This is a genomic window from Paenibacillus sp. FSL R7-0331 (genome assembly GCF_000758645.1).
Classification (GTDB): Bacteria; Bacillota; Bacilli; order Paenibacillales; family Paenibacillaceae; genus Paenibacillus_AQ; species Paenibacillus_AQ camerounensis.
On sequence record NZ_CP009284.1, the window covers coordinates 2,656,003 to 2,771,345 of the forward strand.

General features: G+C 48.9%; 105 protein-coding genes, 1 tRNA gene, 1 other RNA gene and 4 pseudogenes (2 of these 111 only partly in view). 79 read left to right on the top strand and 32 right to left on the bottom strand.

The window, feature by feature from the left end; genetic code table 11:
- Together R70331_RS10825 and pfkA are read left to right on the top strand one after the other, a co-directional pair.
- Window positions 1-674 carry the 3' portion of a tetraprenyl-beta-curcumene synthase family protein gene (locus tag R70331_RS10825; RefSeq protein WP_042182487.1) on the top strand. 409 nt of this gene lie to the left of the window's left edge, so 674 of the gene's 1,083 nt are visible here — the last part of the coding sequence; its start codon lies beyond the left edge, outside the window; the stop codon is at window positions 672-674.
- Between the two features lie 65 nt (window positions 675-739).
- Window positions 740-1,711: a 6-phosphofructokinase gene (pfkA, locus tag R70331_RS10830; RefSeq protein WP_042175297.1), complete on the top strand. Its 972-nt coding sequence runs from the start codon at window positions 740-742 to the stop codon at window positions 1,709-1,711.
- A 122-nt stretch (window positions 1,712-1,833) separates the two neighbouring features.
- Here the strand turns inward: pfkA and R70331_RS10835 are convergent, their stop codons facing one another.
- The 4 genes from R70331_RS10835 to R70331_RS10850 form a co-directional block, all read right to left on the bottom strand.
- A complete protein-coding gene (locus tag R70331_RS10835; RefSeq protein WP_042175298.1) occupies window positions 1,834-3,207 on the bottom strand; it encodes an MATE family efflux transporter in 1,374 nt (457 codons plus the stop codon).
- Window positions 3,208-3,321: 114 nt separating this feature from the next.
- Entirely contained in the window at window positions 3,322-4,551 is a 1,230-nt protein-coding gene (locus R70331_RS10840; RefSeq protein ID WP_042175299.1) for a putative glycoside hydrolase, read from the bottom strand.
- 239 nt (window positions 4,552-4,790) lie between these two features.
- A complete protein-coding gene (locus tag R70331_RS10845) occupies window positions 4,791-4,979 on the bottom strand; it encodes a hypothetical protein (protein ID WP_039878584.1) in 189 nt (62 codons plus the stop codon).
- A gap of 165 nt (window positions 4,980-5,144) precedes the next feature.
- Complete coding sequence (locus R70331_RS10850) at window positions 5,145-5,978, bottom strand: YitT family protein (RefSeq protein ID WP_156131106.1); 834 nt, start codon at window positions 5,976-5,978, stop codon at window positions 5,145-5,147.
- A 313-nt stretch (window positions 5,979-6,291) separates the two neighbouring features.
- Here R70331_RS10850 and R70331_RS10855 point away from each other — a divergent pair, with 313 nt between their 5' ends.
- The 4 genes from R70331_RS10855 to R70331_RS10865 all read left to right on the top strand — a co-directional run bounded on the left by R70331_RS10855 (window position 6,292) and on the right by R70331_RS10865 (window position 9,898).
- The gene (locus R70331_RS10855) at window positions 6,292-7,959 is read left to right on the top strand and encodes a degradosome RNA helicase CshA (RefSeq protein ID WP_042175302.1); all 1,668 of its coding nucleotides are present in this window, start codon (window positions 6,292-6,294) and stop codon (window positions 7,957-7,959) included.
- A gap of 195 nt (window positions 7,960-8,154) precedes the next feature.
- On the top strand, window positions 8,155-9,009 hold the full coding sequence (locus R70331_RS10860) for a YesL family protein (RefSeq protein ID WP_042175304.1): 855 nt from the start codon (window positions 8,155-8,157) through the stop codon (window positions 9,007-9,009).
- 103 nt (window positions 9,010-9,112) lie between these two features.
- A non-coding RNA gene (gene ssrS / locus R70331_RS31045) (6S RNA) lies at window positions 9,113-9,305 on the top strand.
- A gap of 203 nt (window positions 9,306-9,508) precedes the next feature.
- Window positions 9,509-9,898, top strand: a complete 390-nt coding sequence (locus R70331_RS10865) for a DUF1499 domain-containing protein (RefSeq protein ID WP_039872022.1) — start codon at window positions 9,509-9,511, stop codon at window positions 9,896-9,898.
- Between the two features lie 145 nt (window positions 9,899-10,043).
- On the opposite strand, the gene tpx is transcribed toward R70331_RS10865, so the two are convergent.
- A complete protein-coding gene (tpx, locus tag R70331_RS10870) occupies window positions 10,044-10,562 on the bottom strand; it encodes a thiol peroxidase (protein WP_042175308.1) in 519 nt (172 codons plus the stop codon).
- Between the two features lie 111 nt (window positions 10,563-10,673).
- Between tpx and R70331_RS10875 the strand changes: the two genes are divergently transcribed.
- A complete protein-coding gene (locus tag R70331_RS10875) occupies window positions 10,674-11,300 on the top strand; it encodes a rhomboid family intramembrane serine protease (RefSeq protein ID WP_042175310.1) in 627 nt (208 codons plus the stop codon).
- A 13-nt stretch (window positions 11,301-11,313) separates the two neighbouring features.
- Window positions 11,314-12,225, top strand: coding sequence for a glutamate biosynthesis transcriptional regulator GltC (locus tag R70331_RS10880; protein WP_042175312.1), 912 nt, complete (start codon window positions 11,314-11,316; stop codon window positions 12,223-12,225).
- A gap of 44 nt (window positions 12,226-12,269) precedes the next feature.
- Here the strand turns inward: R70331_RS10880 and R70331_RS10885 are convergent, their stop codons facing one another.
- Both R70331_RS10885 and R70331_RS10890 read right to left on the bottom strand, forming a co-directional pair.
- Complete coding sequence (locus R70331_RS10885; protein WP_042175313.1) at window positions 12,270-12,935, bottom strand: zinc metallopeptidase; 666 nt, start codon at window positions 12,933-12,935, stop codon at window positions 12,270-12,272.
- 33 nt (window positions 12,936-12,968) lie between these two features.
- On the bottom strand, window positions 12,969-13,400 hold the full coding sequence (locus R70331_RS10890; RefSeq protein ID WP_042175314.1) for a MerR family transcriptional regulator: 432 nt from the start codon (window positions 13,398-13,400) through the stop codon (window positions 12,969-12,971).
- Between the two features lie 520 nt (window positions 13,401-13,920).
- Here R70331_RS10890 and R70331_RS10895 point away from each other — a divergent pair.
- Genes R70331_RS10895 through R70331_RS10905 form a run of 3 tightly spaced genes read left to right on the top strand, consistent with a single transcriptional unit; the run spans window position 13,921 to window position 17,179 of the window.
- Window positions 13,921-15,312 (top strand): ammonium transporter, encoded by a 1,392-nt coding sequence (locus R70331_RS10895; RefSeq protein WP_042175316.1) that lies wholly within the window; start codon window positions 13,921-13,923, stop codon window positions 15,310-15,312.
- Between the two features lie 47 nt (window positions 15,313-15,359).
- Window positions 15,360-16,433 (top strand): DUF294 nucleotidyltransferase-like domain-containing protein, encoded by a 1,074-nt coding sequence (locus tag R70331_RS10900; protein ID WP_042182491.1) that lies wholly within the window; start codon window positions 15,360-15,362, stop codon window positions 16,431-16,433.
- Complete coding sequence (locus R70331_RS10905) at window positions 16,430-17,179, top strand: exonuclease domain-containing protein (RefSeq protein ID WP_042175318.1); 750 nt, start codon at window positions 16,430-16,432, stop codon at window positions 17,177-17,179. The genes R70331_RS10900 and R70331_RS10905 overlap by 4 nt, the downstream gene beginning before the upstream one ends.
- Here R70331_RS10905 and R70331_RS30460 read toward each other — a convergent pair.
- Window positions 17,161-17,628 (bottom strand): M67 family metallopeptidase, encoded by a 468-nt coding sequence (locus R70331_RS30460; protein WP_052419017.1) that lies wholly within the window; start codon window positions 17,626-17,628, stop codon window positions 17,161-17,163. The two genes, R70331_RS10905 and R70331_RS30460, sit on opposite strands and share 19 nt — an antisense overlap.
- Window positions 17,629-17,764: 136 nt before the next feature.
- On the opposite strand from R70331_RS30460, the gene R70331_RS10915 reads away from it, so the two are divergent.
- Window positions 17,765-18,316, top strand: coding sequence for a TlpA family protein disulfide reductase (locus R70331_RS10915; RefSeq protein ID WP_042175320.1), 552 nt, complete (start codon window positions 17,765-17,767; stop codon window positions 18,314-18,316).
- Window positions 18,317-18,408: 92 nt separating this feature from the next.
- Here the strand turns inward: R70331_RS10915 and cimA are convergent, their stop codons facing one another.
- The gene (gene cimA, locus R70331_RS10920; RefSeq protein ID WP_042175322.1) at window positions 18,409-20,028 is read right to left on the bottom strand and encodes a citramalate synthase; all 1,620 of its coding nucleotides are present in this window, start codon (window positions 20,026-20,028) and stop codon (window positions 18,409-18,411) included.
- Between the two features lie 134 nt (window positions 20,029-20,162).
- Here cimA and R70331_RS10925 point away from each other — a divergent pair, with 134 nt between their 5' ends.
- The 3 genes from R70331_RS10925 (at window position 20,163) to R70331_RS10935 (ending at window position 23,533) form a co-directional block, all read left to right on the top strand.
- Window positions 20,163-21,494 carry a DNA polymerase IV gene (locus R70331_RS10925; RefSeq protein ID WP_442950573.1) on the top strand — a complete coding sequence of 444 codons (1,332 nt, stop codon included), beginning with the start codon at window positions 20,163-20,165 and terminating at the stop codon, window positions 21,492-21,494.
- A gap of 159 nt (window positions 21,495-21,653) precedes the next feature.
- On the top strand, window positions 21,654-21,896 hold the full coding sequence (locus R70331_RS10930; protein ID WP_042175324.1) for a ferredoxin: 243 nt from the start codon (window positions 21,654-21,656) through the stop codon (window positions 21,894-21,896).
- 182 nt (window positions 21,897-22,078) lie between these two features.
- Complete coding sequence (locus R70331_RS10935; protein ID WP_042175325.1) at window positions 22,079-23,533, top strand: L,D-transpeptidase; 1,455 nt, start codon at window positions 22,079-22,081, stop codon at window positions 23,531-23,533.
- Here R70331_RS10935 and R70331_RS31840 read toward each other — a convergent pair.
- Window positions 23,530-23,667: a hypothetical protein gene (locus R70331_RS31840; RefSeq protein ID WP_167336699.1), complete on the bottom strand. Its 138-nt coding sequence runs from the start codon at window positions 23,665-23,667 to the stop codon at window positions 23,530-23,532. The two genes, R70331_RS10935 and R70331_RS31840, sit on opposite strands and share 4 nt — an antisense overlap.
- A 210-nt stretch (window positions 23,668-23,877) precedes the next feature.
- Here R70331_RS31840 and R70331_RS10940 point away from each other — a divergent pair, with 210 nt between their 5' ends.
- The 6 genes from R70331_RS10940 (at window position 23,878) to R70331_RS10965 (ending at window position 29,482) form a co-directional block, all read left to right on the top strand.
- A complete protein-coding gene (locus R70331_RS10940; RefSeq protein ID WP_042175327.1) occupies window positions 23,878-24,972 on the top strand; it encodes a quinone-dependent dihydroorotate dehydrogenase in 1,095 nt (364 codons plus the stop codon).
- Between the two features lie 28 nt (window positions 24,973-25,000).
- Window positions 25,001-25,813, top strand: coding sequence for a GTP diphosphokinase (locus R70331_RS10945; RefSeq protein WP_042175328.1), 813 nt, complete (start codon window positions 25,001-25,003; stop codon window positions 25,811-25,813).
- On the top strand, window positions 25,803-26,255 hold the full coding sequence (locus R70331_RS10950) for a DUF309 domain-containing protein (RefSeq protein WP_042175331.1): 453 nt from the start codon (window positions 25,803-25,805) through the stop codon (window positions 26,253-26,255). Before R70331_RS10945 ends, R70331_RS10950 begins: the two co-directional genes overlap by 11 nt.
- Before the next feature lie 98 nt (window positions 26,256-26,353).
- Window positions 26,354-27,871, top strand: a complete 1,518-nt coding sequence (locus tag R70331_RS10955; RefSeq protein WP_042175334.1) for an RsmB/NOP family class I SAM-dependent RNA methyltransferase — start codon at window positions 26,354-26,356, stop codon at window positions 27,869-27,871.
- 3 nt (window positions 27,872-27,874) lie between these two features.
- The gene (locus tag R70331_RS10960; protein WP_042175336.1) at window positions 27,875-28,636 is read left to right on the top strand and encodes a pseudouridine synthase; all 762 of its coding nucleotides are present in this window, start codon (window positions 27,875-27,877) and stop codon (window positions 28,634-28,636) included.
- Between the two features lie 48 nt (window positions 28,637-28,684).
- On the top strand, window positions 28,685-29,482 hold the full coding sequence (locus tag R70331_RS10965; protein WP_042175337.1) for a Cof-type HAD-IIB family hydrolase: 798 nt from the start codon (window positions 28,685-28,687) through the stop codon (window positions 29,480-29,482).
- A 506-nt stretch (window positions 29,483-29,988) separates the two neighbouring features.
- Here R70331_RS10965 and R70331_RS32040 read toward each other — a convergent pair.
- Both R70331_RS32040 and R70331_RS10970 read right to left on the bottom strand, forming a co-directional pair.
- Window positions 29,989-30,078 carry a sporulation protein YjcZ gene (locus R70331_RS32040; protein ID WP_198536574.1) on the bottom strand — a complete coding sequence of 30 codons (90 nt, stop codon included), beginning with the start codon at window positions 30,076-30,078 and terminating at the stop codon, window positions 29,989-29,991.
- A gap of 114 nt (window positions 30,079-30,192) precedes the next feature.
- On the bottom strand, window positions 30,193-31,590 hold the full coding sequence (locus R70331_RS10970; RefSeq protein WP_042175340.1) for an RsmF rRNA methyltransferase first C-terminal domain-containing protein: 1,398 nt from the start codon (window positions 31,588-31,590) through the stop codon (window positions 30,193-30,195).
- A gap of 187 nt (window positions 31,591-31,777) precedes the next feature.
- Between R70331_RS10970 and R70331_RS10975 the strand changes: the two genes are divergently transcribed.
- From R70331_RS10975 to R70331_RS10985, 3 genes are read left to right on the top strand one after another with little or no spacing between them, the layout of a single operon-like run.
- Window positions 31,778-32,914, top strand: coding sequence for a glycosyltransferase family 4 protein (locus tag R70331_RS10975; protein ID WP_042175342.1), 1,137 nt, complete (start codon window positions 31,778-31,780; stop codon window positions 32,912-32,914).
- A gap of 4 nt (window positions 32,915-32,918) precedes the next feature.
- Window positions 32,919-34,280: a metallophosphoesterase family protein gene (locus R70331_RS10980; protein WP_042175344.1), complete on the top strand. Its 1,362-nt coding sequence runs from the start codon at window positions 32,919-32,921 to the stop codon at window positions 34,278-34,280.
- Entirely contained in the window at window positions 34,277-37,696 is a 3,420-nt protein-coding gene (locus tag R70331_RS10985) for an AAA family ATPase (protein WP_042175346.1), read from the top strand. Before R70331_RS10980 ends, R70331_RS10985 begins: the two co-directional genes overlap by 4 nt.
- Window positions 37,697-37,804: 108 nt before the next feature.
- On the opposite strand, the gene R70331_RS10990 is transcribed toward R70331_RS10985, so the two are convergent.
- Both R70331_RS10990 and R70331_RS11000 read right to left on the bottom strand, forming a co-directional pair.
- Window positions 37,805-38,146 carry a hypothetical protein gene (locus R70331_RS10990; RefSeq protein ID WP_042175348.1) on the bottom strand — a complete coding sequence of 114 codons (342 nt, stop codon included), beginning with the start codon at window positions 38,144-38,146 and terminating at the stop codon, window positions 37,805-37,807.
- 741 nt (window positions 38,147-38,887) lie between these two features.
- The gene (locus tag R70331_RS11000) at window positions 38,888-40,039 is read right to left on the bottom strand and encodes a YkvI family membrane protein (RefSeq protein ID WP_042175352.1); all 1,152 of its coding nucleotides are present in this window, start codon (window positions 40,037-40,039) and stop codon (window positions 38,888-38,890) included.
- A 179-nt stretch (window positions 40,040-40,218) separates the two neighbouring features.
- Here R70331_RS11000 and R70331_RS11005 point away from each other — a divergent pair, with 179 nt between their 5' ends.
- The 3 genes from R70331_RS11005 (at window position 40,219) to R70331_RS11015 (ending at window position 41,520) form a co-directional block, all read left to right on the top strand.
- A complete protein-coding gene (locus R70331_RS11005; RefSeq protein WP_042175354.1) occupies window positions 40,219-40,791 on the top strand; it encodes a xanthine phosphoribosyltransferase in 573 nt (190 codons plus the stop codon).
- Between the two features lie 105 nt (window positions 40,792-40,896).
- A complete protein-coding gene (locus R70331_RS11010; protein WP_042175355.1) occupies window positions 40,897-41,214 on the top strand; it encodes a hypothetical protein in 318 nt (105 codons plus the stop codon).
- An 87-nt stretch (window positions 41,215-41,301) separates the two neighbouring features.
- Window positions 41,302-41,520 carry a hypothetical protein gene (locus R70331_RS11015; protein ID WP_042175357.1) on the top strand — a complete coding sequence of 73 codons (219 nt, stop codon included), beginning with the start codon at window positions 41,302-41,304 and terminating at the stop codon, window positions 41,518-41,520.
- Window positions 41,521-41,593: 73 nt separating this feature from the next.
- Here R70331_RS11015 and R70331_RS11020 read toward each other — a convergent pair whose 3' ends face one another.
- Window positions 41,594-42,049: a YhjD family protein gene (locus R70331_RS11020; RefSeq protein WP_042175358.1), complete on the bottom strand. Its 456-nt coding sequence runs from the start codon at window positions 42,047-42,049 to the stop codon at window positions 41,594-41,596.
- Window positions 42,050-42,227: 178 nt separating this feature from the next.
- Between R70331_RS11020 and R70331_RS11025 the strand changes: the two genes are divergently transcribed.
- The 3 genes from R70331_RS11025 to R70331_RS11035 all read left to right on the top strand — a co-directional run bounded on the left by R70331_RS11025 (window position 42,228) and on the right by R70331_RS11035 (window position 44,836).
- A tRNA-Leu gene (locus R70331_RS11025) sits at window positions 42,228-42,311 on the top strand.
- A gap of 185 nt (window positions 42,312-42,496) precedes the next feature.
- Window positions 42,497-43,522: an ROK family protein gene (locus tag R70331_RS11030; protein ID WP_081947576.1), complete on the top strand. Its 1,026-nt coding sequence runs from the start codon at window positions 42,497-42,499 to the stop codon at window positions 43,520-43,522.
- Between the two features lie 114 nt (window positions 43,523-43,636).
- Window positions 43,637-44,836 carry an MFS transporter gene (locus tag R70331_RS11035; RefSeq protein ID WP_042182496.1) on the top strand — a complete coding sequence of 400 codons (1,200 nt, stop codon included), beginning with the start codon at window positions 43,637-43,639 and terminating at the stop codon, window positions 44,834-44,836.
- A gap of 308 nt (window positions 44,837-45,144) precedes the next feature.
- On the opposite strand, the gene R70331_RS11040 is transcribed toward R70331_RS11035, so the two are convergent.
- The 3 genes from R70331_RS11040 to R70331_RS11050 form a co-directional block, all read right to left on the bottom strand.
- Window positions 45,145-46,299, bottom strand: a complete 1,155-nt coding sequence (locus R70331_RS11040; protein WP_042175362.1) for a DUF2812 domain-containing protein — start codon at window positions 46,297-46,299, stop codon at window positions 45,145-45,147.
- Window positions 46,296-46,634: a PadR family transcriptional regulator gene (locus R70331_RS11045; protein ID WP_042175365.1), complete on the bottom strand. Its 339-nt coding sequence runs from the start codon at window positions 46,632-46,634 to the stop codon at window positions 46,296-46,298. Before R70331_RS11045 ends, R70331_RS11040 begins: the two co-directional genes overlap by 4 nt.
- Before the next feature lie 65 nt (window positions 46,635-46,699).
- A complete protein-coding gene (locus R70331_RS11050) occupies window positions 46,700-47,548 on the bottom strand; it encodes a YihY/virulence factor BrkB family protein (RefSeq protein ID WP_042175367.1) in 849 nt (282 codons plus the stop codon).
- Window positions 47,549-47,671: 123 nt separating this feature from the next.
- Between R70331_RS11050 and R70331_RS11055 the strand changes: the two genes are divergently transcribed.
- Complete coding sequence (locus R70331_RS11055; protein ID WP_042175369.1) at window positions 47,672-48,598, top strand: hypothetical protein; 927 nt, start codon at window positions 47,672-47,674, stop codon at window positions 48,596-48,598.
- 75 nt (window positions 48,599-48,673) lie between these two features.
- On the opposite strand, the gene R70331_RS11060 is transcribed toward R70331_RS11055, so the two are convergent.
- On the bottom strand, window positions 48,674-49,531 hold the full coding sequence (locus R70331_RS11060) for an SDR family NAD(P)-dependent oxidoreductase (RefSeq protein ID WP_042175370.1): 858 nt from the start codon (window positions 49,529-49,531) through the stop codon (window positions 48,674-48,676).
- A 215-nt stretch (window positions 49,532-49,746) separates the two neighbouring features.
- Window positions 49,747-50,703, bottom strand: coding sequence for an MBL fold metallo-hydrolase (locus R70331_RS11065; RefSeq protein WP_042175373.1), 957 nt, complete (start codon window positions 50,701-50,703; stop codon window positions 49,747-49,749).
- Between the two features lie 231 nt (window positions 50,704-50,934).
- Here R70331_RS11065 and R70331_RS11070 point away from each other — a divergent pair, with 231 nt between their 5' ends.
- From R70331_RS11070 to R70331_RS11080, 3 genes are all read left to right on the top strand, one after another.
- Entirely contained in the window at window positions 50,935-51,384 is a 450-nt protein-coding gene (locus R70331_RS11070) for a MerR family transcriptional regulator (protein WP_231576447.1), read from the top strand.
- Window positions 51,385-51,425: 41 nt separating this feature from the next.
- Entirely contained in the window at window positions 51,426-52,520 is a 1,095-nt protein-coding gene (locus R70331_RS11075) for a glycerol dehydrogenase (RefSeq protein ID WP_042175374.1), read from the top strand.
- A gap of 96 nt (window positions 52,521-52,616) precedes the next feature.
- Window positions 52,617-53,498 (top strand): divergent polysaccharide deacetylase family protein, encoded by an 882-nt coding sequence (locus R70331_RS11080; RefSeq protein WP_042175376.1) that lies wholly within the window; start codon window positions 52,617-52,619, stop codon window positions 53,496-53,498.
- On the opposite strand, the gene R70331_RS11085 is transcribed toward R70331_RS11080, so the two are convergent.
- On the bottom strand, window positions 53,485-54,264 hold the full coding sequence (locus tag R70331_RS11085) for an N-acetylmuramoyl-L-alanine amidase (RefSeq protein WP_081947577.1): 780 nt from the start codon (window positions 54,262-54,264) through the stop codon (window positions 53,485-53,487). The genes R70331_RS11080 and R70331_RS11085 overlap by 14 nt on opposite strands.
- A gap of 196 nt (window positions 54,265-54,460) precedes the next feature.
- Between R70331_RS11085 and R70331_RS11090 the strand changes: the two genes are divergently transcribed.
- A complete protein-coding gene (locus R70331_RS11090; protein WP_042175380.1) occupies window positions 54,461-54,649 on the top strand; it encodes a YqzE family protein in 189 nt (62 codons plus the stop codon).
- A 131-nt stretch (window positions 54,650-54,780) separates the two neighbouring features.
- Here the strand turns inward: R70331_RS11090 and R70331_RS30465 are convergent, their stop codons facing one another.
- From R70331_RS30465 to R70331_RS11105, 3 genes are all read right to left on the bottom strand, one after another.
- The gene (locus R70331_RS30465) at window positions 54,781-55,869 is read right to left on the bottom strand and encodes a hypothetical protein (RefSeq protein WP_052419018.1); all 1,089 of its coding nucleotides are present in this window, start codon (window positions 55,867-55,869) and stop codon (window positions 54,781-54,783) included.
- Window positions 55,870-56,023: 154 nt separating this feature from the next.
- Window positions 56,024-57,061 (bottom strand): YqhG family protein, encoded by a 1,038-nt coding sequence (locus tag R70331_RS11100; protein ID WP_042175383.1) that lies wholly within the window; start codon window positions 57,059-57,061, stop codon window positions 56,024-56,026.
- Window positions 57,058-58,803: a DEAD/DEAH box helicase gene (locus R70331_RS11105; RefSeq protein WP_042175385.1), complete on the bottom strand. Its 1,746-nt coding sequence runs from the start codon at window positions 58,801-58,803 to the stop codon at window positions 57,058-57,060. The genes R70331_RS11100 and R70331_RS11105 overlap by 4 nt, the downstream gene beginning before the upstream one ends.
- A 332-nt stretch (window positions 58,804-59,135) precedes the next feature.
- Here R70331_RS11105 and R70331_RS31050 point away from each other — a divergent pair, with 332 nt between their 5' ends.
- The 4 genes and pseudogenes from R70331_RS31050 to R70331_RS11130 form a co-directional block, all read left to right on the top strand.
- Window positions 59,136-62,909, top strand: a complete 3,774-nt coding sequence (locus tag R70331_RS31050; RefSeq protein ID WP_081947578.1) for an LAGLIDADG family homing endonuclease — start codon at window positions 59,136-59,138, stop codon at window positions 62,907-62,909.
- A 112-nt stretch (window positions 62,910-63,021) separates the two neighbouring features.
- The gene (locus tag R70331_RS11120; RefSeq protein WP_042175386.1) at window positions 63,022-63,342 is read left to right on the top strand and encodes a MazG nucleotide pyrophosphohydrolase domain-containing protein; all 321 of its coding nucleotides are present in this window, start codon (window positions 63,022-63,024) and stop codon (window positions 63,340-63,342) included.
- A gap of 18 nt (window positions 63,343-63,360) precedes the next feature.
- Complete coding sequence (locus tag R70331_RS11125; protein ID WP_042175388.1) at window positions 63,361-63,942, top strand: LOG family protein; 582 nt, start codon at window positions 63,361-63,363, stop codon at window positions 63,940-63,942.
- Window positions 63,943-64,057: 115 nt separating this feature from the next.
- Window positions 64,058-64,456 (top strand): annotated as a pseudogene (locus R70331_RS11130) (SDR family oxidoreductase); the annotation flags it as partial.
- A gap of 187 nt (window positions 64,457-64,643) precedes the next feature.
- Here the strand turns inward: R70331_RS11130 and R70331_RS11135 are convergent.
- Window positions 64,644-65,038, bottom strand: a pseudogene (locus R70331_RS11135) (cupin domain-containing protein).
- A 20-nt stretch (window positions 65,039-65,058) separates the two neighbouring features.
- Window positions 65,059-65,379, bottom strand: a complete 321-nt coding sequence (locus tag R70331_RS11140) for a carboxymuconolactone decarboxylase family protein (protein WP_042175390.1) — start codon at window positions 65,377-65,379, stop codon at window positions 65,059-65,061.
- Between the two features lie 166 nt (window positions 65,380-65,545).
- Here R70331_RS11140 and R70331_RS11145 point away from each other — a divergent pair, with 166 nt between their 5' ends.
- The 6 genes and pseudogenes from R70331_RS11145 (at window position 65,546) to R70331_RS11165 (ending at window position 72,054) form a co-directional block, all read left to right on the top strand.
- Window positions 65,546-65,731 carry a DUF3737 family protein gene (locus tag R70331_RS11145; protein WP_042175393.1) on the top strand — a complete coding sequence of 62 codons (186 nt, stop codon included), beginning with the start codon at window positions 65,546-65,548 and terminating at the stop codon, window positions 65,729-65,731.
- Between the two features lie 72 nt (window positions 65,732-65,803).
- Window positions 65,804-66,028: pseudogene (locus R70331_RS32485) on the top strand (aldo/keto reductase); the annotation flags it as partial.
- Window positions 66,029-66,197: 169 nt separating this feature from the next.
- Window positions 66,198-67,079, top strand: a complete 882-nt coding sequence (locus R70331_RS11150; RefSeq protein WP_042175395.1) for a LysR family transcriptional regulator — start codon at window positions 66,198-66,200, stop codon at window positions 67,077-67,079.
- Window positions 67,080-67,247: 168 nt separating this feature from the next.
- Window positions 67,248-69,116 (top strand): beta-glucoside-specific PTS transporter subunit IIABC, encoded by a 1,869-nt coding sequence (locus R70331_RS11155; RefSeq protein WP_042175396.1) that lies wholly within the window; start codon window positions 67,248-67,250, stop codon window positions 69,114-69,116.
- Window positions 69,117-69,144: 28 nt separating this feature from the next.
- A complete protein-coding gene (locus R70331_RS11160) occupies window positions 69,145-70,569 on the top strand; it encodes a 6-phospho-beta-glucosidase (protein WP_042175399.1) in 1,425 nt (474 codons plus the stop codon).
- A 306-nt stretch (window positions 70,570-70,875) separates the two neighbouring features.
- The gene (locus R70331_RS11165) at window positions 70,876-72,054 is read left to right on the top strand and encodes an MFS transporter (protein WP_052419019.1); all 1,179 of its coding nucleotides are present in this window, start codon (window positions 70,876-70,878) and stop codon (window positions 72,052-72,054) included.
- 247 nt (window positions 72,055-72,301) lie between these two features.
- Here the strand turns inward: R70331_RS11165 and R70331_RS11170 are convergent, their stop codons facing one another.
- Entirely contained in the window at window positions 72,302-72,865 is a 564-nt protein-coding gene (locus R70331_RS11170) for a TetR/AcrR family transcriptional regulator (RefSeq protein WP_042175404.1), read from the bottom strand.
- Window positions 72,866-73,007: 142 nt separating this feature from the next.
- Between R70331_RS11170 and R70331_RS11175 the strand changes: the two genes are divergently transcribed.
- From R70331_RS11175 to R70331_RS11240, 16 genes and pseudogenes are all read left to right on the top strand, one after another.
- Window positions 73,008-73,769: an SDR family oxidoreductase gene (locus R70331_RS11175; RefSeq protein ID WP_042175406.1), complete on the top strand. Its 762-nt coding sequence runs from the start codon at window positions 73,008-73,010 to the stop codon at window positions 73,767-73,769.
- A 54-nt stretch (window positions 73,770-73,823) separates the two neighbouring features.
- Window positions 73,824-74,690 (top strand): SDR family oxidoreductase, encoded by an 867-nt coding sequence (locus tag R70331_RS11180; protein ID WP_042175409.1) that lies wholly within the window; start codon window positions 73,824-73,826, stop codon window positions 74,688-74,690.
- Window positions 74,691-74,890: 200 nt separating this feature from the next.
- Window positions 74,891-75,805 (top strand): helix-turn-helix domain-containing protein, encoded by a 915-nt coding sequence (locus R70331_RS11185; protein ID WP_042175411.1) that lies wholly within the window; start codon window positions 74,891-74,893, stop codon window positions 75,803-75,805.
- Window positions 75,806-75,974: 169 nt separating this feature from the next.
- A complete protein-coding gene (locus R70331_RS11190) occupies window positions 75,975-76,520 on the top strand; it encodes an NAD(P)H-dependent oxidoreductase (protein WP_042175412.1) in 546 nt (181 codons plus the stop codon).
- Between the two features lie 67 nt (window positions 76,521-76,587).
- Window positions 76,588-77,550: an aldo/keto reductase gene (locus R70331_RS11195; protein ID WP_197071421.1), complete on the top strand. Its 963-nt coding sequence runs from the start codon at window positions 76,588-76,590 to the stop codon at window positions 77,548-77,550.
- 34 nt (window positions 77,551-77,584) lie between these two features.
- The gene (gene dmpI / locus R70331_RS11200; protein ID WP_042175414.1) at window positions 77,585-77,767 is read left to right on the top strand and encodes a 4-oxalocrotonate tautomerase DmpI; all 183 of its coding nucleotides are present in this window, start codon (window positions 77,585-77,587) and stop codon (window positions 77,765-77,767) included.
- A gap of 277 nt (window positions 77,768-78,044) precedes the next feature.
- Window positions 78,045-78,377 (top strand): ArsR/SmtB family transcription factor, encoded by a 333-nt coding sequence (locus tag R70331_RS11205; protein ID WP_042175416.1) that lies wholly within the window; start codon window positions 78,045-78,047, stop codon window positions 78,375-78,377.
- Window positions 78,374-79,789: an arsenic transporter gene (locus R70331_RS11210; RefSeq protein WP_042175418.1), complete on the top strand. Its 1,416-nt coding sequence runs from the start codon at window positions 78,374-78,376 to the stop codon at window positions 79,787-79,789. The genes R70331_RS11205 and R70331_RS11210 overlap by 4 nt, the downstream gene beginning before the upstream one ends.
- Window positions 79,790-79,826: 37 nt before the next feature.
- Window positions 79,827-80,252, top strand: a complete 426-nt coding sequence (gene arsC / locus R70331_RS11215) for an arsenate reductase (thioredoxin) (RefSeq protein WP_197071422.1) — start codon at window positions 79,827-79,829, stop codon at window positions 80,250-80,252.
- A 1-nt stretch (window position 80,253) separates the two neighbouring features.
- Window positions 80,254-80,502 carry a hypothetical protein gene (locus R70331_RS11220; protein ID WP_052419020.1) on the top strand — a complete coding sequence of 83 codons (249 nt, stop codon included), beginning with the start codon at window positions 80,254-80,256 and terminating at the stop codon, window positions 80,500-80,502.
- Between the two features lie 579 nt (window positions 80,503-81,081).
- Window positions 81,082-83,301 (top strand): MMPL family transporter, encoded by a 2,220-nt coding sequence (locus R70331_RS11225; RefSeq protein ID WP_042175423.1) that lies wholly within the window; start codon window positions 81,082-81,084, stop codon window positions 83,299-83,301.
- A gap of 268 nt (window positions 83,302-83,569) precedes the next feature.
- Complete coding sequence (locus tag R70331_RS11230) at window positions 83,570-83,815, top strand: diacylglycerol kinase family protein (RefSeq protein ID WP_042175426.1); 246 nt, start codon at window positions 83,570-83,572, stop codon at window positions 83,813-83,815.
- An 83-nt stretch (window positions 83,816-83,898) separates the two neighbouring features.
- Window positions 83,899-84,039: pseudogene (locus R70331_RS32490) on the top strand (hypothetical protein); the annotation flags it as partial.
- 19 nt (window positions 84,040-84,058) lie between these two features.
- Window positions 84,059-84,229 carry a hypothetical protein gene (locus tag R70331_RS31510; RefSeq protein WP_156131107.1) on the top strand — a complete coding sequence of 57 codons (171 nt, stop codon included), beginning with the start codon at window positions 84,059-84,061 and terminating at the stop codon, window positions 84,227-84,229.
- An 81-nt stretch (window positions 84,230-84,310) separates the two neighbouring features.
- Window positions 84,311-85,504 carry a sensor histidine kinase gene (locus R70331_RS11235; protein WP_042175427.1) on the top strand — a complete coding sequence of 398 codons (1,194 nt, stop codon included), beginning with the start codon at window positions 84,311-84,313 and terminating at the stop codon, window positions 85,502-85,504.
- Window positions 85,501-86,154 carry a response regulator gene (locus R70331_RS11240; protein WP_042175429.1) on the top strand — a complete coding sequence of 218 codons (654 nt, stop codon included), beginning with the start codon at window positions 85,501-85,503 and terminating at the stop codon, window positions 86,152-86,154. Before R70331_RS11235 ends, R70331_RS11240 begins: the two co-directional genes overlap by 4 nt.
- A 78-nt stretch (window positions 86,155-86,232) precedes the next feature.
- On the opposite strand, the gene R70331_RS32045 is transcribed toward R70331_RS11240, so the two are convergent.
- Together R70331_RS32045 and R70331_RS11250 are read right to left on the bottom strand one after the other, a co-directional pair.
- Entirely contained in the window at window positions 86,233-86,484 is a 252-nt protein-coding gene (locus tag R70331_RS32045; RefSeq protein WP_042175431.1) for a hypothetical protein, read from the bottom strand.
- Window positions 86,485-86,527: 43 nt separating this feature from the next.
- Window positions 86,528-87,406, bottom strand: a complete 879-nt coding sequence (locus tag R70331_RS11250; RefSeq protein ID WP_231576448.1) for an alpha/beta hydrolase family protein — start codon at window positions 87,404-87,406, stop codon at window positions 86,528-86,530.
- Between the two features lie 169 nt (window positions 87,407-87,575).
- On the opposite strand from R70331_RS11250, the gene R70331_RS11255 reads away from it, so the two are divergent.
- The 7 genes from R70331_RS11255 to R70331_RS11285 all read left to right on the top strand — a co-directional run bounded on the left by R70331_RS11255 (window position 87,576) and on the right by R70331_RS11285 (window position 93,280).
- Window positions 87,576-87,950 carry a hypothetical protein gene (locus R70331_RS11255; protein WP_042175433.1) on the top strand — a complete coding sequence of 125 codons (375 nt, stop codon included), beginning with the start codon at window positions 87,576-87,578 and terminating at the stop codon, window positions 87,948-87,950.
- 38 nt (window positions 87,951-87,988) lie between these two features.
- Window positions 87,989-88,819, top strand: a complete 831-nt coding sequence (locus tag R70331_RS11260) for a polysaccharide deacetylase family protein (RefSeq protein WP_042175434.1) — start codon at window positions 87,989-87,991, stop codon at window positions 88,817-88,819.
- Between the two features lie 331 nt (window positions 88,820-89,150).
- Complete coding sequence (locus R70331_RS11265) at window positions 89,151-90,554, top strand: PTS transporter subunit EIIC (protein WP_042175435.1); 1,404 nt, start codon at window positions 89,151-89,153, stop codon at window positions 90,552-90,554.
- A gap of 23 nt (window positions 90,555-90,577) precedes the next feature.
- Entirely contained in the window at window positions 90,578-91,060 is a 483-nt protein-coding gene (locus R70331_RS30470; protein WP_052419021.1) for a heme-binding protein, read from the top strand.
- 84 nt (window positions 91,061-91,144) lie between these two features.
- Window positions 91,145-92,284 carry a Gfo/Idh/MocA family protein gene (locus R70331_RS11275; protein WP_042175437.1) on the top strand — a complete coding sequence of 380 codons (1,140 nt, stop codon included), beginning with the start codon at window positions 91,145-91,147 and terminating at the stop codon, window positions 92,282-92,284.
- A gap of 37 nt (window positions 92,285-92,321) precedes the next feature.
- Window positions 92,322-92,747 carry a VOC family protein gene (locus R70331_RS11280; protein WP_042175441.1) on the top strand — a complete coding sequence of 142 codons (426 nt, stop codon included), beginning with the start codon at window positions 92,322-92,324 and terminating at the stop codon, window positions 92,745-92,747.
- 26 nt (window positions 92,748-92,773) lie between these two features.
- The gene (locus tag R70331_RS11285; protein ID WP_231576449.1) at window positions 92,774-93,280 is read left to right on the top strand and encodes a PTS sugar transporter subunit IIA; all 507 of its coding nucleotides are present in this window, start codon (window positions 92,774-92,776) and stop codon (window positions 93,278-93,280) included.
- Window positions 93,281-93,330: 50 nt separating this feature from the next.
- Here R70331_RS11285 and R70331_RS11290 read toward each other — a convergent pair whose 3' ends face one another.
- Together R70331_RS11290 and bglX are read right to left on the bottom strand one after the other, a co-directional pair.
- Window positions 93,331-94,317, bottom strand: a complete 987-nt coding sequence (locus R70331_RS11290) for an AraC family transcriptional regulator (RefSeq protein WP_042175442.1) — start codon at window positions 94,315-94,317, stop codon at window positions 93,331-93,333.
- Between the two features lie 128 nt (window positions 94,318-94,445).
- Complete coding sequence (gene bglX / locus R70331_RS11295) at window positions 94,446-96,665, bottom strand: beta-glucosidase BglX (protein ID WP_042175444.1); 2,220 nt, start codon at window positions 96,663-96,665, stop codon at window positions 94,446-94,448.
- A 197-nt stretch (window positions 96,666-96,862) separates the two neighbouring features.
- Here bglX and R70331_RS11300 point away from each other — a divergent pair, with 197 nt between their 5' ends.
- A complete protein-coding gene (locus tag R70331_RS11300) occupies window positions 96,863-98,404 on the top strand; it encodes a glycoside hydrolase family 43 protein (protein WP_042175446.1) in 1,542 nt (513 codons plus the stop codon).
- 92 nt (window positions 98,405-98,496) lie between these two features.
- On the opposite strand, the gene R70331_RS11305 is transcribed toward R70331_RS11300, so the two are convergent.
- A complete protein-coding gene (locus R70331_RS11305; RefSeq protein WP_042175448.1) occupies window positions 98,497-99,573 on the bottom strand; it encodes an AraC family transcriptional regulator in 1,077 nt (358 codons plus the stop codon).
- 162 nt (window positions 99,574-99,735) lie between these two features.
- Between R70331_RS11305 and R70331_RS11310 the strand changes: the two genes are divergently transcribed.
- The 10 genes from R70331_RS11310 to R70331_RS31060 all read left to right on the top strand — a co-directional run.
- Window positions 99,736-101,121, top strand: coding sequence for an MFS transporter (locus R70331_RS11310; protein WP_042175451.1), 1,386 nt, complete (start codon window positions 99,736-99,738; stop codon window positions 101,119-101,121).
- A gap of 47 nt (window positions 101,122-101,168) precedes the next feature.
- Complete coding sequence (locus R70331_RS11315) at window positions 101,169-103,925, top strand: alpha-L-rhamnosidase (protein ID WP_042175453.1); 2,757 nt, start codon at window positions 101,169-101,171, stop codon at window positions 103,923-103,925.
- A 9-nt stretch (window positions 103,926-103,934) separates the two neighbouring features.
- Window positions 103,935-104,789, top strand: coding sequence for an MBL fold metallo-hydrolase (locus R70331_RS11320; RefSeq protein WP_042175456.1), 855 nt, complete (start codon window positions 103,935-103,937; stop codon window positions 104,787-104,789).
- Between the two features lie 222 nt (window positions 104,790-105,011).
- Window positions 105,012-107,399 carry a beta-galactosidase GalA gene (galA, locus tag R70331_RS11325; RefSeq protein WP_042175458.1) on the top strand — a complete coding sequence of 796 codons (2,388 nt, stop codon included), beginning with the start codon at window positions 105,012-105,014 and terminating at the stop codon, window positions 107,397-107,399.
- Window positions 107,400-107,429: 30 nt separating this feature from the next.
- On the top strand, window positions 107,430-109,166 hold the full coding sequence (locus R70331_RS11330; RefSeq protein WP_042175460.1) for a sensor histidine kinase: 1,737 nt from the start codon (window positions 107,430-107,432) through the stop codon (window positions 109,164-109,166).
- 38 nt (window positions 109,167-109,204) lie between these two features.
- Entirely contained in the window at window positions 109,205-110,767 is a 1,563-nt protein-coding gene (locus tag R70331_RS11335; RefSeq protein ID WP_042175462.1) for a response regulator, read from the top strand.
- Between the two features lie 184 nt (window positions 110,768-110,951).
- Entirely contained in the window at window positions 110,952-111,878 is a 927-nt protein-coding gene (locus R70331_RS11340) for an ABC transporter permease (protein WP_042175463.1), read from the top strand.
- Between the two features lie 17 nt (window positions 111,879-111,895).
- Complete coding sequence (locus R70331_RS11345; protein ID WP_042175465.1) at window positions 111,896-112,822, top strand: carbohydrate ABC transporter permease; 927 nt, start codon at window positions 111,896-111,898, stop codon at window positions 112,820-112,822.
- 65 nt (window positions 112,823-112,887) lie between these two features.
- Entirely contained in the window at window positions 112,888-114,471 is a 1,584-nt protein-coding gene (locus R70331_RS11350; RefSeq protein WP_052419022.1) for a DUF3502 domain-containing protein, read from the top strand.
- Between the two features lie 140 nt (window positions 114,472-114,611).
- On the top strand, window positions 114,612-115,343 hold the 5' end (the start) of the coding sequence (locus R70331_RS31060) for a glycosyl hydrolase 53 family protein (protein WP_081947583.1). 2,787 nt of this gene lie beyond the right edge of the window; 732 of the gene's 3,519 nt are visible here — the first part of the coding sequence; the start codon lies at window positions 114,612-114,614; the stop codon falls past the right edge of the window.

Consider the following 115,343-nt stretch of genomic DNA (forward strand, 5'->3'; position numbering starts at 1 on the left):
AGAATGACGGGGGATATTTGCACCGGCTGGTCCGCAAATGTCAGGAGATGACGGCGTTACTGCCCGGATATGCTGCTGCGGCTGAGGAGATTTATGATCTGGCCGTGCTGTATACAGACCTGCAGGTGTACAAGCATATCCGGCCAGAGCTCAGGGAAGCTGCTCTGAAGGAATGGTGGGCAGCGGAAGGTAAGCGGGCTCCCCATCTTGAATGGAATGAATTTGCGGCGGCAACCGGCTCTACACTGGGTGTGTTTATGCTGTTTCTCTCTGCCTGTGACCCCCGTCTGGACAAGTCGAAAGCGGCTTCGATCCGTGCTGCTTACTTTCCGCATGTCTGCGGACTGCACATTATGCTGGATTATCTCATTGATCAGGATGAAGACCGGGCCGGCGGTGATCTCAACTTCTGCAATTATTATGACAATACTGATACGATGCTGAATCGGATTGCTTCCATCGTGGAGTGGGCCCGCAAAGATGTCCGGAGCTTACCTGAGAACTCCATGCATCGTATGGTTATCGAGGGGCTTCTGGCACTTTATTTATCCGATCCAAAAGTCAGCGAACAGCGGGAGGTTCGTACGGTATCCAAGCGCTTAATGAAAAGAAGCCCGCTTACCAGGCTGTTCTTCTTCGTCAATAGCCGCTGGATACGCAAACACATGTACTAAAGGCTGTGAAGCGTACATCCCCTTAGGGGGCCGTGCTTCGCACAATTTAAGGAGGAACTAACAGGATGTCAAACGTAAAAAAAATCGCAGTATTAACCAGTGGGGGAGACTCACAGGGGATGAACGCGGCTGTCCGCGCGGTTGTGCGCAGCGCAATCTTTTACGGGATTGAAGTGTATGGAATTCAGCGCGGCTACCAGGGTCTGCTGAACCGTGATATTTTCCCGATGGATCTGCGCAGTGTAGGCGACATTATTCAGCGCGGCGGTACGATTCTGCAATCGGCACGCTGTCTGGAGTTCATCAAACCGGAAGGCCAGCAGAAGGGTGCTGATATTCTTAATGAAATGGGAATTGACGGCCTGGTTGTGATCGGCGGTGACGGTTCTTATCAAGGCGCGAACAAGCTGAGTAAGCTTGGGATTAAGACGATGGCTTTGCCGGGAACCATTGACAACGATATCTCCTTTACGGATTACACCATTGGCTTTGATACAGCGGTAGGCGTTGTTGTGGATGCGATCAACAAGCTTCGCGACACTATGTCCTCCCATGAACGTTCTTCTATTGTCGAAGTTATGGGCCGCCACTGCGGTGATATTGCCCTTCATGCCGGCCTTGCTTCCGGCGCTGAGACCATTCTTGTACCTGAAATGCCTTATGACCTCAACGAAGTGGCCGACCGGATGAAGGATAACTTTACCAGAGGCAAACGCCACAGTATCGTAATTGTTGCTGAAGGCGTAGGCAAAGGTGAGGATGTAGCACAGGCGCTCAAAGACCGTCATGCTTCACTTGATGCACGTGTAACTGTTCTGGGCCACATTCAGCGCGGGGGCACTCCGACACCTGCTGACCGTAACCTGGCAAGCCGTCTTGGTGATTTTGCCGTTCGTAAGCTGATTGAAGGCGAATCTGCCAAAGCCTGCGGAATTATCAAAGGTGAATTGACAATTACGGATATTGATACCGTAGTTAACACCAAAAAAGGCTTTGATACGGAATTGTACGAGCTGGCTTCACGTCTGTCCCAATAATATAGAATGCATTGCAGCCGTCTGGAAACAGGCGGTTTTTTTGCGTTTGGAGACTATCTCCTGAAATACAAATAGACCCGTCTTCCCCTGAACTACAGGGTAAGACGGGTCAAGGTGAAATATTAGGCTCCTGTGATTTCGCTGTCTCTGCGGACAGAGAAGCTCCGCTGGACCTTGACCAGGCGTCCCAGGAGCAGAATAGCTCCGATGGCGAGGCCGGCAATTAGGCCGATCCAATAGCCGTAAGCACCCATATCTGTGTAGGTTGCCAGCAGATAACCGGTAGGCAGGCCGATCACCCAATATGCGATGAAGCAGATGATAAAGGCCGGATTCACATCCTTATAGCCTCTAAGAACCCCTTGAGTCGGCGTAGCAATGGCATCAGAAATCTGAAAAAAGATTGCGTAGATCAGGAAATGCTGAATCAGCTCAATCACCTGTGAATCGTCCGAATACAGTCCCGCCACATGGTGGCCTGCAAACAGCAGGACCAGAGCAGTAACCAGGGAGAGTGCAGCCGCAGAGGCGATACCCATAATGCTGTACTGCCGGGCATCCTTCAGCCGGCCTGACCCGGTTTCGAAGCCGATGAGAATGGTCAGACTCATGCAGATGCTAAGCGGAATCATGTACAGCGTAGAAGCAAAGTTAATGGCTGCCTGATGGGCGGCTATCGTTACAGTATCGAAGCGGCTCATCAGCAGCGTTACGGCTGAAAACACGGCTGTCTCAAAAAAGATGGAAAAGCCGATCGGCACCCCGATCTTAAGCAGCTCCTTGAAGCTGCTTAAGGATATACCGTAGAATTTGCGGAACAGCTGCAGACTTTTGAACGGTTCAAACCGGTATACGAAATGAAGGGCAATTGCAAAGATGACCCAGTAGGTGATAGCTGATGCAACTCCGGCTCCTACACCGCCCATGCGGGGGAATCCGAAGTTGCCGAAGATCAGAAGATAGTTCAGTCCGACATTGACCGGTAGGGCAATAAGCGTAATCAGCATGGATATCCGTGTCTGGCCGAGTGCATCAATCGTGCTGCGCAGCACAGTGTAGCCGAACAGCGGAATGATGCCGAATGAGATCGCACACAAGAAGCGGAAGGCGATATCCCTGACCTGCGGCTCGAGATTCATGAAATTCAGTACAGGCGAGAGGACGATGCTCCCCACTGCCAGCACCAGAAGCGAGATCAGTAAGGAGAGCCAGAGTCCCTGGGTAACCTGATAAGCGACATCCTTATCTTTTCTGCTGCCGAGCAGATGGGAGACGATGGGAGTAATCCCCATCAGAATACCGCTGAGTCCAGTCTGGACGGGAATCCACAGACTTGTTCCGATTGCTACACCGGCAAGATCGTTTGTGCTGAATTTACCTGACATATTTGTATCGAAGAAGGTGATAGCTGATAATGCGATTTGTGTAATAAGAATGGGGAATAAGATATGTACAAACTGCCCTGCTTTTTTACTTAACGAATGCGTTTGTTTCATAAATAGCTGCCTCATTATCTGTTATTTGATATTTCCAGGAAAAGACCCGGCATTCGCCGGGTCTCAAGTATGCAATGCTGTTGTATATCATCGTTTATAATGGCTGTAAGCTTATTATTGCTCGTAATCAACATCTGAAGTGTAACGGTTGTTGGCGTTCCAGAGCAGGAATTCGTCTACATTCTCATCTTTGAGTGCACGGATCTGATCTTCCACCTGCTGCTTGCCATACTTGACGAAGTGACCGCTTCCCAGCCAGCTCGCGGTAAAGTCCTGAATCCACGGCCGGATAACCGGCTTATAGCTGCCAAGCGGATCAAGCTTCTTGTGGGTATCAACCATTGAGCCTTTGATGGTAGCATAAGGGTCCTTGTCCGGATCTTTAACATCAAACCAGCCGGTGGAGTAATGGCTCGGATAAACCATCGGGCTGATAACATCTACATTTTTGGAAATTTTCACAAAGTCCTGGCCGATGCCTTCCGCTGCAGGCACAGATGCAGCATAACCGAAGATATCTACAGATACCCTTACTCCGAGCGGGGCAAGCTCAGCCTTGGCATATTTGACGAAGTCGGCAATAATCTCAACGCGCGGACGGTCACTCTTCGTATATTTCAGGGAGTCAGCACGTTTCTCGAAGCCCTCAGGGAAACGGACGTAGTCAAACTGGATTTCCTTAAAGCCGAGCTTAGCTGCTTCCTTGGCGATGTCCACATTGTATTTCCATACATCCTCATTATAAGGATTGACGAAGCTGTCACCGCCTTTGTTCTTCCAGACACTTCCGTCTGAATTTACAAAGGACAGTTCCGGATGTTTCTTGGCCAGCACGGAATCCTTGAACACAACGATACGGGCGATAGGATAAACATCATGCTCTTTGAGGCGTGTCATCAGCTTGTTGATATCACCGATAAATTTCTGGGGGGTGCCCATTTCCTGCAGCTCAGCATTATCAGTCTTATATGTGATATAACCGGCATCATCCTTAATGTCGATAACCATCGAATTCAGCTCAGTCTTGTCGAGCAAGGCCAGCAGCTGTTCCATTCGTTCGCCGCCTGCACTGTAAGCCGTGACATAAATGCCTTTAACCTTGGGTGCATCAGGCTGCGGATCGGTATGGAGTGCGCTGTCCGCAGCTCCTTGTGTAGCGCTTGGAGCAGGGGATGCTGACGGATTGCCGGCTGATGTATCCCCTCCCGAGTTTCCAGCCTGTCCGGCGGTGATTGGCGGATTAGCAGCCGACTGCAGGGCTGCAGAGACATCTACCTCATGCCCGGTATGTTGGACGCCAACGCCTCCGAGAGCCATCATGAGTAATGCCCAGGTGATATTCATTGTTATTCTCTCCCTTTATGTACATTCCTTTAAAGTATAATGGAACGGCAGCATCCAAAAAGAACAGACTTGTAACAATCCCCTGTAATTTTCGGAGCTCAGGATATTTACCGTCCCTTGTGTTTTTAAACGGGATGTACGGATTCTAAACCTCCATATTAAAAAAGTAAATGCCGCCCGGAGCGGCAAACAGCTGGCTCCGGGCGGCAACATTGAAACTTGCCATCAAGCGGTATAGCTTATTGAAGATACGCAGGATTCTGGTGCTCGCAAATGCTGTAGTGGATGATATCCATGGCATCCGCCGGTTCGAGAATACTCAGACCGTCGCGCAGAACGATTACGGAATTCAATTCGTCCTGCTTGAGAAACGGCATCATATCCGGATACCACCTCATGACGATTGCTGACAGTTTTACCGTTTCCATTTCCACAAAAATCACCCTTTCTTTTTCGAATGGTACTGAATTGACATTCAGGGTACACCCGTAAAGCGAAGTGCCTGGAAAAAAGAGGGTAAAGCACAATCTTCATGAAATTGTTAGGCCTGCGTGAGTCTAATATATCACAATTTTAAAGTATGCGCATTTCTTTCAATTTGATCTTTTCCGGAAGGAGCCCATCACACCTACAGTCTCTACAATATTGACAAAAGCCTGGGGATCACTTGTCTTGATGATCCGGCGGAGCTCGGCCAGCTCATATCGTGTTGTCACTGTCATTAGCATATCCCGTTCGACGTGAGAATAAGCGCCTTCGGTTTTTATTTTGGTGACGCCCCGCTGCAGCGGAAGAAGATGGTTGAGGAGCTCTTCTGTACGATTGGTTACAATATATACAGTGACTTTGATATGACTGACATGAATCAGGTCCACAACCTTGCCGGTGACATAAATGGATACCATAGAAGCCAGCGCCAGATTCCAGTTGTTATCGAAATAGGCTGCCGCCAGGATAACCAATCCGTTCAGCCCGACGAGCACATTTCCGATTGGAAAGTCCCGGTAACGGGTAATAATGGAACCGAGAATATCAAAGCCGCCGGAAGATCCGCCCATACGGAAGGAGATGCCGGCGCCGACTCCAACAAGCACACCGCCGAATACGGAGGCCAGCAGCATGTCGGAAGTGACTGTAAATTCCGGTATCAGCGTCATCAGCCAGGTGGTGGAGCCAACGGAAAGGATGCTGAGAATAATAAATCTCCGTCCCAATTGAAACCAGCCGGCAACGAGCAGCGGAATATTGAAGAGCAGATACAGCAGGCTGATATTGAACGGAGTGAAATAACCGACCAGCATAGCAAGCCCTGAAACCCCGCCGCTGAGCAGCCGGTGCGGGATCAGAAACAGATTGAAGCCGCATGCAATCATCGCTGAACCGAAGATGACGGCAAGGCAGCTTCCGATTTGTCTTAATTTTAACAAGTGTTTCACCTCTGACGTGTAATGTAAGTAATGAAAGTAAGGAATACACTGGTATTCCTAATTGGGTTTGTGATATAATGTATAGGATATTCTTGAGTAGAACGTTACAATGGTATTTTTGCATTGCTTCGGATGTGAAGCTACAATTGTTCAGGCCTTTAACCGGACCTGATCTTAGGACATTTTCGTCCCATACGCGTAAACCCATGCAGAATTTACCGCATGATTGGACAGCCTATAAAGGTGTTTACCGCTACTTAAGAATACAGATAAGCATGTGGAATGTCCACTGTATAGAAGGAGCATGAATAATTTGAAAACATTCGCAGAATTCGGCTTGGAGCCTAAGGTGCTTCAAGCAATCACAGAGCTAGGATTTGAGGAATCAACACCGATTCAGGAGCAGGCGATTCCGATCGCGCTGACTGGAGCGGACATGATCGGCCAGGCTCAGACAGGTACCGGTAAGACCGCTGCCTTCGGTATTCCTCTTATCTCCAAAATCTCCCGGGAAGATGAAAGAATTACAGCTCTTGTTATGACGCCTACCCGTGAGCTGGCAATTCAGGTTGCTGAAGAAATCGGCAAGCTGTCCCGCTTCAAAGGTCTTCGTTCCCTGGCCATCTACGGCGGACAGGATATCGGACGCCAGATCCGCGGCTTGAAGAAGAAGCCTCAGATTATCATCGGTACCCCAGGCCGTCTCCTGGATCATATCAACCGTAAGACCATCCGTCTGGATGACGTTCAGACCGTAGTGCTGGATGAAGCTGATGAAATGCTGGATATGGGCTTTATGGAAGATATCCAGTCTATCCTCAAGCTGGTTCCGGAAGAGCGCCAAACCATGCTGTTCTCAGCGACTATGCCTCCTAACATTCAACGTCTTGCCCAGCAGTTCCTGAAGAACCCTCAGCATGTATCGGTTATTCCTAAGCAGATCAGTGCGCCGCTGATTGACCAGGCATACATTGAAGTTCCTGAGCGCCAGAAGTTTGAGGCTTTGAGCCGTCTGATTGATATGGAGTCCCCTGAGCTGGCAATTGTCTTCGGCCGTACCAAGCGCCGTGTCGATGAGCTTGCTGAAGGACTGCAGAAACGCGGCTACTCCGCTGACGGACTGCACGGTGACCTGTCACAGAACCAGCGTGATGCTGTTATGCGTAAATTCCGCGACGGCAGCATTGATGTCCTCGTAGCTACAGACGTAGCAGCCCGCGGCCTCGATGTATCAGGTGTAACCCATGTAATCAACTTTGACCTTCCGCAAGATCCGGAGAGCTATGTGCACCGTATCGGCCGTACCGGACGCGCAGGTAAAGAGGGTACTGCATGGTCGTTCGTGACTCCGCGCGAAATGGATCACCTGCACCTGATCGAGCGTGTTACGCGTCACCGCATTACCCGTAAGCCGCTTCCTACTATGGCTGAGGCTATCGAAGGTAAACAACGCATTACAGCTGAACGCCTGCTGGCAATGGTTGAAGCCGGTGAACTGAACGAATACAAAGGAATTGCAATCCAGCTGCTGGAACAATACGATTCCGTACAGCTGTTGTCTGCAGCAATGAAGCTGCTGACTGGCGATTCCAAGGATGCGCAGGTTGAACTGACCCCTGAAGATCCGATCCGCGCTAAACGCCGCGGCGGCAAGAATGATATCCGCAGCGGACGTAAGCCAAACGGCGGCTATGGCGGCAACCGTTCCGGCGGAAGCGGTGGCGGCTATCGCGGAAACCGTGAAGGCGGCAACCGTGAAGGCGGAAGCTACGGCGGCGGCTACAAAGGTAACCGCGATAACGCAGGCGGCACAACTCGCGGCGGTTACAGCAGCGGCTATGGCGGCAACAGCAGCAGCGGCGGCTACAAAGGTAACCGTGACGATGCAGGCCGCAGCTCCGACCGTAAGCCTTACACTCCACGCCCAAGCAGCAGCACAAGCACACGTCCTGCAAAGCGTGAAGATTACGATAATAACTAAACAGCCGGTTTTAACGGCATGATGAAGGCGGGAACCGGATATGCGGTTTCCGCCTTCTTTTTTTACGGTTATGGCTAAACTGGCTTCATTAATCTGATTGTCCCGGTTTCTTGTGAATGGGCGCTGGAAAAGTCCGGGTCAAATAGGTTATAGTTAAGGTACGCAGTATGCGCGAGACAGACAGGAGGAAGGGAATTGGAGTTTAAAGGAGCTATGGGCGGTTTATACCGCATCACGGAATGGATTTCACGCATTGCCTTCAGCAACATATTATGGGGCATTTGTTCAATTCCGTTTTTATTTATGGTCGTTATGAAGATGATTATGTATGGATCAGGTCAAGGGGGGCCCAACGAGCAGTTAACGTTGAACTGGGTGATTGGTATTCTTGCGCCATTTACTGTGTTTCCGGCTACGTCAGCGCTGTTCAATGTTGTTCGTAAATGGGTGATGGGCAACACCGATGTCAGTACATTCCGCACTTTTTTCCAAGGGTATAAAGAGAATTATCTCAAAAGCATGCTTGGGGGACTCATCTATACCGTGCTGTTTGTTGTAATGTATGTTGATGTGACCGTATACATGACGCAAATGGCTAACTTCAGAATTGTCGGCATTCTGATGCTGGTGTTGATGATTATTTTGTTTGTGTCGATGTTTAACTTCTTCTCGATTGTTGTTCATTACCAGATGTCCTTCAAGGAGGTCATTAAGAACTCTGTCCTGTTGACCATAGCCCGGCCAATCCGTGTATTCTCTACGCTGATCGGTTCTGCGGTGCTTGCCTATATAGGTCTGAAGTATCCTGTGTTGTATGTAATCTGTATTCCTACGCTGGTTGCTATGCTTGCCTTCTTCAATTTCTTTGCTACTTACAACAAGCTGCAGCTGCAGGTGGAGAAGAAGAAGCAGGAAGAGCTGGAAGCCCAGGAGGCGGCGGAGAAAGAAGCAGCAGAGCGCCTTCAGGCAGATTATGATGATGACGACGACGATGATGATGATGACGATTATGATGATAAGGATACCTCCAAGTCACAGAAACGGATTTAACATCAGCGTTACAAACCCGGCAATAAGGGACGAGAATTTTATTCCAGTGTAAATTAAAGCGCATACAGGTTTACTTTTTCGTCAAAACGCAATATAATAGTTATAAATCCTGCGATGTACGTTACGGTTGCTCGTTGTTTTGAACCAATGATAATGTCTTGGGAGACTTATTACGGAGCGCGGCTGAACAGCCCTGTCTATATGACCTGGGGAATTCAAAAACGTCTTCTGCGGTCACCCACCTGCTCTAGCAGGTTCAGAAGACACTGTAGCCGGACGGCATAGGCGGGTTTTCTACTGATTTTGACAAGGTGCCCTGTATCCCGCTTACCCGCGGGGGAACGGGGCACCTTTTTGTTGCTGAGCCTTCTTGGAAACGGTGTCTGCGGGTGCCTTTCTTACATAGAAGAACAGGAAAGTGAGCATTGCTCTTTTGTTCCTGGATTAAGAATGTTACACTGATAATAATGAACTTGGGATTAAAAGAGGGGGAAATATTTTGTCGCTCAAAAGAACATTGGTCGGTATATTCCGCAGTCATGACGGAACAAGCGACCGTGCAAAGGATCCGGCATTAAAGACACGCTATTACACTCTTTCGAAAGACAAGGCATGGGATGAAGTGTCCTCGACACTGAAGAAGGTACCCGGTTACAGAGTGCTGCATGAGGTTCAATCTGTAGGGGAAATTACCCTGGAGAAAAGAACGGGGTTCGGACGTACGCTCGATATCACAGTATCCGTGCTGAACACCTCTCCCGTACGCTGCGGTATTGATATATATTCCGCATCCCGAGGATCGCTTGGCGACCTGGGTGCCAACTATCGTGTAATTCAGCGTCTGTATGATTCGCTGGACAAGAAGCTGGGCAAGTACAAGACGGATTAATAAACCGCTGGACTTGGTTGTCCGGTGTTTGTATGCGGTTCCGGTAACTGATAATATAGGATGCCATAACAAAAAAAGCGGCGGAAGGAAAGCCTTCTGCCGCTTTTTTAACATATCGTAACCTTGGTGTACAGGGTTCGCGGGACTACAGCAATTCTTTGACTGCGGCAATCGCTGCATCGTAATTTGGATGCTCGGACATTTCACCAAGGTATTCAGCGTAGGTTAATTTGTTATTTTTGTCGATAACAAAGATGGAGCGCATGTCCAGACGGAATTCCTTGATCAGTACGCCGTAAGCTTGTCCGAAGGCTGCCTCTTTGTGGTCCGAAAGGGTAATGACCCGGTCAATACCGGCGGCACCGCACCAGCGGGCCTGGGCAAATGGCAGATCTGTGCTGATTGTGAGGATAACCACATCGTCCCCGAGCTCTGCGGCTTCGCTATTGAAACGGCGGGTCTGGGCGTCGCATACGCCTGTGTCCAGGGAAGGCACGACACTGATCAGCTTGATTTTGCCGGCATAATCACTAAGTGATGCATTCTCCAGCAGGTTCTTGCTTACCGTGAAGTCTGGAGCGCTGTCCCCGGCTTTGAGTTCGGGTCCAACGAGAGTAATCGGATTGCCCTTAAATGTGGCTACACCTGTTCTTTCTTGCGTCATGTCCTTGTTTCCTCCTCAGATTGCTATATTGGATTGTTACTGCCAGAATAAATTATAATCGTTTTATAAGGTTGATGTCCAACCGGACAACATACATAAAGGATGGGTGCTATGATCTTCATACGTTACGAAAACTGGAAAAGCTATCTGCGGTACTATCCCGTAACCGTGATTCTCCTGCTGGCCAATCTCCTGATGTTTATCGTGGTTTCGCTGAACGGCGGCTCCACCAATCTGGATACGCTGGTGAAATTCGGCGCAGTGGTAGATAACGGGCCGGAAAAAGAAGAGCTGTGGCGTTATTTTGCTGCTATGTTTTTGCATAACGGATTCTCTCATTTATTCTTCAACAGCTTTTCGCTGCTTGTGTTTGCTCCGCCGCTGGAGCGGCTGCTGGGCTGGTGGCGTTATACGATTCTGTACGTTATCGGCGGATTTTTAGCTAATGTGCTGTCGGTTGCGCTCGGTACAACACCAGAAGCATATACGGCTACAGTGTCTGTTGGCGCTTCAGGCGCGATCTATGCCATCTATGGCGCCTTCCTCTACATTGCCGTCCTGCAGCGCGGGATGATGGATGAGGGCTCGCGTAAGACGCTGTACGGGCTGCTTGTCATGGGGATTGTGATGTCCTTTGTAACGCCATATGTTAATTGGCTTGCCCATTTGGGCGGTCTGGTCGCCGGATTTTTCCTGTACGGGCTTATAATCCGGCTTTTAAAAAGAAGCAGGCGATAGGAGAGGTTGGACAGTGGAACTTAGACAGCTGCAGTATTTTTTAAAGGTTGCGCAAAAAGAGCATGTCACCAAGGCTGCGGAAGAGCTGCATGTGGCCCAGTCGGCGGTAAGCCGCCAGATTCACCAGCTGGAGCAGGAGCTTGGAGTAGATTTGTTTATGCAAAAAGGCCGCAATCTGCAGCTTACTCCTGTTGGCCAGCTATTCTGCAAGCGGGTAGAAACGCTCCTGAAGGATCTGGAACGTTCGGTAGCAGAGGTGCATGAATTTCTGGACCCGGAGCTGGGTGAAATCCGTATAGGGTTTCCTCACAGCCTGGGGACACACCTGATTCCTTCCATTGTGGCGGAATTCCGGCGGATGTATCCTAATGTCAGATTCCGCTTCAAACAGGGGACGTATGCATCCCTGATCAAGGATGTGGTGTCCGGGGAAGTGGACCTTGCCTTTATCTCTCCATTTCCGGAGAATGACGGGCAGGTTGCCGGAGATATTGTGATGACCGAGGAATTGTTCGCGATACTGCCGCAGCATCACCCGCTCGCGGGTGAAGAGGTGCTCCGGCTGGAGCAGCTGGCGGGCGAGAAGTTTGTCCTGTTCAGCCAGGGCTACTCGCTCAGGCCGATTGTGTGGCAGGCGTGTATTGAGGCCGGCTTTAAGCCGCAGATTGCCTTCGAGGGTGGAGAGACGGATACTATTCGGGGCCTGGTGGCCGCCGGCATGGGAGTCAGCCTCCTTCCTGAAACGGCCCTGTACCAGACCAACCCGATGCAGCCTGCCCAGGTCAGGGTGGTTGAACCGGCTGTTACGCGGACGGTGGGCATTATTCACCGCAGTGACGGCAAGCTGCCGCTGGTAGCCAGATCCTTTCGCACGTTCCTCCTGACCTATTTCAAGGATTACAACAAAACCCCGGAAGGCTGTTAGCCTCCCGGGGTTTTGTTGTTGTATCATATGCAATTGCTAGCCGATTACTCCCGGTTGCCGAGGAACATGGTAATCAGCCGCAGAAGCTCGAGCAGCGATACCAGGGCGGCGGCCACATAAGTCAGGGCGGCGGCATTCAGTACCTTAGCTACACCGCGTTCTTCCTCATTGCGGATAAAGCCCTGCTCAACCATTACCTGACGAGCGCGGTTGCTGGCGTTAAATTCTACAGGCAATGTAACAAGCTGGAACGCTACAGCTGCCGAGAAGAAGATGATGCCAAGCCCGATAAGATTAGTTGCGCTGAAAATGAAACCTGCCAGCAGCATGAACGGGGCTACACCCGAAGCGAAATTAACGACCGGGAACATCCGGTGGCGGAGCGTTAGCATAGGGTAATGCACTTTATGCTGGATAGCATGGCCGACCTCGTGACAGGCGACAGAGACGGCTGATATTGAGCTCTCATAATACACCGGCTCTGACAACCGGACCACACGGTTGATCGGGTCGTAGTGGTCAGACAGTGTTCCGCGAACCGGCTCGATCGGAACATCATGCAGCCCGTTCGCATCCAGCATCCGCCGTGCGGCTTCATAACCGGTCAAACCGTTCACGTTCGCCACTTTTGCCCATTTATTAAAGGTGCCTTTAACTCTGAACTGGGCCCACAATGAAAACAGAAAGGCAACAATAACTAAGAAAAACATATCTCATTCCTCCATCATGATGTGTGTAAGAAATTACATTGGCGGATTCTGCGTCAGCAGAAGCTTGATCGCCTCCATGCAGGCAACGCCTTGCGGAATCAGGGCGGCAAGCGCGCGTCTGGCCTGTACGGGCTTTAGGCCGCTAATCATAGGCTCAAGCGCCTTTACCTCGCGTTCGAGACGCTGCATTTGAAGCTCAAGCTCCACGAGTTTGTCCGAGACATCGGCCTCTGGAGCGGCTGCGTTCCATTTATCCATCATGGATTTGATTTCTTCCAATGAAAATTTCTCTTGCTTTAGCTGGTTAATACGTTCTAAAGCGGTCAGGGTTTCATGGCTGTACAGCCTGTAATTCTTCATGCTTCTTGATTCAGGAGCGATCAGACCGAGCTTCGTGTAATAATCGATGGTCCGTTCGCTTAAACTGGAAGCCTTGGCAAGCTCTCCAATCCGGTAAAGGGTCATATCCCCATCTCAGTTCACCTCGCTGTTTAAACCTCCTGCTGTGTAATGCGGAAGATTTGAATAAGAATAACTATATTAAAATGATACCAAAAGTCGAACCGTACAGTCAAACGTCATGCTTACTTTAAGTATATGCTGTATTGGAATAAAGGATACCGTATAGATAAGGTATTAATGTGACATGATGATGTTATATATATTGGAGGAGTGACTAAGTTGGGACACGTACTTCAATTTATGAATAGCATGTTTAATCTGGCTTGCTAATAAAAATACATTAAAAGAATGTGTGCGCGGTGTATGCGTTTACAATATTGCTGGCTTAAGAAGTGCCTATTAGCAGAGAAGACGCCGCTACACTGCATTAACGCTGTCCAACTGTGTAGAAAACATGTGCTTTCAAAATAAAAGGATAAACAAACAAAAAAATAGTCTTGTCAATTTACCTGACTTCTGATTATAATGACATTAAGAGTTTCACGCTTTGTTAGAAAATATAACATTGGGGAGTGGGGTTAAGATGAAAAAAAAGTTATTGATGATGTTTCTGGCCATGATTACCTTGATGATCTATCCGGTCAGCGCCTTTGCTGCTGAGGGTCCTGCAGCACCGGACCTGCAAATTGGATTGGATACGGCTTTTACTTTCCTGGCATTCATCTTAGTATTCTTTATGCAATCGGGTTTTGCACTGCTGGAAGCCGGATCGGTCCGGATGAAGAATGCCGGCCACGTAGCCGGTAAGACTGTACTGACACTGGCTATTGCCAGCTTGTGCTTCTGGGCTGTCGGTTTTGCCTTTGGCTTCGGTAACGGTAACGGCTTAATCGGACTTGATGGTTTCTTCTATGGTGGAGATTCAATGTCCGCAGCTTTTGAGTCGCTGGCCTTCTCCGATGTAACGCTTAACACGAAATTCCTGTTCCAGATGGCTTTCGCAGCAGTATCCCTGGCTATCGTATCCGGCGGTATGGCTGAGCGCGCTAAGCTGAGTGTGTACATTATCTTCGGTATTCTGTTCTCCGTCATTATCTATCCGGTTGTGGCTCACTGGGTGTGGGGCGGCGGCTGGTTGGCTAACCTCGAAATGCAGGACTATGCAGGTTCCACAGTAGTCCATCTCACTGGTGCTACTGCAGCAGTAGTTGCGACAATATTGCTTAAGCCTCGTCTTGGCAAGTTTAATAAAGAAGGCAAACCGGTTATTATCCCGGGTCATAACCAAGTATTCACCGTACTCGGTGTAATCATCCTCTGGTTCGGCTGGTTCGGCTTCAACCCTGGTAGTGCATTGTCCCCTATGGGCGGTTTCTTTGGACACGTAGCACTGACTACTAACATTGCAGCTGCTGCCGGCGGTCTGGCTGCACTGGTTGCTTCCTGGCTGTACTTTGGTAAATCTGACATTCCGGCAATGCTGAACGGTGTACTGGCTGCACTTGTTGCAATCACAGGTGCCTGCGCATTCGTAGAGCCTTGGGCAGCAATCATTATCGGTCTTGTTGCAGGTGCTTTCACCTTTATGACTTCGCAGTGGCTGGAACGCGCTGGTCTTGATGATCCGATCTACGCTTTCTCTGTACACGGTATTGCAGGTATGTGGGGCGCATTATCCACAGGACTCTTCGCAGCACCTGATCTGATTGAACAAGGAGGACTTGTTGGTAAAGCAGGCTTGTTCTACGGCGGCGGCTTACACCAGCTGGGCGTTCAGGCACTGGGTGTTGTCGGAACCTTCGTATTCGTAGCTGTACTATCCTTCGTAATCCTCTATGTTATGAAGATGGTAATGGGTATCCGCGTAACAGAAGAAGAAGAATTGATGGGTCTGGATATCAGCGAGCACGGTACTTACGGTTACCCTGAGCAGATGAAGCTGATCACAGATTCAGAATCCAAAACCCAAAAGTAAATTACATTTATAATAAACACTGACGGGGGGCGGACCGAGTGGCCGGGATGGAACGGACAGAGTGGAATGAAGATGAGAGATTGCTATCCATCACAACGGCCGGTTCGCCGCAGGAGCTTAGAGGCAGGCGTGCCGCCTGCCAGCAGGCCCTTCTGGAGCAGTTAAATGTGATTCCGATTGAGGAATGGGTGTCCCGTGTCAATGCAATGCATGATATGGTTGCAGCGGCGGCAGTTAACATTTGTGAGGCGCAGATGAAGGAGGCGGGCTACGGCCCGCCTCCCTGCGCCTATTCCTTTATTGTTTTCGGCAGCGCGGGCAGAGAGGAATCCACCCTTTGGAGTGATCAGGATAACGGACTGATTGTGGAGGGTGAACCGGATGACCTGAAGCGGACTTATTTTACTGCATTTGGCGAGCTGCTCTCAGATGTACTTGAAGCAGCGGGCTATGAGAAATGCGACGGCAGGGTGATGTGTTCTGAGCCGCTCTGGCGGAAGACCCTCCCGGAATGGAAAGAACAGCTGAGCAGCTGGATGAGCCAGATGGAGTGGGAGCCTGTCCGCTATCTCATTATTGCTTCTGATATGAGGCATGTGGCAGGAAGTGCTGAGCTGTCGGCTGAATGGAGGGAAGCCTTTCATGCCGGCTTTGCGGACAATGAGAAATTGACCACGGCTGTTCTGCGCAATACAGTCCGCCACAAAGCAACGCTGAATCTGCTTGGGCAGGTACTCACGGAACGGTTCGGCGATTATGCCGGAGGCTTTGATATTAAATACGGAGTTTATATTCCGCTTGTTAATATAGTCAGGCATTTAGCCCTGCTGCATGCGGTGCAGGACAGCTCCACTCTTAAGCGGATCGAAAGGCTGAGCGACCTGGATAAATATGAGCATCTCGAAGAGATAAGGGCAGCTTTCCTGACTGCTTTAAGGATGCGGGTGAATACACCGTACACCGAACAGGATGGTCTTCTGTCGAGCAGTGATTATATTTCCGAAAATGATTTGAAGAATAAACAGCTTATGTCTGAGCTGCGTGAAAGCCTGCTGCTGGTCAGAAGGCTGCACAGGGCTTTGCAGCGTCAGCTCCGGTCAGCGGAAAGGAGGCAGTCATGAAGGAGCCTAACAAGGGCGGCGGATTCTGGAACAATTTGCGGCAGGGCGGTATGCCATCCGCAATTGCATCAATCAGGGGCGGTGAATCCGCCCAGCAGACTGCGCAGCAGATGGCTTTTATCAGGTCTCTGATGCGCGAGAAGCGGCGGCCTGAAGTACTTCATACTCCGCTTTCCGAGCTGGAGACTGTGATTTTCGACCTGGAAACAACCGGATTTTCCCACCAGCACGGTGATGAGATCATGTCGTTTGGTGCAATCAAGGTGGTCGGTGAAGAGATAAAAGAGGATGAGTGCTTCTATACTCTGGTGAAATGCCAGTCGGCAATCCCTGAGAATATTACCAGGCTGACGGGAATTACTGAGGAGATGTCGGCTTCTGCGCCTTCGTTAATTGACGGGCTTCATAATTTCATGACGTTTGTCGGGCAGCGTGTGCTGGTGGCGCATGGAAGCGCACATGACAAATCCTTTCTGAATGCAGCGTTATGGAAAACCTCCAAGGTACAGCTTACACACCGGGTGCTGGACACAATGATGCTGGCCCGCTGGCTGGAGCCGCACCGCAGTAACTACACGCTGGATGAATTGCTGGCAGTACATGAAATTCCCATACAGGGACGCCATCATGCACTTGAGGATGCGAAGATGACCGCCCGTCTATGGGTCGACTATCTCCGCGAGATCGCAAGTAAACGCCAGGTGGACACACTGGGCGATCTGTATGCCTACTTGAGCAGAGCCTGAAGTCCGGTATGGAGCAATTGCGGACCGTCAGCCCCGGATTCACGGCTGATTATAAAACCATTGAGAGCAGGAGGCTGGAGGCGGCCTGTTCCGGGAGAACCGATTAGATATACGCAGAATTCCGGCCCCAGAGCAGTCAGCCCTTGTATATCTGCAGGAGAAGGCCAAGGCGGCGACGTTGGATGGGAATGGAATAAGCCTATGGGGGCAGGGCTGCTAAACATCGCTCTGACCCATTCAGAGGGATCGGGCACAAATGCATGCAGCGGGTCAGGCGCAACGTTGCTCAACGGCACATAGCTGCTGATGAGTATGCCTCCCGCTGCGGCAGTACCCAGCAGTAATCCGCATGCTTCATGCGGAAGACAGGTCAGCAAGTGCTTCCCCAGCATGAGCTGTACGGAAGAATCCAGCCTGATCGGTGGAGGTGTTCCCTGGAGTGCTGTCATGTATTGACCCCTCTCTCTTCATAGGATTCTGTCTTCGGACGGAGTCCTCTTTTTTTATGTTAGGGTGGTTTGAATATCGTTATGTTAGGGGTACAATAGGAGCAAACCATCCTATTAGTAAAGGAACAGACACCTTATGAGAGCTGTTAAAAGACTGAATTTTGCGGTTCTGGCTTTGGTAGTTCTATTTGTGGCAGCGGTCCTGGGAAGCCGGCTTGATGATGAGCAGGAGGCTGTTCCGGCAGCCGGACAGACTTCTTCGGCTGGCGCAGGCCGGGCAGCACCAGCCTTTTCGCTGGAGGATAACAACGGCCATGTTTATTCGGTAGGCGGCCCCAGAGAGAAGGCGCTGATTGTAAACTTCTGGGCTTCCTGGTGCGGACCCTGCCAGGAGGAGGCGCCGGACCTGAATGCAATGGCGCTGAAATACAAAAATGTGCTGGATGTATACGGTGTGAATGTAACCAGCCAGGATTATAAACCTAACGCAGAACGGTTTGTCAGGAAATATATGCTGGCTTTTCCCGTTATGTATGACTTAAAAGGTGATGTATTCGATCAGTATCAAGGCCAGGTCTTTCCGACTAATGTGCTGATTGACAAGAACGGTGTAATCACAGAGGTTGTACTCGGCACGCTGACTGCTGAGGAGCTGGAGAATAAGATTATAGCCCTGACCGGATCCTGAGCCTTCAGAAGCCGGAATGAAGCCCCTCTGTTAACCGGGAATTCCCGCTGCGGAGGGGCTTCATATGCGGTGGTATTCCATTCAGCCTGTCATTAATGATTGACGAGACCTTTTGGTTCACTGCTGTTTCTGGTTTCGTTCTCCAGTGAAATCTGCCCGAGCAGGGCATAGCGCATACTGTCAACCAGCGCTTCCCAGCTGGCTTCAATCACATTACTGGATACGCCGACGGTACTCCAGGTATTATTGTAGTCCTTGGATTCAATCAATACCCGTACCTTCGCGGCAGTCTGATCCTGCTCATCAAGCACACGTACCTTATAGTCAGAAAGATGCATCTCATCAAGCCGCGGAAAATAAGTCTTCAGCGCTTTGCGCAGGGCGTTATCCAGCGCGTTAACAGGCCCGTTGCCTTCAGCAGCGGTGTACAGGCTTTCTCCGCCTACACGAAGCTTGACGAAGGCCTCGGAGACTACAGGCTGGCCGGCGTTCTTTTCGACAAGCATTTTGAACGATTCAAATTTAAACAGCTCATTAAGCTCCCCGGTTGCCTCACGCAACAGCAGCTCAAGGGAAGCATCGGCGCCTTCGAACTGATAACCCTGATGCTCCAGATTCTTGATCTTGTCGATCACCTTGCGCGCCTGCTCACTGGTCGGATCAAGACTAAGCCCCATATCCTGGGCCTTGGACAGCACATTGCTCTGACCGGCTAGCTCTGAGACGAGTACACGCTGCTTGTTGCCGACCAGCTCCGGTGCAATATGCTCATAGGTACGGGAATCACGCAGGATGGCCGAGACATGGATGCCGCCTTTGTGGGCAAATGCGGCAGTTCCGACATAAGGCTGATTTACCGGCATATTCACATTGGCCACTTCACTGACATAACGGGCAGTGTTGGTCAGCTGCGGCAGGGAATCACCCGGAATACAGTGATAGCCCATCTTAAGCTGTAGCGTAGGGATGATTGAGCACAGGTTGGCATTACCGCACCGTTCACCGTACCCGTTAATGGTGCCCTGTACCTGCCGGGCTCCGGCATTGATTGCGCTCAGTGCATTGGCAACAGCAAGCTCGCAGTCATTATGGGTGTGAATGCCCAGCGCAGCGCCGGGAAGATGTCCGGAGACCGCAGTAACAATATCATACACCTCATTCGGCAGCGTACCGCCGTTCGTATCACACATAACAAGCCAATCTGCCCCGGCTTCACGGGCCTTAGCAAGCACGGCTGCGGCATATTCCGGATTGTTTTTGTAGCCGTCAAAGAAGTGCTCGGCATCAAAGATAACCTCAAGACCCTTTTGCTTGAGATAGGAGATGGAGTCGCCGATCATGGCCAGGTTCTCTTCCAGCGTAGTCTGGAGTGCGGTATGCACATGGAAATCCCAGGACTTGCCGACCAGAGTTGCTGCAGGCACACCGGCATCTACCATTCTCAGCAGGTTATCGTCATGCTCTGCGATGGAATTTTTGCGGCGGGTGCTGCCAAAAGCAGTGATTTTGGCGTTCAGATACAAATCCTTGACTCTTTTGAAAAACTCAATGTCTTTATTGTTGCTCCCCGGGATGCCACCTTCAATGTAATGTACACCGAGATCATCGAGCTTCTTGGCAATCTTCAGCTTGTCATCCGCCGACAGGCTGATGCCCTCGCCCTGGGTGCCGTCGCGAAGTGTCGTATCGAAGATGGAAATGGATCTAGACATTAAGTCTCCTCCTAAACATTTTGTCAGTTGAATAATTTTTATATTATAGCATTTTTACGCGGGAATGTAACAAAGAACTTTACAGGAGAGCTGTGACTTTTATTGACCTCCTGGGGGCGTAGCGTTATGCTGAAATGAACAATGGAAACCATGTAGATAAGAAGGTAGATATTGTGCAGAATGTGGACCGTTATTATCCGGCAAGCGGCAGGGTGATCCTGCATGTGGATATGAATGCTTTTTACTGCTCAGTGCATGAAGCGGAGGACCCGGATCAGTATAAAGGGAAAGCCACCGCGGTTGCCGGCAGTGTGGAGCAGCGCAGGGGGATAATCGTTACCTGTTCCTATGCTGCCCGCAGATTAGGAATATCCACCGGGATGCAGGTGCAGAAGGCGCTGCGCATATGCCCGTCCTTAACCCTTATTCAGCCGAATTTTCATTTATACCGCAAATATTCGAATGCTTTTATGCAGATTGCCTATAGCTATACCCCGCTGCTTGAAGCGGTCTCCATTGATGAATGCTACCTCGATATTACCGGCTCTAAGCAGTTTGGCACTCCGCTTGAAATTGCCGGGGAGATTCAGCGGCGGATTATGGATGAGCTGGGGCTGCCATGCTCCATCGGGGTTGCACCCAATAAGCTTCTGGCCAAAATGGCCTCTGATCTGAAAAAGCCAAACGGCATTTCTGTTCTGCGTCTGCGTGATGTGCCAGAGGTGCTGTGGAATAAACCGTGCGGTGAAATGTTCGGTATCGGCGGCAAAACAGCCGAAAAGCTGCGTAAGCTTGGCATCTATAATATAGGACAGCTTGCGGCTGCCGATGAGGGGATGCTTACAGATCATTTCGGGGTGATGGGCTCCTGGCTGAAGCGGGCCGGAAACGGTGTTGATTACGGAGTTGTCAATCCGGAGCGCGAACAGAGCAAGTCCATCGGGCACACAACGACGCTGCCGAAGGATGTGGTGGGCCTGGCTGATGCCAGACCGATCCTGCTGAATCTGAGCGATCAGGTAGCGCGGCGGCTCCGGAAGCAGGGCCTGGTTGCTGCCGGGGTGCAGCTTACGATCCGGACTCCTGATATGAAGACGATCACGCGTTCACGCCAGCTGGAGGCCCCCACAGAAACCGCAGAGGACATCTACAAAGTAGTCTGTGAGCAGTTTGCCCGCCACTGGAAAGGCGATAAGCCGGTGAGGCTCCTTGGGGTAACGCTGCAGGGCCTCAGTCCGAAGGAGGAGTCTGCGATTCAGCTCGACCTGTTCGATTATGAGCGGCAGCCGAAGAAAGAATCCCTGAATAAGGCTATGGACATGCTGCGCAACAAATTCGGTGAAAATGCAGTGCTCACTGCCGGAATGCTAAGCGACAGCCATTCCGCCCGGCTGCGTAACCACAAGGACCGCGGAACCTCACTGCAGAAGGATAATTTGCAGCAGGTGGACCCCGATAATACCTGAATGAACATTCCGGTTTTAAGGGCAAATAGTCGACAGATTATGCGGCAAAAATGTAAACGTGTTGAAATTTCATTGAAATTGTATTCCATTTATATTAATATGAGTGAAATAACAGGCTGCTGCTGCAGGCTGTATTGTTCAACGGGAGGCAGAGATAAAATGGCTAAGTACACTTGGGTCGAGAAAGACACTTGCATCGCTTGCGGTGCCTGTGGCGCAACGGCTCCTGATATTTTTGATTACGATGATGAAGGTTTGGCAGAAGTGATTTTTGAGAGTGACGGAAACCGCGGATGCACAGTGATTCCTGATGATCTGTTCGACGATCTGCAGGATTCGGCTGACGGCTGCCCTACCGATTCCATCAAAATTGCGGACGCTCCTTTCAATAAGGAAGGCTAGTCTTCCAGGCTGGCGGCTTCGCACAGGGATATAAGGGCCGGATATAAGATATAGGCTTATATTTGATTCTTGTAGACACATAAAGACATCTCTTTCCCGGTACTTGTCCGGCAGGGATGTCTTTTTTTCATGTACATGCCGATATAAGGATTAGAAAGAATTAAATACCCGCGGAGGCCCCGATGAAAAATTCGCAGCATCTTAAGGCATATGTTCAAATGCATCCGGATAACAAGATGGCATGGTACTTGCTCGGAAAGGAATATTATAAGAACGGCCAGCAGGGAAAAGCCAATTACTGCTTCAATATGGCCGGTGAGGTGTACGAAGCTTTTGAACGCAGTAAAGTACCGGCGGAAATGCTGCGTGAATATGAGGACGGCATGCTAAAGGCTGCGCATGACCGCCATCAGGTGCAGCTCAAAAAAAAGCGTACACTGGTTGCGCTGATGCTTGCAATGCTAGTCTTTCTTCCGTCTGCCATACCGTCCGTTGCGGACATAGGGACAGGGGCGGAACTGGCTTCTTTATTGAGCCAAACAGATGAAGCGGCTCCTGGCCCTGCAGAGGAAGACCCGCAGGGAGATTTGCAAATGGAGCAGGAGGAACCAAAGGAGCAGGAGGAACCGAGGCTTGCATTCACGGCTGTTGCCGGTGACGCAGCCGGCTCAGGCGGAGCAATGGCGCAGCTGCTCCAGGGAGGAGCTCCGTCCGTTACAGCTATTCTGGAGATGGAAAGGTCTGGACGTTGGCTGCTCTGGAAGGAACGGCTGCCGCTGGCTGCAACGATTGTTACAAACGGAAATGGACGTGTTGTCTACCAGTCCTATGACCAGGCTGCCTGTGATTGTGAGCCGCCGGAAGCTGCTGCGCTGCAGAAGCAGGCAGGACAATGGCAGGACCGGCAGGAGCAGCTTGCCGTTCTGTGGAGCGCAATGCGTGCTTATAAGAACAGCAAGGGGAACCTTCCGCAGACCGCAGATGCTTTGACGGGGGCTTTTCCCGGCAACTGGCTTGGCGGAACTACGCCGCTGATGCGGGAGGTTTTTGCTTCATTGCGTGGCACGGCAGCTGCAGTAATGTCGCAGCAGCCTGCGGCAGACTCCGGCATTAAAGACCCGGCAGCCTCGGCCCAAGCTGCTGGAACGGAGGCTAAGCCGGGCGGAAGCGGGCATCAGGAGATGCCTTATTTTACCGGACCGCTCACCATTATAGTAGATAAACAAAATCACCGTCTGGCGGTAACCAGCGGCTCAGTTATTCTGCGGAATTATGAGGTTGGACTGGGAGGCGGCAGGACGCCAGAAGGAACTTTTACGATTACGGATAAGGTTGTGAATCCGAACGGCCGTGACAACGGGGAATTCGGCAGCCGGGGCATGCAGCTCTCGGACAGCAATTATGCTATACATGGAACGGATGAGCCGGAGAGCATAGGCAAGGATGAGTCGCTGGGCTGTATCCGGATGAGCCGCAGGGATGTGGAGGAGCTGTTCGCAATGGTGCCGATGGGCACGAAGGTGCAGATAAGTAAAGGGGGCCTGCCTGATGAGCTGCTGGTTCCGGGGGAGCGTTACCCTTCGGAAGCTCCTGCCAATCAGACCAACCCCGGTAAAGTCTATCATTGGCTGAATTAATTGCCTGCTACCAGAAACAAAACGATAATAAGAAGAATCAGCAGGACTAGACTTGCACCAATCCACAGAATGGCTTTGCGGTTCACTTCTTCTTTTTTCTGCTGAAGTGTCGGAGGTTTGCGTTTAGTTGACATGATCGTCATCCTTCTTTCTCTCTTTATCGGTGATTACCCTTACATTGTAATGGGTTTAGCTGAAAATTACTATACTCCCCGGCTCTGTCAGGAATATCCGTACGGTAAAAAACTTTTCTTTTCGTCCGGAAACGGATAAAATTAAGAAGAAAACTAACGAAACGGGGAGTCGGAGGACGATTCGGTTAATCCCTTGAAGGAGCGAGAACGGTGCTGTATCGGCATTTAGGCAAACCTATTTTCTTTAAAATGGATCCGGAAAAAGCGCATCATCTCGTGATCGGCGGATTAAACAAAGCGGCATTTGTTCCGGGCGGCAGCGCGGCTATGCGGCTCATGTACGGAGTCCCTGAAACGGCAGATATGGCAGTGGATCTGTTCGGTGTACATTTTCCTACACCTGTGGGACTTGCGGCCGGTCTCGACAAAAATGCCGAGGCGGTTGGCGGCTTCTCTTCAATCGGCTTTGGCTTTATGGAGGTAGGCACAGTAACCCCTAAGGGTCAGCCGGGCAATGACAGCCCAAGACTGTTCCGCCTCATTTCAGATGAAGCGCTCATCAACCGGATGGGCTTCAATAATGAAGGCGCCGAAGCAATGGCAGAGCGGCTGAAGGAGCTTAAGCTGCACAGAATACCGGTGGCGGTCAATATCGGACGCAATAAAGCCACTCCGAACGAAACAGCGCATGAGGATTACCGCAAATGTATCCGTACGCTGTATCCGTACGGTGACTTTTTTGTGGTTAATATCAGTTCTCCGAATACGCCGGATCTCCGCAGTCTCCAGCATGGCAGTGAGCTGTCGAAGCTGCTGTCAGAAGTGAAGGAAGAGATGGAGATTCAGCGGGATAGGAGCGGCAGCGCCAAGAGCCTGCTGGTGAAGATTGCTCCGGATGTCAGCGACAGCGAGCTGGAATTTATGGTACATACGCTAGCAGAAGCGGGTGTTGACGGCGTTATTGCCACTAACACCACGCTAAGCCGTGAGGGACTGACAAGCGACAAGGCCGGAGAAACGGGCGGGCTCAGCGGTAAGCCGCTGAGAGACCGGTCGACTGAAATCATCCGCAGCATCTACCGCCAGACCGGCGGGAAGCTGCCGATTATCGGTTCAGGCGGAATTTTCAGTGCGCAGGATGCATATGACAAGATTCGGGCAGGCGCGAGCCTGGTTGAAATTTATACGGCGCTCATCTATGAGGGACCGGAGGTTAACCGCCGGCTGCACGCAGGCTTGCGGCAGCTGCTGCGGCGGGACGGCTTCTCTCATATCCTCGAAGCGGTGGGCGCCGATCATCACTGAAGGTTGAATGGACAGGAGGACGAAGGCGATGGACGGCAGGGATTGGGGAACTTTTTTACTTCCATATGAACAGACTGTGGAGGAACTCAAGGTTAAATTCAAAACAATGCGCTCGGAGCTCAAAAAGAGAGAGGAATACACGCCAATCGAATTCGTAACCGGACGTGTAAAACGGCTCTCCAGCATACTTGAAAAAGCGAAGCGCCTGAACGTGAAGATGGAGGATCTGGAAACGGGCATCGAGGATATTGCCGGCATCCGGATTATGTGCCAGTTCGTTGAGGATATCCGCAGGGTAGCTGAGTACATCCGGGCCCGCAAGGATCTCGAAGTGCTGTACGAGAAGGATTATATCACCAATTATAAGGAAAGCGGCTACCGCAGCTTCCATATGATTATCAAATATCCGGTACAGACAGCCCTGGGACAGAAGATTGTGCTGGCCGAAATTCAGATCCGTACGCTGGCGATGAATTTCTGGGCTACCATCGAGCATTCGCTTAATTATAAATACCGCGAAAGCCTGCCGGATGAAATGCGGGTGCGCCTGAAGACAGCGGCTGAAGCTGCGTCGATCCTGGACAGCGAAATGTCCAGCATCCGCGAAGAAATTCTGGAGGCACAAAAGCTGTTCGAAGAGAACTCCAACGCGACGACTCAGGTGCTTAACGCCATTCATCAGCTGTATTTCTATCATCTGGTGAACGAGGCAATTGAAAGCCAGAACCGTTTTAATGAAATCTGGCAGACGCAGGACATGGACGCGATGAAGCAATTGCTGGAGCATGTGCGCGAGCTGATTTCTAATGCCAAGAAGGGCAGCCTGCCGGATGGCCTTTGAACCGCTGTACCTGGCTTACCTCGTCTACTTCAACCGTGACAGAGATTATTTTGAGTGCCATGAGGTGCTTGAAGAGCTGTGGCTGGCCCGGGACCGCGATCCGTTATACAAAGCGCTGCTGCAGGTGGCTGTCGGACTTTATCATTTCCGGAATGGCAATGTGCGCGGCGGCATGATTATGCTCGACCGTTCTTACAACGCGCTTAGGCAATACCCCGGAGAGATACTTGGCATCAATCTTGCCAAGCTGGCCTCGGAGGTCGGCGAATATGCTTCGCAGCTGAAAGCATACCAGGACAGCCCGTTTGCTTATTACGACCTCACAATCGAAATTACAGATCCGTCGCTGGCAGCGGAAGCGGAGCGGGCTGCATTAGGCATTGTGCCTAATGTGCCCCAGCGGCGCGGGCCGCAGAGGCCGGATAGATCCCGCCATAAATAGAGCGCCGATAAAAGCAACATTTAACCAGGAGCACCCGCAGGGGTGTTCCTTGATTGTTAATCCCCAAATTCAGGTAACACAAGCAGGAGGACAGCATCATGGCAGCACAATTGCCCGGCACGTTTACCGGGCGTATGAAGGAACTGCTGGGAACGGAATATGAGCAGTTTATGGAGACCTATAAGGAAACGCCTTATGCAGGTATCCGTGTCAATACACTAAAAATTACAGTCCAAGAGCTGCTGGAACGCTCACCGTTCGGGCTGGAGCCGATTCCATGGTGTCCTACGGGCTTCTATACAGAAGAAGGAGCCCGGCCGGGGAAGCATCCGTATTATCATGCCGGCTTGTATTATATCCAGGAGCCAAGCGCAATGGCGCCGGTTGAACTGCTGGATGTGCAGCCCGGCGACCGTGTGCTGGATCTGTGCGCAGCACCCGGCGGTAAGTCTACCCAGATTGCCGCCAAGCTGCAGGGCACCGGAATGCTGGTCAGCAATGACCTGCATCCGGACCGCACCAAGGCGCTGGCCAAGAATCTGGAGCTCTACGGCGTAAGGAACGGCATCGTGCTGAATGAGAGCCCGCAGCGGATTGCCGCGGCCTTCCCGGGTTATTTTGACCGGATTCTGATTGATGCCCCCTGCTCCGGTGAGGGTATGTTCCGCAAGGATGAAGATATGGTCAAGCAGTGGGAGCCGGGAACTCCGCTCAAGTATGCCGAAATGCAGCGGGAGATCCTGCTGTCAGCAGCGGAAGCGCTGAAGCCGGGCGGAACGATCGTGTATTCGACCTGTACCTTCGCCCCGGAGGAGAATGAAGGGTCCATTCTGGAATTCCTCGCCGGGCATCCGCAGTTTACGGCGGTCCCGGCGGGCGGGTCCGGCGGGTTCGCGCCGGGCCTTAGCGGATTGCCCGAGGCCGCGCGGCTCTGGCCGCACAAGGTCAAGGGCGAGGGCCATTTCATGGCGGTGCTGCGCCATGACGGCAGTGCTGCTGCGCAAGGAAGTGCCGGGGACGCGGATACCGCGCTCCCGGTTTCCGTGCGCAGCAAGGGCAGCTCTGCCGCCCGGCCGGCCAAGGCAGGCGGCAGTAAGGACCGCGAAGCCAGGGGCGGCCGCGGTCAAGGTAAGGGCGGCGGCGCGCGCGGGCAGCGGCCGCAGGCCTCCGGCGAAGCAGCGGCGCTGGACGCGTTCGCCGGGTTCTGCCGGGAGCAGCTCGGCTGGCAGCCAGCGGGCTACCCGGTATTGTTCGGCGAGCATCTGTATATCTCGCCGCTGCCGCCTGCGGCACTGGACGGACTGAAGACCATCCGTCCGGGCTGGTATATGGGCCAGCTGCGCAGCGGCCGGTTCATTCCCGGCCATCCGCTGGCTACAGCGCTAAGGCCTGCGGAGAGCCTCCGCAGCCTGTCGCTGGACAGCGCAAACGGCGAAGCCGTCTCCTATCTGAAAGGCGAGACGCTCTCTGCTCCTGAGCAGCGGCTGTCTGTGCAGCCGGGCAGCCCGTCCAAGGGCTATGTCCTGGTGTGCATCGACGGCTTCAGCGCAGGCTGGGGCAAATGGCAGGACGGCATGCTGAAGAACGAATACCCCGCAGGGTGGAGGTGGACCTAGAGCATGAGCGTATTTGCAAAAAAACAGCGGATCGATAAGGTGCTGTCCCACATGGGCATCGGCTCGCGCAGTGACATCCGCAAGCAGGCCAAGCAAGGCTTAATAACCGTGAACGGTAAAGTGGTTAAGGACAGCGGCTTCCATGTGGATCCTTACGGAGATGTAATTGAAGTGGCGGGTGAAGCGGTCCGCTACCGTGAATTTATATATCTGATGATGAACAAGCCGGCAGGCGTGCTGTCGGCTACGGAAGACAAGCGGGACCGGACGGTGCTGGATTTACTGAAGGAGGATTACGCCCGGTTTGAGCCGTTTCCGGTCGGCAGGCTGGATAAGGATACAGTCGGACTGCTGCTGCTTACCAATGACGGCAAGCTGGCCCACGAGCTGCTCTCTCCGCGCAAGCATGTGCCTAAGACCTATGAAGCTACGGTAGACGGTGATGTGGATGCTGCAGATGTGGAGGCTTTTGCCCGGGGGGTTGAGCTGGAGGACGGATACGTCACGCTGCCTGCCCAGTTGAGCATTCTCGGCCGGGAACAGGGAGAGAAGACGGTCTCGTACATCTCACTGACCATTACGGAAGGCAAGTTCCATCAGGTAAAGCGGATGTTTATCGCGGTCGGCAAAAAAGTGACATTTCTGAAACGGGTATCCATGGGCGAGCTGAAGCTGGATGAGAGCCTGCCGCTTGGAGCCAGCCGGGAGCTGACGGCTGCAGAGCTTGCGCTGTTAACCGGCAGTGGGGTAGAATCCGCGGAATAACAGATGGGAACGGACGGACAGATTACAGACAGATAAGGATGGTGTGGTATGAAATACAAGCTGATTGCACTGGACGTTGACGGAACACTGCTGAATGATGATCACAAGCTGAGTGATGAGAATAAAGAAGCCATTGCCGAGGTTACGCGCCGGGGAGGCCAAATCGTATTGTGTACCGGCCGCAGCCCGCAGAACTCGATTCCTTTTATGGAAGAGCTGGGGTTGTCGGGTTATGTCATCGGCCATAATGGCGGTGCAACGGTATCGGTCAGCGACCGCAAGGTGCTCGATCAATACGGGATGGACGGCCGCGGGCTGGATCCATATATTGAGTACTGCCGGAAGCATGACATCCATTTTGATGTGAGCACAGCATTCGAAATGTATGTGGACAACGCGGAGAACCTGACCAAGGAAGCCAACTATATGTATGAGCATTTCCGCATCCTTCCGGCATCCCTGCCGGCCTGGGAGGAGTTCCGTGAACCTATTGTTAAATTCACTGTATTCACTAAGTCTGCGGTACTGGATGAAGCGATGCGTGAGTGGGGAACCTGGACTCAGCAGTATAATATGCTGCGCAGCGGTGAGTTTTTTGCCGACTTTATGCATCATGAAGCCTCAAAGGGTAATGCCTTGAAGAAGCTTGCAGCTCAGCTCGGTATCGCGCAGGAGGAAGTAATGGCTGTCGGCAATTATTACAACGATATCTCCATGCTGACCTACGCCGGTCTGGGCGTTGCCGTAGACAATTCTCCGCTGGAGGTTAAAGCTGCGGCTGATGCGATTACAGGTACTAACAACGAGCACGGTGTAAGGGATGCACTTGTGAAATATTGTCTTTGATACTCCAGGCTATTATAGAATACGGGTCTTCCAAGCATAAACCGGTGCCGTTTGGCGCTGATTTATGCTTTTTTTGATAGGGAAGGATAACATGTGATTTCGGATTCTCTGCAACTGCTGGAGAGAGCATCATTCGGATTCCCTGTAAAGTACCGGTGACAGCGTCATTTGTAAAGGCTCCCCATTTTGCGGGCGCTTCCTCTAATAAGTGGAATTTCTCCGCCTAATGCTTCTTCAAACAAGGATGTTGGAGCATTAATTGGAAAATCTCCGCCTAATAACCCGGATTTAGCGTAAAAAGGGGCTGTGGTTCATATTTGATGGAGTTTCTCCACCTAACGCTGTGAAATGCTGAGAAATGGAGGAATTAGGCGGCGAAAATCCAACTATTATCATCGGACAGAATGTAAGTGTACCTCCTTACCCGGACGTAAAAAGCGGCTGCACAACCCTGAGAAGGGCTGCGCGGCCGCCTGATGTCACTATTGCATTAGCTGCGAATGGAGTTAGACAAACAACGAACGTGAAATGATAACGAGCAAGATGAAAAGCACCAAAATTGCACCGGTAGATGTGAAGCCAGGCATTGCACCCATGTCTGATTCCTCCCTTAACTCATGTCTGGTTCCCAATGCCCTGCCTTGCGGCTGCGGCGTCCTTGGGATAATGACATCATATGCACAGAAGGAGGGTCTGATCTGGTTAGCTGCCTAGGCCTCCTCAAGATGGGCTTTTTGGATTCTCAGGCCCTTAGGCAGGTGATTCTTGAGCTGGCCCAGACTGGCTTTACCCCAGCTGACCGGCAGGCCGTCTACTGTAACGAGTGTCCAGCCGTGCAGCTCAGGAGGAACAGGCAGGCTCTCACCGCGCAGCCAGGCCTGAACCTCGGGGCTGTCAGCGGCAAGATCATAATGGCGGGCAGCCTGGCCGGGCTGGAGGCTCATCGCCAGAGCATGGGCCGGTTCAATCCGGTTTTTCTTAAGATGGGCAATATGCAGGCCGGCGCGGGGTACCTTAAGGCCTTCCAGCAGGCCGGTATGCAGGCGCTCATTAAAAGCTTCCGGCAGCAGATAGAGCGACTCTCCGAACAGCAGCGGAATGCCACCGCCGGTAAATCCGGGTAGCTCTGTTGCAGCCCAGCCGAGAAACTGCTGATACGCATCACGGAGTGAGGCGTGGACACGCGGTCCGTTTTTGCTCTTTCCGCCGCTGCGCTTCTTGCCGCGGCTGTCTGTCTCCACAGATCCGGAAGCAGCTGCTTTGTGCAGCAGGGCAACGAAATGCCCCTCTCCCTTTTCCAGATGCGGCCAGAGCCGTTTCTGCGTAACAACCTTCATATCAGGATAAGCAGCGGTAAACCGGCTGACCGTGTCCTCGTTCTCCAGACGGTTGAAGGTGCAGGTCGAGTAGACCATGCTTCCGCCGGGCTTCAGCATAATATACGCATCCTGCAAAATGTCCCATTGTCTTTCCGCGCACATCTTCACGTGATCCGGTGACCATTCGCTCATGGCAGAGGGGTCTTTACGGAACATGCCTTCTCCTGAGCAGGGGGCATCCAGCATAATCCGGTCAAACACCTCCGGAAAACGGCGTGACAGCTCTCCCGGAGCGGCACTGGTGACCAGGGCATGAGATATGCCGAGGCGTTCCACGTTCTCCGCCAGTATTTTTGCCCGTTCAGGATGAATCTCGTTAGAGACAAGCAGTCCTTGTCCCTGCATTAAGGAGGCGAGATGTGTGGTTTTGCCGCCGGGTGCGGCAGCCAGATCAAGCACGGTTTCTCCCGGAATCGGGGCAAGCAGCTCTGCCGCGGACATTGCCGAAGGTTCCTGAATATAATATAGTCCGGCAGCATGATAGGGGTGACGGCCGGGCCTAGCAGGGTCCTCATAGTAATAGCCGGTGGAGCACCAGGGAACCGTTGTCAGGCTGAACAGGGAGACGGAGTGCTCAGCAGGGGCTCCGGCGTAGATGCTTTTTAGGGTGTTAAACCGCAGACTTTGAGTCCGCGGCAGGCTGTAGCTATGCAGAAAAGCGTCCGCCTCCTGCCCAAGCATTTCCTTCATGGCAGCGGTAAAAGCGGCGGGCAGCCGTTCTTCGTTCATACGTCATTCTCCTTAAGATTAATTTCAAAACAGGCTCAGGTGTTCTTAATTAGTTGCTGTTTCAGGTGGATACCGATAAAATCAAGGTATGGGAACCTAAGTGTGCCTGTAAATGTACATATATACAACTATATCATAATTGCCGGGTCTCACCGTAATCAGGGCAATCGAAAAGGGGATGTACCTTATGAATTTGCTGCAAGCGCTATTCTTCCCGCCGGAGCAGCCCGGCGGTGTATCTTCGATGATCCCTTACCTGCAGGAGCGGTTCCGTTCCAGCCGCTGGGATATGGATTTGTTCTGGCTGCCCAAGCGGATTCGGGGCAAGGGACGTGAGGAGATTGTCTTTGAGACGTTTGACTGGACCGTGTACGGCGAAAGTCCGGTTGTGCGAAAATATATTCAGACCTACCGGGATTACATCTGGTGGACCAAGCTGCGGATGAGCAAAAAGTATGATCTGATCCATGCCCATCATCCGATTGCGGGCCTAGCCATGAAGAAGATTTATCCGGACATTCCGCTGATCCAGACACTGCACTCCAGCTATGAGCGCGAGCTGATTCTTAACGGGTTGATTCAGGAAGGCGGTCCTGAGCACCAGTTCCTGGTCGCAATCTACCGTGAGCTTGAGCATGTAAGCGACCGGCTGATGACGGTGTCGCTTGCTTTTGCCGACTATCTGGCGCTCTATACAGACCATCCTGCAGATATTGGCATTATTCCGAACGGTTTTGACGAAAAAAGATTCAAGCCTGTGCCGCATGACAACAGTATTCCGCAGCTGGTAACCGTGACCCGCCTGGTGCCTGCGAAAGGTCTGGATACTCTGTTCAGAGCCTGTGCAGAGCTGAAAAACCGCGGCCATGAATATGTGCTCCACATTATCGGTGACGGGCCATCGCGCGCGGAGCTGGAGTCGCTGGCACAGGAGCTTGGAATTTATAATGAAACGATCTTTTACGGGTACACGCTGCATCCTGAGGAATTCATGCCGTTCTTTGATATCTTTGTTCTGCCTTCAAGGGCGGAGGCATTCGGTTCTGTATTCGCAGAGGCTGCCCTCAGCTGTCTTGCCCTGGTAGGCACGAATGTCGGCGGTATTCCGGAACAGATCGAGGATGGCGTCAACGGCCTGCTGGTGAACCCGGATGATCAGGCTGCGCTTGCCGATGCGCTGGAGAAGGTCATTACCGATCCCGGCTACCGCTATGAGCTGTCGAGATCGGCCTGGGATAAAGCCAAAAGCTTGTATTCTCTGACGCGTGTGGCCAACGAGCTGAAAAAAATCTACCTGCAATATCAGCCGGAAGCGAAAGGGTGAGCGGATGATTCCCTTCCGATTTCTGCATGCTGCGGATCTGCATCTGGACAGCCGGTTCGCCGGCCTGGCGCAGCTTCCCCACGCTGTACGCTCCTATCTGCGGGAGTCCACCTTCGCCGCCCTCGGGCGGCTTGTTGGCGTAGCTGTTGAGGCGAAGGTTGATTTTGTTGTCATCAGCGGTGATGTATATGACGTCTCCGATGCTTCCCTTCAGGGACAGCTCCGTTTTCAGGAGGCGCTTAAGAAGCTGGATGAACACGGCATTAAGGTCTATCTGATTCACGGCAACCATGATCCGCTGGACGGGCCCAGGCTGAAGACGGAGCTGCCGGAGGGTATTACGGTGTTTGGCACCGGTGAGCCCGGCCTGGCTGTTGCCTGCCGCCGCAGCGACGGGGCTGAAGTGGCTGTAATCAGCGGGATTTCTTATCCCACGCAAAAAGTAACCGAGAATACGGCACTGCGGTATAACCGCAAACCGGGTAGCACCCTGTTTCATATTGCACTGCTGCACGGGAATGTGGACGGTGATTCTCAGCATGAGACTTATTCGCCCTGTACCCGCAAGGATCTGATCGGAAGAGGCTTTGATTATTGGGCTCTGGGGCATATCCACAAACGCAGCATTCTGCATGAGCATCCCCCCATTGTATATCCCGGAAATATCCAAGGGCGCAGTGTCAAAGAAACCGGCCCAAAAGGCTGTTATATAGCGGATGTAAATGCCGAAGGACATGTGCAGCTGGAGTTCCGTGAGCTGGATACGGTCCGCTGGCAGGTGAGGGAAATCCCGATTGACAGCCTTGCAGATGAGGCGGAATGGACTGCTGCAGTGGAACAGGCTGTAGAGGACATCCGCGAAGAGCTTCCGCAGCTGATGTCCGTAGTTCGCTTCCGGCTGACCGGCCGGGGAAATGTACATAGGATCTTGTCTGAAAAAGGGGCAGCCGCCGACCTGCTCTCCGAGCTGCAGCGCCGTGAAGCTGTCCGCGCCGACCGGCAGGCTTATGCCGGCCTGGTGTGGACTGAAGGCTTCTCCGTGGAAACCGGCCTGCCGGTTGACCGCGGGCGCCTCCGGCAGGAGGACAGCTTCCTTGGCGAGCTGCTGCGGCTGTCCGGGCGCAGCGCTGAAACAGAAGACGGCCTGGAGGAGCTGCTGGCTGCAGCGCTGAGGCCGCTGCTTGAGAACCGTGAGCTCCGCAGGCTGCTGGCCGCAGCCGGAGCGGCTGACAAGCGGGAATGGCTGAGAAGTGCTGAAGAATTAGGCATAACACTGCTAAGCGGTACGGAAGATGCTGAAAAGGCTGGCGGGCGTGAACCGAAAGAAGCTGAGGCAGGCCGGCAGGAGCGGGGGAGTGAGCGATGAGGATTGAGCAGTTGCAGATCAGCGGCTTCGGACGGCTGCAGCAGCGGGAGATTGAACTCGGTGCAGGCGTTACTGTTCTGTATGGACGTAATGAGGCAGGTAAAAGCACCACACTGCAGTTCATCCGGGCGATGCTCTTCGGCATTCCGGGCCGCACTAATCCGGCTGAGCGGTATGAGCCTGTTCAGGGCGGTCAGCATGGCGGCATTTTAACGGCCTGTGACGATGAGGGGGCCAGCTGGATTATCCGGCGCTACGCTGCCGGCGGGGAGCAGCAGAGCCGGAGTGAAAAGCTGAGCATTACCGTCCGTCATCCGGACGGGCGCACGGAAGAAGCCACACAGGAGGAGCTGGAACGCCGGCTGCTCGGCGGCATCTCGCGCAGCATGTTCCGGCAGCTGTTCGCGGTATCGCTGGACGAGTTGCAGGAGCTTGGTGCACTGCAGTCGGAGGAAATGAGCAGCTATCTGTTCCATGCGGGTATGGGCGGAGGCGGTGATATTATGCGAGCCGAGCGTAAGCTGATTCAGGATGCCGAGAAGCTGTACAAGCCGCGCGGGAAAGTACAGGAAGCGGCTAAAATTCTTCAGCAGATTGAGAAGCTGGAGCGGGAGATGGCTGACAGCCGGTCTTTGCTGCCCCGATATAATGCCAGCCTTGCTGCACTTGAGGCTGCAGAGGAGAGGCTGGCGGCGTTCGAGCAATCGCGTACTGCAGCAGAAGGCAGGCGGGTACTGCTGCGCAAAGCTGAGGATATCCGTGAAATGTGGCTGAAATGGCGTGAAGCCCGGTTTGAGCTGGACAGCCTGCCGGTTATCACGAATTTCCCGGAGAACGGGACGGAGCGTTGGCAGCAGCTTGCGGCTGAGGTCCGCGGTGCGGCTGCTGCCGTGCAGCGCCTTATTCGCCAGCAGGACGAGCTGACCGCAGAGCTCGCGCAGCATCCGCCGGATGAGCTGCTTATGACCCAAGCTGTGGTGCTGGAGCGGCTTGACCGCAGCCGTCCGGGTTACGAGGACCGCCGGGCGGAACGGCAGCGGCTTACGGCTGAGCTTGCTGCGCATGAGGCTCATCTGGAGCGCACGCTGCGCAGCATTGGCGCCGGCTGGGGCCATGCGGAGCTTGCAGGCTTTGCTGTTACTGCAGCGGAGCGCGAAGCTGCGCGGCGCTTCTCTGTCTCCTTCGCCGGCTACGACCGGCGGATGGAGGCCCGGGAAGCGGAGCGGCAGAGCCTCCGCTCCCGAATGGCCGCTGCCGCCGCTGCGCTGCAGGCGGCAGAACGTTCGCTTGCGCGTGAGCTCGCAAGCGGCGACGCGGACTTCGCGGGCCTGGCCCCGCACAGCCCGCGTGAGGTGCTGCAGCTGTGGGACGAGCTGCAGCAGGCAGCCGAGCGCTGGCGCGAAGCGCAGCTCGGCACAGGCGGGCCGCAGCGCGGCCCGGGAGGCGCCGGCCGCAGCTCCGGCGCCGGGAACCGCCGGGCGGCACGCTACCGGCGGGGGCTGGCCGCGAGCACAGCGCTGACGCTGCTGCTGCCGGCGGCCCTGCTGCTGAGCGGTGCACCGCCGCTCAGCGTCTGGTCCGCGCTCGGCCTGCTGGCCGCAGCGGACCTGGTCCTGTGGGCCGGCCTGCGCGCAGCGGGCCGGCAGGATTCCCCGCCGGGGCACGGCGGGGAGGGGGCAGCGGCCGCAGCGGAGATGCTGCGGCTGCGCGGGCTGCTGCTCTCCGGCGCGGAGCCGGAGAGTGGGACCGGCCGGCCGGGGCGCAGCACGGCCGCGGGTTTGGATGCCGGCGCGCTGGAAGCCGGCATGCGGGAGCTGCGCCGCCTGATGGAGGCGTGGAACGCCTGGCGGCAGCGCGTGGACCGGCTGTCCGGCGAACGCGAAGCGTGCCGGACGGAGGCAGAGGCGCTCGCCGGGCAGGAGCGCGCGCTGGCGGAGGAGCTGGAACGTGCTGAAGCGGAGTTTGCAGCATTGGACGGCCGGTATACAGAGTGGCTGCGGCAGCACCGCCTGCCGGAAGGGCTCTCCCCGGAGAGCCTGCCGGACATCTTTGCGCTGGCGGAGCAGGGAAATGAACTGCTCCGCCAGCGCGGCAAGCTGGTTCAGCGGCTTGGGGAGCTGGAAGCAGAGTGCCGGGCCTTTGAGGACGAGGTTCTTTTGCTGCGGCTTCAGACCCTGGGGACTGCGGAGAGCGCTCCGGCGTCTGACGCCGCGGCTGATTCCGCAGATGCATCTGGTGTAAGCAACAGCTTGAACGCTTCGACTCATCCGCAAGACGCCGCAGGCAATGCTTTGGCTGCGGCAGATCCTGTGTCTCCAGCCGATTCCGCTGCTGTTCATGGTAATGGTAGCCCGGTCTCTCGCTCTCCTGGCTATATACCAGACGGAGCAGGCAGCTATTCAGAGTCAGCGATTCCGTCAATCCCTGTGTTCAGCCTGCTGAGCTGGCTGGAGAACCGGAAACGGGAGTGGGAGCTGCTGCGCATTGAGCTGCTGCGCAGAGAGGGCTTGTCTGCCCGTAAGGCCGAGATCCAGGAGGAGCTCACAGAGCAGCTTGAGCAGCTGGAAGGACTGCAGCAGCTCAGCACTACTCTGCTGAGTGAAGGCGGGGCTGCTGACGGTGAAGACTTTCTGCGGCGCGCAGCGGCAGTGCAGCAGCGGTCCGGGCTTACTAGAGCTGTCCGCCAATGGGAGCTGGCGATGTTCAGCGGCTGGGAAGGCGGCCGGGCGGATCAATTACAGCAGCTGCTGGAGCAGCATGATGCTGCTGCACTCGCAGAAGAACGCTCTGCCGCAGAAGCAGCTGCAGCAGAGCTGGAGGAAGAGCGGAATACACTTCTGGAACAAAGAGGCAAGCTGCTGCAGGAGCAGGAGTATCTGAAGGAACGCTGCATGGAGGATAACGTAAACCAGCAGCTGGAAGAGCAGCGGTCGTCACTGCGGAATCTGGCCGGCCAGTATGCCGTTAACGTAATTGCCGCTGAATTAATCGGACGGACCAGACGCATTTATGAGCAGGAAAAACAGCCGCAGGTGCTGCAGCTGGCCTCTGTCTATTTTGCAAAGCTTAGCGGCGGGGAATACCGGAGAATCGTCATGACGCTGGGGCATAAGGAGCTGAAGGCTGAGCATGCGAGCTTCGGGCTTCTGGACAGCTCCCTGCTCAGCAGGGGGACACAGGAGCAGTTGTACCTTGCGATACGGCTGGCTTTGGCCGAAACAATGTCCGGGAAATCGGCTCTTCCGCTGATGCTGGACGATTTGTTCGTAAATTTCGATGAACACCGTCTGCATGCCGCGTTATCTCTGGCAGGAGAGCTGTCCTTAACCCGTCAGATTGTGATGATGACCTGCCACCGCCATGTTGCGGAGGCAGCAGCACGGATTATTCCTGCAGCAGCGGTTATCCCTGTATAAACGGAAAGGCAGCGTAACGTTCCCCACAAGGATTGAAGAGGATGATTCCCGGAACCTGGGTGCTGTTCATCTCCTTGACTCCGGAGCGGTCAGCGCTGCCTTTTTGCTTTATGTTGTTTTTGCCAGGATTTTGTCCGCGACCAAAGGGAAAAATCCCTCTAACGAGCCTAAAAGTAGCAATTCAGCCACGAACAAAGGGAAAAATCCCTCTGACGAGCCCAAAAGTAGCAATTCAGCCGCGAGCAAAGGGAAAAATCCCTCTAACGAGCCCAAAAGTAGCAATTCAGCCGCGAGCAAAGGGAAACATCCCTCTAACAAGCCCAAAAGTAGCAACTCAGCCCCGAACAAAGGGAAAAATCCCTCTAACGAGCCCAAAAGTAGCAATTCAGCCGCGAGCAAAGGGAAAAATCCCATTAACGAGCCTAAAAGTAGCAATTCAGCCGTTAGCAAAGGGAAAAATCCCTTTAACGAGCCAAAAGTAGCAATTCAGTCGCGAGCAAAGGGAAAAATCCCATTAACAAGCCCAAAAGTAGCAATTCAGCCGCGAGCAAAGGGAAAAATCCCTTTAACGAGCCCAAAAGTAACAACTCAGCCGCGAACAAAGGGAAAAATCCCTCTCACGAGTCCAAAAGTATCAACTCAGCCGCGAGCAAAGGGAAAAATCCCATTAACGAGCCCAAAAGTAGCAATTCAGCCCCCAACAAAGGGAAAAATCCCTCTAACGAGCCCAAAAGTAGCAATCCAGCCGCGAGCAAAGGGAAAAATCCCTCTAACGAGCCCAAAAGTAGCAATTCAGCCGCGAGCAAAGGGAAAAATCCCATTAACGAGCCCAAAAGTAGCAATTCAGCCGCGAGCAAAGGGAAAAATCCCTCTAACGAGCCCAAAAGTAGCAATCCAGCCGCGAGCAAAGGGAAAAATCCCTCTAACGAGCTCAAAAGTAGCAACTCAGCCGCGAGCAAAGGGAAAAAACCCTCTAACGAGCTCAAAAGTAGCAACTCAGCCGCGAGCAAAGGGAAAAATCCCTTTATTGATACCGATACGAGCCGCCAGCTTTGTATGTCCTAACTCCTATCTCCTGAATCTCCTAGCACCGGTCCAAGCCCTAGCACCCATGCCCTTAGCCGCTCACTTCCGCTCCCGGCTAACCAGCATCACCGCCCACATCCGCTCCCGGCTAACCCGCTTCAGCGCTCACTTCCGCCCCCGGATAACCGGTTTAACCGCTACAATTGTAATGCCCTTTTTCTTATCCCTTTCTTTCGCATCCGTTCCCATCCCGTCAGGACCGGAAGATCCCGGCGGGCGCGGCGGCGGTGACAGCGGTGCACGCAGCAGCATGCTGACCCAGACCAGAGCCAGAGCGCCGAAGATCGGGTAGAATAATCCAAGCAGCGAGCTGAAGCCGAACTGGCTGAACAGATAGCAGAACAGCATCAGCAGAGGGGTGACAAGCGCTGGAGCGACCGGAAGGCGCTGCTGGAGCTGGACGCTGACGCCATAAATATTGGCGACGAAGGTGCTGAATATTTCCAGGAAGATCAGCAGCAAGTAGATCAGCTGTACGATTGAGCCGAGCCGGAAGGCGATGCTGCCCATCGGCACTTCGTATTGCAGAATGCCCGGCATCTGTGAGCTCATGGCAAAATGAGCGGCAAGCAGCATGAAGCCGATGCCGATACCGCCGAGTATTCCGCCGCGCACCAGCGCTTGTTCATCCTCCGTATGGCGGGCGAGGGGAACCAGCACGGCCTGGGCCATTCCAAGATTAAAGGCGGTATACAGCAGCGGTGACATCCAGGCGCTGAAGGTGCTGTGATCTGTGTGCAGGAAGAGGAACCGTTCGGCTCCCGGCAGCCCGAATGTATTAAAAATAATGATAAGCGACAGAGTAAGCATCAGCGGCACAACGAGGCTGTTAAGCTGCATAATGCCTGAAATCCCGCGCTTCAGCAGAATGAATGAGCCAATCAGTGTAATCAGCAGCCCCGCCTGATAGGGAAAGCCAAGATGCTCCTGAAAAATAGCCCCGGCGCCGGCAAGCATAATGCTGTTGACCCCGATCAGAATGACCATGGTGAACAGGCTGATACGGCTGCCCGTTTTTTCTCCAAACAGATGACGGTTAAAGTCCTCATAGGAATCTGCGCCGGTCCGGCGGGCGATCACCATCATCTTGGTTCCTAGCCAAATGAACAGTACCGTCGACAGCATGATGGTCAGCAGCGCCCAATGGCCGTACCGGGTAAAAAAACGGAGAATCTCCTGGCCTGTAGCGAACCCGGCGCCGACAATCGTCCCGATATAGGTGAAAGCAATCTGCAGCGTACGGACATGCGATTTCATAGCTTCACTCCTTATGTGCTGTGATTATAAAAATGGGCTGTGCCCGCCGGATTGCCTTGTGCAGTCCATATAGTACAGGTTATGATGATAGCCAGAGGGACATGACTTCCGTGCTGGTGAAATGAACGGCTGTGCATGTGGAATGTCTGGAATTATTAAGGTAATGGAGGTACTAAGTCATGGAAGTATTGAAACAGCGGATTTTAGAGGAAGGGGTCGTCCTATCAGATCAGGTGCTGAAGCTGGATGCCCTGCTCAACCACCAGGTTGATCCGATCCTGACGATGGAAATGGGACGGGAGTTTGCCGGGAGGTTTGCGGATGCAGGCATTACGCGGGTGGTTACCGTAGAATCCTCGGGTATTGCCGTGGCGTTTGCCACCGCTCTGGAGATGAAGGTGCCGCTTGTATTTGCCCGCCGCAAAAAAACGCTTTTGGCTGATCCTGATGCCCTGTGTGAGCGGGTTCCGTCTTTTACAAAAGGAATTGTCACTGACATTATGCTGTCACGGCAATATATTTCATCAGCAGACAAGGTGCTTTTTATTGATGATATTATCGCTAACGGTGATGCTGCGCGCGGACTGATCAAAATCATCCAGCGCTCCGGGGCTGAGCTTGCCGGAATGGGCGTGGTTGTCGAGAAATGCTTCCAGGCAGGGGCGCGTACAATCAGAGATCAGGGAATTCTGCTGGAATCACTCGTCCGTATAACCTCACTGGAGGACGGCAAGGTTCATTTCGCCGATTAAACCGGTGACAATTATAGGAACATAGCCTATTTTTAAAACATCTTCTTTTCACCCTATAAGTTTTCCTTTATAATAAGGTTTAGACATAGGAGAGGAGGCGTCACAATGGGGAAAGAACCGGTGACAGAGCAATTTTTTATTGATAAACTAACCGAGGCCAAGGATCATTTCGAGCGTGCGCTGGATTGTAAACACACAGAGTTCGACGATCTGTATCCCTATATGATTGAACATCCTCAATTTTTCTGGTACAAACGTTATGTTGCATGGTCGGAACTTTTGACGATCACTAGCCTGTGCGAAGAGCTGGAATTCAACTGGAAACAGAATTTCACAGAGAATCAGGTTGAGTATCTGGAGCAACGTGTGATGTCCGCTAAAGTTCTTGACTTCTGGTTTGAGAAGAATGAAGCGCTGATATAGGATCTTTGTTAAGGATGAAAGACCCAAATGGATTCTCATTTGGGTCTTTTTTTGAATAGGACAATCTAGTGGAAAGGAGGGATGACCATGATCAGCGATGAACAGCTGGATGCCTACCGCATATCCGGTGAGAAGGTGCGCGTTATCCGTGACGCTATTGAGAGTAATGATGTTAGAGGCATCATTCTGGCCTGGGATGATACACAGGTGATGGTTCGCCGTCCTAATAAGCATGTTGTTAAGCTAGACCGTAATTATGTATTTCAGCCATACTCGGAGCCGCGCAAAGGTCTGGAGGATTTGTAGGTAAAATAGCAAAAAGAGCAAAGCCCCCGTCCTTATCATGACGGGGGCTTTGCTGCAGTTAATCTAACGGAATTCAGATGGACATAGCCATCTGCTCGACGCTTTCGGTCTTCGGCAGCACTGCAAGCTCGGGATTAAGCCCCAGATATGCACGCATGCGCTGCATCATCTCATTGCGGAAGCCCGGCCACTGGATATTGATGTTACCGGTATAACCCCGGCATGCGTAAGAAGCTTCGACACCACGCTGATCCTGGCGGATCGTGGTGATCTTAAGATTGTGGGAGGACAGCTCGCGTGTTACCTCCTGGAGCATCAGTGAAGTCTTCTTCGTTGCGCTTGTCACCAGCTCCATATAGAGCTGAGGGGTCTTGAATAATCCGCTCCTGCCGATTACACGGCAATCGCGTTCAAATACTTTATGAATAAACGTCAGCAGCAGATAGCTTCTCACAAGGGACAGTTCGTCTTTGGTTATATCTTCAGGAATAATGGGTGTGTTCAGAGTAGTTCTGGTAGTGGTCGCCATATAAATCACCTCATTTATAGTATGCGAACTTCTGTTCTTATTATACCTTGAATTTATAATGAAAAGCAATAATTATCCAAAAAATAATGAAAAGAAATGAAATAATAAAAAAGGTTGACTCTGATATTTGTACATGATATGATCTATCTTGTGGTCGCGAAAGTGACACTCATAATTTGCGGTCATGGCGGAATTGGCAGACGCGCTGGCTTCAGGTGCCAGTGGTAGCAATATCGTGGAGGTTCGAGTCCTCTTGACCGCATCCTATTGAAGAAGACCCGTAATCGCTTAGGCGATACGGGTTTTCTTTTTGCTATGGACAGATGGTCACTGAATGTCAGTTTTATGTGGAAACCTGTAATGAACACTTGACATAAGCCTTTAAAGCCACTATATTTGCACTTATTAAAAGAGTTATAATAACTTGCCGTTATGAAAGGAGCCGTTATGACCGTATCCCATAATACACATCAGGTCAAAAGGATAAATGTAGAGCTGGTGAAAAATACATTGAAGGCCGCGGGGACCGGAACGAAGGCATCGATTGCCGGTATGACACAGCTGAGTGTGGCTACTTGCGGCAGTATTTTGAATGAGCTGGTCCGCAGCGGGGAGGTGCTGGAGCTTGAACTGGAGGAGTCGAGCGGCGGGCGTCCTGCCAGACAATACATGTTCAATGCTGATTATGCCTGCGTGCTCTGCCTTATGGTGAGAACTGAAGGCGGACGGCATTCCGTATCGTACATAGTGGTTAATCTGACAGGAGACAGGCTGGATGAAGGGACCCGTGACTTTACCCGGATTGATACGGATACAGTGGATCTGCTAATCGGAGAGCTGACCCAAAAATACAGCAATATAAAGGCAGCCGGCATCGGCATACCGGGAGTCGCACACCGCGGGGTAATCGGCATCTGTGATGTGGCTGAGCTGGCTGGAGTCCCTTTGGGTGAGCAGCTCAGCGAGAAGTACGATATGGATATCATTGTTGAGAATGACATGAATGCTACCGTGTACGGTTTTTATCAGCTGCATAATCCGGAGGAGGACCAGCCGTTTGCCGTAGTCACCTTTCCCAGGAATCATTTTCCGGGAGCAGGCTTTATCGTAAACGGGCGGATGGTGGCGGGGATAACCAATTTTGCCGGAGAAATCTCGTACCTTCCTTCTGCATACACTCGGGAGGAGCAGCTTCAGCGGCTGCATAAGCAGGAGACCTTTATCCCCATGGCGGCCCAAATGCTGGCTTCGGTCATCACGATACTCAATCCGGTCTCGGTAGCCGTTACCGGCGAGCTGACAGACCCCTCTATGACGGAGGAGCTGCTTAACGGGTGCCTGGAGCATATTCCGCAGGAGCATATGCCTGCGCTGCTGATCAAAAATAACACACAGGAAGAATACATGACCGGCATAACTGCCCTTACGCTGGAGAGTCTGACGTACAGGCTGCAGCTGGTTGAACGCAAATAATAACGGGCATCAAGCCCGGTCTGAGTATTTATTTTGTCCATAATCAACATTCACATCTTTCAGGAGGCCTTCACGTTGAAACAGCGTACAACCCGATTTAATAAAACCTATGCGATGCAGCTTGTTACAATCTTTTTGGGCTTTATCATCTTCGGGATATCGGAGAATATTAAAGGACCGGCTATTCCGCGGATTCAATTAGATTTTCATTTGAACGAGGAGCAATTGGGAAGCCTGCTGTCCCTCAACGCTCTGGGTTATCTTATTGCGTGTTCGTTCACCGCTATATTGGTCCGTAAATTTGGAATTAAAGCGACTAGCATCATTTCATTTGCCTCCATGCTGCTGTCCGGTATTTTTATCTTTGTCTCGCATGCTTATCCGGCTTTTGCCGCCTCTTACTTCCTGATGTATATCGGTAACGGGATGCTGGAAATTGCCCTGGCTATACTGGGGGCGCGGATTTTTGTCAAAAATGTCGGTACGATGATGAATCTGTCCCATTTTTTCTATGGATTAAGCTCGACTGTTGCCCCGCTGATTGCCACGGGGATGATGTCGGTTCAAGTATCCGGCCAGGAACTGGATTGGCGGGGAATGTATCTGGTGATGCTCTCCCTGTCTCTGCTGCCGATTATAACGGCGCTGCGCAGCACCTTTCCGGGGGATGATCTGCCGGCTGAACAACGCACGCCCTTCAAAGAATTACGGCGGGATCCGGCCTTATGGTGGATGGTGCTGATCCTCTCCTTCGGCGTTGTGTCTGAGCTGGCTGTCGGCGGCTGGCTGGTTAATTTCCTGGAGAAGGCTTACCGCTGGGATACCGTTAAGGCCTCCGGCCTGCTGTCCGCATTCTTCCTGCTGTTCTCAGTCGGCAGGCTGGTGCTGGGACCGTTGACTGACAAAATCGGCTTTACGCTGTCGCTGATTATCTTCTCGGGCTTCTCAGCTGTCTGTACCTTTGCAGCACTTGCAGGAGGTGAGTCCTGGGCATTCCTGTTTGCTGCCGCCGGCCTTGGGATTGCGATGATCTATCCGACCGTTATGGCCTTCATAGCCAAGCGTTATCCGGGCGGAAGCGATACAGCCATTACTTTTACAGTTACTATGATGGGGCTGGGCAGTGTGATCGGGAACTATATAATCGGCTTTGTTATCGAAGCGGTAAAGAAGATGTATGGTGAGAATGACCCGGACGCACTGCTGCGCGGGCTACAGGCGGGATATGGATTTATTGGTCTGTGTGCGCTGCTGTGTGCGGTATGCGGCTTCGTTCTGTACCGCTTCCTGAAGAAGCGCGGCGAGCTGATCTAACCGCAATAGCCAGCTTATCAGACACGAACCATGCTCTAGCCGGAGAATCCGGTTCTCATAACCGGTTTCATTGATGCAGGAACCAGTCCGGGATCTTGGCAGTACACGGCCACGGCCTGCATAATTTGTCCGGATGGTCGCAGTGGCATTACTAATACTGAATGATTACAGCCGCGGGTGACGGCACCGGAATAGGCTTCAGAGAAGCTGAGGCGTTGGCTTGTTATAAGTACGATCTGAAGGCGGAGTAACTGCTGCGTTCACTAAGAAAAGGTGCTTTCCTGTTATAGGAGAGCACCTTTTCTGTGTTAATTCAGGCTGATCTTAAGCCGTCTGTAATACAGCCAGGTTCTGCTGACAAAGGAGCCGAAGATGATGACCGAGACAAGCATCAGCAGAATATTGGTAAGCCGCGCAGGGTTGGCGCCATCACTGCCAGCACTGCCGATAAAGACTGTAAGATTCAGCGAATAGAGCAGCAGCATAGGCAGGAAAAGCAGAGTATAGTACATGGCGATTCTGCGCGCATGCTTCAGGCGGTGGAACGGATCGCTGTACATTTGCGGGCGCTCTTCACCCTGGTCATACTCCTTGCTCCATATCGTCCATTTGCGGGTAGAAAAAGAGGTACTGAACATGTTCCTCCAGCCAGCCGCCCTGTGCAGCTCGAAATAATCCGGGTCTGCAGCAAGCTGATAATCCGCATGATAATTCACCAGCCGCGGACTGCCTTTAATGAAGTAGAAACTCGTGCCCAGCCGTCCGACCTTGTACAGGTTGTATCCGCGGCGTTCCTGATTCTCAAGCCATTTCTCCAGCCGGTCCGGGGAGTACATCCAGCCAAGTCTCAGACGGACAGCCCTGCGGCCTGCTGACAGATGCATAGGCTCGGCCTTTTGTGCCCGCTCATTCTCGCTGTAGTAGTGCCTGCTCTCAGTTCTGATCTTGTAAAGAGCTGTCACGGCGGCTGTAAGAAGCAGCAGAAGAACGAAGCCAGCAAGCCCGGTAACCAGCCACATGGGGCTTTTCACAACATGGACAGGTGTGCCTGACCATACTGAAGCAGCGAGAAGAGTCAACGGGATGATGGTAATAACAGCTGCATACACGGTTATTCCAGTGAAGAACAGGGAGTGGGTTCGGCTGCGCTTAAGCAGCTCCTTCCGGGCCGGGAAAAGCTTAATCTGCTCCGGCCGGCCGCTGTTAGCATATACAGACCATTTGCCCTGCTGCAAATGCTTCCTCCAGCCACCGGCGGCCAATGCTGCCGGAATATCAGTTATGGCTGACGGGTCATAGGCGATCTGCCATATCATGTGGACAGGGTTGTCCTGCCGGAATGAAAATGTGCGGAGCCGCAGATTCCAGCCTGCAAGCACCCAGCCCTGGGCGGCCATTTCTGTTAACCAGGCTTCGGTCCTGTGTAATTCATAGCTCCAGAAGGGACGAAAGACGGTTTTCATAAAAAATCCTCCTCACAGGCGACGGCGTTGCGGTGCAGCTCCTTCAATCTGCTGATTTCAACAGTCATCACTCTTTTACCGGACTCCGATACCTCATAGACGGTTTTACGTTCTTCGTCGGCGTATACAGTAATCAGCCCATCCTTGTTCATTTTGGTTAATGTACCGTACACTGTGCCTGATCCCAGCTTAATCCGTCCGCCGGACAGCTCTTCTACATGCTTGATGATCCCGTAGCCGTGGCGCGGTTTCGTCAGAGACAGCAGGATGTAAAAAGCCGTTTCGGTCATTGGTACATACTTTTTCAGCAGCTTATCGGTTGCGGACAACTCCATCACCTTTTCCTTGGTCATGCTCAAACTATGTCATGACGTGACTATATCATGTTGTGACATAATAATCAACTGCGGCTGGCCGGAACGGTAATCTTACGGTTCAGCAGGATCGCATTGATCTCTCCGCCAACCAGAATAATAATTGAGCTGATATACAGCCAGATTAGCAGAATCATGACCCCGCCAAGGCTGCCATAGGTTTTGGTAAAGTCGCTGAATTGGTTGACATAGACGGAGAACAGCACGGATGTGATGATCCAGCCTAAGGTGGAGAAAAGCGCTCCCGGCATAACCTCTTTAAGCCGCAGCCTGCGGCTGGGGGCGATCCAGTAGAGCAGTGTGAATACGACGAACATGACGAAGAGGGGAACGGCATATTGGAGCAGATCCCAGAGCTTGTTCAGGCCATAGGGCAGATCAGCCACTAAAAAGACCTGTGTCTTCAGCCAGCTTCCGAACACGAGCAGAAGAATGCTAAGCAGCACAACTAAGCCGATTGACAATGTAGCCAGAAAAGCGATCCCCCTGATCTTCCAGAATGCTCTGCTCTCATCAATATCATAAGCCCGGTTAAGGCCTTTAATAATGGCATTAACCCCCTTAGAGGCGGCCCACAGTGTAGCGAGCATGCCGAACGACAGCAGCGTCTGGCTTCGTCCCTCGGAGACATCCTGCAGAATTTCTTCAATAATGGAATAGGCTTCTGCGGGCATAATCCCCTCAAGCTGCTGAATCTTGTCCTCCAGGGGAATATGCGCATACCCGATCAGGGTCATAATAAAGATCAGAAACGGAAACAGGGAGAGAATCAGATAATAGGTTAATTGCGCGCTGATGCCCTGCACATCATCGTTTTTAATTTTGGTGAACAGCTCTTTGCCAAAAGAGTACACTCCGGCCGAATTCTTCTTCATATTTCCCTCCTTCAATTACTCTATAATATGTACTTGTGTGATATTAATATTATTATCATTACCCTGAATAAGGTTAAACTCTATATACACAGGACCAAAAAATGGGAATGAAGGGGAATGTTAATGAGGCTTGCACCAGAGGAACTTCAAAGGATACAAGACTGGTTCTACCGTAACGCCCGCCCGCTTGATCTGGCAAGATGGCAGTATCACTTTGAGGATGGCGGACAGGAGGCTGTGCTGAAGGCACTGGCTGCCTACCAGAATGAGGACGGCGGATTCGGACATGCTCTGGAGGCGGATTCATGGAATCCCAATTCCTCGCCGCTGTCTACGGCGACTGCTGCAGAACGGCTGCTGGAGATCGGCTACGAGAACAGCGCGCATCCGGTCGTGCAGGGAATGCTGTTGTTTCTAGGCAGCGGGGCCGAAATGGATGATAACACCTGGCGGAATGTGATTGCCTCGAACAACGAATATCCGCATGCGCCCTGGTGGCATACAGATTCGGACAGCACCTCCCGCAGCACCTTTAATCCGACGGCGATCCTGGCAGGCTTTATTCTGCAGTATGCGGATAGGGAGAGCCGGCTTTTTGCCCGGGGATTGGAGATTGCGAAGGAGCTGGGGGCGCTTTTTATACAGGAGCCGGAGCTGGAGATGCATCCCCTCATGTGCGTGCTTACCTTGCTCGATTATATCGCTTTGGCAGGACTGCAGGAGTATTTCGCCTATGCTGAGATGAAGGCTGCCGCCGCAATGCGGATTACAGCTCTGCTGGTACGCGATGCCGGAGACTGGAGAGGCTATACCTGCAAACCGTCAGCGCTTATTCATAACCCGTTAAGCCTGGGCTACACAGATAACAAGGCTCTCGTGGAAAAGGAGCTGGACTTCACACTTTCCAGCCGGAACGGTGAAGGGCTCTGGAGCCTGAACTGGAGCTGGAACGGCTATGAACGGGAATTTGCGGTTAGCGAAAACTGGTGGAAGGCGGGAATAGCACTTGATAAGCTGTTGTTTCTGCAGGCGTTCGGGCGTCTGGATTAAAGCTCTATAATGAATAGGGCGGTGCTGAAGCTGCTCTCCGGATGGAGGCTGCTTGCGGCACCGCCTTTTTTGGAATCAGCTGATGACGGTGACTTCGGTGAATTCCTGCAAATAGATGTCCTCAACTTTTTTCAGAACGGAAGGTGCATGTCTGGTGAATTTCAGGCTGGATACCCTGTCTTTCATCAGAAAGATACCCGGCTTATCCTTGTGGCTGCCCAATGCTGCATTATACAGCAGACCTGCGCCATAGCTAGGATGGCGGAAAAACATTTTCATCAGCGGCTTAATATAGAAGGGCAGACCCGAATCCTTGTCCTTGCGGAGCGTATTGTTGCCTCCCGGATCAGCACTGCGGATCATGATACCTTCAGCAGCCAGTGCCGGAGCAATTTCCTGTGTCCATAGGGAGAGTGCCAGTTTGGAAACAGCGTAAGGGCCGAACAGCTTTCGGAACGTACGGGGCTGCTCTAACAGGGCGGGATCGAACGATTTTACACTGAGAATGGCATTGGAAGAGGTGTTGATAACGGTTCTGAGGGTTCCTTTAAGCAGCAGGTTCTTCACCTCCTTGGTTATGATGTAGGGAACCACAGTCTGCAGCTCATAGTGCAGCTCACGACCTTGAGGGGAATACAGCAGCTCAGGAAAGCTGCCTCCGGCGTTGTTGAACAGCAGCTCAAGCTTGGGTTCCCCGGCTTTGATGCGATCCAGAGCCCCGCGCAGACTGCTGAAGTCGGCCAGATCTGCTGTGTAAATACGCAGCCGGCTGCTTTTGACGGCTTCCTTTATCAAAAGATCATCTGCCGGGAAAGCAGAGCGGATCAGCGCAGCAACCTGCCAGCCTTCATTAAGCAGTCTGCGGGTCAGCTCAAGGCCTATTCCGTTATTGGCTCCTGTAATTAGCGCAGTTCCTTTATGTTGTACATTCATTAAAATCTCTCCTTAGATTGAGTGTAGGTTCCGGCAGAGGCTTTTTGTGAGCGTTCATCTGTCAGTGGGCTCATTCTATAACCTGGAGCCGGCTCCAAGTCAACAGGTGTTTTAACGGTTTTAGACTCAGCGCGGACAATTCAAAAAGGAGCCATAAGGCTCCTTGCGTATAACCAATTAAATTTGAGTAGTACTTACTCTTCCGGCCGGGCGGGTTACTTAGTGATTATGTCATAAACCTTACTCAAATTCGTCTTAAAGTATGTAGTAAAGTACCAGTTATGATACACTTCCGGTACAACAATCTCATCAATGCTTTTCTTGTTTTGAATGGCTTCTGCCACAATTTCCATTATATAGTTTAGATATCCTTTCACTTCGTGAAGCTCTTGCAAAGAGCATACTTCGCCATGTCCCGGTACGATCGTTACTATATCCAGCAGTTCGACCTGCTCCAGAATATTCAGCCATTCCTGAGGATTTGCATAGGCCAAAACCGGGTGATGCTTTGAGAGAACCAGATCTCCTATTATGAGAATTTTGTCTTCAGGAATGTACACGATCGCATCACTTTGCGTATGCCCTCCGCCAAATGTAAGGATCACAATACTACGATTACTGCCATGTATGGTCATCTGATGATCAAAAGTTATCGTCGGCAGCGAATGTACCAGATCGGGGAGCATCTTCATAAACTCACGGTCACTAGCATTTTCCCATTCCATTTCCTTTTTTAGCTTCTCATCTGTCTCTTGTTGAATTTGCTCTTCAAATTTTTCGATAGCCTGAATCATCTGCTCCGTGTTTTCCCGGTATTGGGCTAACCTGTCTCTGGCAAAAGTATTCATAATCTCACGTGTTGTTGATGTTGAAATAATCTGTGCAGCAGGTATAAACACTTGATTGCCAGAGGTATGGTCACTGTGCCAATGGGTGTTGATTACATAGGATACGGGGTTTCCCGTAAGGTACTCTGCGGCTGCTTTCAAATCTTCTGCAGCCTGTATTGTCGAGAAAGTATCCACGACAAGAGTTGTATCCCCTAGATCAATGATTGCTGCATTTCCCAAAGAACCGGTACCCGGAACCGCAATCGCTGCAATTACACTATCAGCGACGTGATTCAGCCGAAAGTGCTCGGAACCTCTAAATGTTTCTATCCTATTTTTCATACTCACCTCTCCCTTCCAATATGGGAATAGATTATAGGCCATATCCATGAGGCAGACAATGTTTTTTTCGGGAAGCAGGCGCAAGATAGATTTTATATTCCACGCATAATTGGTTAACTAGGCGTTTGCAGTTGAGCACCCCGCTCACATAACAGCGTAAGATGGGCTTGACTTGGAGCTGACTCCAAATTATACAATAAGGTGCTTGCAAGAAATCCGGAGGTGAGGGAATTGATAGATTTGAATGAAGCGGCTGAGGGGGAGCAAGAAGGCTATTCCATTAAAAAGACAGCGGAGCTCACCGGCATTACAGAGGACACCATCCGGTACTATGAGAAGATCGGACTCCTGCCCCGGGCCCGGCGCAAGGGAAATACTCACCGGATATACAGCAGCGCGGATGTGGAGCGGATGAAGCTGATTGCCTGCCTCAAAAAAACAGGGATGCCGCTGGATGACATGCGCCCTTATCTGAGCCTGACTCCGGATTCAGCCTTGATTGCGTACCCGGAATTACATGACAAGATCCAGACCCATAAGCAGAATATCCTGGATCAGATTGCATCACTGCAGCAGATTGTGGATTTCATTGACAATAAGGTGATCCAGAGCGGCATCGGAACCCGGAATGAGGCTTGCACCCTTACCGGAGATACCAAACGGATGCCTGCCCGGAAATAAGTGTAAGCAGACACAATAGCCGGTAAAGGGAGGGAATGAATATGAGACAGATTACTTTTGCACCGTCAAAATACATTCAGGGGGAGGGAGAGTTAGGCAGGCTGGGAGCCTATTGTGCAGAAATGGAAGCTGGAGAGGCTTATGCCGTTATCGACCCGTACATTCTGTCTGTGTATGGTGAGGCGGTAAGGGACAGCTTTGCAGCAGCAGGTCTGCCGCTTCAGTTGCGGGAATTTCAAGGGGAGTGCAGCTTCGGACAAGTAGAGCAGATTGTCTCGGAGCTCGATCTTGACAGGGTAGGGGTCATTCTGGGCATCGGCGGCGGTAAAACACTGGATACTGCGAAGGCGGTCAGCCATTACGCCAATCTGCCGGCAATGCTGGTCCCGACAGTGGCTTCTACGGATGCGCCGTGCAGTGCGGTTGCCGTTCTGTATTTCGAAGACGGCCGGTTTGACCGGTATCTGTCACTGCGGCGCAGTCCGGATACAGTGATCGCTGATACGACTCTGATTGCCAAAGCACCGGCCAGGCTGCTGGCGGCAGGGATGGGTGATGCTTTGTCTACGTATTTTGAAGCGCGGGCCTGCCGCAAATCGGGCGCTGTCACCGAAGCCGGTGGAGCCGGTTCCATTGCTGCTCTGGCACTTGCTCGGGCCTGCTACGATACTCTTCTCGCTGACGGGGCAGCAGCCTTGGAGGATGTCCGTAAGGGACAGGCTTCTGAGCGGGTCGCCCATATTGTTGAAGCGAACATTTATCTGAGCGGCATCGGCTTTGAGAGCGGCGGCCTTGCCGCAGCCCATGCCATTCATAACGGCCTGACTATACTTGAGGAATGCCGCCACGTGCTGCACGGGGAAAAGGTTGCTTTCGCCACTCTCGCCCAGCTGATGCTTGAGCAGGCCCCGGAGGAGGAGATTGCCGCTGTTGCCGGCTTCTGCCGTGAAGCCGGATTGCCGGTAACACTGGAGCAGCTGGGCCTTGCTAATGTTAGTGCGGAGAAGCTGACGGCTGCCGCTTCAGCCAGCTGTACCGAAGAGGGACCGATGAAGAATATGCCGTTCCATGTTACTCCCCAGGATGTATACGCAGCGATACTGGCTGCCGACCTCCGGGGACGGCAAGCGGAGTAAGACTGTTAATTATTGCGCATCCCGCCTGTACATATTAAACCTTCGGATTCCAAACAATGAGAGCATTAGTTGCAGAAGACGAAGGGGGCGTTCCTGATGAACAAACGATACAGAGTCCGTTACAAATGCCGCAAGCTGCTTTCATATGCCGCCGTAGCCGTTCTCATAACCACGCTGATTCCGGGAGCTGCGTCTGCGGCGGGGACAGCAACTGAACTCCGGGCAGAGGGGAACAGGACTACGGGAGCTGAAGAACAGCCGGCGGAGACCGTCCGCAGCCGGGTAGCCATTATAGTTGATGATTTCGGCAACGGGATGCGCGGCACGGACGAGATGTTCGAGCTGCCGGTCAAAATCACAGCAGCGGTCATGCCGTTCCTGTCCACCACGGAGCAGGATGCGAAGCGGGCTCATGAACGGGGATATGATGTGCTCGTGCATTTGCCGATGGAGCCGCGCAAGGGCAAGCCGGAGTGGCTGGGACCCGGTGCTGTACTGACCAGCATGAGTGATGCGGAGGTTCGCCAGCGGGTGGAAGCAGCCTTGGATAATGTCCCGTATGCAATCGGAATTAATAATCACATGGGCTCAAAGGTAACCGGAGATGAACGGGTTATGGGCATTGTGCTGGCAGTCTGTAAGGAACGCGGCCTGTTTTTTGTAGACAGCCATACGAATTACCGCTCTGTTGCCGGTAAGCTGGCCCGGGAGCTTGGGCTGCCGCCTGTGGAGAATCACATCTTCCTTGATGATGTTCACTCGGCCAGCCATGTGCTGAAGCAGATGCGGCTTGTGCAGGAGCGCGCTTTGGACCAGGATTTCTGTGTAACGATCGGGCATGTCGGCATTCAGGGTAAAGAGACCGCCGCGGGCATCCGCAGCGGCATTGCAGAACTGAAGGATCATGTGGATTTCGTCGGCATTTCGGAGCTGGTCAAGCAAGAATGGAAATGGAAGGCACAGCTCAAACTTCCATAAGATAAGCAGCGATGCCGCCGGCTATGGCCTCCGCAAGCTCTTCCTGGCCATGCGGTGTACAGAGCCGGCTGCGGTCTGCCGGACTGCTTATAAAGCCCGCCTCAACGATTACTGTTGTGGCGGTTATTTTGTTGAGCAGATAAAAGGGCTTGCCCGGTCTCGGGTCAGCCTGCATGCCATACAGCTTGTTCAGCTGATCCTGTATGGATCTCGCCAGCAGAAAGCTGCGCCCTTCCTGGCGGTACAGCACCAGCGGCCCGTGCTTAACCGGTGAAGGAGCCCAGTTGATGTGGACGCTGACCACCACATTTGCCGGAAGCGTCTCTGCCAGCTCCTTGCGCTGGGCCAGATCGCGCATATGACGGGAGGAGCTGCGCAGCCAGCGGTTCTCATCGCTAGGGGCATAATCCCCGGTACGGTTGAGGATGGCATCGAAGCCGTCGCTGCGCAGCAGCAGAAACAAGCGGCGGGAAATCGCCAGGGTGATATCCTTCTCCAGAATGTCACCATGAGAGGTTCCCCCGTCGATTCCCCCGTGTCCGGCATCAATCAGGATAATCCGCTGGTCGTGGCCCAGCACCTGCCGGCGTTCGTGCTGTGCGGCAGGCGGTGATGCGGCAGGGGCAACACCAGAGCGAGCAGCATCAGCGGGTCCGGCCAGTAGCGCCAGAAGTCCTGCTGAAGCGAGCAGAATCGACCATCTGCGCCATGTGCGTCTTACGGTTCTTTTGTTAAAAGCGGCAGTGCTCAAACTTGAATGTCTCATGTGCATGACCTCCTTGCACGTTATTCGTGTTCTTCCGGCGGATTCTTTGTTAGATTGTGCTGGAAAAGGCAAGTCTATACGGGTCGCTGCCGGTTTAGGGAGATAAGCTTTGGAGCACACTAGATCCATAGAGATCCGGCAGCGGCCGGATGAAGAAGGACAGCTGATTGTAGAACAAACAGAGGAGGTATGAAGGATGGCTTCCAGCGGAGATGATCTGGTAAAGTACATTACCGAGAAGGTTGTAGTCTATATGGAGGACCCGAAGGCGAGCAGGGAGCGGCGTAAAGCCGAGAAGCAGCCATGGGCGCAAAAATGGTTCGGCATGCTGCCGCTCGCGCTCTCGATCTGGCGGAGCAAATGGACCCGGGAGGAGCGCCGGTGAGCGGCGGATACCGGATATACTGCAGGTTTATACACAATGCAAACAACCTTCCCAGCCGCATGGCGGCACTATAACGGGAAGGTTGTTCGTGCTGAATACGGCGTTTCAAAATTGTAACGGACTTCATTTAACTATCGCAAGAGCGCAACCAACGGGTCACTGTCAGCCTTTGTTCCATAAGCCATGTCCTTGCCCTTCGCATCCGGCAGCTTATGCAGTGTTCCTGTCTGCTGCAGCAGGGTAAAGGGGAGATACCGCAGTCCCTTCGGGCCGGAGGCAGCATAGATAATTGTGCGGCTGTTCTTGCTATTCTCTCCAGCGGAGTTCCGCCAGCTCTGGTAGCCGGTTATCATAAACGGAGCCCCGGTCGTGTCATTGGCACCAGGAGACTGGTAAGCGAGGGCACGGCCGTTGCCGAGCAACACGGCAACATTGCCGCTATCCACAGCCTTCAGCCTGGAGCTGGCCAGCCAGCTTATATCTTTATACGGGTCATCGGTTCCTCCGCTGAAGCTTGCTGACAGCGGAGTCCAGCTGTTGTCCTTACTGGTTACGGCACCAGCCGCCGGGAATGCTGCTTTCATTGCTGCGTCTGCCTTGGCCGGATTCCACGGCAGAAGCTCAAGGGTTACAGCATTAATATAGTAGGTCTGCTTGTCCAGCGTCAGCTTCCATACCGGCAGCATTGGCGCATAAAGGGCTGTTAATTCGGCGTTACCGGAGTAGGATGAAGGGATAAGAGCCTCCTGCACCGCATACTGGCGCAGTTCGGTCAAGCTGTAAGGAAGGCCTGTTGTGCCCGCCCCGTATTCACTAAGGGAGTAGCCGCCGTCTTCCGTCGCGGAAATGACCATGTAGCCAATACGCTGATCGCCGCTGAGCACATTTACAAGCCAGCTGTGAGTGCCCGGGCCGAGCGGGTAATATTCGGTCTTGGCATTCTTCCAGGCTGTAAAAGGAGCAGACACAGATAATTTGCTGATGTTATCCGCAGTAAACTGCTGAAGGGACTTTGGCGAAGTCTGCGGTTTCAGGGTAAGGTCCGGCTGAAGCACCTGAGTGACGGCCTGTGACACCGTATTACGGCTGCCTTGAGCGGTAGCCTCACCTGCTCCCGCAAAAGCTGTCGTAATAGGCAATAGGGCCAATCCGAGACACAGCAGGGGGAAAAAACGGGTGTGCCGCTTAACCGCTGCAGGCGGTCTTGCCAATGATTTCATCTCATCATTCACCTTTCTTGGTCCATAATCATACGGGCTTGTCCTCTACAGCTATTGTAGAGGACAAGCCCTGAAAAGGCTGTTGCTTGCTGTCGCGCAGGTGCTTGGAAAGCGGCTTGTTTTTTTGCCTGCTTTTAGCAGACCTGGTCGTATTCTATGAGCTGCGCAGATGAAACAGACCATATGTGACAGCGGAAACTTCAACTTGCGGCTCGTACTGCCAAGACGTCTCAGTCCGCCGGGCATTATATTGCTCTTCGATTGCCTGCTTCTTCTCCTCGTCCTGCTCCTTCAGCAGCTCGGCATAATAGAGATCGACGATGCTTAGCTCCAGCTGCAGCCGTTCCCGCGCCTGCTCAGCCCAGCTGTAATCCAGCCCGGCAAGCTGTCCGGTCAGATAGCTCTCCAGCCTGTCTGCACCGCCGGATACACTTAAATCATAGGGCTGAATATGAATATTCTCCGGCAGCCGCGGAGTCAGCTCCAGCCGGTCCAGTCTGGAGCCGAAATCTGTAGCGATCTTCCCGGTGGTCAGGGAGATACCGAGAAAATGCAGCTCCTCCCGCTTCAGGTCGCAGGTCATCTCAACCTTGTAACAGACGCCCAGCCATGGCTCATAAGCTGCTGAGAATAAGGTCATCCGCTGCCTGCTGCCGGGGTCCTCGAACAATTGGAGGCATTTGCCTTCGTCCCGTGCCGCAGCCCAGATCTGGTTGAGCCGTTTGCTGCCGTAGATGACATCCTCGCGGCGGATCATGCCAGGACCCAGACGCGGCAGTGCCGGAACAACCCCGAAATAACGGGCGAGTATGCTGTCCTGCGGATCGGCCGACACTCCAGCCGGGGCACCGCCCGGGGCCGTTCCGGCGGCGGCTGGCTCGGCAGCAGCCTCTATGTTTAAGCTGACCTGCGGCTGATTCACGGCGCCGCGCGTCCGGGCAGGCGCTGCTGCCTGGGCAGCGGCATGATCATATTGCTCCGGATCGAATACGAAGGTGAATGAAAGCGTCTCCGGCGCTGCGCCTGTACGTTCTACAAATCCCCAATAATAAGGCCTGTCGGTCAGCATACGGTCAGCCCGGGGTGAGAGCTTAACGGTTACATGCAGCGGTGAAACTTCGATAACGGTACATTCTGTGGCCTCCAGATATTCCATTACATGCTTGCGGACTTCCTGTGCCGTCAGCGTCATGGCGTAGCCCCGCTTTCCTTCCGGGCTTCCTGGGAGAGCCCGCTCAGCGATTCGCCGATATGATCCAGGCTGCTGCGAAGCTCCTCGTCGCTGCGGGCTTCCAGCATGATTTTATAAAGGCTTTTTTCCAGTGATTCCTTCTGTTCAAAGCGTTCCAGGATTACATCCAGCCCCCCGATGACCATCTCGAACATGTTGATTTTTTCGTGCAGCAGGTGGAGAATATGCTCTTCAATGGTTCCCTGGGTAGACAGGTTATATATAACGACGTCATTCTGCTGGCCCAGCCGGTGCACCCGGCCAATCCGCTGCTCTACCCGCATCGGGTTCCAGGGCAGATCGAAATTGATCATATGGTGGCAGAACTGCAGGTTAATGCCCTCGCCGCCTGCTTCAGTGGCAATCATCACTTGGGCACGCCCGCGGAAGAGATCCATCATCCAGTCCTTTTTACCGCGGTTCATCCCGCCGGAATAAGGTACACACTGCAGCCCGTGATCACGGAAGTATTGCAGCAGATACTCTTGCGTGGCCCGGTATTCCGTGAACACAATGACCTTCTCGTTCATATCCCGGATCAGCTCCATCGTCTTCTCCGCCTTGGTGTTCGTCTTGACTGTACGGATGCTCTGCAGAAGCTCCATCATCCGGTCACGTTTGGGCGAATCGGCAGGCAGCTTTTTGATCAGATTAACGAGTGTGATGAAGACCGCATCGCGGCTGCTGCAAACCTCGCGCTGAAGCGTCACTAAGGAGAGCATACTGCTGAGATTGCCGCCGGATTCCTGATAAGTGTCCTTTACAAAAGCAGTCACCCCGTCATACAGCGCTTTTTCCTCCGGTGAGAGGATGAGCGGGATATTCCGCACTTTACGTTTCGTGAAGTTTACAGGTCCTTCGCCGCGGCGGTTGCGGATCATCACCTTGGAGAGCTCGCCGCGCAGCTGAACCTCGTTCTTCGGCTGCCGCTTATCAACGACGAAGTTGGCTGCAAAATCACCCTGATTCCCGAGCTGTCCCGGCTTCAGCAGCGTGATCAGATTGAACAGCTCACCGAGATCATTCTGGACAGGCGTTGCGGTGAGCAGCAGGCAGTATTTTTTGCGGAGCTGCTGTACGAACTGGTAATTGGTCGATTTCTTGTTCTTCAGCTTGTGGGCCTCGTCAATAATCAGCATGTCATATTCGGAACTTAACAGCAGCTCCTTATGCGGGTCTCGTTTGGCCGTATCAAGGGATGCGACGACGATGTCATTGCCCCAGGAGTAGGCTTTTTTCTGGGCGATGGCGGTAATTCCGAACTTGGCATTCAGCTCCCGGACCCATTGCAGCACAAGGGAAGCAGGGACCAGAATGAGTACCTTGCCCACCAGCCCGCGGACCAGATACTCTTTTAGGATAAGCCCGGCCTCAATTGTCTTCCCGAGACCGACCTCATCGGCGAGAATCGCGCGGCCGGACATTTCAAACAGCACTTTATGGGCGGTATCAAGCTGATGAGGGAGCGGAGACAGGCCGGACAGATGCTTGATGCACTGCAGCTCGTCAAAGCTTGTGACCAGTCCGCTTTGTTCACCCTGCACAGCAAGCCGGGATAATTTCCAGTCTCCCCAGGGGCCGCCTTTTTCCAGCCTCGATTCCAGATCATGCAGCCAGTTTCGCTCAAAGGTTAGAGGGACCGGCAGCAGCGGGGCAGCCTGGCCTTCCACCTGCGGTAAGGAATTGCGGGATAATTGCGTCATGTTGCAGCCTCCTCCGGCGCGGTATTATATCGGAATGCGTAGAAGTAGTATGCTCGTATTAAAGAGAATTCATAACAGAGACTAAAAAACCGCGAAATCGCCGAAAAAAGCGACCCAAAACTGTTTTTTTTGCGGAATCGCTTCTATTTTCAAAAAGGAACTCTGCTACAATATGTGGTATAGTGATGAAGCATGTTCATACAATATATTGTTACAAAAGCGTGAAATGTTGGTTTGCTGAATGCATTTGGCGGTTGTTTTTTATTGACAAGCCAGGGCATAGTGTAACTGTAATTCCTGTTTTACATATCACATACCGGGAGGTTTTTCTATTGAGTACAGAGGGACCCAAGCAGCGCCTCGAAGGACTGAGCGAGAAAATATTTTTGGACCGTTATGCCTGGAAGGATGCGGACACAAACAATGCCAAGGTGGGCGATGTTGTACTGGTGCTGACCAAGGATGACCCGAAATTTCCGACCAAGGAGGTCGGTGAAATTGTCGAGCGCAGCGGCCGGATTGTGAAGGTTAGAACCCGCAGCGGTGAGCTGGTGCAATCCGATGTGGAGAAGCTGACACTTAATATAGAAAAAACACCGGAGGAAATGTGGGACCGGCTGGCTGCAGCCATGGCCTCTGTCGAGAAGACGCCTGAGCTGCAGAAGGAGTGGACGGACAAGTTCCGTTCGATTCTCGATGACTGGAAGCTCGTACCGGGCGGCCGGATTGCCGCTGGTGCAGGTGCGAGCGAGGAGCTCACTTTGTTCAACTGCTATGTGGTTCCTTCGCCCAAAGACAGCCGCGGCGGCATCATGCAGACGCTCTCCGAAATGACCGAAATTATGGCCCGCGGCGGCGGTGTCGGCATCAATCTGTCCTCGCTTCGTCCGCGCCGGGCGATTGTCAGAGGCGTTAACGGCTCGTCCAGCGGCTCTGTATCCTGGGGCGGCTTGTTCAGCTACACTACCGGACTTATCGAGCAGGGCGGCAGTCGCCGCGGTGCTCTGATGCTGATGATCAACGACTGGCATCCGGATGTGCTGGATTTCATCACCGTGAAGCAGACTATGGGCCAGGTAACCAACGCCAACCTGTCGGTCTGTGTGAGCAACGGTTTTATGAAGGCAGTTAAAGAGGATCTGGACTGGGAACTGGTCTTCCCGGATACAACGGATTCAGATTACGATGAAATCTGGGACGGTGATCTGGATAAATGGAAAGCGGCCGGCCGCAAGGTCATCCCTTACCGGACCGTCAAGGCCCGCGATATCTGGCATACGATTATCGAATCGGCCTGGAAATCGGCGGAGCCTGGCGTTGTGTTCATGGAATACTATAACCAGATGTCGAACAGCTGGTATTTTAATCCGATAATTTGTACGAATCCTTGTTTCCACCCGGACACCCGCATTGCAACAGAATATGGACTCCTTACAATAGAGGAATTATATAAAAAGACAGCCGGAGAATCGTTCCTTGTCGGAACCGATTTAAGACTGGTCGAGCAGGCAAAAGTGGTCGGCGGCCGAAGCTATGAAATTCCCGGTCTGCAGATGAGAAGGGCGACGGTATTTCCTACCGGCACGAGAGAGACCTTGAAGATTTCCCTGCAAAATGGGGTTGAATTATCTGTGACACCTGAACACCGTCTGTTTACCGACTCCGGCTGGAAAGAGGCTCACGCCTTAACCGCTGAAGACCGTGTATATCTGCAATCAGGTGAAGGCGGCTTCGCGGCTGAAGACACACTCGGGGAACAGTGGGGCTGGTTCCTTGGCTGGCTGACTGGAGATGGCTGGATTTCCAGTCGCGGCGACATCGGCATGGTATTTGGTGAGGCGGACAGCGAAGTCATCCCGGCACTGATTGCTGCTGGTGAAAGTATTACGGGCGTAACCGCCAAAGTGTTTAACCGGGACAACGGGACCAAGCAGGCATACTGGTGGCGCAAATCGTTCCGCGAGCAGCTTGAAGTCCTTGGAGTCAAGGCTGTCAAAGCGGCGCAAAAAGAGGTTCCAGCCGCACTGTATACCGCTTCGCGCGCGACAGTTGTAGCTTTCCTTCAGGGATTATTTTCGGCAGACGGAACGGTGTATGAGAATGACGAGATGCACCGGACTGTTAGGCTGACATCTGCATCGAAGAAGCTGCTGCAGGGCGTTCAGTTGCTGCTGCTTAACTTCGGGATTAACAGCTCCATTTATAATCGTCCCAAGAAAGCACAGGCTGTCTTTACTTACACAACTCTAGGTGGAGAAGAACGAACATACGAGGGTAGCGGATTCTATGAGCTGATTCTAAGCGGCAACAACATTGTGCAATTTAAGGAAAAAATCGGCTTTAAGCTGATTACCCGAAAACAAGAAGCGTTGGAACGGATCGCCAGACCATCGCGCAAATCAGAGAAGTTCATGTCCAGAGTCGTTGGAATTGAGACTGGGGAGCTTGTAACGGTCTATGATATCACCGAGCCTGTAACGCACTCGCTGATTGCCGGCGGAGTTGTTGCTCACAACTGCGGTGAACAAGGACTTCCAGGCTGGGGTGTCTGCAACCTGTCGGCGGTTAATCTCTCCAAGTTCTATGATGCGGAGAATCATGATGTGGACTGGGCAGATCTGGCGAGAACAACCCGTTATTCTGTCCGGTTCCTGGATAATGTTATCGACAAGACACCGTATCATTTCCCGGAAAATGAAGCGAATCAGAAACTGGAGCGCCGCGTAGGTATGGGCACGATGGGTCTAGCCGAGCTGATGATCAAGCTGAATATCCGTTACGGCAGCCCGGAATCGTTGGAATTCCTGGACAAGCTGTACGGCTTCATGGCAAGGGAGGCCTATCTGGCTTCGGCGGAGATTGCCGGGGAGAAGGGATCATTCAAGGCATTCGATGCTGAGAAATATCTGCAGAGCGGATTTATGCGCAATATCGCTGGGGTATATCCGGAAGTTGGTGAATCCATCCGCAAGCACGGCATGCGCAATGTTACCGTAATTACCCAGGCTCCAACAGGCAGCACAGGAACCATGGTCGGGACCTCGACCGGGATTGAGCCTTATTTCGCCTTCAAATATTTCCGACAGAGCCGGCTTGGTTATGATGAGCAATTCGTACCGATTGCCCAGGAATGGCTGGAAGCCCATCCGGGTGAGGAGCTGCCGGAGTATTTCGTTACATCAATGGACCTGTCCGCCAAAGACCATATCCGTGCGCAGGCGGCGATTCAGCGCTGGGTGGACAGCTCGATCTCCAAAACAGCGAACTGTCCGTCCGACTTCACCGTCGAAGAAACGGCCGAGCTGTATGAAATGGCCTTCGATCTTGGCTGTAAAGGCGTAACGATCTACCGTGACGGCAGCCGTGACGTGCAGGTACTGGAAACGTCGAAGAAGGATGACAAGAAGGACACACCTGCCGCAGCAGAACCTGCTGCCGAACCGGCCCCTGCTCCGGCGGCAACGCCAGCTCCGGCAGTAGCAGCTAGCCCGGCACCGCAGGCGGATGTGGTCGATAAACAATACAAGAAACGTCCGCAGGTGCTGCGCGGCGCTACCTATAAGATCAATACGCCGTTCGGCATGGCGTATATCACGATCAACGACCTGGACGGCATTCCGGGCGAAATCTTCCTGAATGTCGGCAAGGCCGGCTCGGACGTCTTCGCCATGGCCGAAGCCCTGGGCCGTGTCTGCTCGCTGTTCCTGCGCTACGGCGACCACGGAGAGAAGGTTGAGCTGCTGATCAAGCACCTCAAGGGCATCGGCGGCTCAGGCGCCATCGGCTTCGGCGCGAACCGCGTCGAGTCCATCGCCGACGCGGTAGCCAAAGCACTCGAAACGCATGTGCAGAACAATGCACATGATGACCACGTGGCCGCTCCGATCGCGGCCACCCTTGAGCTCGATTTCAATGAGGCGCTCAGCGCCGAGCTGAAATCAAGCGCGCCTGCCGCGGCTCCTGCAGATGCCGGGAACGGCGGACACGGCGCGCATAGCCACTCGGCGGCCTCGCGTGATCTCTGCCCTTCCTGCGGAGGTGCATCGCTTATAAATATTGAGGGATGTAAGACGTGCGGGAATTGCGGTTATAGCCGGTGCGGGTGAGAAATAAATTAATAAAAAATATTTATAGACCATGACATTTGACTTTAAAAGTATCATTTTAAGCTCAAACCTTATAATGGTTTGGGCTTTTTACTTTCCTAGGAGGAGACACATGGATATTATTGAATTTCAACAATGGGTTAAGGAATATTACAAGAATCGCAACTGGTCAGACTTAGATATATTTGTCCGCATTGGATTTCTTGCCGAGGAAACCGGGGAGGTAGCCCGTGCAATTCGTGCCTTGGAGATTGGCAGGGATCGTCCGGATGAGGCTGCAGGCACATTTCAAGAGAATAAATCTGCATTAACCGAAGAGCTTGGAGATGTTCTGGGAAATCTCATTGTAATTGCAAATACATATGATATATCACTTGAAGATATCCTCATATCGCATAAACAAAAGCTTCAGGCACGTTACGCAGAAAATTAAATAAACGGGGGATAGGTTATGAAATCAATCGCTGTATTTTGTGGTTCTAGTGAAGGAGCTCAGTCCATTTATAAAGAAAGCGCAGCTGAATTAGGCCAGGAACTTGCCAAACGCCATATTACTCTTATTTACGGCGGAGCTAATGTCGGACTAATGGGAATTGTTGCCGACGCTGTGCTGGAACAGGGAGGTTCTGTTATTGGAGTGCTTCCTCAATTTCTTCAAAATCGGGAGATAGCGCACATGGGCTTAACAGAGCTTATAATGGTGGAATCGATGCACGAGCGTAAAGCCAAGATGGCCGAATTGGCAGATGGATTTATTGCTCTTCCCGGTGGACCTGGAACATTAGAGGAGTATTTCGAGATCTTTACGTGGGGGCAGTTAGGATTGCATCAGAAGCCATGCGGATTGCTGAATATCAATCAATATTTTGATCCGCTGATCGCCATGTTTGATACTATGGAACGCGAGCATTTTATGCAGCCGAAGTATCGTTCAATGGTCATTAATGATGTTAACTCTGAGGGAATTCTAAATCAGTTCACGAATTATAAAGCTCCTTCCGTCAAATCATACCTCACAGAAAAACAGACTTGAGCTTCATTTATTCGAAAAATAATGAATTCCAATGAAGTAAAGCAGCCTAACTATGGCTGCTTTTTTCATACATGTTGCCGGTCTGTTATGTATGGTGTGAAATTCCATAATTAATTGGTTAGAACAGGGTAAGGGCGTTATTATTAATATAGTATCAACTGGGGGCTTCAGCGGTGCCCATGCCGGCGTTGCCTATACAGCTTCTAAACACGCAGTGGTTGGCATTACGAAGAATACTGGCTTTATGTACGCACAAAAGGGCATCCGCTGTAATGCGATAGCGCCTGGGGCCACAATGACCAATATCGTCAACACAATATCCAATGTGAATGAATTAGGTGCAGCACGCACAAAGGTGATTAAAGGTGTGATTCCCCGTCTTGGACAGCCGGAGGAAATTGCACAGGTTGCCTTATTCCTCGCATCGGATGAATCCAGCTTCGTCAACGGTGCTGTCATTACGGCAGACGCAGGCTGGACAGCAGGCGGTGGATCACCAAAGCTGCAAAAGTGACCATAAGTGATGATAAAAGTGGATCATGAAAGATGATAATTCATCTATGCATTCATTTTATTGCATAAATATTCATTGATGTTTTATTATGCATTTAAATGCATGGTTATCTAACTTTGAATGAGATACAATAAAAGTCCCGATTAGGAACTCCTATATCGGGACTTTTTAATGAAATAAATTGTGTTTATAAACTACCATACCAAGCGTCATCGACAGGCTCTAACCATTCTGTTTCGCCCGGTGTAATAGCCAGATGGACAAACCAACTGTCTTTGGTAGCTCCATGCAATGCTCCACATTTGGTGCGATTTTCACTACATCACCAGTTTTAAGCATCTGAGCGGTTTTTCCTTCTTCCTGATACCAACTCTCACCACCCGCAGCTAATAAAACCTGCCCGATTTTATGTGAATGCCAGTTATTACGAGCATCAGGGGCAAAGGTTACATTCCCAATTGGGGCATTTAGGGGAGTTGGGTCAGTAAATACAAATTGCAAATAAGCATCCCCGATAAAATTAGCATTAATCTTGTTACCTAACGGGAAAATGGTACTATTGCTCAATTGTTCATTTGACATCATGCACATCCCCTCTATTATTAATCCTTATAAATTTCCTTAGCGATGTTAAAAGCGGACCAAGCTTTCGGCCAGCCGGCATAGAACGAGAGGTGTGTAATGACCTCGGCAATTTCTTCCTGTGTGATTCCGTTTGCTTTTGCTTTATGAAGATGTGGAGTTAATTGCTCAAAGTTACCTCCTGAGATTAAAGCTGCTACTGTAATCATGCTGCGATCGCGGGGAGAAAGTTCTTCCTCCCTAGACCAAACCTCACCAAATAAAATATCATCGTTGAGTTCAGCGAATTTAGGTGCGAATTCTCCCAGCTTGTCTCTACCTGCAGTTTGTTTCTCTGCCATTATTACCATCCTCCATTAATGTATTTAGCTGCAACATCAGCTAGTGTATACCTTCAAGTGGACTTTAACGCAAGTAGGGGCAAATAATTAACGCTCTTTTCGTCTCGATATATTTGATTTCAAGTTAACTTTGCGGTGTAAGCTGGTTTGAGACAGGGGGGTAACAATGCAAACTATTGATCAACAAAAGCTAACAGGAGAACGCGTATTATTTAAGAGCAAGAATTTTTTAATTAAAAATTCTACTTTTGCGGAAGGTGAATCACCGCTGAAGGAAAGTAAAGATACTACCACCCGCAATAGTTTTTTCAAATGGAAGTATCCTCGATTTATATTTCTGATATCCTTATAAGTACCAAGCGATTGCATTGCTCCAACTCGGGAAATAAGAAGGGCAGGTAGATGTACTTGAAAGATAATAAAACTTAAGCTGCAGTACCAACAACACAACCATTGGAAAAGAAGCCTTTGCGAAAACGGAAAATACAATCATTCGCTGGTTAGGAAATTCAGGGGAGAAATGCTGCCGCTTTGCAAAGAGGAACAAATCGGTGTAATTCCCTACAGTCCGCTTGCAGGAGGAAGATTGACGAGAGATCCGCAGGAACAAACATACCGCTCGGAGACGGATCAGGCGCGCCTAACGAAATAAGCTCCTTGGAGGAACGGTATGTTCCACACCGGATCGTTGGTCATCAGTGAAACTGGGAGGAATTAAAATGAAAAAAAAGATTTCCGGAATTGAAATCTTCGGGAGTATGGAGGGTGAGTTCACCGTAACCATTGAAATTTTAAAATAAAGTCAACCAGGAGGAACAATGGAATTAAGAGTACTTCGGTATTTTCTGACCGTAGCCCGTGTAGAGAATATTACGCATGCAGCTACGATTCTGCATGTGACACAGCCTACGTTAAGCAGACAGCTGGCCGATCTGGAAAAAGACTTAGGGACTCAATTGTTTGCACGCGGAAAAAGTAAGATAACATTAACCGATGCGGGGATGCTTTTGCGTCAAAGAGCAGAAGAAATCCTTATCCTTGCGGATAAAACAGAGAAAGAGTTCAAAGATCAGAACAATCTGGTTGGAGGAACTATATCCATTGGAAGTGTTGAATCATTATCAACTAATGTTATTTTCGAGTTATTAAAGGCGTTTAATGTTGACTATCCGCAGGTCACTTATCATATTTTCAGCGGGACAGGCGATGACATAAAGGAAAAAATAGATAAGGGCTTACTCGAGATTGGCATTTTGTTAGAGCCTATTCATATTGAAAAATATGACTTTATCAGACTTCCGCAAAAGGAACGCTGGGGAATTCTTACGAAAACCTCGTCAACGCTGGCACAGAAAGATTATGTTACTTCTAAGGACCTGGCCGGAGTGCCCTTGCTTATACCCAGCCGATCGGTGTTACAGAATGAAATTTCCAGCTGGTTTGCCGACGAGCATTCACAATTACGTTTTGTAGCTACCTATAACTTAATATCCAATGTAGTTAATCTCGTGGAGCAGGGAATGGGCACGGCAATTTGTATTGAGGGGGCTTTTGCAATGAAGCATTCTGATCATTTATGCTTCAGGCCCTTTTATCCTGAGCTTCAATTCGGATGTGTGATTGTCTGGAAAAAACATAAAATTTTCAGTCAGACTGCGACCAGGTTTTTACAGTACATCAAGCATGCCTTGCAGGCATAATAAAGAATGAAATATAGGCATTGGCTATAGCTGTTTATATAGTGATATTTTAAAGGTGTAATGTGAATGAAGCCTTTACTTATCGCTTATAAATAGCTTTTTATGTTTGTAAAGCGCTTCCGTATTCGTTCATATTATGCAGCATTTATTAAGAGGGGGCATAATTGTATGAGCCAGAAGTATGAGAAATTAGCTCGGGAAATAGTAGAGAAAGTCGGCGGCAGTGAGAATGTATCTACATTAACTCATTGCATGACCAGACTCAGATTTGCGCTGAATGATACGAATAAGGCTGATCAACCAGCAGTGAAGGCATTGGAAGGCGTTCTTGATGTTATCGAAAGCGGCGGACAATTTCAGGTGGTTATTGGTACTCATGTTGAAGACGTTTACACAGAGGCTATCAAACATCTGAAGACTGTAGAAATCTCAGGCCGTGAATTAGCTAAAGAGAGAAAGGCAAGTATCATCGGCAAATTAATTGATTTTGTCTCCGGAACATTCAGTCCGATCGTTCCGGCTATTGCTGGCGCGGGTATGATAAAAGCACTGCTCGCTCTACTTGTTTTATTTGGTTGGGTTTCAAAAGCGTCCCAGACCTACTATGTATTAAGTTTCATGTCGGATGCCATTTTCTACTTCCTGCCGCTTCTATTGGCATACTCTGCTGCTAATAAATTAAAGTGTAGCCCCGTCTTGGCGTTGGTGCTGGGTGGTATTTTACTCCATCCAAACTTGACCCAATTACGGACAGACGGGAATGACGTTAGCGTATTTGGAATCCCGTTGACTCTGGTTGCTTACAGCTCTTCTGTCGTTCCAATCCTCTTAACCGTTTGGGCACAATCTTACATTGAAGCGATATTCAAAAAAATCATTCCAAACGCAGTCAAGGTTATTTTTGTTCCGATGTTTACAATTTTGGTAGTCGGGCTCCTCAGCTTAACGTTATTGGGACCTCTAGGTTCGTTTTTCGGAACGTATCTAGCTATGGGATTTGATTACCTGGGGGCACATGGTTCTTGGCTGATTATTTTCCTCATCGCAACCTTTTGGCCAATACTGGTTATGTTTGGATTACATCATAATATCGTTCCTTTATCGTTGGCTCAAATCACCACTTCGGGTTACGAGAACATTATCGGCCCTGGAGCGATGATAAATTGTATTTCTCAAGGCGTTGCTGCACTAGTGGTAGGGATGAGAACAAAGGATAAGGCGTTGAAGCAAATTTCAACTTCCGGTGGGATAACAGCTTTTATGGGAATTACGGAACCCGTCCTGTATGGCGTGAACTTGCCTAAAAAATATCCTCTCATAGCTGCGATGATAGGTGCTGCCAGCGGAGGACTGTATGCAGGACTAATGAATGTCTTTCGATATGCGACAGGTGCTTCAGGAATACCAGCTATTCCACTGTACATCGGAGAGAATATCTGGAATCTATATAATATCCTGATTGCACTAGTAATTACAGCTGTTGTAACGGCGGTTATTACCTACTTCTTAAGTCTGAAATATGAGAAGGAATCGACCACTCCGGAAACGATTGTTAGTGATATTGAAGTGATTACTATAAAAGACTCTGTGATTATGAGCCCGATTAAAGGGGCAATCATTCCATTACAAGATGTAAAGGATGCAGCCTTTGCTTCAGAAGCCATGGGAAAAGGAATTGCCATAGAGCCAAGTGAGGGGAAAGTGGTGGCACCTTTCGATGGGGTTGTCGTTACCCTCTTTCCTAAGAAACATGCCATGGGCTTATTATCCGATGACGGAGTAGAAATCCTCATTCATGTGGGTCTCAACACCGTTAAACTGAATGGGAAATATTTCGAAGCCCATATTGTACAAGGTCAAAGAGTTACTATGGGACAGACCTTACTGACCTTTGATCTGGAGAAAATCAAACAAGAGGGGTATATTACTCAGACTCCTGTTATTGTAACTAATACCTATAATTATTCTGATGTGGTATCAGAGTGTAGCCATAATTATATTGATTTCAGCAATGCGTTGCTGGTTGTAAAAGCATAACAACACTAAAACTTAGGAGTGTACTTAGATGACATTAAAAAAAGATTTTCTTTGGGGTGGAGCGGTTGCTGCAAACCAATGTGAAGGCGGATACGCAGAAGGTAATAAAGGGCTGTCTACGGTTGATGTAATTCCAGCAGGGAAGGATCGGGTTCCTGTTATGAAAGGGAAAGTCAGCATGCTGGAATGTGATGAAGAACATTTTTATCCAAGTCATGAAGCGGTTGATTTCTATCATCGCTATAAAGAAGACATTGCATTATTCGCAGAAATGGGATTTAAGTGCTTCCGCTTATCCTTGGCATGGACGCGGATCTACCCTAATGGAGATGACGAGCTCCCGAATGAAGAGGGATTGAAATTCTATGAGCGTATTTTTAATGAATGTCTGAAATATGGCATGGAGCCCTTAGTAACAATTACCCATTTTGATGTGCCTATCCATCTGGTGAGAACAATCGGCTCATGGAGAAGCCGCAAAATGGTTGGATATTATGAGAGATTATGTGAAACCATTTTCACCCGGTACAAGGATAAAGTGAAGTATTGGTTAACCTTTAATGAAATCAATATGCTATTGCACTTGCCCTTTGGGAGCTCTGGCCTAGTATTTGAAGAGGGTGAAAATGAAGAGGCTGTAAAATATCAGGCAGCACATCATCAATTAGTCGCAAGTGCAAAAGCAACTGAAATTGCGCGCAAAATCAATCCCGGATTTAAGATTGGCTGTATGTTAGCGGGTGCAAGCACATATCCGTATACCTGTGCACCAGATGACGTATGGAAAGCAATGACTAGAGATCGGGAGCACTACTTCTTTGTTGATGTACAGTCTCGTGGAGAGTATCCAAGCTATGCCGAGAAAATGCTTGAACGAATGGATATTCACTTGGTAATGGAAGACGGAGATGAGGAATGCTTAAGAAATAATACCGTCGACTTTATCTCCTTCAGTTACTATGGCTCGCGCTTAACCAGTGCTGACCCGGAAGTAAATACACAAACCGCCGCAAATTTGTTTCCGACACTGCGCAATCCTCATTTAATAACAAGTGAATGGGGATGGCAGATTGATCCACTGGGTCTAAGAATTACATTAAATGCATTATATGACCGCTATCAGAAGCCGTTATTCATTGTGGAAAATGGATTGGGGGCGCTGGATATACCAGATGAGACTGGATACATCGCAGATGATTACAGAATCGGGTATTTGCGTGAACATATCAAAGCGTTCATTACAGCTGTCGAAGAGGATGGGGTTGACTTGCTGGGCTATACAACCTGGGGCTGCATAGATCTGGTAAGCTCCAGTTCAGGAGAAATGAGCAAAAGATACGGCTTCATTTATGTGGATAAAGATGACGCTGGAAATGGCACATTGGAGCGTAGTAAGAAAAAATCTTTTGAGTGGTACAAAAAAGTAATTAACAGCAATGGTAAAGAATTGTGATCTGCTAGTTGGTAAAGAAGTAATAACGCATTGAGTCATAGACTCGGTGCGTTATTACTTTATAAATAAATGGATCAGCTCTCCTTGACTTAAAGTTAACTTTAAATGATAAATTAGAACCACAATTTGATATTGAGAGTAAATTGGCCGTTAAAATTAAGAACTACGACGGAAAATTGCTTGAACGAGAATTTGAGCTCAAAGGCACACTCGTAACAGAAGCAAAGCATGACTAAATCGAAACTTGGTTGCTAAAGGAGTGGAATTCATATTATACCTAAGGATAAACTGAAGACGTGCTCCTTATTGTCAGTAGCGTTATTAATTTCTTCAGGACCGATAATCGCCGCTAATATTCCGGCGATCGCGCAGGATTTTCCTGCTACTTCGCTGACACAGGTAGGGTTCCTGACTACAATACCTTCATTGTTTGTCATTCTTGGTGTTCTAATCGCGAACCTTCTGGAACTGCGGATTGGAAAGAAGAGAACCATTTTAACAGGATTAGGATTAGTATTCATTGCAGGGATCTTTCCGGCACTTAAGCACGACATTTTTTCATTATTATTCGCTTCCCGCTGTTTGTTTGGTTTGGGTATTGGTTTATTTAACAGGTTAATCATTCAGATGATCAGCGATATATACCATAATAGTCCCTCTAAACAGGCATCTGTCATTGGACTCGAGAGTGCTTTTGAGGGATTGGGAGGTATCTGTCTGACGCTATTCGTGGGCCAATTATTAAAAATCAACTGGTATACATCATTTTATGTTTATGCACTGGCGCTTCCCATATTTGCAGCCTTTCTTTTCTTTGTTCCGGCTGATAAAAGGGGGCTTAGAAAGGGCGGTGCGGAACAACTAACAACGACCTCAGACTATCCAAGTAATAATAGGTCCTTACGGGTGATGATTGGCTTTGGGATTTTATTGTTTGTAATTGTAACTATCTTTATCAACTATAATATCCAGATTACGCCTTTGATTATGGAGAAAAACATTGGGAATGCGACGAACGGCAGCAACATGATTGCCTTTATAGGTTTAGGGGCCTTTATTGCCGGCTTCTCTTTTGGAAAATTATATAAATATCTTAGACACTATATTGTTCCTTTGGCCATCCTTTTACTAGGAGTAGCCATGTTTGTGACGACGATCTCACAAAGTATTATTCTGACTACATTTTGTTCGATGGTTATCGGTTTTTCATTTCGGTGTATCATGCCTTATTTGCTGCATACATTTACGCAGCAAATTGCGAAAATGGCAAAATTGGGCACCACTATCGTATTGGTCGCTTATAACTTAGGAGCCACACTTTCACCTTATGAAGGGACATTAATTAGACAACTATTTCATGTCGATAGTATACAATCATTGGTTTCCACTAATGCAATGATCCTCTTATTGATTGCCATTACTGGTTTTGGTGTAGCTTATGTAAAAAACATAAAAGAGAAAGCAGGCGAACCTTTCAATGTTTGATTTTGATAAAATGACCAACCGTTTGGGCACGAACTCTTATAAATGAAATATTCATTCGAATGAGCTTGCGCTATGGGTGGCAGATATGGATTTCGAGACATCTCCGGCAGTATCAATTTCAGATACAACAGGAATGGATCATGTTCTGTACTGGCGTTGTCCCGGAGATTTCCTCTTAAGAAGACTATATTTTTTTCATTCATTTTGCGCTTGCATTGGAATCAGAAATACAAGCGCAAAAAATTTGTTACGCTTTAGTCATAAGACTTATTGCTTTGAAAATGGAATCTTTAGTTTCTTTTGGCGCTTTAATAGCATCCGGGTCAAACGATGGACCAAATGGATTTTCTTGTGCCCAAGCAGTCGCTAAAACCATGATTGTAGTCAGAAGGAAACCAGGACTAAAAGTAGACCCAATCAGTCCTGAGCTTTGTGCTTTCATAACCTCGTGTATTTTGCTCTGTTTTTCTACTTTATCCTCAGCTAGATCAATAGTACTTTTTTCCAATCCGTACCAAGTCATTAATCGAAATAATTCAGGATTCGCTATAGCATAATCAAAGACCTTTACCGAGTAACCGGGAAGATCATCAGGAGTGAAGGGGATTTCTTCATAGACACGTTTCAAGTTATTTTGTAGAACGGTTGTAAAGAGTGTCTCTTTATTGTCAAAGTAAATATAAATCATATTTTTATTACATTCAGCGTTTTTAGCAATACGAGCGACGCGTGCTCCTGCGATGCCATAGGTCGAGAACTCCTCCATAGCTGCTTCTAAAATCCGCTCTCTTGTTGCTTCAGCGTTTCCCAAAAGGAAGCCCTCCTTAGTAATTGAATTTCATTCATAAATGTATCATACGTTTAGGTTTTTTGACAAACTGGTTAGTTTATTCTAGAATATAACTAACCGGATGGTTTGTTTTCGGTAATTTAAATGGAAGAAGGCTATAAAGATGAAACTTTCTGGGAACACAATACTAATAACAGGCGGAGGCTCCGGTATTGGGCTGGCTTTTGCGGAACATTTTATAAATGAAGGAAATCAGGTTATAGTTTGCGGTCGTCGCGATGACGTACTTCTAAAAGCTAAAGAGAAATTTCCTGATATCATTACCCGAGTATGTGATTTGACGGTAGAATCGGATCGCATAGCACTGTTTGAATGGGTGACCACAAATTATCCAAAAGTAAATGTATTAGTCAACAATGCAGGAATTCAACTACGGTTTAATGTGTTAAAAGCGGATGCGAAGGATGGTTGGGATCAATTTAGTAAAGAAATAACAGCAAATGTAGAAGCACCTATCCATCTTTCCCTGCTATTTGCCCAATTTTTTGCACCAGCCGGGGAGGCAGCCATTATTAACGTGACATCAGGGTTGGCATTTGCGCCGCTCGCGATTGCTCCAATATATTCAGCCACTAAATCAGCTTTACATTCGTTTACAATGAGCCTTAGACATCAACTTTCAGCTACATCTATAGAAGTGATTGAAGTAGCTCCACCAGTTGTAAACACAGACTTAGGCGGAACAGGCTTGCATACGCAAGGAGAACCGGCTGATGCCTTTGTGGAGGGCATCTTCAAGGGATTAAAAGAAGGTAAGACGGAAATTGCATACGGAGATTCAGTCAATCGGCTACGCATGTCACGAGATGAAATTGATAAATTTACAGCACAGGTTTACAACGCAACAAAAACTGCCATTGAATAAAGAGCTCACATATCGAGTTTTTCATACTCTTATTTTTGAAGGTGAGATAAAATAATGATTCTTGTAACTGGAGCAAATGGGAAGACTGGTCGAGCAATAATTGAAGCTTTATTATCTAAAGGAGAAGAGGTAAGGGCTTTTGTTCATAGACCTGAACAAACTCAGGAAATTGAGTCCTTAGGTAAAGTGGAAGTAGCTGCCGGAGATCTCTTAGATCAAAAAGCTGTTGGGAAAGCATTTTCGGGAGTAAGTGCTGTATACCACATTTGTTCTGCCGTAAATCCGCATGAAATTGAAATCGGACAAATGGTAATACAAGCTGCCCGCTTGGCTAATATTGAACATTTCGTATACCATTCGGTATTGCATTCCGTACTTCAAGATATGCCGCATCATCAGAAAAAACTCAAAGTTGAGGAGCTATTGGTGAATTCGGGAATTCCATATACAATTATTCAGCCAGCGGTATTAATGCAAAATGTACTGGAATCTTGGGATCTGCTCAGTGAAAAAGGAATCCTTCGACAAAAGTATTTTACTACTCAAGACACTCAGATGTGTATGGTGGATTTAGAGGATGTAGCTGAAGCTGCCGCTATCATCCTCACGAGTCCAGGCCATAAGGGGGCTACATATGAGCTGTGTGGACCACAAAATTTAACATTGTCTGATATGGTTGCAGGTATAGTACAGCATTCAGGCCATGAGATCAAAGTTGAAACACCTCAGGACGAAATCTTCTCTGTACAATTAAAAAAGCATGGAGCTGGAGATTATCAAGTGAATACGCTATTAAAGATGTTCCAGCATTATAATGAACATGGCTTTGTCGGTAATCCAAATGTTCTAACATGGATTTTAGGCCGGAAGCCAAATGATTTTTCGAATTTCATTATTAGAACATTGAAAAGCAAAAACTGATACTGGAAGAAGAAGTTCTAAGGCATTAGTTTCTCCAATGGAGCCAGAGCTTTAAATTAAGAGATGGGAGTTCCTTTAGCGAGGCTCTTATCTCTTATTATTTTGGACTAATCAGACAAATGATTTGAGCTATACAGCAAAGTTTCTTTTCTTGTTGTCGGGTATTCTATAGGTAAAAGCTAAAAAAGGTGGAACTGCTCATGTCCATTAGCATCGGAAAAACAATCAAGGTACCGCAAGAACTGGTCAATGCCCCAGATAAAACAGGCAGCCTGCAGCAAAACGGATTATCTGTAATTACTTTCTGCCTACATACTCAAGGGAGGAAGGGATCATATTTTCTGAAGGATCATCTGTTGCTGTACGTGAAATCAGGCAATTATAAGGTTCGTTTCAGAGAGCGTGATTATACCGTGCGGAGTAACGAAATGATGTTTGTTCACAAATCAACTCTAATTGAGTATGACAAGTCGGGAGAACCCGATTCTGAATATGTGCTGGATTATATGATGTTCTTCCTAAACGATAATATACTGGAGGAATTTGTGCAGTTCGCCGGGGTGAAGCCGATTTATCCTGTGAGTGATGTTATTCCGGTATCCATTATTCCGATTAATGATCTTACACGAACTTATTTTGAGTCGCTGCAACCTTATTTTAATAAGCCTGAACAGGTCAGTGACAAGTTGGTTAAGATCAAACTGATGGAATTGCTGCTTCATCTGTCAGAATCAAATGAACGGTTTTTGTATCAGCTGCTGCAACCGGGTGTCAATGATAATAACAGTATCAGCAGAATTATGGAGGAGAATTTCACGAATCCTGTCTCCCTTCAGGATCTGGCTTATTTGTCAGGCCGAAGTCTGTCAACGTTCAAACGGGAGTTTCAGGCAACCTATCATACATCGCCCTTGAAGTGGATTCGCAACCGGAGATTGGATAAGGCTGAGAACATGCTATTAGAAACTTCGTTTTCCGTAACCGATATTTGCTACTCCACCGGATTCGAGAACATCGCCCATTTTTCCAAAGTGTTTAAGCTTCGGTTTGGACTCGCTCCTTCAGAGTTTAGAATGAAGTTTAAGCCAAAGGAGAATGAAGTAAAGAGTATATGATAAGTGTTATCATTTCACGGAAATTACCGTCGAACGTCTTTGTAGTAAATGAGCTAAATGAACAAACTGAATGAGCCTGTGAGCAAAGAAACTAATGATTTTTCTTGTTATTCTTATCTCATGCAGTAGAACCAAGAGATTACTAAACAGAAATAAGGAGAGATTTTAAATGAAAACACTGGTACTCGTATTCCATCCTAACCTAACGGCTTCCCGTCTTAACCGCCGCTGGGCGGAAGAAATGGACAAGCAAGCCGGTGTAACAGTACATCGTGTATATGAAGCTTATCCCCATGAAGAGATTGACGTTGCAGCGGAGCAAAAGCTATTAGAACAGCATGACCGCATCGTTCTGCAATTTCCGTTCTATTGGTACAGCACACCTTCATTGCTTAAGAAATGGGAAGATGCCGTTCTTACCTATGGCTGGGCCTATGGAAGCACCGGCAACAAGCTGCATGGAAAGGAATTGCTGCTGGCAGTCAGTGTAGGAGCTTCTGAAGATTCCTATACGCCTAATGGTGCCTTCAGATATACTCTTGCCGAGTTATTGCGGCCACTTCAGGCAACTAGCAACATGATAGGTACTAGCTTTCTAGCGCCTTACGCAGCCTACGGAGTTATGCAGCTATCCGACGATCAAATAGAGCAAACTGCGAAAGACTATCTCGGTTATGTACTCAATCCTGAAGCTGCACTGCTCGCCGTACGCTGATTGCATCATTGATGCTGAAGGATTGACTAAGCGGAAACTATTCATAATATTGAAAGGCGTGGAAATAATGAGAATGGTAAAAATGCAGAGTATCAATATTCCTTCCATCGCCCTTGGCACATGGTCATGGGGCACTGGTGCAAGTGGCGGAGATGCCATCTTTGGAAATCATCTTAGCCAAGAAGACTTGAAACCGGTGTTTGAAGCAGCGATGGATGCTGGGTTTAATCTATGGGATACAGCAGCTGTCTATGGAATGGGCGCCTCCGAAAGTATACTCGGAAGTTTCATAAATGACCGCAATGATGTATTGATCTCAGCGAAGTTCACACCCCAAATGGCTGGGGAAAACGACAATGCTATCGAGGAACTGCTTGAAGAAACGCTAAGCCGTCTTGGAGCAGATCAGGCAGACATTTACTGGATACACAACCCGGCTGATGTAACAAGATGGACATCAAAACTGATCCCGCTAATGAAAAGCGGGAAAATAAAATACGCAGGTGTCTCCAATCATAACTTGGAAGAGATTAAACTGGCAGCAAGTATTTTGGCAGAAGAAGGCCTGAAATTATCAGCGGTACAAAACCATTACAGTCTACTGTACCGTTCTTCCGAAGAAGCGGGAATTATTAATTACTGCAAAGAGAATGATATTGTGTTCTTTTCGTACATGGTATTGGAGCAAGGTGCATTAACTGACAAATACAATACGAAACAGCCTCTCCCTAGCGGTACTAGGAGAGGTGAAGCCTTTAATTCAGAAACACTTGGCAAGCTGGAAAGTTTAATCCACGTTATGAGAAGCATTGGAAGCAAGTACAATGCTTCTACTGCTCAAATTGCAACGGCTTGGTCCATGGCTAAAGGAACGGTACCGATTATCGGTGTTACAAAATCTAACCATATTGAGGATCTCATAAAGGCTGCTGAAGTAGAGCTGACTCTGGACGAAATCCGGGAGCTTGAAACGGCAGCGAAAGAAACCAAAGTTGAAGTCAGAGGCTCATGGGAAAACCCGATGCATTAATAAATGGCGTTCTAAATCTGAAGGAGGAATTATCATGCCGGTAATCACTATTGAAGCAGCCAAATTAAATAAAGAACAGAAACAGTTATTGGTCAGAGAACTCACCACATCAGCTGCAACTATCATGAATGTACCCGAGTCAGCGTTTATCGTATTGGTTAAGGAGAATGATCCAGAGAATATTGGGGTTGCCGGACAGCTAATTGCAGATCGGTAACGTTGAGAGCTGCAGAGAAGACAAAATTCTCGACTTACTGTTTGGGAAAGTAGAAAGTTAACTAAAAATAAGACGGGGAAATGCAGGTTGTCGGAACGATAAGACCACATGGAGATGTTGACACTATAAATAATCAGAGCCTTGGGCGATAAGCCTAAGGCTGTTTTCATGTTTACAATATCCTTGTATATTCGTGGTTGATTATATAATCAATTAATTATATAATTATGTAATTAAATGTTGAACTCAATATGATGAATGACAGGAGGTGCTACATATGGAACAAAAGATACAAAAAATGGCAGATACTTATAAATTATTAGCCGATAAAACGCGGCTGACAATTGTGGCACTGCTTAAAGAACAGGAGCTTTGTGTCTGCGACATCACCGATGTTATTGGTATGTCACAGCCCAATGCCAGCCAGCATCTGCGAAAATTAAAGTCAGCTGGTCTTCTCAACGAAAGGAAAAAAGGACAGTGGGTATATTATTCGTTAAATCCTGCAGCGGAGTCCTATGTACAGTGTATTTATGAACACTTGCCGTCAATGAAAAGCAAAATAGTCTGTCTTAATAACGATTGCTGTAGTCCACAGGAGGAAGGATGACAGTCATTGCAGTTTTGATTTTCTTACTGACACTCACCTTTGTGATCTGGCAACCAAAGGGGCTTAACATTGGTTGGTCTGCATCTGCAGGCGCTATTCTCGCTCTTCTCTTTGGAGTCGTTAGCTTCTCTGATGTAGGTACGGTTACAGGGATTGTATGGAATGCTACCCTTGCCTTTGTCGCCATTATCTTGATTTCGCTCATACTAGATGAAATCGGATTTTTTGAATGGGCAGCACTGCACATGGCAAGGCTCGCTAGAGGCAATGGCAAGCTGATGTTCGTTTACGTCGTTCTTCTTGGCGCCGCAGTAGCAGCTTTTTTTGCCAATGACGGTGCCGCGCTCATCTTAACGTCAATCGTGCTAGCCATGGTGCGAGCACTCAAGTTCGATCAGAAAATGATTCTGCCCTTTATTATGGCAAGTGGTTTTATTGCAGATACGACATCACTTCCGCTTGTCGTCAGTAACCTTGTAAATATCGTGTCTGCTGATTATTTCGGTATCGGCTTTGTCGAATATGCCAGCCGGATGATCATTCCGAACTTCTTTTCACTGCTGGCGAGCCTTATTGTCCTGTTTACCTTCTTCCGTAAAAGTATTCCGAGTAACTACGACTTAAAGCAGCTTAAAAAACCGGCAGAAGCGATTAAGGACAAGCGGCTGTTTCAAGTTTCGTGGATCATCTTAGCTGTCTTGCTTGTTGCCTACCTGGTCAGCCAGTTTATAAAGGTTCCGGTTTCTGTGATTGCTGGTGTGGTTGCCACCCTATTTATTTTGGCAGCACGTAAAAGTCCAGCCATTCAAACATGGAGGCTGGTTAAAGGGGCTCCATGGGCAGTTGTTATCTTCTCCATTGGTATGTATGTCGTTGTGTACGGTCTTCGTAATGTGGGGCTGACAGATGAGTTGGGCAGATTTATCGAGACTATTTCTGAACAAGGGCTGTATGTCTCAACGATGGGAATGGGCTTTTTAGCCGCTATATTGTCGTCGATTATGAACAATATGCCGACGGTTATGATTAATGCGCTTGCCATTCAAGGAACAGACGCGCAAGGGATAATACGGGAGTCTCTCGTGTATGCCAATGTGATCGGCAGTGACTTGGGTCCCAAAATCACGCCGATCGGATCGCTGGCTACCTTATTGTGGCTGCATGTATTGTCACGCAAGAATATTAAAATTACGTGGGGCAGTTACTTTAAAACCGGTATTTTACTTACGGTTCCGACATTGTTTATTACGTTAACAGGCTTGTATATCTGGCTATACGTTATCGATTCATTAATCATGAATGTTTGGGTTTTAATTGCTGTTGTAACTATCGTAATTACGGTAATCGCTTGGCTAATCAAAGCTCTGGTTAGCTCAAAAATGGGTAAGGCTGCTTACCAGAAGAGACGTTGAAAATTAACCAGAATGAAAATAAAGGAGATCGTTAATCATGAACAACAAACCACTCGTTTACTTCTTGTGTACCGGAAACTCTTGCAGGAGCCAAATTGCAGATGGATTTTTGAAAGCACTTGGAAGTGATAAGTATGAAGTGAAAAGTGCAGGTCTTGAGGCACACGGTTTAAATCCACGTGCTGTTCAAACGATGAAAGAAGCGGGAATTGATATTTCAAATCACACTTCTGATGTCATCGATCCTGAAATTTTAAAGGAAGCTGATTACATCATCACGCTTTGCGGTCATGCCAACGATAATTGTCCGGTCGTCCGTAACGACAAAGCAGAAAGATGGCACTGGGGCTTTGATGATCCAGCTAAAGTGACCGGTACTGAAGAAGCGATTACAGCAAAATTTGCTGAAGTTCGTGATTCGATTAAAAACCGAATTGAGCAATTTTTGAAAGAAGGCAAGTAAGATGCAAAATGGCGAAAATAAGTACCATGCACTCATTGCCGATAAAATCTTCATGGGCGGGGCTGCCGATGTAGAAGCAATGGTCATCAATGAAGGTGTTGAAATTATTGTGGACCTGAGAGAAGAAGCAACGGAGTGTGCGTATCCGTCGGATCACGTACGCTGGGTGAAGATTCCGCTTGATGATAACACCAAAGAAACGGAAGCGAATCTTTGCTGCTGGAACCTTATTAGAACTAGGACTTGCTGATACATTCGAGGAAGCTGAAGCGAAAGCGAAAGGTATTAGACAAGTCATTAACATTAAACCCATGCAAAAGGAATTATTGAAACAAATATACGCAAGATCATAACATGAAGAAACGAAAGAAAGGCATCCTTCAAAATGGAGGCCTTTCTTTTATTCGGCAACCTTTTCCAGATACTCAATTTTCAATACAAAGTCTTCATTTTTATAGGCGTGCCTATTTAAAACGATGAGCTATGCTTTTGCAAACTTTATAAAGTATTTCTCAACTCTGAAAGTATTGAATGAGACGTCATTGGATTAGTGAAAATCATAGTTACTTGATTTAAAAATAGTGAAGGGGCACCTAACGAGGGTGCTCTTTCGCTATTTTTTTGGTCAGGTTATAATGCCGGGGAATGTGCCCGGCGTCTTTCCTTGTTTGATGCAAATCCAGTATATCAACTTTGTTGCCCAAAAGGGCAAATCCCCACTGCCCATTCGGACGATGTGCCCTCTTCTTTCAAGCTATACGATAAGGACATGACAAACTATTATATGTCGGCGACCTTAGTCGTAGAGAACATTGGAGGAGAGAAAAGAATGGCAAAAATGTTATTCAGGTTAGGAAGCTGGGCAGGCTCCAACAGTAAAAAAGTGATCGTGGCGTTTGTATTGCTTATGGCTGTATTAGGCGGACTGATCTTCAGTATGGGAACAGCGTTCACAGAGGATGTATCGATCCCAGGTACAGAATCAGAAAAAGCGATGAAGATTTTAGCGGAGAAATTCACGGGCGGTGAACAGGACGGGCAGGTTAAAATCGTGTTTAAGGCGCCCGGTAATGAAGCCTTAGATTCAGCTGATAATAAAACGGTCATTAACGAATTGCTTACGAAGATTCAGGAAGACGGGGCAGTAACCTCGGTCTCGTCTCCATACGAGCTGGCGAATATCAATCCGGATACACAAACGGGCTATGCCGTTGTAACGTATAGTTCTCCTGCAAACAATGTTACTCAAGAGTCTAAGGATGAAGTGGAAGACAGTTTGGCAATAACACGGAATAAAGGAATTGAGACCGGACTTAGCGGGACCGTGAAATTTGAACAGACGGAAGCGGGCGGAGGCCCGGGCGAGATTATGGGCGTAATCTTAGCCTATGTTATTTTAGCTATTACCTTTGCTTCCTTGCTTGTAGCAGGAATGCCGATTCTTATGGCACTGATTGGTGTTGGTATCGGGGTATTGTTAATCCTGCTGGGAACTAACTTTTTCGATATCTCCTCGATCTCGCTCACTCTAGCAGGAATGCTCGGAATTGCCGTCGGAATCGATTACTCCCTGTTTATTTTCTCCCGGTTCAAACAGCAATTAAAGAAGGGATTTTCCGTTCAAGAATCGATTGCCATCGCCAACGGTACAGCCGGTAATGCGGTTATCTTTGCCGGATTAACGGTAATCATTGCGCTTCTGGGACTCATGGTTGTGGACATTCCTTTTATGACCACCATGGGAATCGCGACCGCTGTAGTCGTTTTGATGTCGATCATTGTAGCTGTATTGGTTGTACCCGCCGTTCTGGGAATTATGGGACATCGCATTAGACCCGAGAAAAGCAACCGGTTGATCGCCATGCTGACGCGGGCCAATAAGAAAAAAGAATCGGAAACCAATGCCTGGAGCAGATTTGTAACAAAAAATCCATTGATCGTGGCTGTAGTCGGCATAGCTTTATTAGCGGTAATGGCTATTCCGTTCTTTCATTTAAATCTTGGACTTCCTGACGACGGAAATAAACAATATGAAACATCGGAGAGACAAGGGTTCGATATGTTATCGGATGCTTATGGTCCAGGTTTCCATTCTACGTTAGTCGTTATTGCAGAGCCCGTTAATCAGGAGGCGGCTTCTGCGGATAACCTGAAAGCTTTGTCGGAAACCATAAACGGACTCAATCATGTGCAGAGCGCGAGCCCTGCAATGCCGAACCAGACTAATGAACTATTTCTAATGAGTGTCACACCGGAGGATGGGCCGAATGCACCGGAAACCAAAGAGCTGGTAAATGAGATCAGAGCTCTTTCTGACAGCGGGAATATGGAACTTCTGGTGACAGGAGCTACAGCCGTTAATATAGATATCTCTGACCAGATCATGAGTGCCATGCCAACCTTTGCTATTCTAATCGTGGCGTTTGCCTTTGTACTAATGATGGTAGTCTTTAGATCAATCCTTGTACCGTTAAAAGCAGTGCTCGGATTCGTGCTATCGATTGGCGCAACCTTAGGTTTTACCGTATTCATCGTCCAGGACGGCAACTTCCTTGATGTGTTCGGGTTCCCTGGCTCAAGTGCCATATTATTTTTGTTACCAGTCTTATGTATCGGTATTCTGTTCGGTCTATCCATGGATTACGAAGTATTTCTTGTCAGTAGAATGCGTGAAGAATTTGCCCACACTGGTGATGCCAAAAAAGCGATACATGCAGGTTTGAAGGAAAATGGGGCTGTCGTAACGGCGGCAGGACTGATTATGATATCGGTATTTTCAGGGTTTATCTTCTCGGATGATCCAACCATTAAGCAAATGGGCCTGGCATTAGCAGTGGGTGTTTTATTTGATGCCTTTGTAGTCCGGTTGGCTATTGTGCCTGCTGTAATGACATTATTGGGGAAATCCGCCTGGTACTTCCCTAAATGGCTGGATAGAATACTGCCGAACTTCGATATTGAAGGGGAGACCATCATGAAAGAGTATTCCACAAAAGGCGGAGAGAGCGACATGCTTGGTGCATCTAAGTTAAAAAGTAGAATAATGTAATCTGTTTTGTGTATTTAGAGAGGTCCTGCAAATGCAGGGCTTTTTTTAAAATATAAGAATTTATATGTTTTACGCTATCAATAATCCTTATATTTCTCGCAGGAACGGTTACCGCCTTCTCTGAAGGACGGCATAGCCGTTTCTACTTGTTTGATCTAAGGACTGCCCAAAAGGGCAGAGCGTAAGCTCCCTTTCGGACGATGTTGGCCGGATATCATTACTGTAAGATGAGATAAATGAGATAGATCGTAAAAGGAGCTTCGACTATATGAGACTAAAAATGATTATAAACCCGGTATCAGGTCATGTTAAAGCGCGGAGTGTCGTTGCAGAAGTAACGAGCCGTTTGACAAGAAAGCATGCTTTGCGCCAGGCGGATATTTTCTATACCTCTCTGACAAGTAGGCCACTGGAAAAAGCGTTTTTCGATCATTGCGATGTCATTATAGTAGCCGGTGGTGATGGAACACTTCATTATGCTGTTAATTCTATTAAGCGCCTGATCTCGGATTAGCCGGAGATGAGTATTTTCATTATGTTCTGGCAGGCGGGGCAATCAATACGATCAATTACACTACCAATCAGTATTTAAAAAATATATTCGGGGAAAAAGCTTACTATTTATCTGCTGTTCCTAAGCTTGCCAGGATCTTTCAAGGCACGCATATCAAGATCGAGAGTGATGAGCTGCGCAAAGAGCAGGAGGCATTACTTTACCTGGTTACTAATTCGTCTGTAATAGGAGGACTCGAAGGAATTGTTCCGGATGCAAAAATGGACGATGGTCATCTTCATGTGTATCACTCCATTCGATACGGATGCGGCCCAGATTGGAATGGATGGTGAGGTGCACAAAAGCTCAATAGAGAATATCGAGGTTGTTCCGCAGGGGCTTACGATAGTCGTTCCATCAACAAGGATTGCATAAGCACGAAGAGAAAATACTACGTTATAATGAAATAAGGTGGAATAAGTAAACTATTGAGGAAACTTTGTAGGGGGAGCAAGCTTGAACGAAAAAAACAAAATACAAAGTATCAGTGAGCTGTTTGCTTCAAGGATACCAACTCTAATCTGGGTATCGATTGTATATGCCGGGACCATCATATTGCAGTTTCTTAAGGAGCCTTTGATTTTAGAAAGCTCAGTATTTACTGCTTTATTTACACTTCATGTGTTGCTACATTGGAACTCCTACAGAATCACGCAAAAAACGTTCTGGATCTACTTCTCGATACAATCGGCATTAGTCTATCTTTGTGCTATTTTAATGCGGGACGGTTACCAGGCTGTATTAATTGGGCTGCTGCCTATACTCATTGCACAGAGTCTTGGATATTCATTCCGGGTGAAGAGAGCAGTCTTTATAGCGCTTATAAGCATTATTGTCTTTTTTGATTCAGCTCTGACTGTGGGGGATCGGGATGAACTGATTGTATTTCTTCCTATATTTGTCCTAATGCTCATCGTTGTTCTCGCTTATGCCATATTATTTTTTAAGCAAGTACAGGAGAGGCTTAAAGTTCAAAGCTTTCTGGAGGATTTGAGAGCAGCACATGACAAGGTAGAGGAGTTAACCCTTGCGAATGAGCGCCAGCGTATGGCGCGGGATTTGCATGATACCCTTGCGCAGGGTGTTGCCGGGCTTATTATGAGTCTTGAGGCTGCAGATGCGCACATGTCACAGAACCATATGGAGCGCGCACATGAAATTATCAGGCAGTCCATGCAGCAGGCACGCCGTACACTGGCCGAGGCCCGCAGAGCAATAGACAATTTACGTTCAAAGTCAGCTCCGGAGATAGACTTCAAAGAGGCGGTAGCAGATGAAATTGAACATTTTCATGGGGCTACGGGTATTATGGTTACCAAGGATTATCGTTTTAACAAAAAACTATCCAGGCTGCAGATGGAGCACAGTCTACACATTATTAAAGAGTGTCTTACCAATATTGCCCGTCATGCCAAGGCTGATAAAGTATACTTATCGGTTTCCTCACAGTACAATAATTTAATTGTTGAAATTAAAGACAACGGTATTGGCTTTAAAACAGATGATATTGGCAAGGATGCGGGGCATTATGGATTATTGGGACTAAAAGAACGGGTAAGGCTGGTCAGCGGAGAGGTTTACATGAACAGCACGTCTGAAGGTACCGCAATTAAATTTAAAGTGCCCTTAACTAAAGGAGAGCATATATGACGGTGTATAAAATTGTAATTGTTGATGACCACTTTGTGGTACGGGAAGGCCTGAAGCTGATTCTGGAGACCAATGAACAATTTCAGGTCATCGGCGAGGCTGAAAATGGCTCACAGGCGTTGCCAATGATTAAGGAACTGCAGCCTGATGTGATTCTAATGGACTTAAATATGCCGGTTATGGGCGGTCTGGAAACCATGCAGGAATTAAAAAGACAAGGATCTTCGGTTCCCGTAATTATTCTCACCACCTATAACGAAGACGAGCTAATGATAAGCGGACTGGCTATAGGAGCAAAGGGCTATTTGTTAAAGGATACCAGCCGCGATAATCTGTTCAGAAATCTTGAATCAGCAGTCCGGGGGGAAACCTTGCTGTCAGCAGATATTATGGAGCGTGTTATTGCAGCAAAGTCTAAGGAGAATATGGCAGCCCCTGCCTCCAAAGCAGTTTCTCCCTTATCAGAAAAAGAAACATCTATTCTGCAGGCTGTTGCCCAGGGGTACAAAAGTAAAGTCATTGCCTCCGATATGGGCATTTCAGAGAGGACAGTAAAAGCACATTTAACGGCTATTTACAACAAGCTTGGGGTGGAGTCACGTTCCCAGGCTGTAGCTGTTGCATTGGAGCGGGGGCTTATGGAAATTTGATGTCAGGCTAAAGAATAAGAAAGAGTTCACCATCAACATGTGAACTCTTTCGATTTAGCGATTATTTGCTATGATACCTTACCCTAACTCAGGCACGGCCGAATAGATCCGCACCGTAAGCCCCTCTGTATAGCCTTCCAGCGCTGCAGTTAAATCCTCCTGATTCAAGAAAGCCAGTGCCCTGCTGTCAGTTTCAATTGAAGGCTTCCACTCTCTGTTCACATTCTGGTTGACAATATGTATCCGGCACAGCTCACCCGTATAATCCGTTCCTTCCAGGGTGTAATCGGCCCTCATGCTCACTAATTGATCACCGGCATATTCCTGCACATCCTCAGCTCCTGGTATAATAGCTCCTTTGAAATAGCGGCTGTCACAGTTTCCCGTAAAGAGAACCGCAATCTGCCTGTGCGAGCCTTCCTCCTTGCGGCCCTCCGAGCCTGTAATCTGGACCTGGATGGTTAAAATCTCTTTTTTTTTCGAGCAAAAACTGCTGTATCGATACCAAGGCACTGGCATTCTGATTCTCGGTAAAGGAATGCCCTGCCTCCTGGATCAGCTGCAGGTGACATTGCTCCGGTGCATAGGATTCCTGGGCTTTAACAGCGTAAGTGTAAGGTACAACCTGATCATCCGTTCCGTGCATCAGCAAGACAGGGCCTTTGTAGGAGACGATCATTTCGAACGGGTCCATCTCAACTACAGCGTCATGGAACCGTTTACTGATCTGCATATGTCCGCAATCGATTACCTCAGGTACATCATTGATATCATAGGAGGCGCCGGCCAGAGCCCCCTCGCGGGCATGATCCGGTATGCAGAGCGCAGGGTAGATAAGAATCAGTGAGGCAACTTCACTTGGACGCCCGGCTGCCGCCAGCGCTGATACAAAACCGCCCTGGCTGAAACCCAATAATGTCATCTTACCTGCATCAACTGCTTCCAGACCTTTGACGTAATCCATAACGGCCACTAGATCTTCGCATTCAGTCAGAACGGTCATGTCCGTTGACGCACCGTCACTTGCACCTTGTCCAGGCGCACTGCCGCCGCAGAAATCAAAACAAAACGCTGCATAGCCCCAAGATGCCAGGGTCTGGCAGTATGTATAGAGATCCTTAGCATTGCCGCCGAATCCATGGCTGACAATGATGGCTGGAAGGTGATCTCCCTCCGGTATAAATGCTCTTCCGCGAATCGTTAACCCGTCACGGGTACAGCTGAAGTCATGTTCATTAATCGTTGTGTGCATTGTATAACTGGCCTCCTTACTTAATTTAGTATGCGCTTTCATTATAACTGAATATTTATCTGATTTCTCTGCTTTGTAAAGATATGTAATAGAGCTTTTGTTTTCTGTGATCAGGATAATATTGATTATCTTGTACGTTGCTTAAAATAGCAGAAGGGAGGAGATCTGTATGAGTCTGATTGTGAGTATAATTGCAAAGAGTGATGTACAGGTTGATACGGAGTTTATGGAAGCACAAGTACCTGAACCGCATAATGATTTGTTTGGTATTGAATCCTGTAGAAGAACACTATGGGGACATGATGTAATTCAAGAGCTTGGATGTGAGTTAATATATTCGTTAAAGAAAACGAACGTTTATGTATTTGATGAAGACATAGAAAAACTCAGAGCTGAGTTTATAATGATGATGGATCATTTAGATATTATTATGCAACGTACAGGCTTTGATAGAGACTATGTCGAATTTAGAGTTGGAAATGCCCTGGAAATGATCAAGCTAGCGCTTAGGGAAAAGGATAAGGTTGGAATCGCACTGTGGTAAGCGTATATTTTTATCTAATATTATAAAAGGAGCCCCCAATGAAACGAATAACCAAGCTATGGCCCGGCGGCAAACCGAAAGCCTTTACATTAAGTTATGACGATGGTGTGGAGCAGGATAGAAGGCTGGTAGAAATCTTTAATAAGTATAAGTTAAAAGCAACGTTTAATTTGAACTCCGGGATTCAGCATGAAGGCAGCTTCTGGGTGGATAAAGGGATTATGATCAGACGGATGAATCCGGAGGGACTGGAGGCCTTGTATGAAGGCCACGAAATTGCCGTCCACAGCCTGACTCATCCTGTACTTCCTGATCTGCCGCGTGAGCTTGCGCGGGCTGAGATATTAGAAGACAAGCGGAATCTGGAGCAGAAATTCGGTTATCTGGTAACGGGGATGGCTTATCCCTATGGCGCATATAATGCTGCGACTATCGGGCTGCTGAAGGCATGCGGGCTGGAATATGCCAGAACAGTTAATCAGCACTTGAAGTTTAATCTGCCGGAGAATCCGTATGAATGGCATCCGACCTGTCATCATAATGATCCAGAGCTGATGAATCTGACGGAGGCTTTTCTTGCTGACGGGTCCCCGTCCTTATCTTTGTTCTATGTATGGGGACACAGCTATGAGTTTGATGTGCAGAACAACTGGGAGCGGATCGAGGAATTCAGCCAAAGGATCAGCAGCCGTGATGAAGTCTGGTATGCAACAAACATTGAAATCATCCATTACTTGGAGGCTTGCGGCAAGCTGAGATTCTCGGTTGACTGCAACCTGGTGTATAACCCGAGCGCCTTAGCCGTGTGGATTATGGTTGATGATACAGTGGTTGAGGTTCCGCCCGGGAGTACGCTGCAAATGCAATAGCACATAAAACGTGCTGCTAGGCTCCCCAATTATGCAGTATGTTTATAATTCAGATTATTACCTTTCAGCAGTCTCAATTGTGAGACTGCTTTTTTGTTTCCTATAATTCTTGCTGATCCTATTTAATTGTAAATTATTATATAAAAGAGTGCTTTTGTGCACAATAAAAACAACGATTTGGTCAATAAAAAACTGTGTTTTTGATCTTATTTTGAACGTTCAATGGTGATAATCTAAGCTTGTAAACATTATGAAAGGGCTTCAATTAACAAATTTCTATAAGTTAAGTGAGGTTATACATCTGGTTTAAGTAAAGAAAGGCGGGGGAGTTATGGGAAAAGATTACACACAATTAGCGAAGCAAATTGAAGAAAAGGTTGGGGGTGCCGACAACGTTGAGAGCCTGGTGCATTGCATGACCCGGCTGCGTTTCAAATTACACGATAGCACCAAATTTGATAAATCCGGCTTAGAGCAAACCGAAGGCGTGATCAAAGTTCTGATAGCCAGCAATCAGCATCAGGTTGTCATTGGCCCTCATGTTGGGGAAGTGATGAAATCTTTTGAACAAGTGACAGGCCGGGTGTTCAAAGACGATGAAGAGCAAGAGGAAGGTACTGAACGGGTAGAAGCAACACCCCCTCCTGAGCAGAAGAAGAAAAATGTATTCACTAGAGCCGTTAATCTCTACATTGATGTAGTTTCAAGTATATTCATGCCAATAATGGGTGCGCTTGCAGGCGCTGCGCTGCTGAAAGCATTTGTTATTATGGCTACTACCTTCGGATGGTTGTCGACTGAAAGTACGACATACACCATTCTGCATGCTATCGGGGAAGCATTCTTCTACTTTCTGCCATTCTTCCTTGCCACCTCGGCAGCGGAGAAATTTAAAGCCAATAAATATGTAGCCGGTATCATTGCAGGAACCATGCTTTTCCCTTCCATCATGGCCCTTCAAGGCGGAGATGTAGATTTTTTCGGGATTCCAGTTGTCATGATTAACTATTCATCGTCTGTTCTCCCGATCTTGGTAGCTGTTTACGGTCAGAGTAAACTAGAAGCGCTATTAAAAAAGGTTGTACCCAAGTCCGTGCAGTTTTTCCTTAATCCTTTCTTTACTTTAGTCATTGTTGTACCTCTTTCATTGATTGTAATTGGACCTATTACGAGTGAGATCAGTAACATCATTGCAAAAGGCTTAGTGGGATTAATCGAGATCTCTCCGGCTCTTACAGCTTTTGTGTTCGGAACCTTATGGCAAGTAATGATTATGTTTGGCCTGCATTGGGGGCTTCTGCCAATCGTGATGAACAACATTTCGATTTATGGCGGCGACGTGCTTCTGCCGCTTGTTACCGGGGCGACCTTCTCTATGGCAGGGGCGGTATTAGCAGTATGGATGAAAACAAAAATACCTTCTGTAAAACAACTGGCAGGTCCGGCATTTGTTACAGCACTGGTAGGTGGCGTTACAGAGCCGGCGATATATGGGATTGCGCTGAAATATAAGAGACCCTTCGTTATCTCTTGTCTGTCTACTGGCATAAGCGGCATCGCGATGGCATTTGGATCGGTGATGTGGCCTTCCATTATGAGTATTAATATTCTGACCTTACCAGCCCTTTATGCTATTGGAGGAGTAGCTGTACTATTAAACGCCGTAATCGCTTTCGGCTTAGGCCTGATATTAACTTATCTGTTTGGATTTAACGATTCGATGGTAAAAGAATAATCACAATTCAGGGAGGAATATCCATGCTCGATGATTCCCAAAGTGCTTTGTTGCTGATGTGCAAAGAACAAGAAGAAAAATATAGGTTTGACGAGATCACACAACAGGATATTTGTCAGCTGGGTGAGTATTTGAAGGAAATCAGCCTTCAATTAGACAGGCCGGTAGCTATTGAAGCAGCTTTGGGCAATTTTGTTGTATACCGGTTTTATCCGGAGGGAAGAGGAATCCATGAAGAGACCTGGATTGCCGGAAAGAGAAACACGGTTATGGCATTCGGATTAAGCAGCAAGCATATGATGCTCAAAATGCTGGGCAAGGGGCTCACACAATCTCATACCTTTGCTGCTCTGGAGCCGGGAAAATTTGCGCTAAGCGGAGGCGGGTTTCCTTTGAAATTAAAGAATGGATTGCTGGTAGGCTCTATATGTGCATCCGGACTTAGGGATGATGATGATCATAACGTATTAGTACAAGCTTTAGATAGATTTTTTCAATCTAACTAGTACGTAAATTAAGTACATTTCTATATGAAAGAGCATCTATATTGTATAGCTGTTCTTTCATATATTAGCAGAGGAGATAGAGTTATGACTTCATTAAAAAAAGTAAAAACAGCTGTTATTGGCTGCGGAAAGATAAGCGGAATTTATTTGGAGAATATGATCAATAAGTTCGAGATTCTGGATGTAGTTGCTTGTGGTGAAATTGATGCTGCAAGAGCCCAAGCAAGAGCACAAGAATTTGGTATCAGAGGAATTTCGGTAGATGAGCTGTTGAAGGACCCCGAAATCGAAATAGTTGTGAACCTCACACCTGCGGCAGCTCACTATAGCGTTATCAAGCAGTCTTTAGAAGCAGGAAAACATGTGTACACCGAGAAGATTGTGACACCTCATCTAAATGAGGCACTTGAATTAAAAGAGCTGGCCCAGAAACAAAATTTGAGACTTGGATGTGCGCCGGACACCTTTCTCGGAGCTGCTATTCAAACTGCCCGCAAGGTAATTGACAGCGGTGGAATCGGGAAAGTGGTTTCAACTCATGCAGCCGTAAATCGTGATATGGGATTCCTGTATGCACCAGGCACATTCCAGACAAAGGTAGGCGGGGGTATTGGCTTTGATGTCGGAATCTATTATATTACAGCACTGCTAAGCATTCTCGGTCCTATTGATAAGATAAGCGGATTTGCTGACAATACAGCTCCACAATATACGGTTGAAAATCCGGCTTCACCTGACTTTGGCCAAACCTTTTCGGTTGAGAATGAGAATGTTATGGTAGCAAGCATGAAATATAAAAATGGCGTTTATGGAACGATGAATTTTAATGCGAATAGCATTTGGCCGCAGGTACCGGTGTTAACGATTTACGGTACAGAGGGCATTCTGCAATTGGCTGATCCGGATCGTTTCGGCGGCAAGGTTCTTTTACAGAAAAAAGGGATGTCAGAATGGATTGAAGTACCGAACAGCTTCGGATACAGTGAAAATTCCAGAGGGCTTGGCGTTGCAGAAATGGCCTGGGCAATGAGAAAAGGCAGACCACACCGTGCAAGTATTGAAATGGCCAGTCATGCTGTTGAAATCTTGAATGGTGTCGTTAAGTCTACAGAAACAGGCGCCGTACAGACAATGGAAACAGCATTTGAGCTTCTGCCTGCATTGCCGGAAGGTTACATTGATCATTATTTTGGAAAGAGTCAAGAGGGTGCTCTAATCTTGTAATCATAACTTAATTAAATGATGAAGGGATGAATCAGATATGAAAGTATTAAGCATTGCACATGCAGGGATGAAAGTGAAGGATATGGATAAGTCGTTAGCCTTTTATTGTGACGGTCTAGGCTTTAAGCGGAAATTTACGCTCTATAGGGATGAAGCGGATAAGCTGCCCTGGATCGAATACCTTGAGTTTGGGGATCAGCAGTTTGTTGAATTATTCTATAGCTACGAAGAAAGAAAAGAGCACCCTAATCTAAAGGAATATTACTCTCTGTATCATATTGCATTGGTCGTAGACGATATTCATGAGGCTGCCGCACAATTTAAAGAAAAAGGCATTCCTATGAAAACGGATCTGGTATTGGGACCTGATCATACCTGGCAGCTATGGATTGTTGATCCTGACGGCAATGAAATTGAGATTATGCAATATACCGGGAAGTCGTTCCAGCTGGTTGGGAAATAAAGTATACCATAAGGGAGAAGTTGCTTGTGTTATTTGGACGTAAGAAGAAAGAAACCATGGATGAAGTCGTTGTTGCTGCACCGCTTAAGGGGAAGGTTGTTCCACTAGAGCAAGTGGAAGACGAAGCTTTCTCCAGCGGGTCTATGGGGGAAGGCATAGCGATTCTGCCTGAAGAAGGTAAAGTATTCGCGCCATTTGACGGGACTGTAGCTTATATAATGGACAAGAGCAAGCATGCCATCGTATTGGAGCATAAGAGTGGTGCCCAAGTATTGATTCATATCGGTATGAACACCGTCTCCTTAAAGGGGAAGGGCTTTAGCCTTCATGTAGCTACTGGTGACCCAATCAAACAAGGCCAGCTCTTGATTCAGTTTGATACTCAGCTGATCGAGCAAGAGGGTTATCCCATTGTGACACCTGTCATAGTACCTGTCGGGCAGGACTTAGTAAAACAAGTAGACATTGTTGCCGAGAACGGTAAGCAGACAGGGCTGAAAAATGAAGTGTTTGTTATAAAGCTGAATACGTAGAATAAAACCGGACCGTATGAGGAACATTCCTTATACGGTCCGGTTTTTAACTAACTGCTCCTGTACTCTTTAGGTGAGCAGCCACAGATGGAGTTGAACTTCTTGTAGAAGAAGCTGACATTCTCATAGCCCACATAATTGGCGACCTCAATGACAGTCATCTTGCTGTTTATGAGCAATGTTTTGGCAAAGCGTATTTTCTGTTGATGCAGCAGCGTTATGAAGGACATGCCTGTATATTTTTTCAACTGTGAGGACAGGTAATTCGCGTTAATATTAAAGTGAAGGGCAGTAGAGTTCAATGTACAGGTCTGGTAATGATCTTCGATATATCGAAGAATGGGCACAATAGGGTTTTTCTTAAGCTGCGTGCTTTCCTTGGTGGTGTCACTCTCATACACATGGATAAGCTCCATCATAATTAACGAAAACATGGAGTCCAGCATGTCTGCAGAATGTGCAGAAGGGTCAAACCATTCACAGAAAAACTCATTCATAAATAGCGGCAATCTTCTGCTGTTTTCTGAACGGATACGGATAAAGCTGTCATGGTCGTTATCTTCGGTAATGGAGTTGATAAAGAAGCTTGAAAGCGGACTGTCTGAAGCGAGCCGGTTAAAAAAGTTGCTGTTAAAATACTCCTTGGTGATAATAATATTAATAAGAATATCAGATTCTCCAAGCGGCTCGATCGTATGCACTGTGTCTGAATCAACGAGCAGAACCTGCCCCTTTTGCAGAGAGTACGTGTTATTATTGATGATTTGGGTGCAGGAGCCATCGTACATATAATTAATTTCGATCCAGTCGTGAATATGCAGCGGATAGGATTGAAAGCGGGAATGCTTTTTAACTAAAATATTTGGAGAGCTTGTGAACAGATCAGAAAATTGTTTGAACAGTAATTTGCCGACCCGTTTTCTCTCCTTAAACATATAAATGAATTCAGGCGGATTAGGGGAAGGAATTCCTTGACGGTATAATTCTTCATGCTTAGTTATAGCACGCAGCTTCTTGTCCAATTGCTTCGGGTTCATGTCTGCTAATCTCCTTTCAGCAGATTTAACGTCCTTCATTATAACATGATTCATCGAGAGAAATGTCACAGTAGTAGAGTGTACCCCATAAAAAAATACGACTGTTGTCCAGCCGTACCGTGCAAATATTACTTCATGAATGTAAAAGAGGCTGTCAACACATCTTCGGAGCTACTTCCGATGTATACCTCAAAACGTCCTTCTTCCGCTTCATACGTCATGTCCTTGGTATAGAACTTTAGCATGTCCTCCGTGATTCTAAAATATACCTTTCTATGTTCACCTGCTTGCAAATGTATCTTTTGAAACCCGCGCAGCTCCTTTACAGGTCTAACTACGCTGCCAACGAGGTCACGAATGTAGAGCTGGATAACCTCATAACCGCTTCGGTCACTCCCGTTACGAATCTCAATCTCTGCCTCCAGGTGCTGTCCAGACTGCAGTACAGAGCTGCTCAGCAGCAGATTAGTGTAATCCGTCTTATGATAGGATAAGCCATAACCAAATGGATATAAGGGCTCATTCGGAATATCCAGATAACGTGAAGTGAACCGCATGCTATGGGCAGAGGTCCTTGACGGCCGCCCAGTGTTGAAATGATTATAATACACAGGAATCTGTCCAACAGCATAGGGAAAGCTCATCGTTAATCTGCCCGATGGATTGGCATCACCCAGTAACAGGTCTATAATTGCATGTCCACCTTCTGTACCGGGATACCAGCATTCCAGGATGGCATCGACCTTCTCTCTGATCTCTGTAAGCACTAAAGGGCGCCCGTTAAATAATAAGAGCACGGATGACTTCACATAAGGAAGTACCTTATCCATGAAGTCAGTCTGATTGGCAGGCAGACTCAGATCGCTTCGGCTTCCTGCTTCTCCGCTTTGCAGCGTATGCTCACCCATGGCGAAAATAACAGTGTCTGCCCATTCAGCAAGCTCAATCGCTCGCTGGAGACCCTGGTCCTTGGCTTTCTGAATTGTCAATGCAGCTTCATCCAGCTTAAAGAATCCAAAATCCCCTAAACCTTCATGGCTGTCCAGCAGGTTGCAGCCCTGCGTCATTCGGAACCGGTCAGGAGGAAGAGCCTCCTCAAATGCAGCTTTTAACGTAACGACCTGGCTTTTATCGCCATATACGGCCCAAAGTCCACTCAAATCCTGACTGTCCGCATACGGTCCAATGAGTGCAATTTTTTTGTTTTTGGATAACGGTAAAGCAGACTTATTATTTTGCAGTAAAACTAATGATTGGGTCGCTGCATTGCGGGCAAGAGCCGTTCGCTCAGGAGAGTGGCTTAGCTCTTGTTCCCTTGTAATGCTTGCACCCCGGTACGGATCTTCGAATAGGCCCAGTTTATTCTTCAGCTTCAACACACGAAGCACGGCATCGTCAATCTTCTTCATGCTTAACCGGCCTTCTTCAAGTAAAGGCTTAAGCTGATTGGAGTAGCATGCGGTTTTCATATCGATATCGACACTTGCTTCCATAGAAAGCCTTGCTGCTTCCCTATCGTCCTCTGCTACACCATGGGCAATCAGCTCTGAAATGGCTGCATAATCCGTAATCAGGACACCATTAAAGCCCCATTCCTTTCGCAGAACATCATCCATTAACCACTGATTTGCCGTTGCAGGAATTCCATCCACCGTATTAAAGGCTGTCATAACGAGCTCACAGCCTGCATCTACTGCTGCTTTGTAAGGGGCTAAATAGTCCTCACGCAGTCTTCGTTCTGACATATCGACCGTATTATATTCACGCCCGCCTTCAGGAGCACCATATGCTGCATAATGCTTCACACAAGAAGCAAGGCTTGCTCCCGGGGTGAAATCACCTTGAAAGCCTTCTACCATTGCTTTAGCAAAGATGCTGTTCAAATAAGTATCTTCACCTGTAGATTCCATACAGCGTCCCCACCTCGGATCGCGAACCACATCCACCATTGGTGCAAAGGTAACATGTGCTCCTGCCGCACACGACTCCTCCGCGGTCAGCTTATTACAGCTCTTCACCATCTCCGGGTCCCAGCTGCTTCCCAGCGCCAGCGGAATAGGGAATACCGTTTTATATCCATATACGATATCGGCCATAAACAACAATGGGATTTTATGTCTGCTTTTTTCAAGATAGTCGCTTTGAATTTGTATGACCTTTGCTGCGCCAAGCACATTTAAGACAGAGCCGGTATACTGCACCATGTTCCCGTCGATTCCAAGCTTCTGCATAGGCCCGACTGCCATTGCACCTGTGTTGAAAAATTCACCGGAAAGCTGAATGAGCTGCCCGATCTTTTCCTCAATTGAAAGCGTCCCTAGTAAGTGTAATATTTGTTGTTCTTCCATACTACTTACCTCGTATCTCTAGTTTTTTTATAGCATTTTATCGTATAGGTCGAAGTTTAATTGGACATAGTTAGATTTTAACTTCAATGATTGCGTTATCATAATAACCAAATCGCATCAATTAATTGACCGTTTCACAGTTTTATTTTTCAGCAATTTACGTTATTCTAGTTGAAAATATTCAAGGAGAATGAAATATGAATTTTAAAAACCCTATTATTTCAGGTTTTTATCCGGACCCTAGTATTTGCAGGGTAGGAGCAGATTATTATCTGGTAAACAGCTCCTTTCACTATTTTCCAGGAGTTCCTATTTTCCATAGTCAGGATTTGGTGAATTGGCGGCAGATTGGACATTGCTTAACGCGTCCTCAGCAGCTATCCATTCCTAAAGTGGGGAGCTCCATGGGTATCTTTGCCCCGACGATTCGATACTATAATGAATATTTTTATATGATTACAACCGTTATCACAGGCAGGGCGGATAGTGAAATTAGAAATTTTTATGTTCGTGCAAGCAATCCGGCAGGGCCTTGGTCTGATCCTGTTTTTCTGGATTGGCCGGGTATCGACCCATCCCTGTTCTTTGATGAAGACGGCTCTGTGTACATAACGGGAACCAATGCGTTATCCAGCCAGGAAGCAGGCATATATCAGGCGGAACTGGATATAGAGACAGGGAAGCTGAACTCGCAGCGTCAGTTGATCTGGACAGGGACAGGTGGGAAAGCTCCGGAAGGCCCGCATCTGTACCGGATTAACGGATATTATTATCTGCTGATTGCTGAAGGGGGGACGGAGTACGGGCATATGGTTACCATTGCGCGAAGCAGTTCTCCTTATGGCCCTTTTGAAAGTGCCCCGAACAATCCGATCTTAAGCCAACGCAGTACAGCATATCCCATACAGGCTGCAGGGCATGCCGATTTCGTCCAGGCACATGATGGAAGCTGGTGGGCAGTCATGCTGGGCATTCGCCCCTTTTCCAGAAGACATCATTTGGGCAGGGAGACTTACTTGTCCAAGGTTGAATGGTCGGAAGATGGCTGGCCGGTGATTGGTGACAATGGACATATACACCCTGAAATGGAAGGGCCGTCATTTTATACAGGAGCCTTACCAGATAAGAATGAACTAGATCATTTTAATTCTGCCGAATTAGATGATGTTTGGAATTTTGCACGTAATCCGCAACCGGAGGACTGGTCGCTTCAGACCCGCTCCGGCTGGCTAACTTTACATGGTTCAGCGGTTACCTTAGATGATGTTGATTCCCCTGCATTTGTAGCCCGCCGTCAGCAGCATTTTAATTGCAGTGCTTCTGCACGGCTGGAATTCGAGCCTGGTCACAAGGATGAAGCAGGACTCACTGTGTATATGAATGAGCTGCACCATTATGAAATCGCCCTTACCCGTGTGGATGGACAGCGTTCGGTTATTTTACGCAAAAGAGTGGGCTCTGTCTGGATGATCGCTGAACAGCATCCGTACAATGAGAATCATATTATTATGGATATTGTTGCCAATCCCAAGGAGTATTCATTTTATTACCGCAACCCTGAGCATGCTGACTCTAAGCTGCTTGGGTACGCAGAGAGCAGCTTGTTGGCTACCGAAGTGGCTGGAGGATTTACAGGTGTGTATATTGGCCTTTATGCTACAGGCAACGGGGATAAGGCTAGCAGCCCTGCCTATTTTGACTGGTTTCATTATCAGACCCCTGCGCTGGTTACTAATTAGCGTCTAATAAAATGACCACTAAGCCTGCTTAGCAGCAGATTTAGTGGTCATTTTATTTTGTGCAAAGGCCCGGCCCTCTGTACAGCTCTCCCTTATTCCGTTCTGAATTGCCGCCGGTAATCTCTCGGAGTTGATTCGTATAAATCATGAAATTTACGATAAAAGTAAGTCAGATTGCTGTAGCCGATCTCTTCAGAGATGCTCTCGATTGTCTGATCCGTCATCCGGAGAAGCCGGGCCGCATGCTTGAACTTCTGCTCATGAATTAGTGCGGAGAATGTTTTTCCGGTCACCTTTTTGATAATCCGGCCTAAATGCTCTGGAGAGTAACTGAACTGGTTAGCTGTATCCTCCAATGTCATATTCAGATAGTTAGCATCGATATAAGCAAGCAGGTTTACTATTGAGATGTTTGGAGACTTCACGACTTTCCGCAGAAACATTTCATAGTTTTCCGTTTCTAGAAGTCTGCTGAATAATATAGTCAGATAAGCTTTAATAATCTCGGAATTGGGCCGTCTGCGGTTGTCGAATGTTTCGCATAGAATATTCTGAATGGTCTGCTTGATTTGCCAATGCTCCGCAGTGTGAAACAGCAAAAATTGGTTCTCTCTTGTCTCGCTGGTAAGAATGGAGGCAATCGTTTTGCCCATGACATTATCACCGAGGACTTTATAAATAAAGGAGCTGTCAAAAAATTCGTTCTCGGCTAAAAAATTTATCAGTACGTCATCATTGCCTACCCGGTCGATCGAATGCTCCACATTTTTATTGAGAATAATGAGATCTCCTGCTGTTAATTTGAAGCGTTGCCCTTGAATCTCCTGGTAGAAGGTCCCGCTGTAAACGTAATTCATCTCAAACAGGTTGTGGGTATGGTTAATCATTCTAACAAACCGGGTGTGTCTGGAAATAACAAATGCCTCACCTGTAACGTTTAATTTGAGGATGCCATTCTCTACAGAATAGTTATACGCCGGCGGGTTGGTCAGCATATTCAGTTGATTGTCAGCGCTTACAGTTGTGCTGTGCCCAGTATGTAGGCTATCAGATATCTCAGGATTGAGAATTTGTTCGAGGATCATCTCATCCGTTAGCTCAGCGAACTGCAGTGATTGCTCAAGATCGGTCAATTCATATAGAAAAATGTCAAGTTGCCTGTAATCCATATATTTCCTCCCGGCTGATTTGATGATTAACATATCATATTTGGTTAGTCTAGACAACAGCTCCGGACATTGGTGGAAGTGCTTACATCATTTAATATAGCGATAAGGGTACCCCGGCAAGACGTTTTATTCCACTAATCGTTAATATGCGGAGGGAAACAAATGGGCAAAAGTTACGAGCAGTATTATGAGAATACTTCCAAAATCCCGTTTAGAAGAAAAGAGCTGGCAGGTTATCTGTTTGCGGGCATAGGGGATTCGGCATTGTCTGGTGTTGTAAATACATTCTTTATGATTTTTGCAACCGCTATCTTGAAAATATCACCAATAACCGTCGGGACGATCCTCCTGATTACTAAATTTCTTGATGCGTTCTGTGACCCGGTTGTCGGGTATCTCATAGATAATACACGTACGAGATATGGTAAGCTTCGCCCTTATATTTTGTTCGGCGGACTTTTCTGGGCTGGCTTGACCTTCCTGCTGTTTATAGATCCTGGATTTACGTCTGAGGCAATGAAAATCGCCTATGTGGCAACTGTCTATACCCTTTGGGGAATCGGCTTTTCGTTGCTGGATGTTCCTTATTGGAGTATGTCAGCTACCATGACGACAGATCCCCAGAAACGTAATTCCTTAGTAAGCTTAACGAAATCTGCAACGACAATGGGGACTATTATTGTTTCTCTAATCGGCGGACTCCTTATTTCTTATTTTTCCACTATGCCAAACAGCGGCGGGGGTTACTCCTATCTGGGCTGGTTAGTTTCATTGATTGCGGCAATCAGCTTTATCGTGTTGTTCATTGTATCGAAAGAGCGGGTCAAGCCTTCCTCCTCCAAAACAAGCCTTAAGAGTATGATTCATATCCTGAGAATAAATAAACCGCTGCAAGCCTATATCATCAGCCAATTATTCCAAGTGCTGACGATGGTCATTACGATGATTACCAGTTTCTACGCCATCTACAATCTGGGCAGTATTGCCTTGCTGTCCTTTATTATGATTCCAACAATGATCGGATTCTTGTTGACGCCTGTAGTCATTCCTAAGCTGCTAAAGAGAGTGGAAACGCCAACGTTATTCCTGTACAACGGGATCGCTTCTTTGATTGTAGGGGCTGTGTATTTCACCGTAGGATACAGTAACCTGATATTCGTGTTTCTCATTTCTATTCTTGCCGGATTCTTTATGTCTGCAAGCATGACCTTATCTACGATTTATGTAGTAGACTCTATTGATTACGCTGAATGGAAGACAGGAATGCGCGCGGAGGGTATTATGTTCGCCGTCCAGTCTTTAACAGCCAAAGTCATGTCGGCGTTCGGTTCCTTTATAACCGGTCTTTTGCTGACGTACATCGGGCTGAATACGGAGGCGGTAACCCAATCCTCATCGACACTGCAGGGTCTGTTCTTTATCTATGCTTTTGGTGTAGGCATCAGCTCTGTCCTGGGCTCCATTCCGCTCTTGATATGCAAATTTAAAGGCCGGGAGCGAACTCAGATTCTATCAGAGCTGGAGGCGAACAGAGCAGCAAGCCAATGATAGATATCCATAAAAAATCTACTCGCTGAAAAAAAGGGGAATTAGTTATGAAGGTAACCGATTTGAAAATAAATGGAATCTATAATCCGGTGGGGTATTCATTCGAAAGCCTGAAATGCTCATGGAAGGTCAGGGATTCTTATGCCGGCAGTGCAAAGAGAAGCAAAATTGAAGTAAGCACCAGTCCGGGTATGAGCCCTGTTCTGTATGGTAAAGAAGGAGCGGACTTAGATTCAACAGGAGAAGCCTTGGACCTGCAGTGTCAGCCCATGACCAGGTATTACTACAGAGTAGAGGTTGAAACCGATCAGGCTGAGCTGTCGGTAAGTGAAATTAGCTATTTTGAAACCGGGAAACTTGGTGAGGCGTGGATAGCTGACTGGATCGGTACACAAGAGGCAGATACGTTCCATCCGCTTTTCCGTAAAGGGTTTGGTCTGGCATCGGAATCTCCGGTAGCAACCGCAAGATTGTATATAACGGGCCTTGGTTTATACGAAGCTTATATTAACGGCCGAAAGGCAGGGAATGAGCTTCTGGCCCCGCTGTATAGTGATTACAATACGGAAATTCAGGTTCAGACCTATGATGTGACGGATTTACTCTCGGAGAATAACACTATTGAAATTATGCTGGGGAACGGATGGTACAAGGGCCGCTTTGGTTTAGGGAATCTGAAGGAGAACTTCGGAAGTGTCTTTGCTTGTATTGCCGAGCTGCATATTACACACCAAAGCGGCGAGAAGCACATTATACAGACAGATGAAAGCTGGCGGTATAAGGGCTCTGATATAGAATTAAGCGATATTTACGATGGCGAAATCTTAAACCGTCTGCTCTGGTCCGAAGAAGAAAATCCTGAAAAACCGGTACGTATCCTTAGCCTTGACAAAAAAAAGCTGGTGAGCCGTTATAGCATACCAGTCATAGTAAAAGAGGAGCGGTATCCGCAAAGTATAATCCATACACCGGCCAGAGAAACGGTACTGGACATGGGGCAGAATTTTTCAGGCCTCATTTCATTCCATAATACATTTCCGAAGGGAACAAAGCTGATTTTTGATTTCGGTGAAATTTTACAGAACGGCAGCTTTTACAACGATAATTACCGCAGTGCCAAAACTCAGTTTGTTTATATCTCGGACGGTACTTCTGAGTATGTGAGTCCCCGCTTCACCTTCTTCGGATTCCGGTACGTTAGGGTAACCGGCTGGCTTGGAGAATTGGCGGTAACCGATATTGCAGGTAAGGTAATCTTTTCTGATCTGGAGCAGAGCGGATTTATCCAGACATCGAATGAGAAGATTAACCGTCTCTTTGAAAATGCGCTGTGGGGACAAAAGTCCAACTTTATTGATTTTCCGACAGACTGCCCGCAGCGTGATGAGCGGCTGGCTTGGACCGGAGATGCACAGGTTTTTGCAAGAACCGCTTCCTATAATATGGATACACGGGCTTTTTATCATAAATTTATGCATGATTTAAGAACAGAGCAGCAAAAACATAACGGCATTATTTCGATATACATTCCAGTATTGGGTGAGCCTTTGGGCTGCAGCGTGTGGGGAGATATCGGAACCTTTTTGCCGATGGTATTATACAAGCAATACGGGGATAAGGAGATGCTGGCGCAATATTTTCCAATGATGAAAGACTGGGTGGATTATATTACCCGGGAGGACACCAAGCGCGGCCGGCAGCATCTGTACAATTTCGGTTCGCAAATAACAGACTGGCTGGCCCAGGACGGCAGATCTCCGCAGAGCTTTAAAGGCGGGACAGATGATTATTTCATCAGCTCCTGCTACTACTATGAATCGACCCGTCTGGTCGCCGAGGCTGCGGCGCTGCTAGGTAAGGATTTACTTACAGAAGAGTACAGCCAAATGGCGGAAAAGATCAGAGCAGCCATTCTTGCAGAATATTTCACTTCATCGGGCCGTTTAAGCATTGATACGCAGACCGGCTATCTGGTCGCTTTGAATTTCGGGATTTATCCTGATAAAACGAAGCTCCTGGAGGGGCTGCGGGAGAGATTCTACAAGGATTGCCACAAGCTGACAGGCGGATTTGTTGGTGCGCCGGTCATGTGCAGAGTACTGGCTGAGAACGGAATGGAGGAGGAAGCACTCGATTTTCTGCTCCAGGAAGAATATCCGAGCTGGCTGTATTGTGTGAATTTGGGGGCAACTACCATTTGGGAGCGCTGGAACTCAGTGTTGCCTGACGGTACAATCAGCGGCACGATGATGAATTCACTTAATCATTACGCGTATGGATCGGTGATTGAGTATTTATACCGGAACCTGGGGGGAATCGATCCGCTTGAGCCCGGATTTAAAAAGGTCCGCTTTGCACCTCAAATCAACCGGAAATTCAAATCGTTTCAAGTTGTTTATGATTCAGTCAGCGGAACGTATGCGTTGGAATGGAAGATTAAAGATGACGGGACCGTGCAGATCCGTTTTGAGGTTCCTTTTGCCTGTAGGGCCGAAGTAGTGTTGCCGCAGTATGATGGAGAAACGTTTAATCTGGAGCCGGGAGTTCATGAATTAACCTATCGGCCTTTAACGGATTACCGGAAGCTATTCACAATGAACAGCCGTCTGGAAGAGATGGTGAAGAATGAACAGGCACTAGAAGTATTACAGCGTAAATTACCGGGGATTTTTCATTTTCTCTCGCTGGATGATATCGACGGAAAAACGCATTCATTGAATACACTTGTAAAGATGGACTTCTTCGGTATTACGCAGCAGGATATTGAATCAGCCGCCGCAGAAATACTGGAAATCCAGGACTAGGAGAAGCGGATGATACATTACTATACTTCAGAGCAAATATCGCAGCACGTGATAAGGATAACGAGCCTGTCGCAGGAATTCATGTATCTAATTGAGGGGGAGCATGAAGCAGTACTTGTAGATACCTGTCTTGGTGTGGGTAACCTGAGGGCATTTGTTGAACATCTAACTTCTAAGCCGGTTACGGTTATCCTGACACACGGGCATGTTGATCATGCAATGGGCGCTCCGGCATTCGACAAGGTCTATATGAGCCCGTTAGATAACCTTATCTATACAGAGCACCAGGAGTTGAAGGTAAGGCAGGAGTATATGGAAATGACCCTGGGGCCGGCTATGCCTGACTTAAATGAGCTTGAATTTGTTCTGCCTCAGCCGCCGGACTTTCTGGAACTGAAGGAGGGGGACCGCTTCGATCTCGGAGGCATCCATCTTGGGATCTTTTCAGCTGGCGGTCATACCCCGGGTACGATGGCTATTCTGATTGAAGAGGAGCGGACGTTGATACTTGGTGATGCCTGCAACTACTCTACTTTTCTGTTTGATGAGCATTCTTATACTGTAGAGAAGTACAAGGAATCACTGGAAAATCTGGCCCGTAATGTTGACGGTAAGTTTGATCGGGTATACTTATGTCATCTAGCAGGTGAAGCTTCCGGCGATATGCTGGAGGGGGTTATCAAGCTGTGCGGTGATATTATGAACAGGCAAACGGATGATGTTCCGTTCACATTTATGGATTATACATGCTGTATAGCTAAGGCAGTAGATCAGCACTTTATGAGAGTTGACGGTGGCATTGGTAATATAATTTATAGTGTTAATCAAATATTTGAGCACCAGATGGGACGCTTAAACGGCTAGTGACAGTAATATAAGAAACCCGGGAGAACACGCCTCTCCCGGGTTTCTTTATAGGTTCAGTAATGCAATTTTCATCAGAAAAAGGTGTAGTCGTGCAAGCAGGAATAATTAGAAATTACGTAATGTTCAATTTGTACTACTGAAAATGATCTTTTTTACTAACTCTATTCTGTAATTCTCCTCTACAATGAGAGTATTATTTTACCGGGAGGTATTTACACAATGATTAATGGCACAGGAAGAAGCAAAGTACAGTTTGACGGGGAATGGAGCTTTTATAAAGGGGATATCCGGATTCCCTATGCAGTTAAGGCCGGAATGACAGGCGGTATTACGGATGCCAGCACCCGCAAGGATGGGGAATGGCTGGATATCGCATTCAACGATAAAGGAATGGGTGAGCAGCAGCTGGACTGGTCTTCTGTCAGCATCCCGCATGACTGGTGTGTGGAGCAGCAGTATGTCCAGGATGAGCATCTGGGAGCCAGGGACGGGAGCCACGGGTATTTGCCGGGCGGAATCGGGTTTTACCGCAAGGGGTTTGACCTGCCGGCAGAGGCTGCGGGCAGCAAATGGCTGATCCGTTTCGACGGCGTATCCGGCACCAGCACGGTATGGGTGAATGGCCATCTGATCGGCAGTCACCATGGGGGATACATCGGATTCAGCTATGATCTGTCGGACGTGCTCCGTTACGGGGATGAGGGCAGTAATGTCATTGTTGTCAAAGTGGATGCGACGGAATGCGAGGGCTGGTGGTACGAGGGCTGCGGCATCTACCGGCATGTCTGGCTGGAGAATATGGATCTGCTGCATGTGGCGGAATATGGGACGTACATAACCACACCTGAGGTTGCCAAAGAACAGGCGACGGTTAATATTAACACCCGTATCCGCAATAACTATACTGATGGACTGCAGGTATCGCTGCAGACCGTGATTTATGACGGCTCCGGGCAACAGGTCTGTGCCGGGACGGCAGATACCTATGCCGAGTGGTACGCCGAGACGGAGCTTGCGCAGAGCTTCGTGGTGGAGCAGCCTAATCTCTGGGGACCTGATTCGCCGTATTTATACAGGGCAGAATCGGTAATCATCCATGAAGGAAAAGAGCTGGACCGGTATGAGACAGTGTTCGGTATCCGCAGCATCCGTTTTGATGCGGAGGAGGGCTTCTTCCTGAACGGTGAGCCGCTGGTCATCAAAGGGACATGCAATCATCAGGATTTTGCCGGAGTTGGCGTAGCCTTGCCAGATAGCCTGATAGAATATAAGCTTAAGCTTCTGCAGGAGATGGGCTCCAATGCTTACCGCAGTGCACATCATCCGCCAACCCCGGAGCTGCTGGATATCTGCGACCGGATCGGAATGCTGGTGATGGATGAGAACCGCAAGCTGGACAGCAGCCCGAACGGGATTAGCCAGCTGGAACGGCTGCTCTACCGTGACCGCAACCATCCAAGCGTCATTATCTGGAGCATGGAGAATGAAGAGGTGCTGGAAGGCACCGTCACAGGCGCCCGGATACTCAAAACACTGGCGGACACAACCCGGCGCATTGATCCGACACGCCCGACCTGTGCGGCAATGAACCACGGCTGGAACGAGAACGGCTACAATGATGCGGTTGAAATTACCGGCTATAATTATGGACACCGCGATCATCTCGATATCCGTGACCATGAGCAATACCCGGGCCGCCTGATGATTGGCAGTGAATGTGCCAGCTTCACAGCAACCAGAGGCATTTATGAAGATGATCCGGTTAGAGGCTATTGCTCCGAATATGGTACGAACATTCCTTCATGGGGCTGCACACCGCAGCAGGCCTGGAGAGATTTGGTGAACAACCGCTTTTTGACCGGTGTCTTCATGTGGACCGGATTTGATTACCGTGGAGAACCGACTCCATACCTGTGGCCGTGTATTAACTCTCATTTCGGTCTGATGGATACTTGCGGATTCCCGAAAGACAGCTATTATTATATGCAGGCTGTGTGGACGGAGAAGCCGATGGTTCATCTGCTGCCGCACTGGAATTGGCCGGGCTCGGAGGGTAAGCCTGTCGAGGTTCGTGTGTTCTCCAATACCGGCACTGTAGAGCTGTATCTGAACGGCAGAAGCCTGGGAGAACAGCAGGTGGACAGAAACGGATATTTGACCTGGAACGTGATCTACGAGCCGGGACAGCTGGAAGCTGTCGGGAAACACGGCGGACAGGAAGTAGCGAGGAAGTCTGTCGTTACAGCCGGCCAGCCTTATCAGATTCAATTAATTCCTGACCGGCATGAAGCACGGGCGGACGGAACGGATACGATTCCGGTCCGCGTTGCTGTACTGGACAAGGATGGTAATATTGTGCCGGCAGCCGATAACGAAATTCGTTTTGAGGTTACTGGTGCAGGCTCCTTGCTGGGTGTTGGCAACGGTAATCCGAGCAGCCATGAGCCGGACAAGTCGTCCCTGCGCCGTGCCTTTAACGGATGGTGTCTGGCGCTGGTTCAGGCCTCCGGCGATGCAGGCTCTGTTATGCTGCGTGCTGAATCCTTAGGACTTGCTCCTGCAGAGCTGATGCTGCAGACCGTAACTGGAGATCATATAGAAGGTTAAAGAATTTCACACAGAGGATGGCCCCTAACAATGCGCAGGTTAACGAAATACATGCCTTTCACCTACAAAATGATGATTCCCTATTTGCTTCTGGTTCTAATGACGGATGTATTCATTGGTTATATCTCTTACTCCATGCTGACCGATTCGCGGACAGAGATGGCAGAGACCAATGTCAGAACCGGGATGGAGCAGGCCAGAAACAATATAAGGTATCAGATGGATGAGATACAGAGGATGTCCGATAACCTGTTCGCGAGCCAGCCCTTTCAGCGCGCCATTGAGCTGAAGGGGACTCCGTTCGAGAATTACCTGACGCTGATCGATGATATTCTGCCCCAGCTGACTGCACCGCTGCAGCTGTTCGGGAATCAGATCCGATTCATGCTCTATACACCAGACAATATTTACAATGTAGTCCCCGGAGATAACCTCGATGAGCCGATAGTAGACAGTGATTACTATATCCTCCCCTTGGAGGATATCACCGGCGAGGAATGGTTTCAGTCTCTCCAGGACTCCAAGCGGGATAATATATGGCTGCAGATTGATACGGATCAGAAGCTCAACAATATCTCGCATGTCCGCAGGCTGATCAGCTTCAGTGATAACAAAACGATGGTTGGCTTTATACGGATTACTGTTAAGCTGGAGGATTTATTCGGCGGCTTCGAGACCTTCCCTGTAGAAGAGGGAATTACGCTGCGCTTGATGGACAGGGCTGCCGGTACGGCTATATTTCAACGCGGAACAGCTGATTACGATGCCGGACGCGATAAATTTCTGAGTCTGCATGAGCAGATTCCGGGCAGTGATCTGGTTATTGAAACCCTTGTTCCGCAAAAGTATCTGACACAGGATGCCGGGAGGCTGCGGATGGTGATTCTGGCTGCCTGTACGCTCAGCTTTGTAGTCATGACCCTGATCGGATTTGTAGTAGCGCGTATTTCAGGCCGCAAGATGAGCCGGATCGTTGGACTGGTGCGTGCCTTCCAGGAGGGTAATTTTCAGAAACGGATCCGCTTCTCGGGAAACGATGAATTTGTACAGATTGCTGATTCCTTTAATGATATGGCGGCTAACATCCAGGAGCTTATAAACAGGGTTTATGTGCAGGAGGTTTCGAAAAAACAAGCCGAGCTCGAAGCCCTGCAGGCACAGATTAATCCGCATTTTCTGTATAACACGCTTTCCACTATAGGCAGTCTTGCTAATCTTGGGGAGATTGGAAAGGTTACGCAGATGGTTGAGGGCTTATCACATTTCTACCGGCTGACGCTGAACCAGGGCAATGTGTACATTGAATTAAAGAAGGAAATGGAGCAGGTGGAGACCTACCTTGACATCCAGCGGGTCAAATATGCCGATACATTCAACCTGTACGTTGATGTTGACGAAGAGATTATGCATATGCAGGTCATTAAGCTGCTGCTGCAGCCATTTGTAGAGAATGTATTCAAGCATGCCTGGTTTGGGAAAACGATCTCCATTCGTCTGACCGGCCGGCGGGTTGGCGATAATATTGAGCTGAAGGTTATCGACAACGGTGTTGGCATGCGGCCTGAAGACGTCAGGAAAATGATGGACGGGCACAGCCAGACAGGCGGTTACGGAGTCAAAAATGTGAATGAGCGCATTAAGCTCAGATACGGGGACGAATATGGTGTGACCATTGCAAGCATATACGGGGCGGGAACCACCGTTCAGCTCCTGCTTCCGGCAGGGCATACAGATCGTGCAGAGATTGAGGAGCAGTCCCGTCGATGAAAAGTGTGGTGAATTAGAAGCATCAGGAGGAATTCAAAGTGAGGAGTATCAGTGTACTGCTGGTTGACGATGAAGCCGTTGATCTGGAATGGCTGCGGCGCAGAGTCTTGTCCAGCGGATTTGATATTGAAGTAGCAGGTACAGCAAATAACGGCTTTGATGCCCTTGAAATGCTGGAGCAGGAGCGTGTTGACATCATTCTGTCGGATATCCGGATGCCGATTATGACCGGGACGGAATTTGCCAGAAGAGCCAAGACAATCCATCCTAAAGTGAAAATCGTATTTATCAGCGGCCATGAGGATTTCAGCTATGCCAAGGAAGCCATTCAGATCAGTGCCTCGGGTTATTTGCTTAAGCCTGTCAAGGATAAGGATTTGTATGAAATGCTGGGGGACTTGTGCCATTCTATTGAACAGGAGCGGGAGCAGAACCGGTCCTTAAACGAAGCCCTCTCACTTATTAACAAGGAGCTCATCCTGCGCTGGTTCGATGAAGATTCACCGGAGCCTGCTGAGCCGCAGCTGCATGCTGCCCTGATTCCGCTGTTAGTAAGCGGGGCAACGGCAGCTGTTATAGAAATCGATGATCTGGAATGGAAAATGCAGGATGTCTCCGAAGACAATGCTCGCATGATGATTCGTCAGACACAGCAGCTGATTAGAGCCGTGCTTGAGGAGAACAAGAGCGGAACGATGATTATCGGGTCCGGTCACAGATTCATTATTCTGTGCAGCCTTCCCCAGGAGGCATTTCTGCAATTAATGGAGGTGCTGATCCGGAGAACGGCAGAGTCCTCCATCTGTACAATAACAGTTGGCGCCGGCCGGTATGCCCGGAATGAAGCAGAGCTGCATGCATCCTATAAGCAGGCACAGGCTGCTCTTAGCGCCAAATGGCTGCTGGGCAAAAACCGGCTGATCCGCGATACAATGGAGCCTGTACCAAGCGGGACGCCTGGCGCTGATATGGACCAGACTTTGGACCTTCTGCTTGAGGCTATCATCCAGTATGATCTGGTGGCCATTGATGATCATCTACTCAAGCTCATGATGAACGCAGGTAAAAAGGATGTCTATGATCTGATTATCCGGATCACCTCGAAGCTCCATGCGGATCTGCAGCAGCAGAACGAGAATCTGTACGAGCTGCTGCAGTGGGAATCCCATCAGCCGGAGATTCTGTTCCAGTTCGAGACGATCCATGATATTCTGTCCTGGATGAGACGGAGATTCTTTGAATTGTCAGAACTGCTGTATGTCAAACGCCAGCGCCAGAAGCGCAAGCTGATTGATGAGATCATTAAGTATGTGGAAGATAATCTTGAGCAGAAAATCACCCTGAAGGAAGCGGCAGTCCAGTTTAACTTTACACCGAATTATTTAGGGTATTTATTCAAGGAAGACTATGGAATTCCGTTTATAGACTACGTAAAGGAACGGAAAATGAGCCGGGTATTCGAGCTGCTCAAGGATCCTACCCTTATGATCTATGAGATTGCCGAGCGGATGGGCTATAAAAACCTGATTTATTTTAACAGGCAATTTAAACAGACAACCGGTATGACGCCGGGAGAGTACCGCAAGAAGCATAAAGTATAGCCAATAAAACGTTGTTCCGGACCGATTATCGTCCTGGGCAGCGTTTTTTGTTTTTCGGGGTATACTTTTTCTAAATTATCGTTGGAAAAGTATTAGTATTTGTTGGCCTGCTCAATCCACAAGCAATGATTGCTTATTTATAATCAATACATAGAGATATTGAGTAGTGGAGAGGGGATTGGAGATGAAACAGAACAAATATGGATTCTGGCATAAGGTTAAAAAGAATAGAACCTTGCTGCTTATGCTAACTCCGGCAGTCTTGTTCTTCCTGGTATTCGCCTACGTGCCAATGGCCGGGATTGTACTTGCGTTCAAGCAGTACAACTATAGCGGAGGTATATTTCACAGCCCATGGAACGGGCTGGATAACTTCAGATTTTTCTTCGGGTCCGGTGACGCCTGGCGTGTAACCCGGAACACAGCACTGTATAATATTGCTTTTATTATCATCAATAATGTGCTGCAGATTTTTGCCGGTATTCTGCTGTTTGAGGTTGCGGGGAAATGGTTCCGCAAAATTACACAAACCATACTGTTCCTGCCATATTTCATTTCCTGGGTAGTGGTTGGAGCGATTGCCTATAATTTGTTTAACTTTGATGTGGGTACACTTAACGTACTGCTGAAAGGGCTTGGCATGCAGCCTATTGATATTTATAACACTGCATCCTACTGGCCGGTTATCCTGATTGTGGTCTCTGCCTGGAAGGCGCTGGGTTATGGTACGATCATGTATCTTGCCGCCATTACAAGCATTGATACTGAAATGTATGAAGCGGCACAGATTGACGGTGCGAACATCTTCCAGCGTATCATGAAAATTACCGTTCCGAATCTGATTCCTACTGTAATCATTCTGGTGCTTCTGGCGATAGGTAACATCTTCCGCGGGGACTTCGGTATGTTCTATAACATGGTGGGGAATAACGGTCTGCTCTTCTCCAATACGGATGTTATTGATACGTTCGTATTCCGCTCCCTGACCACATCCAATGAGATCGGGATGTCCGCTGCAGCCGGTTTCTATCAATCCCTGCTGGGCTTCGCGACAATTATGTTCGCCAATTACGCCGTTCGCAAATACGATAAAGACCGTGCTCTATTCTAAACAAAGGAGGCAGCTTAATGAGTTCAACTACTGTAAACGGCGATATGAAAAAAGTGCGCAAGCATGCTGATATCGATAAAATAACCCTCTCCATCATTGGATATGTTACACTAACCATTCTTGCAATATTCTGCATCGTGCCGTTCCTGCTCGTCATTTCCGCTTCGCTTAGTGATGAGAGTTCCATTATTGAGAAGGGATTCCAGATCATTCCGTCAACCTTCTCTACTGAAGCCTACAGGCTGCTCTTTGAATTCCCTGGTGAAATGCTCCGTGCATATGGCGTGACCATTTCCGTCACTTTGATTGGTACTATAATCGGATTATTCCTGACTGCCATGACTGCCTATGTGCTGTCCCGGAGAGATTTTGAATGGCGGAACCGCTTCTCATTCTATTTCTTCTTCACTACCCTGTTCAGCGGCGGCTTAGTTCCTTCTTACCTGCTGATCATCAACTTCCTGCAGCTCAAGGACACGCTGCTGGTCTTGATTCTGCCGATGCTGATGAATGTATTTTATATTATCGTCATGAAATCGTTCATGAGCAGCATCCCTGATGCGATCACGGAATCCGCTAAAATTGACGGAGCCGGCGACTTCCGCATTTTCATGCAGCTGATTATTCCTTTGTCTAAGCCTGCACTTGCTACAATTGGCCTTTTCATTGCCCTGGCTTACTGGAATGACTGGTATAACGCGCTGCTCTATATTTCCAAGTCCGAATTAATGCCGCTTCAGTACTATCTATATAAAATGCTGGGTAATATGGACGGTATGCGTAAAGCCATGATGTCTTCTGGTGCGGTTGTGAATTCGGATCTGCCAACGGAGAGCTTGAAGATGGCTATGACGATTGTAGCTACAGGCCCGATTCTGCTTGCTTATCCGTTCATCCAGAAATATTTTGTACAAGGCCTCACCATTGGTGCTGTCAAAGGATAATTCCGGGGTGACCCGGTTATCAATATATTTTTCAAATCACAACTTCCTGAGGGGGAATACATGTCATGATGAACAAGAAAAAGAAACTCACTGTCACATTGGCAACAATGATGACACTCGGAACAATACTAAGTGCATGTGGAGGCGGCAATAATGCCGCTAACACAGCTGGAGAAGCAACGAATGGCGGCGGAAATGCTGCTAATTCGGCTGCTGACTCCGGTGCTCCTGATACGTCCAAAGAAGTTAAGCTCAAAATGATTCTGGTCGGCGGCCAGCCGGGTGATTATGATAAGGTATTTGGTGAGCTGAATACTAAATTGAAAGAAAAAATCAATGCTACTGTAGAAACAGAGTTTCTTGACTGGTCCGACTGGACGCAGAAATACCCGCTGAAATTTGCCGCCAATGAGGATTTCGACCTCGTGTACACGGCTAACTGGGCTTTCTATAACGATCAGGCACTTAAAGGCGGCTTCCTGGAGCTGACAGAGGACATGCTGTCCAAGTATATGCCGCAGACCTGGGCAAACATGCCAAAGGTTAACTGGGAGCAGGCTAAGGTAGACGGTAAGATCTTTATGGTTCCAAACAACAATGTTGAGGTTACCGATAAAGTAGTGTTATACCGTGAAGATCTGCGCAAGAAATACAATCTTCCGGAAATCAACAGTCCTGAGACTTATGCTAATTACTTGAAAACGGTTGCTAAGGATGAACAAGCTGTAACGGCTTTCGGAGCAAAACCTGCTGATGGCTGGAAGTTCCATGAACTGGACCAGCTGCTGCTGGAACAGAACAACGACTTCAACCTGGTAGATGCCAACCTGATGCCTTTGGCTTACAAGCTTGACGATGCATCCGGCCAAATCTTTAACATCTATGATACGCCTGAGTTCACTGAATTGCTCAAATACTACAAAGATCTTGCTGACAATGGTGCATGGTCGAAAAACGTAGTCAGCAACAAAAACGATGTATGGCAGGATGTTAAGGCGGGTAAGATTTCCTCCTACGCCCACAATCTGGGTACTGTTGCCGCCAACCTTACTGAAATGCGCCGTGATAAACCTGATGTAGAGCTGGCAATTGCAGATCTGACACCTGACAAAAAGAAAATTGCTGCAATCGCAACACAGAACGGTATGTCCATTCATGCAACGGCGAAGAATCCGGAACGTGCCCTGATGCTGATTGATTTACTGCAGAATGATAAAGAAATTCATGACTTGACTATGTACGGTATCGCTGGTACCCACTACAATCCGGAAGGTGACGATAAGTTCACTGCAGGACCGGCAGCAGCTAACTACACAGGCTTCTCGAACTGGGGCTGGAATTCCCCGCTGAACCGTCAGGATGCAGCTTACCCTAAGGAAGCTGACGATATGTTCAATGACTGGCAGGCTAACGTCTTCCACTTCCCGCTGGAAACCTTTGTCTTCGATACGGCAAATGTAAAAAATGAAGTAGCTAATATCGGTAATGTAATGCTGCGTTATGCGATTCCATTGGAATACGGCTTGATCGAAGATCTTGAAAAAGGTCAGGCAGATCTGATCAAACAGCTGAAATCGGCTGGTATTGATAAGGTTCAGGCTGAAGTGCAGACGCAGGTAGATGCCTTCCTGGCTGCTCAAGGACAATAATCAGACTAATGTTAAAGGGCTGCTCCAAAGCTTGACTTTGGAACAGCCCTTACATACAAACAGGATCAGGCCCCGCTATCGTGTAGCCGGTCAGTCTGACTCTTGAACTGCTGCTTATCAAATTATCGGGAGGTTGTTGTGTGAAGAACAGCAAAAGGATTATGGCTATCATACTGCTCATCTCATTGGCACTATCAAGCATATTTACCGGCTTACCAGGGAAAGCAGAGGCTTCAGCTGCTCCGGGGTCCTTCTCCAAAGGCACTGACGTCAGCTGGCTGCCGCAATTAGAGGCGCTTGGGTATAAATTCTTTAACGACAACGGGGAAGAACAGGATCTGTTGCTTATTTTAAAGGATCATGGCATTGATTCCATCCGTATCAGAGCCTGGGTTAATCCTTCGGATGATCCGTCCAACGGGCATAATAGTACAGAAGAGGTTGTAGCTTTAGCTTCTCGTGTAAGCGCTCTCGGATTTCGGGTGATGATTGATTTCCACTATAGTGACAGCTGGGCGGACCCGGGGAAGCAGGTCACGCCTGCGGCATGGGCTGACGCAGATCTGGAGCAGCTGAAAATCCATGTATCCGAATATACTACCGGTGTTATGAAAGCGCTACAAGATGCGGGTGTTACCCCGGAGTGGGTGCAGATCGGCAACGAGATCAATAACGGTATGCTGCATCCGCTGGGCAGCTACAGTAATATAACCAATCTGGTTCAGCTGCTTCAGGCCGGCTCAAGTGCAGCCAAAGCCGTTTTTCCTGATATCAAAGTGATTATTCACCGGGCAAACGGAGCGGAGGCGGGTGTTGACTCTTATTATGCCGGTCTTGTAGCGGCCGGTCTTAAGGATAGCGATTACGATATC

What these genes read in the sequence shown, in the direction of transcription:
- pfkA (WP_042175297.1), top strand. Translation starts at nt 740, where the DNA reads ATGTCAAACGTAAAAAAAATCGCAGTATTAACCAGTGGGGGAGACTCA.
- R70331_RS10835 (WP_042175298.1), bottom strand. Translation starts at nt 3,207, where the DNA reads ATGAAACAAACGCATTCGTTAAGTAAAAAAGCAGGGCAGTTTGTACAT.
- R70331_RS10840 (WP_042175299.1), bottom strand. Translation starts at nt 4,551, where the DNA reads ATGAATATCACCTGGGCATTACTCATGATGGCTCTCGGAGGCGTTGGC.
- R70331_RS10845 (WP_039878584.1), bottom strand. Translation starts at nt 4,979, where the DNA reads ATGGAAACGGTAAAACTGTCAGCAATCGTCATGAGGTGGTATCCGGAT.
- tpx (WP_042175308.1), bottom strand. Translation starts at nt 10,562, where the DNA reads ATGACGCAAGAAAGAACAGGTGTAGCCACATTTAAGGGCAATCCGATT.
- R70331_RS10875 (WP_042175310.1), top strand. Translation starts at nt 10,674, where the DNA reads ATGATCTTCATACGTTACGAAAACTGGAAAAGCTATCTGCGGTACTAT.
- R70331_RS10885 (WP_042175313.1), bottom strand. Translation starts at nt 12,935, where the DNA reads ATGTTTTTCTTAGTTATTGTTGCCTTTCTGTTTTCATTGTGGGCCCAG.
- R70331_RS10890 (WP_042175314.1), bottom strand. Translation starts at nt 13,400, where the DNA reads ATGACCCTTTACCGGATTGGAGAGCTTGCCAAGGCTTCCAGTTTAAGC.
- R70331_RS10895 (WP_042175316.1), top strand. Translation starts at nt 13,921, where the DNA reads ATGAAAAAAAAGTTATTGATGATGTTTCTGGCCATGATTACCTTGATG.
- R70331_RS10900 (WP_042182491.1), top strand. Translation starts at nt 15,360, where the DNA reads ATGGAACGGACAGAGTGGAATGAAGATGAGAGATTGCTATCCATCACA.
- R70331_RS10905 (WP_042175318.1), top strand. Translation starts at nt 16,430, where the DNA reads ATGAAGGAGCCTAACAAGGGCGGCGGATTCTGGAACAATTTGCGGCAG.
- R70331_RS30460 (WP_052419017.1), bottom strand. Translation starts at nt 17,628, where the DNA reads ATGACAGCACTCCAGGGAACACCTCCACCGATCAGGCTGGATTCTTCC.
- R70331_RS10915 (WP_042175320.1), top strand. Translation starts at nt 17,765, where the DNA reads ATGAGAGCTGTTAAAAGACTGAATTTTGCGGTTCTGGCTTTGGTAGTT.
- cimA (WP_042175322.1), bottom strand. Translation starts at nt 20,028, where the DNA reads ATGTCTAGATCCATTTCCATCTTCGATACGACACTTCGCGACGGCACC.
- R70331_RS10925 (WP_442950573.1), top strand. Translation starts at nt 20,163, where the DNA reads ATGAACAATGGAAACCATGTAGATAAGAAGGTAGATATTGTGCAGAAT.
- R70331_RS10930 (WP_042175324.1), top strand. Translation starts at nt 21,654, where the DNA reads ATGGCTAAGTACACTTGGGTCGAGAAAGACACTTGCATCGCTTGCGGT.
- R70331_RS10935 (WP_042175325.1), top strand. Translation starts at nt 22,079, where the DNA reads ATGAAAAATTCGCAGCATCTTAAGGCATATGTTCAAATGCATCCGGAT.
- R70331_RS31840 (WP_167336699.1), bottom strand. Translation starts at nt 23,667, where the DNA reads ATGTCAACTAAACGCAAACCTCCGACACTTCAGCAGAAAAAAGAAGAA.
- R70331_RS10945 (WP_042175328.1), top strand. Translation starts at nt 25,001, where the DNA reads ATGGACGGCAGGGATTGGGGAACTTTTTTACTTCCATATGAACAGACT.
- R70331_RS10950 (WP_042175331.1), top strand. Translation starts at nt 25,803, where the DNA reads ATGGCCTTTGAACCGCTGTACCTGGCTTACCTCGTCTACTTCAACCGT.
- R70331_RS10955 (WP_042175334.1), top strand. Translation starts at nt 26,354, where the DNA reads ATGGCAGCACAATTGCCCGGCACGTTTACCGGGCGTATGAAGGAACTG.
- R70331_RS10960 (WP_042175336.1), top strand. Translation starts at nt 27,875, where the DNA reads ATGAGCGTATTTGCAAAAAAACAGCGGATCGATAAGGTGCTGTCCCAC.
- R70331_RS10965 (WP_042175337.1), top strand. Translation starts at nt 28,685, where the DNA reads ATGAAATACAAGCTGATTGCACTGGACGTTGACGGAACACTGCTGAAT.
- R70331_RS32040 (WP_198536574.1), bottom strand. Translation starts at nt 30,078, where the DNA reads ATGGGTGCAATGCCTGGCTTCACATCTACCGGTGCAATTTTGGTGCTT.
- R70331_RS10970 (WP_042175340.1), bottom strand. Translation starts at nt 31,590, where the DNA reads ATGAACGAAGAACGGCTGCCCGCCGCTTTTACCGCTGCCATGAAGGAA.
- R70331_RS10975 (WP_042175342.1), top strand. Translation starts at nt 31,778, where the DNA reads ATGAATTTGCTGCAAGCGCTATTCTTCCCGCCGGAGCAGCCCGGCGGT.
- R70331_RS10980 (WP_042175344.1), top strand. Translation starts at nt 32,919, where the DNA reads ATGATTCCCTTCCGATTTCTGCATGCTGCGGATCTGCATCTGGACAGC.
- R70331_RS10985 (WP_042175346.1), top strand. Translation starts at nt 34,277, where the DNA reads ATGAGGATTGAGCAGTTGCAGATCAGCGGCTTCGGACGGCTGCAGCAG.
- R70331_RS11000 (WP_042175352.1), bottom strand. Translation starts at nt 40,039, where the DNA reads ATGAAATCGCATGTCCGTACGCTGCAGATTGCTTTCACCTATATCGGG.
- R70331_RS11005 (WP_042175354.1), top strand. Translation starts at nt 40,219, where the DNA reads ATGGAAGTATTGAAACAGCGGATTTTAGAGGAAGGGGTCGTCCTATCA.
- R70331_RS11010 (WP_042175355.1), top strand. Translation starts at nt 40,897, where the DNA reads ATGGGGAAAGAACCGGTGACAGAGCAATTTTTTATTGATAAACTAACC.
- R70331_RS11015 (WP_042175357.1), top strand. Translation starts at nt 41,302, where the DNA reads ATGATCAGCGATGAACAGCTGGATGCCTACCGCATATCCGGTGAGAAG.
- R70331_RS11020 (WP_042175358.1), bottom strand. Translation starts at nt 42,049, where the DNA reads ATGGCGACCACTACCAGAACTACTCTGAACACACCCATTATTCCTGAA.
- R70331_RS11030 (WP_081947576.1), top strand. Translation starts at nt 42,497, where the DNA reads ATGACCGTATCCCATAATACACATCAGGTCAAAAGGATAAATGTAGAG.
- R70331_RS11035 (WP_042182496.1), top strand. Translation starts at nt 43,637, where the DNA reads ATGCAGCTTGTTACAATCTTTTTGGGCTTTATCATCTTCGGGATATCG.
- R70331_RS11040 (WP_042175362.1), bottom strand. Translation starts at nt 46,299, where the DNA reads ATGAAAACCGTCTTTCGTCCCTTCTGGAGCTATGAATTACACAGGACC.
- R70331_RS11045 (WP_042175365.1), bottom strand. Translation starts at nt 46,634, where the DNA reads ATGGAGTTGTCCGCAACCGATAAGCTGCTGAAAAAGTATGTACCAATG.
- R70331_RS11050 (WP_042175367.1), bottom strand. Translation starts at nt 47,548, where the DNA reads ATGAAGAAGAATTCGGCCGGAGTGTACTCTTTTGGCAAAGAGCTGTTC.
- R70331_RS11055 (WP_042175369.1), top strand. Translation starts at nt 47,672, where the DNA reads ATGAGGCTTGCACCAGAGGAACTTCAAAGGATACAAGACTGGTTCTAC.
- R70331_RS11060 (WP_042175370.1), bottom strand. Translation starts at nt 49,531, where the DNA reads ATGAATGTACAACATAAAGGAACTGCGCTAATTACAGGAGCCAATAAC.
- R70331_RS11065 (WP_042175373.1), bottom strand. Translation starts at nt 50,703, where the DNA reads ATGAAAAATAGGATAGAAACATTTAGAGGTTCCGAGCACTTTCGGCTG.
- R70331_RS11075 (WP_042175374.1), top strand. Translation starts at nt 51,426, where the DNA reads ATGAGACAGATTACTTTTGCACCGTCAAAATACATTCAGGGGGAGGGA.
- R70331_RS11080 (WP_042175376.1), top strand. Translation starts at nt 52,617, where the DNA reads ATGAACAAACGATACAGAGTCCGTTACAAATGCCGCAAGCTGCTTTCA.
- R70331_RS11085 (WP_081947577.1), bottom strand. Translation starts at nt 54,264, where the DNA reads ATGAGACATTCAAGTTTGAGCACTGCCGCTTTTAACAAAAGAACCGTA.
- R70331_RS11090 (WP_042175380.1), top strand. Translation starts at nt 54,461, where the DNA reads ATGGCTTCCAGCGGAGATGATCTGGTAAAGTACATTACCGAGAAGGTT.
- R70331_RS30465 (WP_052419018.1), bottom strand. Translation starts at nt 55,869, where the DNA reads ATGAAATCATTGGCAAGACCGCCTGCAGCGGTTAAGCGGCACACCCGT.
- R70331_RS11100 (WP_042175383.1), bottom strand. Translation starts at nt 57,061, where the DNA reads ATGACGCTGACGGCACAGGAAGTCCGCAAGCATGTAATGGAATATCTG.
- R70331_RS11105 (WP_042175385.1), bottom strand. Translation starts at nt 58,803, where the DNA reads ATGACGCAATTATCCCGCAATTCCTTACCGCAGGTGGAAGGCCAGGCT.
- R70331_RS11120 (WP_042175386.1), top strand. Translation starts at nt 63,022, where the DNA reads ATGGATATTATTGAATTTCAACAATGGGTTAAGGAATATTACAAGAAT.
- R70331_RS11125 (WP_042175388.1), top strand. Translation starts at nt 63,361, where the DNA reads ATGAAATCAATCGCTGTATTTTGTGGTTCTAGTGAAGGAGCTCAGTCC.
- R70331_RS11140 (WP_042175390.1), bottom strand. Translation starts at nt 65,379, where the DNA reads ATGGCAGAGAAACAAACTGCAGGTAGAGACAAGCTGGGAGAATTCGCA.
- R70331_RS11145 (WP_042175393.1), top strand. Translation starts at nt 65,546, where the DNA reads ATGCAAACTATTGATCAACAAAAGCTAACAGGAGAACGCGTATTATTT.
- R70331_RS11150 (WP_042175395.1), top strand. Translation starts at nt 66,198, where the DNA reads ATGGAATTAAGAGTACTTCGGTATTTTCTGACCGTAGCCCGTGTAGAG.
- R70331_RS11155 (WP_042175396.1), top strand. Translation starts at nt 67,248, where the DNA reads ATGAGCCAGAAGTATGAGAAATTAGCTCGGGAAATAGTAGAGAAAGTC.
- R70331_RS11160 (WP_042175399.1), top strand. Translation starts at nt 69,145, where the DNA reads ATGACATTAAAAAAAGATTTTCTTTGGGGTGGAGCGGTTGCTGCAAAC.
- R70331_RS11175 (WP_042175406.1), top strand. Translation starts at nt 73,008, where the DNA reads ATGAAACTTTCTGGGAACACAATACTAATAACAGGCGGAGGCTCCGGT.
- R70331_RS11180 (WP_042175409.1), top strand. Translation starts at nt 73,824, where the DNA reads ATGATTCTTGTAACTGGAGCAAATGGGAAGACTGGTCGAGCAATAATT.
- R70331_RS11185 (WP_042175411.1), top strand. Translation starts at nt 74,891, where the DNA reads ATGTCCATTAGCATCGGAAAAACAATCAAGGTACCGCAAGAACTGGTC.
- R70331_RS11190 (WP_042175412.1), top strand. Translation starts at nt 75,975, where the DNA reads ATGAAAACACTGGTACTCGTATTCCATCCTAACCTAACGGCTTCCCGT.
- R70331_RS11195 (WP_197071421.1), top strand. Translation starts at nt 76,588, where the DNA reads ATGAGAATGGTAAAAATGCAGAGTATCAATATTCCTTCCATCGCCCTT.
- dmpI (WP_042175414.1), top strand. Translation starts at nt 77,585, where the DNA reads ATGCCGGTAATCACTATTGAAGCAGCCAAATTAAATAAAGAACAGAAA.
- R70331_RS11205 (WP_042175416.1), top strand. Translation starts at nt 78,045, where the DNA reads ATGGAACAAAAGATACAAAAAATGGCAGATACTTATAAATTATTAGCC.
- R70331_RS11210 (WP_042175418.1), top strand. Translation starts at nt 78,374, where the DNA reads ATGACAGTCATTGCAGTTTTGATTTTCTTACTGACACTCACCTTTGTG.
- arsC (WP_197071422.1), top strand. Translation starts at nt 79,827, where the DNA reads ATGAACAACAAACCACTCGTTTACTTCTTGTGTACCGGAAACTCTTGC.
- R70331_RS11220 (WP_052419020.1), top strand. Translation starts at nt 80,254, where the DNA reads ATGCAAAATGGCGAAAATAAGTACCATGCACTCATTGCCGATAAAATC.
- R70331_RS11225 (WP_042175423.1), top strand. Translation starts at nt 81,082, where the DNA reads ATGGCAAAAATGTTATTCAGGTTAGGAAGCTGGGCAGGCTCCAACAGT.
- R70331_RS11230 (WP_042175426.1), top strand. Translation starts at nt 83,570, where the DNA reads ATGAGACTAAAAATGATTATAAACCCGGTATCAGGTCATGTTAAAGCG.
- R70331_RS11240 (WP_042175429.1), top strand. Translation starts at nt 85,501, where the DNA reads ATGACGGTGTATAAAATTGTAATTGTTGATGACCACTTTGTGGTACGG.
- R70331_RS11250 (WP_231576448.1), bottom strand. Translation starts at nt 87,406, where the DNA reads ATGCACACAACGATTAATGAACATGACTTCAGCTGTACCCGTGACGGG.
- R70331_RS11255 (WP_042175433.1), top strand. Translation starts at nt 87,576, where the DNA reads ATGAGTCTGATTGTGAGTATAATTGCAAAGAGTGATGTACAGGTTGAT.
- R70331_RS11260 (WP_042175434.1), top strand. Translation starts at nt 87,989, where the DNA reads ATGAAACGAATAACCAAGCTATGGCCCGGCGGCAAACCGAAAGCCTTT.
- R70331_RS11265 (WP_042175435.1), top strand. Translation starts at nt 89,151, where the DNA reads ATGGGAAAAGATTACACACAATTAGCGAAGCAAATTGAAGAAAAGGTT.
- R70331_RS30470 (WP_052419021.1), top strand. Translation starts at nt 90,578, where the DNA reads ATGCTCGATGATTCCCAAAGTGCTTTGTTGCTGATGTGCAAAGAACAA.
- R70331_RS11275 (WP_042175437.1), top strand. Translation starts at nt 91,145, where the DNA reads ATGACTTCATTAAAAAAAGTAAAAACAGCTGTTATTGGCTGCGGAAAG.
- R70331_RS11280 (WP_042175441.1), top strand. Translation starts at nt 92,322, where the DNA reads ATGAAAGTATTAAGCATTGCACATGCAGGGATGAAAGTGAAGGATATG.
- R70331_RS11290 (WP_042175442.1), bottom strand. Translation starts at nt 94,317, where the DNA reads ATGAACCCGAAGCAATTGGACAAGAAGCTGCGTGCTATAACTAAGCAT.
- bglX (WP_042175444.1), bottom strand. Translation starts at nt 96,665, where the DNA reads ATGGAAGAACAACAAATATTACACTTACTAGGGACGCTTTCAATTGAG.
- R70331_RS11300 (WP_042175446.1), top strand. Translation starts at nt 96,863, where the DNA reads ATGAATTTTAAAAACCCTATTATTTCAGGTTTTTATCCGGACCCTAGT.
- R70331_RS11305 (WP_042175448.1), bottom strand. Translation starts at nt 99,573, where the DNA reads ATGGATTACAGGCAACTTGACATTTTTCTATATGAATTGACCGATCTT.
- R70331_RS11310 (WP_042175451.1), top strand. Translation starts at nt 99,736, where the DNA reads ATGGGCAAAAGTTACGAGCAGTATTATGAGAATACTTCCAAAATCCCG.
- R70331_RS11315 (WP_042175453.1), top strand. Translation starts at nt 101,169, where the DNA reads ATGAAGGTAACCGATTTGAAAATAAATGGAATCTATAATCCGGTGGGG.
- R70331_RS11320 (WP_042175456.1), top strand. Translation starts at nt 103,935, where the DNA reads ATGATACATTACTATACTTCAGAGCAAATATCGCAGCACGTGATAAGG.
- galA (WP_042175458.1), top strand. Translation starts at nt 105,012, where the DNA reads ATGATTAATGGCACAGGAAGAAGCAAAGTACAGTTTGACGGGGAATGG.
- R70331_RS11330 (WP_042175460.1), top strand. Translation starts at nt 107,430, where the DNA reads ATGCGCAGGTTAACGAAATACATGCCTTTCACCTACAAAATGATGATT.
- R70331_RS11340 (WP_042175463.1), top strand. Translation starts at nt 110,952, where the DNA reads ATGAAACAGAACAAATATGGATTCTGGCATAAGGTTAAAAAGAATAGA.
- R70331_RS11345 (WP_042175465.1), top strand. Translation starts at nt 111,896, where the DNA reads ATGAGTTCAACTACTGTAAACGGCGATATGAAAAAAGTGCGCAAGCAT.
- R70331_RS11350 (WP_052419022.1), top strand. Translation starts at nt 112,888, where the DNA reads ATGATGAACAAGAAAAAGAAACTCACTGTCACATTGGCAACAATGATG.